At 71.8% G+C, this 109,680-nt stretch carries 117 protein-coding genes, 2 tRNA genes and 2 pseudogenes (1 of these 121 running past the window's edge); 29 read left to right on the top strand and 92 right to left on the bottom strand.

What is annotated here, in order from left to right:
- From ACZ7C5_RS03175 to ACZ7C5_RS03140, 8 genes and pseudogenes are all read right to left on the bottom strand, one after another.
- A pseudogene (locus tag ACZ7C5_RS03175) lies at positions 1-691 on the bottom strand (thiamine pyrophosphate-binding protein); its annotated part reaches 23 nt to the left of the window's first position; the annotation flags it as partial.
- Positions 692-902: 211 nt separating this feature from the next.
- Positions 903-3,308, bottom strand: a complete 2,406-nt coding sequence (locus tag ACZ7C5_RS03170) for a glycoside hydrolase family 65 protein (RefSeq protein ID WP_401088976.1) — start codon at positions 3,306-3,308, stop codon at positions 903-905.
- Positions 3,305-4,054 (bottom strand): HAD family hydrolase, encoded by a 750-nt coding sequence (locus ACZ7C5_RS03165; RefSeq protein ID WP_401088978.1) that lies wholly within the window; start codon positions 4,052-4,054, stop codon positions 3,305-3,307. Before ACZ7C5_RS03165 ends, ACZ7C5_RS03170 begins: the two co-directional genes overlap by 4 nt.
- 98 nt (positions 4,055-4,152) lie before the next feature.
- Positions 4,153-4,947, bottom strand: coding sequence for a VOC family protein (locus tag ACZ7C5_RS03160; RefSeq protein ID WP_401088980.1), 795 nt, complete (start codon positions 4,945-4,947; stop codon positions 4,153-4,155).
- Between the two features lie 233 nt (positions 4,948-5,180).
- Positions 5,181-5,702 carry an SRPBCC family protein gene (locus tag ACZ7C5_RS03155; RefSeq protein WP_470321847.1) on the bottom strand — a complete coding sequence of 174 codons (522 nt, stop codon included), beginning with the start codon at positions 5,700-5,702 and terminating at the stop codon, positions 5,181-5,183.
- A gap of 134 nt (positions 5,703-5,836) precedes the next feature.
- Positions 5,837-7,615 carry an LCP family protein gene (locus ACZ7C5_RS03150; RefSeq protein WP_470321846.1) on the bottom strand — a complete coding sequence of 593 codons (1,779 nt, stop codon included), beginning with the start codon at positions 7,613-7,615 and terminating at the stop codon, positions 5,837-5,839.
- A 496-nt stretch (positions 7,616-8,111) separates the two neighbouring features.
- Positions 8,112-8,184 (bottom strand) — tRNA-Lys (locus tag ACZ7C5_RS03145).
- Between the two features lie 576 nt (positions 8,185-8,760).
- Positions 8,761-9,402 carry a TetR/AcrR family transcriptional regulator gene (locus tag ACZ7C5_RS03140; protein ID WP_470321845.1) on the bottom strand — a complete coding sequence of 214 codons (642 nt, stop codon included), beginning with the start codon at positions 9,400-9,402 and terminating at the stop codon, positions 8,761-8,763.
- Between the two features lie 60 nt (positions 9,403-9,462).
- On the opposite strand from ACZ7C5_RS03140, the gene ACZ7C5_RS03135 reads away from it, so the two are divergent.
- Positions 9,463-10,791: an MFS transporter gene (locus ACZ7C5_RS03135; RefSeq protein WP_470321844.1), complete on the top strand. Its 1,329-nt coding sequence runs from the start codon at positions 9,463-9,465 to the stop codon at positions 10,789-10,791.
- A gap of 73 nt (positions 10,792-10,864) precedes the next feature.
- On the opposite strand, the gene ACZ7C5_RS03130 is transcribed toward ACZ7C5_RS03135, so the two are convergent.
- Positions 10,865-12,244, bottom strand: a complete 1,380-nt coding sequence (locus ACZ7C5_RS03130) for an MFS transporter (RefSeq protein ID WP_470321880.1) — start codon at positions 12,242-12,244, stop codon at positions 10,865-10,867.
- 390 nt (positions 12,245-12,634) lie between these two features.
- On the opposite strand from ACZ7C5_RS03130, the gene ACZ7C5_RS03125 reads away from it, so the two are divergent.
- The 5 genes from ACZ7C5_RS03125 (at position 12,635) to ACZ7C5_RS03105 (ending at position 17,363) form a co-directional block, all read left to right on the top strand.
- The gene (locus ACZ7C5_RS03125) at positions 12,635-12,799 is read left to right on the top strand and encodes a hypothetical protein (protein ID WP_470321843.1); all 165 of its coding nucleotides are present in this window, start codon (positions 12,635-12,637) and stop codon (positions 12,797-12,799) included.
- 93 nt (positions 12,800-12,892) lie between these two features.
- Complete coding sequence (locus ACZ7C5_RS03120) at positions 12,893-13,894, top strand: NAD-dependent epimerase/dehydratase family protein (protein ID WP_470321842.1); 1,002 nt, start codon at positions 12,893-12,895, stop codon at positions 13,892-13,894.
- 19 nt (positions 13,895-13,913) lie between these two features.
- Positions 13,914-15,203, top strand: a complete 1,290-nt coding sequence (locus ACZ7C5_RS03115; protein WP_470321841.1) for a glycosyltransferase family 4 protein — start codon at positions 13,914-13,916, stop codon at positions 15,201-15,203.
- 16 nt (positions 15,204-15,219) lie between these two features.
- Positions 15,220-16,062 carry a class I SAM-dependent methyltransferase gene (locus ACZ7C5_RS03110; RefSeq protein ID WP_470321840.1) on the top strand — a complete coding sequence of 281 codons (843 nt, stop codon included), beginning with the start codon at positions 15,220-15,222 and terminating at the stop codon, positions 16,060-16,062.
- 29 nt (positions 16,063-16,091) lie between these two features.
- The gene (locus tag ACZ7C5_RS03105; protein ID WP_470321839.1) at positions 16,092-17,363 is read left to right on the top strand and encodes an aminotransferase class V-fold PLP-dependent enzyme; all 1,272 of its coding nucleotides are present in this window, start codon (positions 16,092-16,094) and stop codon (positions 17,361-17,363) included.
- Positions 17,364-17,796: 433 nt separating this feature from the next.
- On the opposite strand, the gene ACZ7C5_RS03100 is transcribed toward ACZ7C5_RS03105, so the two are convergent.
- The 10 genes from ACZ7C5_RS03100 to ACZ7C5_RS03055 all read right to left on the bottom strand — a co-directional run bounded on the left by ACZ7C5_RS03100 (position 17,797) and on the right by ACZ7C5_RS03055 (position 26,758).
- Positions 17,797-18,576, bottom strand: coding sequence for a hypothetical protein (locus tag ACZ7C5_RS03100; protein ID WP_470321838.1), 780 nt, complete (start codon positions 18,574-18,576; stop codon positions 17,797-17,799).
- Positions 18,577-18,626: 50 nt separating this feature from the next.
- Positions 18,627-19,190, bottom strand: coding sequence for a hypothetical protein (locus ACZ7C5_RS03095; RefSeq protein ID WP_470321837.1), 564 nt, complete (start codon positions 19,188-19,190; stop codon positions 18,627-18,629).
- 172 nt (positions 19,191-19,362) lie between these two features.
- Positions 19,363-20,403 carry a UDP-N-acetylmuramate dehydrogenase gene (locus ACZ7C5_RS03090; RefSeq protein WP_470321836.1) on the bottom strand — a complete coding sequence of 347 codons (1,041 nt, stop codon included), beginning with the start codon at positions 20,401-20,403 and terminating at the stop codon, positions 19,363-19,365.
- A 9-nt stretch (positions 20,404-20,412) separates the two neighbouring features.
- Positions 20,413-20,619: a hypothetical protein gene (locus tag ACZ7C5_RS03085; protein ID WP_470321835.1), complete on the bottom strand. Its 207-nt coding sequence runs from the start codon at positions 20,617-20,619 to the stop codon at positions 20,413-20,415.
- Positions 20,620-20,722: 103 nt separating this feature from the next.
- The gene (locus ACZ7C5_RS03080; protein ID WP_470321834.1) at positions 20,723-22,039 is read right to left on the bottom strand and encodes a helix-turn-helix domain-containing protein; all 1,317 of its coding nucleotides are present in this window, start codon (positions 22,037-22,039) and stop codon (positions 20,723-20,725) included.
- A gap of 149 nt (positions 22,040-22,188) precedes the next feature.
- Positions 22,189-22,542, bottom strand: coding sequence for a hypothetical protein (locus ACZ7C5_RS03075; RefSeq protein ID WP_470321833.1), 354 nt, complete (start codon positions 22,540-22,542; stop codon positions 22,189-22,191).
- Positions 22,543-22,622: 80 nt separating this feature from the next.
- Positions 22,623-23,720 carry a DUF4192 domain-containing protein gene (locus tag ACZ7C5_RS03070; protein ID WP_470321832.1) on the bottom strand — a complete coding sequence of 366 codons (1,098 nt, stop codon included), beginning with the start codon at positions 23,718-23,720 and terminating at the stop codon, positions 22,623-22,625.
- Between the two features lie 71 nt (positions 23,721-23,791).
- Entirely contained in the window at positions 23,792-24,415 is a 624-nt protein-coding gene (locus ACZ7C5_RS03065; RefSeq protein WP_470321831.1) for a DUF4192 family protein, read from the bottom strand.
- Positions 24,416-24,617: 202 nt separating this feature from the next.
- Entirely contained in the window at positions 24,618-25,610 is a 993-nt protein-coding gene (locus tag ACZ7C5_RS03060) for a DUF4192 family protein (RefSeq protein WP_470321830.1), read from the bottom strand.
- 107 nt (positions 25,611-25,717) lie between these two features.
- Positions 25,718-26,758 (bottom strand): DUF932 domain-containing protein, encoded by a 1,041-nt coding sequence (locus ACZ7C5_RS03055; protein ID WP_470321829.1) that lies wholly within the window; start codon positions 26,756-26,758, stop codon positions 25,718-25,720.
- 454 nt (positions 26,759-27,212) lie between these two features.
- On the opposite strand from ACZ7C5_RS03055, the gene ACZ7C5_RS03050 reads away from it, so the two are divergent.
- Both ACZ7C5_RS03050 and ACZ7C5_RS03045 read left to right on the top strand, forming a co-directional pair.
- Entirely contained in the window at positions 27,213-27,428 is a 216-nt protein-coding gene (locus tag ACZ7C5_RS03050) for a hypothetical protein (RefSeq protein ID WP_470321828.1), read from the top strand.
- A gap of 2 nt (positions 27,429-27,430) precedes the next feature.
- Complete coding sequence (locus tag ACZ7C5_RS03045; protein WP_470321827.1) at positions 27,431-28,426, top strand: hypothetical protein; 996 nt, start codon at positions 27,431-27,433, stop codon at positions 28,424-28,426.
- Here ACZ7C5_RS03045 and ACZ7C5_RS03040 read toward each other — a convergent pair.
- The 13 genes from ACZ7C5_RS03040 to ACZ7C5_RS02980 form a co-directional block, all read right to left on the bottom strand.
- A complete protein-coding gene (locus ACZ7C5_RS03040) occupies positions 28,423-28,788 on the bottom strand; it encodes a hypothetical protein (RefSeq protein WP_470321826.1) in 366 nt (121 codons plus the stop codon). The two genes, ACZ7C5_RS03045 and ACZ7C5_RS03040, sit on opposite strands and share 4 nt — an antisense overlap.
- A 125-nt stretch (positions 28,789-28,913) precedes the next feature.
- Complete coding sequence (locus tag ACZ7C5_RS03035) at positions 28,914-29,249, bottom strand: single-stranded DNA-binding protein (RefSeq protein ID WP_470321825.1); 336 nt, start codon at positions 29,247-29,249, stop codon at positions 28,914-28,916.
- On the bottom strand, positions 29,246-29,797 hold the full coding sequence (locus ACZ7C5_RS03030) for a hypothetical protein (protein WP_470321824.1): 552 nt from the start codon (positions 29,795-29,797) through the stop codon (positions 29,246-29,248). Before ACZ7C5_RS03030 ends, ACZ7C5_RS03035 begins: the two co-directional genes overlap by 4 nt.
- 9 nt (positions 29,798-29,806) lie before the next feature.
- The gene (locus ACZ7C5_RS03025) at positions 29,807-30,391 is read right to left on the bottom strand and encodes a hypothetical protein (protein WP_470321823.1); all 585 of its coding nucleotides are present in this window, start codon (positions 30,389-30,391) and stop codon (positions 29,807-29,809) included.
- An 82-nt stretch (positions 30,392-30,473) separates the two neighbouring features.
- On the bottom strand, positions 30,474-30,758 hold the full coding sequence (locus ACZ7C5_RS03020) for a hypothetical protein (protein WP_470321822.1): 285 nt from the start codon (positions 30,756-30,758) through the stop codon (positions 30,474-30,476).
- 99 nt (positions 30,759-30,857) lie between these two features.
- On the bottom strand, positions 30,858-31,301 hold the full coding sequence (locus ACZ7C5_RS03015; protein WP_470321821.1) for a hypothetical protein: 444 nt from the start codon (positions 31,299-31,301) through the stop codon (positions 30,858-30,860).
- Positions 31,298-31,654, bottom strand: coding sequence for an HU family DNA-binding protein (locus ACZ7C5_RS03010; RefSeq protein WP_470321820.1), 357 nt, complete (start codon positions 31,652-31,654; stop codon positions 31,298-31,300). Before ACZ7C5_RS03010 ends, ACZ7C5_RS03015 begins: the two co-directional genes overlap by 4 nt.
- Positions 31,655-31,740: 86 nt before the next feature.
- Positions 31,741-31,965 carry a hypothetical protein gene (locus ACZ7C5_RS03005; RefSeq protein ID WP_470321819.1) on the bottom strand — a complete coding sequence of 75 codons (225 nt, stop codon included), beginning with the start codon at positions 31,963-31,965 and terminating at the stop codon, positions 31,741-31,743.
- A 64-nt stretch (positions 31,966-32,029) separates the two neighbouring features.
- The gene (locus ACZ7C5_RS03000; RefSeq protein WP_470321818.1) at positions 32,030-32,644 is read right to left on the bottom strand and encodes a hypothetical protein; all 615 of its coding nucleotides are present in this window, start codon (positions 32,642-32,644) and stop codon (positions 32,030-32,032) included.
- Positions 32,645-32,796: 152 nt separating this feature from the next.
- Positions 32,797-33,762, bottom strand: coding sequence for a LysM peptidoglycan-binding domain-containing protein (locus ACZ7C5_RS02995; protein WP_470321817.1), 966 nt, complete (start codon positions 33,760-33,762; stop codon positions 32,797-32,799).
- A gap of 114 nt (positions 33,763-33,876) precedes the next feature.
- A complete protein-coding gene (locus ACZ7C5_RS02990; protein WP_470321816.1) occupies positions 33,877-34,419 on the bottom strand; it encodes a hypothetical protein in 543 nt (180 codons plus the stop codon).
- Between the two features lie 183 nt (positions 34,420-34,602).
- Positions 34,603-35,688 carry an AcrVA2 family anti-CRISPR protein gene (locus tag ACZ7C5_RS02985; RefSeq protein ID WP_470321815.1) on the bottom strand — a complete coding sequence of 362 codons (1,086 nt, stop codon included), beginning with the start codon at positions 35,686-35,688 and terminating at the stop codon, positions 34,603-34,605.
- A 176-nt stretch (positions 35,689-35,864) separates the two neighbouring features.
- Positions 35,865-36,491 (bottom strand): helix-turn-helix domain-containing protein, encoded by a 627-nt coding sequence (locus tag ACZ7C5_RS02980; RefSeq protein ID WP_470321814.1) that lies wholly within the window; start codon positions 36,489-36,491, stop codon positions 35,865-35,867.
- Between the two features lie 644 nt (positions 36,492-37,135).
- Between ACZ7C5_RS02980 and ACZ7C5_RS02975 the strand changes: the two genes are divergently transcribed.
- Positions 37,136-37,327 (top strand): hypothetical protein, encoded by a 192-nt coding sequence (locus tag ACZ7C5_RS02975; protein ID WP_470321813.1) that lies wholly within the window; start codon positions 37,136-37,138, stop codon positions 37,325-37,327.
- Between the two features lie 142 nt (positions 37,328-37,469).
- On the opposite strand, the gene ACZ7C5_RS02970 is transcribed toward ACZ7C5_RS02975, so the two are convergent.
- From ACZ7C5_RS02970 to ACZ7C5_RS02800, 35 genes are all read right to left on the bottom strand, one after another.
- Complete coding sequence (locus ACZ7C5_RS02970; protein ID WP_470321812.1) at positions 37,470-37,865, bottom strand: hypothetical protein; 396 nt, start codon at positions 37,863-37,865, stop codon at positions 37,470-37,472.
- Positions 37,866-38,043: 178 nt separating this feature from the next.
- Positions 38,044-38,637: a GTP cyclohydrolase I gene (gene folE, locus ACZ7C5_RS02965; protein WP_470321811.1), complete on the bottom strand. Its 594-nt coding sequence runs from the start codon at positions 38,635-38,637 to the stop codon at positions 38,044-38,046.
- Positions 38,634-39,368, bottom strand: a complete 735-nt coding sequence (locus ACZ7C5_RS02960; protein WP_470321810.1) for a 7-carboxy-7-deazaguanine synthase QueE — start codon at positions 39,366-39,368, stop codon at positions 38,634-38,636. Before ACZ7C5_RS02960 ends, folE begins: the two co-directional genes overlap by 4 nt.
- Positions 39,365-39,841, bottom strand: a complete 477-nt coding sequence (locus tag ACZ7C5_RS02955; RefSeq protein ID WP_470321809.1) for a 6-pyruvoyl trahydropterin synthase family protein — start codon at positions 39,839-39,841, stop codon at positions 39,365-39,367. The genes ACZ7C5_RS02960 and ACZ7C5_RS02955 overlap by 4 nt, the downstream gene beginning before the upstream one ends.
- Positions 39,838-40,197 carry a hypothetical protein gene (locus ACZ7C5_RS02950; protein ID WP_470321808.1) on the bottom strand — a complete coding sequence of 120 codons (360 nt, stop codon included), beginning with the start codon at positions 40,195-40,197 and terminating at the stop codon, positions 39,838-39,840. The genes ACZ7C5_RS02955 and ACZ7C5_RS02950 overlap by 4 nt, the downstream gene beginning before the upstream one ends.
- Entirely contained in the window at positions 40,194-41,132 is a 939-nt protein-coding gene (locus ACZ7C5_RS02945) for a hypothetical protein (RefSeq protein WP_470321807.1), read from the bottom strand. The genes ACZ7C5_RS02950 and ACZ7C5_RS02945 overlap by 4 nt, the downstream gene beginning before the upstream one ends.
- The gene (locus tag ACZ7C5_RS02940; RefSeq protein ID WP_470321806.1) at positions 41,129-42,028 is read right to left on the bottom strand and encodes a hypothetical protein; all 900 of its coding nucleotides are present in this window, start codon (positions 42,026-42,028) and stop codon (positions 41,129-41,131) included. The genes ACZ7C5_RS02945 and ACZ7C5_RS02940 overlap by 4 nt, the downstream gene beginning before the upstream one ends.
- On the bottom strand, positions 42,025-42,870 hold the full coding sequence (locus ACZ7C5_RS02935; protein WP_470321805.1) for a ParB N-terminal domain-containing protein: 846 nt from the start codon (positions 42,868-42,870) through the stop codon (positions 42,025-42,027). Before ACZ7C5_RS02935 ends, ACZ7C5_RS02940 begins: the two co-directional genes overlap by 4 nt.
- A gap of 69 nt (positions 42,871-42,939) precedes the next feature.
- Positions 42,940-43,170: a hypothetical protein gene (locus ACZ7C5_RS02930; RefSeq protein ID WP_470321804.1), complete on the bottom strand. Its 231-nt coding sequence runs from the start codon at positions 43,168-43,170 to the stop codon at positions 42,940-42,942.
- Positions 43,171-43,316: 146 nt separating this feature from the next.
- Positions 43,317-44,423: a hypothetical protein gene (locus tag ACZ7C5_RS02925; RefSeq protein WP_470321803.1), complete on the bottom strand. Its 1,107-nt coding sequence runs from the start codon at positions 44,421-44,423 to the stop codon at positions 43,317-43,319.
- 246 nt (positions 44,424-44,669) lie between these two features.
- Positions 44,670-45,821 carry a recombinase RecT gene (locus ACZ7C5_RS02920; RefSeq protein WP_470321802.1) on the bottom strand — a complete coding sequence of 384 codons (1,152 nt, stop codon included), beginning with the start codon at positions 45,819-45,821 and terminating at the stop codon, positions 44,670-44,672.
- 376 nt (positions 45,822-46,197) lie between these two features.
- Positions 46,198-46,506: a hypothetical protein gene (locus tag ACZ7C5_RS02915; protein ID WP_470321801.1), complete on the bottom strand. Its 309-nt coding sequence runs from the start codon at positions 46,504-46,506 to the stop codon at positions 46,198-46,200.
- A 130-nt stretch (positions 46,507-46,636) separates the two neighbouring features.
- The gene (locus ACZ7C5_RS02910) at positions 46,637-46,879 is read right to left on the bottom strand and encodes a hypothetical protein (protein WP_224273288.1); all 243 of its coding nucleotides are present in this window, start codon (positions 46,877-46,879) and stop codon (positions 46,637-46,639) included.
- Between the two features lie 28 nt (positions 46,880-46,907).
- Positions 46,908-47,126, bottom strand: a complete 219-nt coding sequence (locus ACZ7C5_RS02905) for a hypothetical protein (protein ID WP_470321800.1) — start codon at positions 47,124-47,126, stop codon at positions 46,908-46,910.
- 16 nt (positions 47,127-47,142) lie between these two features.
- Positions 47,143-47,313, bottom strand: a complete 171-nt coding sequence (locus ACZ7C5_RS02900) for a hypothetical protein (RefSeq protein ID WP_470321799.1) — start codon at positions 47,311-47,313, stop codon at positions 47,143-47,145.
- Positions 47,310-47,963, bottom strand: a complete 654-nt coding sequence (locus ACZ7C5_RS02895) for a hypothetical protein (protein ID WP_470321798.1) — start codon at positions 47,961-47,963, stop codon at positions 47,310-47,312. Before ACZ7C5_RS02895 ends, ACZ7C5_RS02900 begins: the two co-directional genes overlap by 4 nt.
- A gap of 18 nt (positions 47,964-47,981) precedes the next feature.
- Positions 47,982-51,422 carry a phage tail protein gene (locus tag ACZ7C5_RS02890; RefSeq protein WP_470321797.1) on the bottom strand — a complete coding sequence of 1,147 codons (3,441 nt, stop codon included), beginning with the start codon at positions 51,420-51,422 and terminating at the stop codon, positions 47,982-47,984.
- A gap of 13 nt (positions 51,423-51,435) precedes the next feature.
- Positions 51,436-52,260, bottom strand: a complete 825-nt coding sequence (locus tag ACZ7C5_RS02885; protein ID WP_470321796.1) for a hypothetical protein — start codon at positions 52,258-52,260, stop codon at positions 51,436-51,438.
- Positions 52,260-56,051 carry a hypothetical protein gene (locus tag ACZ7C5_RS02880; protein ID WP_470321795.1) on the bottom strand — a complete coding sequence of 1,264 codons (3,792 nt, stop codon included), beginning with the start codon at positions 56,049-56,051 and terminating at the stop codon, positions 52,260-52,262. The genes ACZ7C5_RS02885 and ACZ7C5_RS02880 overlap by 1 nt, the downstream gene beginning before the upstream one ends.
- Positions 56,044-56,307, bottom strand: coding sequence for a hypothetical protein (locus ACZ7C5_RS02875; protein WP_470321794.1), 264 nt, complete (start codon positions 56,305-56,307; stop codon positions 56,044-56,046). The genes ACZ7C5_RS02880 and ACZ7C5_RS02875 overlap by 8 nt, the downstream gene beginning before the upstream one ends.
- A 5-nt stretch (positions 56,308-56,312) precedes the next feature.
- Entirely contained in the window at positions 56,313-56,903 is a 591-nt protein-coding gene (locus ACZ7C5_RS02870; protein ID WP_470321793.1) for a hypothetical protein, read from the bottom strand.
- A 281-nt stretch (positions 56,904-57,184) separates the two neighbouring features.
- The gene (locus ACZ7C5_RS02865; RefSeq protein WP_470321792.1) at positions 57,185-57,754 is read right to left on the bottom strand and encodes a phage tail tube protein; all 570 of its coding nucleotides are present in this window, start codon (positions 57,752-57,754) and stop codon (positions 57,185-57,187) included.
- Between the two features lie 117 nt (positions 57,755-57,871).
- Positions 57,872-58,300 (bottom strand): hypothetical protein, encoded by a 429-nt coding sequence (locus ACZ7C5_RS02860; RefSeq protein WP_470321791.1) that lies wholly within the window; start codon positions 58,298-58,300, stop codon positions 57,872-57,874.
- Entirely contained in the window at positions 58,293-58,544 is a 252-nt protein-coding gene (locus tag ACZ7C5_RS02855; protein WP_470321790.1) for a DUF7210 family protein, read from the bottom strand. Before ACZ7C5_RS02855 ends, ACZ7C5_RS02860 begins: the two co-directional genes overlap by 8 nt.
- Before the next feature lie 111 nt (positions 58,545-58,655).
- A complete protein-coding gene (locus ACZ7C5_RS02850; protein WP_470321789.1) occupies positions 58,656-59,126 on the bottom strand; it encodes a hypothetical protein in 471 nt (156 codons plus the stop codon).
- Positions 59,126-59,467 (bottom strand): hypothetical protein, encoded by a 342-nt coding sequence (locus tag ACZ7C5_RS02845; protein ID WP_470321788.1) that lies wholly within the window; start codon positions 59,465-59,467, stop codon positions 59,126-59,128. Before ACZ7C5_RS02845 ends, ACZ7C5_RS02850 begins: the two co-directional genes overlap by 1 nt.
- Entirely contained in the window at positions 59,467-60,066 is a 600-nt protein-coding gene (locus ACZ7C5_RS02840) for a hypothetical protein (protein ID WP_470321787.1), read from the bottom strand. Before ACZ7C5_RS02840 ends, ACZ7C5_RS02845 begins: the two co-directional genes overlap by 1 nt.
- 112 nt (positions 60,067-60,178) lie before the next feature.
- A complete protein-coding gene (locus ACZ7C5_RS02835) occupies positions 60,179-60,790 on the bottom strand; it encodes a hypothetical protein (RefSeq protein WP_470321786.1) in 612 nt (203 codons plus the stop codon).
- Positions 60,791-60,972: 182 nt separating this feature from the next.
- Entirely contained in the window at positions 60,973-63,054 is a 2,082-nt protein-coding gene (locus ACZ7C5_RS02830; protein WP_470321785.1) for a tetratricopeptide repeat protein, read from the bottom strand.
- A gap of 2 nt (positions 63,055-63,056) precedes the next feature.
- Positions 63,057-64,910 carry a glycoside hydrolase family 15 protein gene (locus tag ACZ7C5_RS02825; RefSeq protein WP_470321784.1) on the bottom strand — a complete coding sequence of 618 codons (1,854 nt, stop codon included), beginning with the start codon at positions 64,908-64,910 and terminating at the stop codon, positions 63,057-63,059.
- 175 nt (positions 64,911-65,085) lie between these two features.
- Positions 65,086-65,553, bottom strand: a complete 468-nt coding sequence (locus tag ACZ7C5_RS02820; protein ID WP_470321783.1) for a hypothetical protein — start codon at positions 65,551-65,553, stop codon at positions 65,086-65,088.
- Positions 65,550-66,125, bottom strand: a complete 576-nt coding sequence (locus ACZ7C5_RS02815) for a hypothetical protein (RefSeq protein ID WP_470321782.1) — start codon at positions 66,123-66,125, stop codon at positions 65,550-65,552. Before ACZ7C5_RS02815 ends, ACZ7C5_RS02820 begins: the two co-directional genes overlap by 4 nt.
- 234 nt (positions 66,126-66,359) lie before the next feature.
- A complete protein-coding gene (locus ACZ7C5_RS02810; protein WP_470321781.1) occupies positions 66,360-66,860 on the bottom strand; it encodes a hypothetical protein in 501 nt (166 codons plus the stop codon).
- 13 nt (positions 66,861-66,873) lie between these two features.
- The gene (locus ACZ7C5_RS02805; protein WP_470321780.1) at positions 66,874-67,356 is read right to left on the bottom strand and encodes a hypothetical protein; all 483 of its coding nucleotides are present in this window, start codon (positions 67,354-67,356) and stop codon (positions 66,874-66,876) included.
- Positions 67,353-67,787: an ATP-binding protein gene (locus ACZ7C5_RS02800; RefSeq protein ID WP_470321779.1), complete on the bottom strand. Its 435-nt coding sequence runs from the start codon at positions 67,785-67,787 to the stop codon at positions 67,353-67,355. Before ACZ7C5_RS02800 ends, ACZ7C5_RS02805 begins: the two co-directional genes overlap by 4 nt.
- A gap of 250 nt (positions 67,788-68,037) precedes the next feature.
- Between ACZ7C5_RS02800 and ACZ7C5_RS02795 the strand changes: the two genes are divergently transcribed.
- Positions 68,038-69,375: a hypothetical protein gene (locus tag ACZ7C5_RS02795; protein ID WP_470321778.1), complete on the top strand. Its 1,338-nt coding sequence runs from the start codon at positions 68,038-68,040 to the stop codon at positions 69,373-69,375.
- Here ACZ7C5_RS02795 and ACZ7C5_RS02790 read toward each other — a convergent pair.
- The 4 genes from ACZ7C5_RS02790 to ACZ7C5_RS02775 all read right to left on the bottom strand — a co-directional run bounded on the left by ACZ7C5_RS02790 (position 69,372) and on the right by ACZ7C5_RS02775 (position 72,904).
- The gene (locus ACZ7C5_RS02790) at positions 69,372-70,397 is read right to left on the bottom strand and encodes an NAD-dependent epimerase/dehydratase family protein (protein WP_470321777.1); all 1,026 of its coding nucleotides are present in this window, start codon (positions 70,395-70,397) and stop codon (positions 69,372-69,374) included. The two genes, ACZ7C5_RS02795 and ACZ7C5_RS02790, sit on opposite strands and share 4 nt — an antisense overlap.
- 60 nt (positions 70,398-70,457) lie before the next feature.
- Positions 70,458-71,021 (bottom strand): hypothetical protein, encoded by a 564-nt coding sequence (locus ACZ7C5_RS02785; protein ID WP_470321776.1) that lies wholly within the window; start codon positions 71,019-71,021, stop codon positions 70,458-70,460.
- 129 nt (positions 71,022-71,150) lie between these two features.
- A complete protein-coding gene (locus tag ACZ7C5_RS02780; RefSeq protein ID WP_470321775.1) occupies positions 71,151-71,591 on the bottom strand; it encodes a hypothetical protein in 441 nt (146 codons plus the stop codon).
- Positions 71,591-72,904: a phage major capsid protein gene (locus tag ACZ7C5_RS02775; protein ID WP_470321774.1), complete on the bottom strand. Its 1,314-nt coding sequence runs from the start codon at positions 72,902-72,904 to the stop codon at positions 71,591-71,593. The genes ACZ7C5_RS02780 and ACZ7C5_RS02775 overlap by 1 nt, the downstream gene beginning before the upstream one ends.
- 598 nt (positions 72,905-73,502) lie before the next feature.
- On the opposite strand from ACZ7C5_RS02775, the gene ACZ7C5_RS02770 reads away from it, so the two are divergent.
- Positions 73,503-73,892, top strand: a complete 390-nt coding sequence (locus ACZ7C5_RS02770) for a hypothetical protein (RefSeq protein WP_470321773.1) — start codon at positions 73,503-73,505, stop codon at positions 73,890-73,892.
- A gap of 155 nt (positions 73,893-74,047) precedes the next feature.
- On the opposite strand, the gene ACZ7C5_RS02765 is transcribed toward ACZ7C5_RS02770, so the two are convergent.
- Positions 74,048-74,275 carry a DUF397 domain-containing protein gene (locus ACZ7C5_RS02765; RefSeq protein ID WP_470321772.1) on the bottom strand — a complete coding sequence of 76 codons (228 nt, stop codon included), beginning with the start codon at positions 74,273-74,275 and terminating at the stop codon, positions 74,048-74,050.
- Positions 74,259-75,152 carry a helix-turn-helix domain-containing protein gene (locus ACZ7C5_RS02760; protein ID WP_470321771.1) on the bottom strand — a complete coding sequence of 298 codons (894 nt, stop codon included), beginning with the start codon at positions 75,150-75,152 and terminating at the stop codon, positions 74,259-74,261. Before ACZ7C5_RS02760 ends, ACZ7C5_RS02765 begins: the two co-directional genes overlap by 17 nt.
- A 373-nt stretch (positions 75,153-75,525) precedes the next feature.
- On the opposite strand from ACZ7C5_RS02760, the gene ACZ7C5_RS02755 reads away from it, so the two are divergent.
- The 10 genes and pseudogenes from ACZ7C5_RS02755 to ACZ7C5_RS02710 all read left to right on the top strand — a co-directional run bounded on the left by ACZ7C5_RS02755 (position 75,526) and on the right by ACZ7C5_RS02710 (position 82,299).
- Positions 75,526-75,711, top strand: a complete 186-nt coding sequence (locus ACZ7C5_RS02755) for a hypothetical protein (RefSeq protein ID WP_470321770.1) — start codon at positions 75,526-75,528, stop codon at positions 75,709-75,711.
- Positions 75,708-75,911: a beta-ketoacyl synthase N-terminal-like domain-containing protein gene (locus ACZ7C5_RS02750; RefSeq protein WP_470321879.1), complete on the top strand. Its 204-nt coding sequence runs from the start codon at positions 75,708-75,710 to the stop codon at positions 75,909-75,911. The genes ACZ7C5_RS02755 and ACZ7C5_RS02750 overlap by 4 nt, the downstream gene beginning before the upstream one ends.
- Positions 75,912-75,956: 45 nt before the next feature.
- Positions 75,957-76,724, top strand: a complete 768-nt coding sequence (locus ACZ7C5_RS02745) for an NUDIX hydrolase (protein ID WP_470321769.1) — start codon at positions 75,957-75,959, stop codon at positions 76,722-76,724.
- Complete coding sequence (locus tag ACZ7C5_RS02740) at positions 76,717-77,523, top strand: 2-keto-4-pentenoate hydratase (protein ID WP_470321768.1); 807 nt, start codon at positions 76,717-76,719, stop codon at positions 77,521-77,523. The genes ACZ7C5_RS02745 and ACZ7C5_RS02740 overlap by 8 nt, the downstream gene beginning before the upstream one ends.
- A gap of 43 nt (positions 77,524-77,566) precedes the next feature.
- Positions 77,567-78,451, top strand: coding sequence for an acetaldehyde dehydrogenase (acetylating) (locus ACZ7C5_RS02735; protein WP_470321767.1), 885 nt, complete (start codon positions 77,567-77,569; stop codon positions 78,449-78,451).
- Positions 78,448-79,449, top strand: a pseudogene (gene dmpG, locus ACZ7C5_RS02730) (4-hydroxy-2-oxovalerate aldolase); the annotation flags it as partial. The gene ACZ7C5_RS02735 and the pseudogene dmpG, both read left to right, overlap by 4 nt.
- Complete coding sequence (locus ACZ7C5_RS02725) at positions 79,444-79,716, top strand: acyl carrier protein (protein ID WP_470321878.1); 273 nt, start codon at positions 79,444-79,446, stop codon at positions 79,714-79,716. The pseudogene dmpG and the gene ACZ7C5_RS02725, both read left to right, overlap by 6 nt.
- Before the next feature lie 8 nt (positions 79,717-79,724).
- A complete protein-coding gene (locus ACZ7C5_RS02720; protein WP_470321766.1) occupies positions 79,725-80,585 on the top strand; it encodes an HpcH/HpaI aldolase/citrate lyase family protein in 861 nt (286 codons plus the stop codon).
- The gene (locus ACZ7C5_RS02715; RefSeq protein ID WP_470321765.1) at positions 80,582-81,115 is read left to right on the top strand and encodes a MaoC family dehydratase; all 534 of its coding nucleotides are present in this window, start codon (positions 80,582-80,584) and stop codon (positions 81,113-81,115) included. The genes ACZ7C5_RS02720 and ACZ7C5_RS02715 overlap by 4 nt, the downstream gene beginning before the upstream one ends.
- An 11-nt stretch (positions 81,116-81,126) precedes the next feature.
- On the top strand, positions 81,127-82,299 hold the full coding sequence (locus tag ACZ7C5_RS02710) for a GNAT family N-acetyltransferase (protein WP_470321764.1): 1,173 nt from the start codon (positions 81,127-81,129) through the stop codon (positions 82,297-82,299).
- 117 nt (positions 82,300-82,416) lie between these two features.
- Here ACZ7C5_RS02710 and ACZ7C5_RS02705 read toward each other — a convergent pair whose 3' ends face one another.
- From ACZ7C5_RS02705 to ACZ7C5_RS02695, 3 genes are all read right to left on the bottom strand, one after another.
- Positions 82,417-83,562 (bottom strand): HK97 family phage prohead protease, encoded by a 1,146-nt coding sequence (locus ACZ7C5_RS02705; RefSeq protein ID WP_470321763.1) that lies wholly within the window; start codon positions 83,560-83,562, stop codon positions 82,417-82,419.
- Positions 83,563-83,628: 66 nt separating this feature from the next.
- A complete protein-coding gene (locus ACZ7C5_RS02700) occupies positions 83,629-84,666 on the bottom strand; it encodes a hypothetical protein (RefSeq protein ID WP_470321762.1) in 1,038 nt (345 codons plus the stop codon).
- 80 nt (positions 84,667-84,746) lie between these two features.
- A complete protein-coding gene (locus tag ACZ7C5_RS02695; protein WP_470321761.1) occupies positions 84,747-85,769 on the bottom strand; it encodes a hypothetical protein in 1,023 nt (340 codons plus the stop codon).
- A 191-nt stretch (positions 85,770-85,960) separates the two neighbouring features.
- Here ACZ7C5_RS02695 and ACZ7C5_RS02690 point away from each other — a divergent pair, with 191 nt between their 5' ends.
- Entirely contained in the window at positions 85,961-87,025 is a 1,065-nt protein-coding gene (locus ACZ7C5_RS02690) for a DUF6615 family protein (RefSeq protein WP_470321760.1), read from the top strand.
- Here the strand turns inward: ACZ7C5_RS02690 and ACZ7C5_RS02685 are convergent.
- From ACZ7C5_RS02685 to ACZ7C5_RS02655, 7 genes are all read right to left on the bottom strand, one after another.
- Positions 87,007-87,240, bottom strand: a complete 234-nt coding sequence (locus ACZ7C5_RS02685; protein WP_470321759.1) for a hypothetical protein — start codon at positions 87,238-87,240, stop codon at positions 87,007-87,009. The genes ACZ7C5_RS02690 and ACZ7C5_RS02685 overlap by 19 nt on opposite strands.
- A 61-nt stretch (positions 87,241-87,301) precedes the next feature.
- Positions 87,302-89,362 (bottom strand): phage portal protein, encoded by a 2,061-nt coding sequence (locus ACZ7C5_RS02680; protein WP_470321758.1) that lies wholly within the window; start codon positions 89,360-89,362, stop codon positions 87,302-87,304.
- A gap of 9 nt (positions 89,363-89,371) precedes the next feature.
- Positions 89,372-89,590, bottom strand: coding sequence for a hypothetical protein (locus tag ACZ7C5_RS02675; protein WP_470321757.1), 219 nt, complete (start codon positions 89,588-89,590; stop codon positions 89,372-89,374).
- Positions 89,591-89,616: 26 nt separating this feature from the next.
- On the bottom strand, positions 89,617-89,985 hold the full coding sequence (locus ACZ7C5_RS02670) for a hypothetical protein (protein ID WP_470321756.1): 369 nt from the start codon (positions 89,983-89,985) through the stop codon (positions 89,617-89,619).
- A gap of 146 nt (positions 89,986-90,131) precedes the next feature.
- Positions 90,132-90,389 (bottom strand): hypothetical protein, encoded by a 258-nt coding sequence (locus ACZ7C5_RS02665; protein WP_470321755.1) that lies wholly within the window; start codon positions 90,387-90,389, stop codon positions 90,132-90,134.
- 168 nt (positions 90,390-90,557) lie between these two features.
- Complete coding sequence (locus tag ACZ7C5_RS02660) at positions 90,558-92,420, bottom strand: helix-turn-helix domain-containing protein (RefSeq protein WP_470321754.1); 1,863 nt, start codon at positions 92,418-92,420, stop codon at positions 90,558-90,560.
- A gap of 220 nt (positions 92,421-92,640) precedes the next feature.
- Entirely contained in the window at positions 92,641-94,350 is a 1,710-nt protein-coding gene (locus tag ACZ7C5_RS02655) for a hypothetical protein (RefSeq protein ID WP_470321753.1), read from the bottom strand.
- Positions 94,351-94,534: 184 nt separating this feature from the next.
- Here ACZ7C5_RS02655 and ACZ7C5_RS02650 point away from each other — a divergent pair, with 184 nt between their 5' ends.
- A complete protein-coding gene (locus tag ACZ7C5_RS02650) occupies positions 94,535-95,005 on the top strand; it encodes a hypothetical protein (RefSeq protein WP_470321752.1) in 471 nt (156 codons plus the stop codon).
- Here ACZ7C5_RS02650 and ACZ7C5_RS02645 read toward each other — a convergent pair.
- From ACZ7C5_RS02645 to ACZ7C5_RS02630, 4 genes are all read right to left on the bottom strand, one after another.
- Entirely contained in the window at positions 94,990-96,192 is a 1,203-nt protein-coding gene (locus ACZ7C5_RS02645; RefSeq protein ID WP_470321751.1) for an AAA family ATPase, read from the bottom strand. The two genes, ACZ7C5_RS02650 and ACZ7C5_RS02645, sit on opposite strands and share 16 nt — an antisense overlap.
- 69 nt (positions 96,193-96,261) lie before the next feature.
- Positions 96,262-96,486 (bottom strand): hypothetical protein, encoded by a 225-nt coding sequence (locus ACZ7C5_RS02640; protein WP_470321750.1) that lies wholly within the window; start codon positions 96,484-96,486, stop codon positions 96,262-96,264.
- Positions 96,487-96,536: 50 nt separating this feature from the next.
- On the bottom strand, positions 96,537-97,685 hold the full coding sequence (locus ACZ7C5_RS02635) for a hypothetical protein (protein ID WP_470321749.1): 1,149 nt from the start codon (positions 97,683-97,685) through the stop codon (positions 96,537-96,539).
- 72 nt (positions 97,686-97,757) lie between these two features.
- Positions 97,758-97,979 carry a helix-turn-helix domain-containing protein gene (locus ACZ7C5_RS02630; RefSeq protein ID WP_470321748.1) on the bottom strand — a complete coding sequence of 74 codons (222 nt, stop codon included), beginning with the start codon at positions 97,977-97,979 and terminating at the stop codon, positions 97,758-97,760.
- Positions 97,980-98,431: 452 nt separating this feature from the next.
- Here ACZ7C5_RS02630 and ACZ7C5_RS02625 point away from each other — a divergent pair, with 452 nt between their 5' ends.
- Complete coding sequence (locus tag ACZ7C5_RS02625) at positions 98,432-100,444, top strand: site-specific integrase (RefSeq protein WP_470321747.1); 2,013 nt, start codon at positions 98,432-98,434, stop codon at positions 100,442-100,444.
- A gap of 1,465 nt (positions 100,445-101,909) precedes the next feature.
- Here the strand turns inward: ACZ7C5_RS02625 and ACZ7C5_RS02620 are convergent.
- From ACZ7C5_RS02620 to ACZ7C5_RS02610, 3 genes are all read right to left on the bottom strand, one after another.
- Positions 101,910-102,632, bottom strand: coding sequence for a GmrSD restriction endonuclease domain-containing protein (locus ACZ7C5_RS02620; protein WP_470321746.1), 723 nt, complete (start codon positions 102,630-102,632; stop codon positions 101,910-101,912).
- 881 nt (positions 102,633-103,513) lie between these two features.
- Positions 103,514-103,589 (bottom strand) — tRNA-Lys (locus ACZ7C5_RS02615).
- 47 nt (positions 103,590-103,636) lie between these two features.
- A complete protein-coding gene (locus tag ACZ7C5_RS02610) occupies positions 103,637-104,398 on the bottom strand; it encodes a nucleotidyltransferase domain-containing protein (RefSeq protein WP_401088985.1) in 762 nt (253 codons plus the stop codon).
- Between the two features lie 136 nt (positions 104,399-104,534).
- Between ACZ7C5_RS02610 and ACZ7C5_RS02605 the strand changes: the two genes are divergently transcribed.
- Together ACZ7C5_RS02605 and ACZ7C5_RS02600 are read left to right on the top strand one after the other, a co-directional pair.
- Positions 104,535-105,296: an SDR family oxidoreductase gene (locus tag ACZ7C5_RS02605; RefSeq protein WP_401088986.1), complete on the top strand. Its 762-nt coding sequence runs from the start codon at positions 104,535-104,537 to the stop codon at positions 105,294-105,296.
- A gap of 111 nt (positions 105,297-105,407) precedes the next feature.
- On the top strand, positions 105,408-106,103 hold the full coding sequence (locus ACZ7C5_RS02600; protein WP_401088988.1) for a tyrosine-protein phosphatase: 696 nt from the start codon (positions 105,408-105,410) through the stop codon (positions 106,101-106,103).
- A 45-nt stretch (positions 106,104-106,148) separates the two neighbouring features.
- Here ACZ7C5_RS02600 and ACZ7C5_RS02595 read toward each other — a convergent pair whose 3' ends face one another.
- Complete coding sequence (locus tag ACZ7C5_RS02595; RefSeq protein ID WP_470321745.1) at positions 106,149-106,613, bottom strand: RICIN domain-containing protein; 465 nt, start codon at positions 106,611-106,613, stop codon at positions 106,149-106,151.
- A gap of 116 nt (positions 106,614-106,729) precedes the next feature.
- Between ACZ7C5_RS02595 and ACZ7C5_RS02590 the strand changes: the two genes are divergently transcribed.
- Both ACZ7C5_RS02590 and ACZ7C5_RS02585 read left to right on the top strand, forming a co-directional pair.
- A complete protein-coding gene (locus ACZ7C5_RS02590; RefSeq protein ID WP_470321744.1) occupies positions 106,730-107,824 on the top strand; it encodes a hypothetical protein in 1,095 nt (364 codons plus the stop codon).
- A 103-nt stretch (positions 107,825-107,927) separates the two neighbouring features.
- Positions 107,928-108,263, top strand: coding sequence for a hypothetical protein (locus tag ACZ7C5_RS02585; protein WP_401088994.1), 336 nt, complete (start codon positions 107,928-107,930; stop codon positions 108,261-108,263).
- Between the two features lie 31 nt (positions 108,264-108,294).
- Here ACZ7C5_RS02585 and ACZ7C5_RS02580 read toward each other — a convergent pair whose 3' ends face one another.
- Entirely contained in the window at positions 108,295-109,131 is an 837-nt protein-coding gene (locus tag ACZ7C5_RS02580; protein ID WP_470321743.1) for a TIGR02452 family protein, read from the bottom strand.
- On the opposite strand from ACZ7C5_RS02580, the gene ACZ7C5_RS02575 reads away from it, so the two are divergent.
- Positions 109,130-109,680 (top strand): hypothetical protein (locus ACZ7C5_RS02575; RefSeq protein ID WP_470321742.1); only part of this gene is annotated, 551 nt, incomplete at its 3' end. The two genes, ACZ7C5_RS02580 and ACZ7C5_RS02575, sit on opposite strands and share 2 nt — an antisense overlap.

Below are 109,680 nucleotides of genomic sequence, written 5' to 3'. Positions count from 1 at the left end.
ACTCCTTGCCGCGCAGGGAGTGGCCGACCGGCGCGTTCAGGGCCTGCGCGGCCGCCATCACCTCGGCGTGCGCGTCGCGCACCCCGGCGCCGCAGAACAGGACCACCTTGCGGGCCGCGTTGAGCAACCCGGCCAGCTCCTGCACCTGGGACCAGGGCGGCGCGGCCACGGCCTGCTCGGTGAGGAAGTGGCTGGTGCCGGTGGGCGCGACGGCGGAGAGGGCCGCGACGTCCCCGGGGAAGGCGAGCACCGAGACGCCGTGCGAGCCGAGCGCGTGCTGGATGGCGACCCGCAGCAGCCGGGGCAGCTGGCCGGGGGTGGAGAGCATCTCGCACCAGTTGCTGCAGTCGGTGAACACCCGCTCGGGGTGGGTCTCCTGGAAGAATCCGGTGCCGATCTGCCCGGACGGGATGTGCGAGGCGAGCGCGAGCACCGGCAGGCCGCTGCGCTGGGCGTCGTAGAGGCCCTGGATCAGGTGGGTGTTGCCGGGGCCGCAGGAGCCGGCGCAGACCGCGAGCCGGCCGGAGAGCTCGGCCTCGGCGGCGGCCGCGAAGGCGCCGGCCTCCTCGTTGCGCACGTGCACCCAGCCGATGCCCTCGGAGCGGCGGATCGCGTCCACGACGGGGTTGAGGCTGTCGCCGACGACGCCGTAGACCCGCTCGACCCCGGCCTGCCGGAGCACCTCCACCATCTGTTCGGCCACGCTCGCCACGGCTGCGCTCCTTCGGTCGGCACGGGACACCTGCACCCTGCGCCGGGGCCGGGGGCGGCGCAGCCGGGGTGGGCCGGACGGGTGAGCCCGGCGGCGGGCGGGCGAGCGCGCGACGGGCGTGAGAACGCGACGGGCGTGCGGGCGCGAGAAGGGCCCGCCCCGGCTGCGGAGCGGGCCCTTGCCCGGCGGGCTACTCCGCCGCCAGGTGGTCCTGCTGGCCGAGCTTGCCCGCCACCAGTCCCGCCTGGGGCTGGCGGCGGGCGGGTTCGCGGCCCGGCGGCTGGGCGACCCGCTCCTGGGCGGGCGGCAGGGTGGTCGGCAGGGTGACCGGTGAGCCGGCCTTGACCTGCACCGCCTCGCCGTCGTGCCGCAGGTGGACGACCTCGCCGCGGCGCAGCGTGTACGTCGTCCCCCCGTGGCTGATGTCCACGCCGAGCAGCTGCCCGCGCACCAGCAGCGAGAAGCTCAGCCGCATCAGCCCGGACGGCAGCCGGGGCCGGAACGAGAGCGAGTCGCTGTGGTCGCGCAGCCCGCCGAAGCCCGCCACCAGGGCGATGCAGGCTCCGGCGAGCGAGGCCATGTGCAGGCCGTCGCGGGTGTTGCCGCCCAGGTCGTGCAGGTCCATCAGGGCCGCTTCGGCGGTGTAGTCGTACGCGAGGTCGAGCTGGCCGACCTCGGCGGCGATGACCGCCTGGGTACAGGCGGAGAGCGAGGAGTCCCGGACGGTCAGCCGCTCGTAGTAGGCGAAGTTGCGGGCCTTCTGCTCGTCGGTGAAGGCGTCGCCGCGGACCTGCATGGCGAGCACCAGGTCGGCCTGCTTGACCACCTGCTTGCGGTACAGGTCGAAGTACGGGTAGTGCAGCAGCAGCGGGTACTTCTCCGGCGGGGTGTGCTCGAAGTCCCAGACCTGGTGGTGGGTGAAGTCGTCGGCCTGCGGGTGGACGCCGAGGCCCTCGTCGTACGGGATGTACATCGCGGCGGCCGCGTCGCGCCAGGCGGCGGTCTCCTCGGTGTCCACGCCGAGCAGCGAGGCCTCGTGCGGGTGGCGGACGGCGGCCTCGGCAGCGGCGCGCAGGTTGCTCTGCGCCATCAGGTTGGTGAAGACGTTGTTGTCCGCGACGGCGCTGTACTCGTCGGGGCCGGTGACGCCCTCGATGCGGAACTTCCCCGCCACGTCGTGGTGGCCCAGCGAGCGCCACATCCGGGCCGTCTCGACGAGCAGTTCGAGCCCGTACTCGCGCTCGAACTCCTCGTCCCCGGTGGCCCGGACGTAGCGGGCGACGGCGACGGCGATGTCGGCGCCGATGTGGAAGGCGGCGGTGCCGGCCGGCCAGTACCCGGAGCACTCCTCGCCGCGGATCGTCCGCCACGGGAACACCGCGCCGGCCAGGCCGAGCTGGACCGCCCGCTCGCGGGCCAGCGGGAGGGTGGTGTGCCGCCAGCGCAGGGCCTGGTTGACGGCGTTGGGCAGGCAGTAGGTGAGCACCGGCAGGACGAAGGTCTCGGTGTCCCAGAAGCTGTGCCCGTCGTAGCCGGGGCCGGTCAGCCCCTTGGCGGGGATGGCCCGTTCCTCGCTGCGGGCACCGGCCTGGAGGACGTGGAAGACGCCGAACCGGACGGCCTGCTGGAGCTCGACGTCGCCCTCGATCGCGATGTCGCTGGTCTCCCAGAACTCCTTGAGGAAGTCGGCCTGTTCGGCGACCAAGCCGTCCCAGCCGGTGTACCGGGCGGCGGTCAGCGCGGCCTCCACCTGGTCCCGGACGGCGGGCAGCGAGCGGGTGCCGGACCAGCCGTAGGCGATGAACTTGGTCAGCCGCAGCCGCTGCCCGGGCTTGAGCACGGTGGTGACGCTGATCCGGCAGTGGTCGGCCTCGGACTCGGCGACGGTGTCGGACTTCTCCGGGCCCTCGATGACGTGGTCCATCCCGGCCGCGACCCGGATGCCGCTGTAGCGGGTGCGGTGCACCAGGACGGCCTTGGTGGCGCCGGCGTGGTGCGCCTCGGGCTGTAGCGGCGCCTCCAGCACGGCGGCGGCCCGCGGGTCGCCCTCGGGGCCGCCGGGCAGCTGCTCGTTGGCGACCAGCTCGGACTGGAGCACGATCCGCACCGGGCCGTCCACCGCCTCGACGCTGTACTCGACGGCGGCGATGGCGCGCTGGGTGAGCGAGACCAGCCGGGAGGAGCGCACCCTGATCGTCCGCCCGGCCGGGGAGGTCCACTCGGCCTCGCGGTGGAGCAGGCCCTCGCGGAAGTCCAGCCAGCGTTTGTGGCTGATGAGTTCGCCGTAGCGCAGGTCGAAGGGCTCGTCGTCCACCAGCAGCCGGATGATCTTGCCGTTGGTCACGTTGATGACGCTCTGGCTGGACTCCGGGTAGCCGTAGCCGCCCTCGCCGTACGGCAGCGGGCGCAGCTCGAAGACGCCGTTGAGGTAGGTGCCGGGCAGGCCGTGCGGCTCGCCCTCGTCCAGGTTGGCGCGCAGGCCGATGTGCCCGTTGGAGAGCGCGAAGACGGATTCGGCGCGGGCCATCGAGGCCAGGTCCAGGCCCTGCTCGGTGATCTGCCAGGGGTCGATCGCGAAGGTGTCGGCCGGACTCATGCCCGCTCCTCCCCCAGGAGTTCGGAGAGGTCCCGGACGACCACGGTGGCGCCGTCCCTGCGCAGTTCGGCGGCCTGGCCGGTGCGGTCCACCCCGACCACCGCGCCGAAGCCGCCGGCCCGGCCCGAGGCGACCCCGGCGAGCGCGTCCTCGAAGACCGCGGCGTGGGCGGGTTCGACGCCGAGGGCGCGGGCGGCGTACAGGTAGGTGTCGGGGGCGGGCTTGCCGGGCAGGCCCTCGGCCTTGGCGACGTTGCCGTCCACGATCACCTCGAACAGCTCCTCGATGCCGGCCGCCCGCAGCACGTCGCGGCAGTTGGCGCTGGAGGAGACCACCGCGCTGGGCAGCCCGGCCGCGCGCAGCCGGTGCACGTAGTCGACCGAGCCCTGGTACGGCTGGACGCCCTGCTCCCGGATCAGCCGTAGCACGGTGTCGTTCTTGGCCCGGCTGATCCCTTGCACGGTACGGGAGTTGGGCGGATCGTCCGGGGTGCCCTCGGGCAGTTCGATGCCCCGGCTGAGCAGGAAGGCGCGGGTGCCGTCCAGGCGCGGGCGGCCGTCCACGTGGGTGTCGTAGTCGGTGACGGCGTCGAAGGGGACGAACTGCCCGCCGGTGCGGGCGGCTTCGGCGCGCAGGAAGGCGTCGAAGGTGTCCTTCCAGGCCGCGGCGTGCACCTTCGCGGTCTGGGTGAGCACCCCGTCGAGGTCGAAGAGGAAAGCACGGATGTCGTCCGGTAGCCCCAGCATGGGTGCAGTCTTACCCGGGAACGGGGGGAAGCCGCCCATTTCCCGGCGGCGCGTCGCGGGAAGGGCGGCTTCCGGTTGCCCGGCCGTACGGGACGGCGCTACGGCGAGTCGGGCATCTGCGCCTCGGGCGCCTCGACGACCGCGAAGAGCGCGCCCTGCGGGTCCCGAACCACCGCCATCCGGCCGGACTGCATGTCGAAGGCCGGCTGGATCACCGAGCCGCCGGCCTTGACCAGGGCGTCCACCGTGGAGTCGGTGCTGTCCACCGAGAAGTACGTCATCCAGTGCGAGGGCGTGCCCGGCGCCAGGTAGCCGGGGATCTCCTGCATGCCGCCCACGGTGCGCTCGCCGACGTTCAGCGAGACGTAGCCGCCCTGGATGGCGGCCGGACGCAGGCCGAGGGCCGGCTGGTAGAAGCGGCCGGCCGTGCCGGTGTCGGCGGTGTTGAGCTCGTTCCAGACCACCGCGCCGGGCTCGTTGACCACGCCCGCGCCGATGAAGTCCATCGCCTGCCAGACGCCGAACACCGCCCCGGTCGGATCGGCGGCGACCAGCATCCGGCCGACCGTGCCGACGTCCATCGGGTCGTACAGGACCGTGCCGCCGGCGTCGATGATGGACGTCCGGGCCGCGTCGGCGTCGTCCGAGGCCAGGTAGGTGGTCCAGGCGACCGGCGGCTCCGGCTGCCCCTCGGGCGCCATCTGCGCCATGATCCCGGCGACCGGCCGGCCGTTGAGCGTGCACACGGCGTAGCCGCCGAACTCGGCCGGGCCGACCTCGCCCTGCCAGCCGAACAGGTCGCGGTAGAAGTCGAGCGCGGCCTGCTGGTCGCTCGCCATCAGGTCGACCCAGCACGGGGTGCCGGGCTTGTACGGATCGGTGACTACGGGCATTGCTGGGCCTCCCGGAGGCAGTGGTGGCCGGCTGTGGTGGTCGGACCGTCCGGCCGGTCGGGCCGCGTGGGGGCTCGGCCCGGCCGGGGCGACGGCGGTACACCGCCACCATCGGCCCGCCGCCGCGATCCCGCCACCGGACGGCGCCCTCGCGGGCGACCCGCGGGCCCGCTCCGCCACGGGGTTCCCCCGGGGTCCGTCACGGGGTGCTCACGGGCGCGTTCGGGGCGTGCTCACGGGGCGTCGTGGCGGTGCCCGGTGACGAAGTACGGCTGCACCTTGCCGCTCTGCGCGTAGTCCTTGAGCCGGACCAGCAGTTCGGCCCAGGCGCCGGCCACCGCCGGGACGCCCTCCTCGCTGCCCGGCTGCCAGCCGCCGTGCCGGAACAGCAGCCGGGTGCGCCCGGGCCCGGCCCGGTGGCCGGGCGCGCCGGGTTGATCGGGCGTGCCGGGCTCTGCGGGCCGGTCAGGCGTGCCGGGCTCGGCCGGCCGGTCGGCGAGCTCCCAGCTGATCCAGGTGCCGGCCCAGTGCGGCGGGAAGGCCCCGGCGTTGGTCCACACCACCCGGTCCTGGTCGGCCCGCTCCACCCGCAGCCGGAACGGCTCCGGGACGTCGGGGAAGTCGAACAGCAGGACGTCGCCGTCCCGGTCCACGCCGGTGGTCCACCAGGCGGCCAGCCCGTCGTGGGTGGTGAGCGCGGCGAGCACGACGGCCCTGGGGGCGGCGATGTCGAGCTGGAGGGCGATCTCGGGCATGGGGTCCGCCTTTCACGGTGACCGGTGGGATCCCCGCCCAGGGGCTACGGGCCCACCATGGCACGACCCCCGGGCCCGCGCGCCCCGGAGGGCGCCGGCCCGGGGGTCGTCCCCGCGCTGTCCGGTGCCGGCGGTCAGCCGCCGCTGCCGTAGCTGGTGTTGGCGCAGAGGTCGTCGTCCGCGGAACGGGCTTCGTTGGTGACGCTGGTCGGCAGCGGCTGCGGGGGCGCCTGGACGCCCGGGGTCGCACCGGGCGCGGCGCCGCCGGCGGGAGCGCCGGACGCCAGACCCGTCGCGGCCGCGAAGTCCTGGCCGACGATCACCGAGATGCCCCGCGCGCTGCTGGACTCCAGGCTGGCACCGGGGAAGAGCGCGGCGACCTTCTCGGCGTTCGCCTTCTGCCCGGAGCCGTACTCGATCGAGGTGGTCTTGTACTTGGTGCTGGCCGCCTGGCCCGCCGTGCTGGCGGTGAACTTGGCGGCCTTCAGCTGCTCGGTCCCCTTGCCGGCCAGACCGTTGACGCTCGTTCCGTTGTAGACCGCCACCCTGATCGCGGAGTTGGCGGCGTCCCCGGCCGGCGCGGCCGGGGTGGTGGGCGCGGCCGGCTGCGGGGCCGTGCCGGTGCCGCCGGCCGGGGCGTCCGGCTGCTGGCCGGTGGCGTTCTGGCCGTCGATGGTCTGGTCGGCCTTGAGGGTCTCCCAGAGCTTGTTGGCATCCGGCTGGACCAGGTCGAGGTCCTTGTCCTGGGTGCGGTAGCGCCAGGGCGCCGTCACGAACTTGAGATCGTGCATGTCGATGTTCTTCAGCGACAGACCGAAGGAGAGCAGCTTGTCGGCGGAGTCCAGGCCGGGGTCGACGATCAGTGACTTGGTGGCGGCGTCGGCCAGCGGAAGGAGGGTGGTGGGGTTCATCCCCTCCTTCTTGATCTTTCCGGCGAGCGAGCTCAGGAAGGCCTGCTGGCGCTTCATCCGGCCGATGTCCGAGCCGTCGCCGATGCCGTGGCGCAACCGCACGTAGTCGAGCGCCTTCTGACCGGAGACCGTCTGCTTGCCCTGCGGCAGGACGAGTGCGCCCTTCTTGGGCAGCTTGGGATTGATGTCGCCCTCGTAGATCGGCTGCGGCAGGCAGATGTCCACGCCGTTGACGGCCGAGGTCATGGCGGCGAAGCCGTTGAAGTCGACCACCATCGTGTGGTCGACCCGGATGCCGGTGATCTTCTCCACCGTGTTCTGGGTGCAGGCCGGGTTGCCGTCGTCACTGCCGCCCGTCGAGAACGCGGCGTTGAAGAGGTCGATGTTGCCGCCCTTGGTCCACTTGCCGTTGGGCAGCTTGCAGGAGGGCATCTCCACCTTGGTGTTGCGCGGGATCGAGATGCCCACGGCGTGCTTGTGGTCGGCGTAGACGTGCAGCAGGATCGTGGTGTCCGAGCGCGCGCCGCCGTCCTCGCCGCCGCCGAGGTCGGCGTTGTTCTTGCCGCGGCTGTCCGAGCCGATCAGCAGCACGTTGACCGGCTTGTTGCCGTCCGCGTCGGCCTTCGACTCCGGCGGGCGGTTGGTGGCTATCGCGTCGCCGTCGAAGGACTTGATGTTGGCGTTCAGCTTGAGGTAGATCGCGCCGCCGGCACCGGCTATCAGCACCAGCACGCCCGCCGCCGACCAGGCGACGATCTTCTTCACGTTCTTCTTCGGCTTGGCGCTCTTGCGCGCCGCCGCCCGGCCGCCGCCCGCCGAAGCCGCCTCCGTCCTCCCGCCGCCACCGCCCCGGCCGCCCTTGCCCTGGGCAGCGCGGCGGGCCTCCGCCCGGCCACCGGAACGCGGGGACGGCACGGCGCCACTGCCCTCCGCGCCCTCGGTCGAGAGCGCGGAGGGCACGTCCTCGCCCCGAGCCGGGCCCTCGCCCCACTGACCTGCCATGCGCGTACCTTTCACCGACGGAAGCGACGCCCCTGACGATCCGGCGCACCGCACACAGAGAGACGGTCCGGACCGTTCCCAGGTTGCACATACGACCTTCGGCACCATCCGACGATCGTGGCTTCCGATCATATTTAGGCCCGACACGGTCACCGACCTCCGGCCCTCGGACAACCCCGCCGATCGACGGGCAACACCCCGCCAGAACAGTCGAAAACGCCCGATTCCGACGTGACCCATGCCACTGCGCCGCCCCCGCACCGGCGACGGGTTCCGGCCACCGGCGCGGCTCGCCGCCGGCGCGGACACCTCACCACAACGCCCTTGCGGACAGCGGAGTTGGGCGCACGGCCGACGCCGGCGCCCGGGTCGGCGGCACCGTCCGACGGGGCACCCGTACGAGTGCGCCCCCGGTCTGCGGGACGCACCACGCGGACCCGAAGGAGGGAACGGAAAGAGGCCGGATCAGAGTTCACCTGACCCGGCCTCGGCTCGGTGGGCCGCCAGGGGCTCGAACCCTGAACCTACGGATTAAAAGTCCGCAGCTCTGGCAATTGAGCTACCGGCCCCAGCTCCACCCACGTCCACGCAAGTCCACATTTCCGCAGGTCACACGGTGTCACGGCTTCACGGCCGCCTACACCGTTCTACTCCGGTCCACCCTCGGATCAGGCGGTTCCGTCCCCGCACCGTCCCCGCTCCATCCCCGCACCGTCCCCGCGATGGCCACCCGACGGGCCGACGAACCCTCCACCATCGGCAGCGACCAGGGGCGATGCCAGGCAAGGAACTCGACCCCTTCGGATCTTCCAACACGAGGAGCGAGGATTTCACCCCCTCGGCGAACCAGCAACCAAGCTACCTGATCGCGCCCCGTACCGGTCCGACTTCTGGGTGCGTGGCACTCGCCTTCCTCTGCTGCTCCGGAGAGTGTTGACCACCCATCCTTCGCATCCGGCTGCGTGGCAGCCGGCCACAGGGTAAGGCCACTGGCCGCGGCGGGCGAAGGCAGGAACCTGCCGTCGTCAACGCCGCCCTGCGGGAGCACTGAAGCCGACGTACTACCGACAGCCGCGTATCGGCGCGGCGACGAAGTGCGCGGATCGCTTGCCGCGGCTGCCCGAGCGGGAGGCGGGGGGATGTTCCTACCTGGTCCCACCGGACGTCGTCGGCCGGTCCTCGCTGGCGTGCGGAGATCCCCCCGGGCCGCAGCGCCGTACGCGGGCGTCGACCCATTCGCACAGCTCGTCGAGTGCGGCTACGGCCCGGCCGTGGTCTCCGGTGATCAGGTAGTCGTTCTGCAGGCTCGAGAAGGCGCTGTTGAGGAGCGTCGCGGTGGTCAGGGCGCCGTCCTCGGAGAGGCCGCGGAGCGTGAAGCAGGAGGCCACGAACTCGGCGCGGCCGCGGATGAACCCCGGCCCGGGGAGGGCGAGCCGGCCCGCAGCGGCGAGTCCCTCGATCTCGCGGATGAGCCGGGTCATGGCCAGTTCCTGCGGGCCGAGGGTGCGTTGCCAGGCCGCTTTGACGATGACGCTGACCGGGACGGCCGGGTCGCGCCACGCGGGTGTCGCCAGGAGGGCCTGGTGCTGTCGTTCGTCCAGGCGCTCCAGGACCGCGGTGACCAGTGCCTGCTTGTCGGCGAAGTGGTGGGTGAGGACGCGTGTGCTCTGGCCCATCCCCTCGGCGACGGTGCGCAGCGAGAAGTGGCCGATGCCGGTCGCGGCCAACTGGTCGATGGCGGCGTCGACGACTTCGCGCCGACGGTCGGGGTTCACGGGTCTGGGCATGCGGCACCTCCTGCCCGAAGACTCTCACGCCATGGGGGAAACAACTGTTACCCTAACGGCGTGAACCCCTCTGCTACCCGCAGGCCCTGGTGGCTCTACGTGCTGACGTTGGCGGCATTCGTCGTCCAGACCGACGACTTCATCATCGTCGGGGTGCTGCCGGAGATGGCGGGCGATCTCAAGGTCGCCGAGCCGACCGCCGGTCAGCTGGTGACGGCCTACTCCCTCGTGTACGCCTTGGCCGCCCCGGCGTGGTCGCTCGTCTTGACGCGGGTGTCCCGCCGCGTGGCGCTGATGTGCGCGCTGGCCTTCTTCACCGTGGTCAACTTCGCCGTCCTCGCGGTGGGTTCCTACCCTCAGCTGATGGCCCTGCGGGTGCTGGCCGCCGGGGCCGCGGCCGTGGTCCTCCCCAGTGCGCTGGCCCTGGCCGGCGCACTCGCTCCCGCCGAGCGGACGGGCCGGTACCTGGCCACCGTCATGGTCGGGCTGACGGGTGCCGTCCTGGTCGGGGTGCCCGCCAGCACCTGGATCGGGGCGGAGTTCGGTTGGCGTGCGACGTTCACGTCCTGCGGACTGGTCGGCATCGTCGCACTCGTGGGGGTGGCGCTGGCCCTCCCGGCCGTCGAGACCCCGAGGGGGGACCAACGCGGAACGCTCGCCAGCCTCCTGCGGCCGCTGCTGAGCGGCGCCGTGGCGGCCATCCTCGTCGTCACCGTGCTGGTGGTGGCCGGGAACCTGGCCTTCCAGACCTACATCTCCGTCTACCTGGCCGCCCTGGCGGGCGCCGGCCCGCGGACCCTCGCCGTCCTGCTGGTCTGCGCCGGGGTCGGGGGCATCGCGGGAACACGTCTGTCCGGCTGGCTGGCGGACCGCTACAAGCCTCTGCGCGCCTTCGCCCTCGCCTGTGGCGTCTTCTGCGTCGCGATGCTCGCGCTCGGCCTGCTCTGGCTCGTCCGGCCGGTTCCCGCCGTGTTCGTCGCGGGCCTGCTGCTGGTCTGGTCGGCGGCGGCTTGGGCGGTTCCGCCCAGCATCCAGGTCCTCATGCTCTCCCGTTCCGGCTCGGAGGCCTCGGCCCAGGCGATGGCGGTCAGCAGCAGCTCCGCCTACGTCGGCTCGGCCCTGGGAGGGGTGGTGGGCGGGGCCGTCGTCGCCCTGGACGAAGGGCTGCTGCCACCCATCGCCGTCGCGCTGGTGGCGGCCGGCCTCGTGCTGGCGCTGTCGACGCTGCGCGCGCCGGCCGCGGAGGCCGGGGCGCCCGCACCGGCGGACGGCGAGGCCCCGGACAGTGCTGGCGCCCCGGGCGGCGAGGCCCCACGGGGAGAAGGACGGCAGCAGAGTGCCGCACCCGTACCCGGCCCCCTTCATGACGGCCCGCGCCGCCGTGTGTGACGTCCGCAGGCCAGGCCGGTCCCCACCTGCCGGCCGCCGGATCCCGCGGTGGCCGGTTTCCCGCGGCGAACGGTCACCCGTCGGCCCGCTCACCGCCGGGCGGTTCGTCGTGGAGAAGCCCCGGGCGGATCTCCCGGAGGTGGTACAGCGCGGTCAGGCTGACGGCCGCGGAGGCGAGGACCAGCCAGGAGACCGACCACAGCGAACCGGTGAGCGCGATCAGACGGTCGGCCACTATCGGCGCGAGGGCTCCGCCCACCATGACGCCCGCGTTGAACGTCAGCGCGACGGCCGTGAACCGGTACCCGGTTTCGAAGACCCCGGCCAGATAGGCGCTCAGCGGGCCGCTGAATACCGCGTAGACGAGCATCGCCGCGGAGAAACCGACGGCGATCAGTGTCGGCCGACCGGTTTCGAGCAGCCGGATCAGCGGCACTGACCACAGTGCACAGAGAATTGCACCGGATATGCACAATCGACGTCTGCCCAGTCGGTCGGAGAACACGGAAGCGACGAATCCGGTCACGGCCTGAACGGCCACCGAGACGAGCGTCACATTCAGCATGGTCGTCCGCGGAACGTTCAGCACGGTGGTGGCATAGGACAGTGAGAAGGTCTGCGTCACGAAGTACAGCACATTTCCGACGATCACCGCCGCCGCAGCCAGTGCGAGCGTGCGCGGCTGCCTCCGCATAACCTCCACTATCGGTTTCCTCGGTACCGCATCGCGATCGGCGAATGCCAGGAAAGCCGGCGTCTCGGGGACCGACACCCGGACGAACAATCCGATGGCCACCAGTGCGATGCTCGTGAGGAAGGGAACCCGCCATCCCCAGGAAGTGAACTGCTCGTCGGTCAGCCAGCCGGAAAGCGCAAGGAACAGCCCGTTCGCCAGCAGGGTGCCGAGCGAGGCGCCCATTCCGGGAAACGCGGCGTACAGCCCGCGGCGCTCCGGCGGCGCGTGCTCGACGACCAGCACGGTGGCGCCCATGCCCTCGCCGCCGAGCGCCGCCCCCTGCACCACGCGCAGGGCGGTGAGCAGCACGGGAGCCAGGACGCCGATGGCCCCGAAGCCCGGCAGGAGGCCGATCGCGAAGGTCGCGGCACCCATCGTCGACAGGGAGCCGACCAGGACGGATCTTCGCCCGTACCGGTCGCCGAAGTGGCCAAACAGGACCGCCCCCACGGGGCGCACGACGAAAGCCACCCCGATCGACGAGAACGAGATCAGCCTCGCCCAGGCACCTGACGTCGCCGGGAAGAAAACCGATGGGAAAACGAGCGCGGACGCCAATGCGTAACTGAAGAACCCGAAGTACTGGACCGTCGTGCCGATCAGTCCGGCGGCAGCGGCCCGGCGGGTCGCCCGGTGAGCGCCGGCCGCCGCGCCGCGGATCCTTCGGCGGTCTGCTCCACGGACGGCCCGCGCCGCCCGTCGCGTACGGACACACACAACCGGTTTACCTCCCCAGTTATAGGAGGATTCGTTCGCAGTCGAGGGGATCGGCGGCCAGTCAAGCACTTCCCCGTCGAACTGGCAACGGCGGACCCCAGCCGCATTCGGCAAACCGGTCACTCGCGCCAGACGGGCCACATCCGCTTCACCTGTCGCATTTGCTTTTGGGTATTGATTTCCCGGTCAAGGCCGTTGCATCCTGTCATTCAGATCGAGGCGCAGCACCCAAGCAGGGCTCGGGAGAACCGTGAAAGCGGACCACAAGCCCTCGATTCGGCCCCACGGGTCGACAGGTTCGTGCGCCATGGAGCAGATTTCTCGCCCATGGCAGGCACGAAAATGCGACCTGCCGGGGGTTCACTCCCTTGTCCTGGGAATGGAGTGATCATGCAAACCGAGCGCACCCAGTGGGCCCCGGCCGTGACGGCGTGGGCCCCCGAGCGCACCCAGTGGGCCCCGGCCGTGACGGCGTGGGCCCCCGAGCGCACCCAGTGGGCCCCGGCCGCGGAAGCGGCGGAGGAAGCTGACTACCAGCTCGTCAGGATCAGCTGACGCCACGCCATAACCGCGCAGCCGCTGCTCCGGCAGCGGCTGCGTCCGTTCGGGCCACAGCGAAAAGCACCGCGACAACCGGAGGGAATCGCCATGTCCAAGAACATCCTGGTCACCGGAGGCGCCGGCTTCATCGGACGCAACATGATCCGCGGCATGATCGGTGACGGCTACACGATCACCTCGCTCGACAACTACAAGATCGGCGGTCAGCAGCACATACCCGGCGACATCCGGGAGCACGTGGAGTGGGTCCAGGGCGACACCCGCGACCTCGGCCTGCTGAACAAGCTCGTCAGCGGGAAGGACGCGGTGGTGCACCTCGCCGCGCCGTCGTCCTTCCTGATGTACGAGGAGGACCCGGTCGACGGTGCCTCGGTGACCACCCACGGCTTCCTCAACGTGCTGGAGTCGATGCGGCGCAACAGCGTCGAGAAGCTCGTCTACGCCAGCACCAGCGCGGTCTACGAGGGCAACCCGGTGCCCTACACCGAGGGGATGGAGATCAACCCGCCTGACCTCAAGGCGCTGTCCAAGAAGTGGAACGAGGAGGTCGCGCGGCAGTACTCGCAGCGGTACGGCATCACCGCCATTGGCATGCGGCCGTTCAGCGTCTACGGCCACGACGAGTTCAGCAAGGGCGGGTACGCCAACGTCATCTCCCTGTTCGTCTGGGCCGTGCTCCACGGCGCCATCCCCGTCGTGTGGGGATCCGGCGAGCAGACCAGGGACTTCATCTACGTGGAGGACGCGGGGCGGGCCTTCCGCACCGCGCTGGAGAGCGACCTGCCGACCCAGGAGTTCAACGTCGGCACCGGTATCGAGACGACGTTCAACGAGGTCCTGCGGATCATCGGGGAGGAACTGGGCCGGCCCATCGAGCCCAGTCACGTGGACGTGCCGATCGCGATCTACGCCGAGCGCCTCTGGGCCGACGTGACCCGCGCGGAGAACGTCCTCGGCTTCCGGCACGGGATCGATGTCCGGGAGGGCGTCCGGCGCGTGATCGCGTCGACCCAGCTCGCGCAGAAGAGCGACGCTTCGTCCGGGCTCAAGGACGCGCAGATGTACTTCGAGACCCTGCCGGCGAGCTGACCCGGGGAGGGGACGGGCGATGGCGAAGATCCTCGCTCTCACCGACTCGGCCGAAGACGTGCGTCACTTCTGCCAGGGCAACGAACTGTTCCTCTTCCGGATCAGGCTCCTGCCCCCGGAGGAACACACCCCCGCGCGGTTCGAGGAGATCTACCAGGCGCTCAAGGCCTCCTGCGACCTCTCCTCGATCGACGTGGTCGTGGCCGAGTACATCGACGCGCTGCCGCTGCTGTACCTGATGCGCCGTGACGGGTACCGGTGCCCGGCGCTCATGATCCCGCACACCAACCCCTATCCGCTCCACATCCTCTTCTACTTCCTGCTGATCGCCGAACATCCGCACCCGGACGACCTGGTCGTCTGCGGCTCGCGCAACGCCCAGCGGGCCTACGAGCACATCACGGGCATCCGGGCGGCCGCCGTCTGCACGTTCGGCATCAAGGACGTCTACCGCAGGAAGGACAAGGCGGAGAGCAGGAGCCGACTGGGGCTCCCGCCGGACCGGAGCATCCTGCTCTACACCGGCCGGTTCATGAACGACAAGGGGCTCGAGCCGCTGCTGGCCGGGTACGAGCGGCTGCGCGCCGAGGACCCCCGCGTCCTGCTGGCGATGTCGGTGACCCACATCGATCCCCCGTACTACAACCGGCTGGCAGCCCGGCTGCGCGACGTCGTCCTCTTCCACCGCCTGGAGAAGGAACAGACCGTCGACCTCTACAACGCCGCCGACCTGTTCGTCTCGGGCGCCACCAGCATCTTCGAGACCTACGGGAAGTCTCCCCTGGAGGCGCTGGCCTGCGGGGTGCCCGTCGTCGTGCCCCGATGGGACGGCTTCCCCTACTTCATCGGCGACGAACAGGGCGGACTGGCCGACGTCGAGTACCTGGCCCAGCCCCAGGCCAACCCGTACGAGTTCGCCCGCATGGACGACGAGCACTTCGCCGAGGTCTGCCGGAAGGTCCTCGACCGCGAGCAGCCGCCGCCCGACGGGGTGCCCGAGTGGGCCACCTACGAGAGGTCCGTACGGGGGCTGGCCGGCGTGATCGAGCGCATGGCGGCCGGTGGCGGATCACCCACCCCGCCGGTGGCGCCGTCACCGATCCGTACCGAGCGCTACCCGGAGCCGGTCCGGGCCGTGCTCGCCCGCTACGGACTGCGGGAGACCGGGGACCTCTTCGCCGGGGCAGGGGCTCTCGGGCTCCTGAACGGCACCCGCCGGCCCGACGGACCGCTGCTGCGGGACCTGCACGACGAGGTGTTCGGAGCGATGGACGCGGAAACGCGGTGCGTCCAGGACGAGCGGATCTGAGCGGAGGAGCCGAACCGTGGTCGACCGACGACGTCCCCCGAACAGCGCCCACGCGGTGTTCGACACCCTTGCGGCCGACTACGACCGCACGGGCGTGGAGTTCTTTGCCCCGGTCGGTGAACGGCTGGTCCGGCTCTCGTCCGCCGCCCCCGGAGAAGCGGTCCTCGACGTCGGTTGCGGGCGGGGAGCGGTGCTGTTCCCCGCCGCGCGAGCCGTCGGACCGACCGGAACCGTCGTCGGCCTCGACCTGGCCCCGGCCATGGTCGAGGCCGCCAACGACGACGCGCACCGGGCGGGCTGCGCCCGCGTCCGCGCGATCGTGATGGACGGCCAGCAGCCCGCCTTCCCCGAGGGGAGCTTCGACGTGATCACGGGCAGCATGAGCGTCCACATGCTGCCCAACCCCGCGGCCGCGTTCCGTACCTACCACCGGCTGCTCCGCCCCGGCGGCCGGCTGGCCCTGGCCGTGCCCACGACCGTCCGTGAACCCGAGCCGGAGGTCTTCGGCCTGTCCTCCATCGCACGGATGTGCGCGGAGTACGACAGCGGCAGTGGCATCTACCCCTACGGGGAGGCGCTCGGCGGCCCCCGCCGGGCGGAGGCGGACCTGCTGGCAGCCGGGTTCTCCACGGCCGACATCCACCATGAGCAGGCCCGCGTCACCGCGGGGACCACCGCCGCCTTCGTGCAGTGGACCTGGTCGCACGGCATGCGGCTGCTGTGGGAGCGTATACCCCTCCCTCAGCGGCAGAAGCACCGGGACGCCATCGCGGCCGAAGCCGGCGCCCGCAGCCTGGACCCCGACCGCGTCGTGCTGCCCGTGCCGGTGACCTACATCGTTGCCCACCGGAGGCCGTGACCGGCGTCCGGCCCACCACAGGGAGTCACATGACGTTCGCCGAACCGCCCGACCACCCGCCGGTGCCCCCGGCCGGCCCCACCGTCTGGGACTGGGCGCGCGCCCAGTTCAGACTCGACCCCGACTACGTCCACCTCGCGCTGTCGATGCTCGCCCCCCAGCCCCGCGCGGTGCGCGAAGCCATCGAGCGCCACCGCGACGCCCTGGACCGCAACCCTGCCCTCCACTTCCATGAGCGCGATTCCAACGTGCGCCGCGTCCTGGAGAGGGCAGAGGCGTACCTGGGAGCGGATCCGGACTCAATAGCCCTCACCGAGAGCACCACCGCCGGCCTCGCCGTCGTCTTCAGCGGGGTCCGACTCGGCCCGGGCGACGAGATCCTCAGCACCACCCACGAGCACTACGCCTCCTCCGAGCTGCTGCGTTTCAAAGCAGCGGCCAGCGGAGCCGGCCACCGGGTCATCAGCCTCTACCGGAACGCACCGGAAGCGACGGCCGACGAGATGGTGGCCGCCGTGGCCCGCGAGCTCCGCGAGAACACCCGGGTCCTGGCGCTGACCTGGGTCCACTCCGGCACCGGCGTGAAGCTGCCGCTCGCCCGGATCGGCAGGGCGGTCGCCGAGGTTAACGCGCCGAGGCCGGCGGACCGACAGATCATCGTCTGCGTTGACGCGGTCCACGCCATGGGTGTGGAGGACTTCGAAGTGGCTGATCTGGCCTGCGACTTCATTGTCTCTGGATGTCACAAGTGGATGTTCGGCCCCCGGGGCACCGGGGTGGTCTGGGGCAGCGAGAAGGGCTGGGCGGCGGTCGAGCCCATCATGACCTCGTTCGATGTCGAGGTGTTCTGGCCCTGGTACCTCGGCCGCGTACCGGAAGACGAGGCACCGCGGGCACGACTGTGCAGCCCCGGAGGGTTCCCCGCGTACGAGCACCGCTGGGCCCTCGCCGAGGCCTTCGAGTTCCAGGAGCAGCTCGGCAAGGAACGCGTGGCCGCCCGCATCTCCGAGCTGAACACCTACTGCCGTGCCAGACTCGCGGAACTCGAAGGCGTCCGCATCCGGACGCCGGCCGACTCCGGGACACGCTCGGGCATGATCTGCTTCGACGTCTCCGGCCAGGACCCCGCGAACGTCGTCGCTGCCCTCGAACGCGACAAAGTCATGGCAGGCCAGACTCCATACCGCAGCAGTGCCGTCCGTTTCGCACCGGGCATCCTGAACACCACCGCCGACATCGACCGCGCCGTCGACGCCCTGGAGAAGTGCATCGCGGGCACCCACCCCGCCTTCGCGCGGTGAACAGATCGACCTCGCGCGTGCGTGGACCGCTCTGACGGGCCGTCCCCGCACGTAGCCTCCGCCCGGTGCCGAGCAGTCGGCTCCGCAGCCGTTCGCCCGACCCACCCGATGCCGGAGTGCCCGTCGAAGGCAGTCCGATGGTCGAGGGCTGCGGCGCCTCGTGCGGCCGTCGCCGCACGAGGCGCCCAGGATGGTCCGATCGAGTCGCGCCTCAGCGGAAGGCGGCGATTGCAGACAGCCCAGCCATTGAAGGGGGGCGGGGCGCGGCCGAGGACTCCCAGTGGCTTAAGATCCGCTCGAGACCGGGACCTCGGGTTCGTTGGACACGGACGCCTCCCGGCCGAACTCTCGGTGAGGTACTCAAGGACCTCTCGTGCGCTACTGAATCCTTCGCCCTGGCGGGCCCGAGGGCTTCTACGGGCCCGCCAGGGCGTCAGGTGTTGGCGGACCCGGTCAGGGCCGGGGTGGCGGGTAGAACGAGCGCCTGAAGGCCCTGGTTCCACATCAGGGTGTGGTGGCCTTGGTCCTGGAAGTGGCGGGCCCGGTGGTCGGGGTGGGTCCACAGGTGGCGGACGGCTCGGAGGACGTGCTCCTTGTTGAGCCGCCACCACGTCTGGGTGGGTGGCGCAGCCGGGTCGTGTTCGTTGGGGATCGCGTGCAGGGAGATGCCGTCGGGACCGACGATGTTGGTCACTTGGACGGTGATGGAGCGTGGACGGGTGTCGAGACTGAGCAGGAGCGCGGTCGCCTGCGGGAAGGCTCGGCGGATGCGGGAGGTGAGGGCGGCGGCCACGTCCGGGGCCGGAAGGGTGAGGAGGATGCGGTTCGGGTGCTCGCCGGCGAGCTTGACGAGGGGGATGTTCGTCCCCAGGAGCACGTCGGGTAGCAGTCGTTCCGCCTTGTACAGCCAGGCCGGTTCGCCGGACAGCGTGGGGGTGCGGCGCCAGAGTTGTAGAGAGGTCGGGCGCCGGTGGTGGGGGTCCGCCCACAGGGCGTGGATGCGGTCGGAGGTGAGAGTGGACTCGATCTCGATGGCGGTGGTCTCGGAGGCATGGACTCGCAGGTGGGTGGCGAGGAGTTCGTGGGCGGTGGCCGCGAGGGCTGCTTCGGCTTCGGCCTCGCGGAGCAGCGCGTCGTGGAAGGCGCGGGCCGGGTCGGGGCGCCGGTAGGGGGCGGGAGCGGTGGGCGCGAGGATCGGTCGGCGGATCGGCATGGTGGTCCTGGGAGAGGTGGGGCCGGGTCGGTGGGCGGCCCGGCCGGGTGTCAGTTGGTGGCGTGCAGCATGCGCTGGGCGAGGTCTTCGAGCCGGTCGGTGAGCGCGATCGCGGCACGGGCCTGGGCAGGCGTGTGGGGGTTTCCGCACGAGCAGTGCTCGGCGAAGCGCGCCGCGAGCTGGGTGAGCTCGTGCATCGCGGCGGGGTCGTACGCCGGGATCGTCAGGCTCCAGCTGGAGGCGTCGATGCGGTGCGGGACGCCGGCGCGGTAGGCGAGGAGCACCCGGTCGGTGGGTTCGTCGCCGGTGAAGTCGTCGGGCAACAGTCCGCGCGCGGTCAGCCAGTCGCAGAACGGGCCGGGCAGAATGAGCGTCCACCGGCTGGTGGCGGGCGCGTGGTGGGCGGCCTGCTCGGCGTAGGCGTGGGCGTAGCCGAGGTGGCGGTCGGCCTTCGGGGTGCCGAGGGCTTGGAGCGCCCAGTGGTAGCCGCAGGCGGCGTGCTGGTGGTAGCGGCGGGCGGTGGGACCGAGATTGGTGTCGGCCGCGGCTTGGCGGTGCCGGTCGCGGGCGGCCGTGACGATTTCGGCATCGGCGGGTTTCGGCTGTGTGGGCATGGTGGCCTTCGGTCGTGCGGGGATCGATCCCTGCGACGGTTGGGGGTGGTGGGGTTCTTGGCGGCCCCACCACCCCAGCCTCTCCGAGAGCCCAACGGATGGGCACACCAAGTTGCCTGCGGTTCCTGGTAGTTGGATCGTCGCTTCGCGATGGCGCCCCGGGGTGCGGGACCTACGGGGGCCACTGGCCGACGCGGACGGGCTCGGGACGCAGGCTGATCCCGGTGTTGGCGTCCACCAGCGCCGCCAGGTCGGCGAGAACCTGGGCGAAGGTCGTGGCCGTGGTCTCGCCGCGGACCGTGATGGCCAGGGTGCGTCGCTCCGAGCAGTGGATGCCGTCGGCGATCCGGTGTCCGGGGTGGCAGCCGATGAGTTCGAGCAGCCAGCCGGCGCTCATTCGCCAGCGGCCGTCGATGCCGGCGTGGACGGGGCATCCGGCGGCGGACCACCGGGCGGCCTGGCCGGACGTGACTGGCGGGTCGAGGAAAGCGGAGCCGACCTGACGGACGTCGGGACCGTCCGAGTCGAGGAGCAGCCCTCGATGGCGGCGGTCGGCGAGGACGGCCGCGGTGGTCTCGGCAAGCGGGGGCCGAGTGCCGACCGGGACGCCGAGTCCGTTGGCGAGGCGTCGGCACGTGATTGGTGCGGCGGTGTCGGCGCGGGTGAGGTGGAAGGTCGCGGTCAGGATGGTCCAGCGGCCGGGCTCCTGCTGGAAACGGCTTCGGCGGTGACCGAGGCGGCATGCCCGGGCGGGGAGGGTCCGCACGCGTCCGGCGTGCCAGTCCCAGGCGCACAGGTGGTGCAGGGTGTCGGAGGTCTGCTGCCCGTACGCTCCGGTGTTCTGGACGGGGGCGGCGCCGGTGGTGCCGGGTATGCCAGCCAGGCATTCGATCCCGGCGAGGTGTTCGGTGACGGCCCAGGCGGCGAGATCGGTGAGCGGATGGCCGGCGTTCACCGTGACGGCGACCGTGCTCTCGTCCACCCGCTTCGTGGTGATGCCTCGGGTGTTGATGACGGCGACGGTGCCGGGGTGTCCGGCATCGGAGGCGATGACGTTGCTGCCGTGACCGAGCGTCAGGGGGGCGCCCTGGTCGTGACGGTCGATGGCGTGGACAAGGTCCGGCCAGTCGCTGGGGTCGGAGATGGTCAGGGTGTCGCCGGTGGGACCGCCGAGGCGCAGGGCGGTGAGGGAGGCCAGGGTGCGACTGTGCACAGGGGGCTCCTAGGGGGTGAGCCGGTCGGGCTCGACGGCCACCGTCGGCGGCTGGGCACCGGTGCTGGGCTGGTGGTCAACGGCGAAGGCGAGCAGCACGATGACCGGCAGGTGCAGGGCGGCCCACAGGCCGGTGAAGAGGGCGTCGAACCGTCCCTCCGGCGCGGCGGCGTGCCTGGCGCGGGCGGCGTTCAGGGAGGTGCTGTGCTTGGGCATGGGAGGCCTTCGGCGGCGAGTGGGATGTGCGGACGTTCCCAGTGAACTGCCGGGCCGGGGGCCGAATCCGTAGTCGGGCTACGGGCCGTAGTGCGGCTACGGGTCAGATGATCCGCACGCCCGCACGCTGGGCGAAGTCCCGTACGCCGGGCAGCTTTCGGTCGTGCCTCAGCAAGCCGCCGGCCAGGCCCCGGACGGCGCCTCGGTGGATCTCCTGCGGGGCGGCCTCCTCGGCCGCCAGCAGGGCCTTGAAGCACTGTTCGGGTTTGCCCCACTGGTCGAACGCGCGGGCGACGTCGGTGAAGAAGCGAGCCTGCCGCTCGGCGGTCGGCAGGGCGGCCGGGTCGATCGTGGAGGCCAGTTCGATCGCCTTTCCGGCGTCGCCGAGCTCGTAGTGCACGGACAGCTCGTGCAGGGCGACGCCCTGAATGCCGTCCACCAGGCCGGAGGTTCGGCCGGCGGCTGCGGCGCTGTCCGCGGCTTCCCGGATCAGGGCGTGGGCGTAGGCGCGGTCGCCGGATTTCGCGGCGGTGTAGGCGGCGGTGGCGTACAGGTCGCCTCGCAAGGCCAGTCGGGCGGTCTCGGGCACCGTGGTGTCGGCGAGGAGGTCTTCGGCGGCGACCACGACGATGTCGGTCGCGCGGGCCAGGCTGCCCTGGCGGCGCCAGGAGCTGGAGACCATCCGTTGGGCCTCGGCGACCACGAGGGGGTCGCCGCCGCCGCGGGCGGCGGTGAGCGCGCGGTCGGCGGTGATGGCCACCAGGTTGTTGTCGCCGATCTTGATGCACAGCCGGACGGCGAGGTTGTAGAGCTGGGCGACGTTGCGGGCCCGTCCTTCGCTACTGCCGACCATCTGGGCAGCGGCGATCCGTCCCGGCAGTGCCTTGGCGAGGGCGTTGTACTGGGCTGCCTTGAACTCGCGACTGGACGTCAGGAGCGAGGCGGCGACGGACTCGTGGGTCGGTTCGCCGCGGGGTGCCGGAATCCGGGCCGCCCCGTAGAGCAGGAAATCCTCCAGCCCGCTCAGTGGGGCCGTCTCCGCGGCGCGCGCGGCCTGCGGGCCGGAGGCGGAGGCGACGAGTGCGGCAGTGGCCAGGGTCAGGAACGGGCGGCGGCGCACATCGTCCTCCTCGGCAGCGGAAGTGCTCGCCAGCGTAGCCGAGGCCGGCTTCCGGGCGCGGGATCTTGGCCGATCGGCAGCAGGCTGCGGCAGGGCCGTCAGTTCGCCGAGGTCTCTGCCCAGCGCCTCGGCGAGGCGCCGCAGCAGCGCCAAGTCCTCGACCCGCTGGATGTCGCGTTCGACCTGGGACATCCAGTCCTCGCTGCGGTTCAGCTCGTGGGCCAGGCGCAGCTGCGTCCAGCCCTTCGCCGTGCGGCGCAGCGCGATGAACTTCCCGAACGTGATGCTGCTGGCCTTCACCCGGGCCCCCGGCTTCAGTATCCGTTCCGCTACGGAATGCCACCGTATCGAGTGGTGGGCTTGCCTGTACTCCCCCTCGGGAGATCGGGCTCCCGAACTGTCCTGCGGCGTTCCGCGGTTGCGCACGGGCATCGGGCGCACCGCCTGGTTCACGCCCGCTTCGCCGGCGGCGGCACCTCGACGATGCGGCCGAAGGCGGCGCCGAGGCGCAGCGCGAGGATGGCGCGGCCGTGGGCGTTGGCAAAGCCGCGGCAGATCGCGCCCTTCGTGCCGGGCGGGGCGAGGGCGGGCAGGGTCGAGTGGCAGACGATGTGTCCGCCGGCGGCGAGGGCCTCGTCGGCGAGCTGCCGGACGCGGCCGGGGGCGAGGTACATCAAGTTGCCCGGGCGGTAGATGCAGGTGTCGCACAGGCGGGCGAGGACTCGTACCTCCCCGGTGGCGGGGTCGGCGACGGCCGGCGCCGGGTCGTCGTCGGGCTCGGTCTGCGGTCGGCTGTCCCTCACGGTGTCCCCCTGCTGTCGGTGGAAAGGGCTGTACGGGCCGGAGCCGGGGTGGGCGCTCGGCGCCCACCCCGGCCGGGCGGTCAGTTATTGCGGTCGCGCAGGCGCTCTTCGCGCTCCTGCCGGACCATGTCAACGATGCCGTCCATGGAGCCCGTCACGATCTGCTCCATCAGGAGTTCGGCCAGAAGGTAGCGCGGGTCGGCCTTCCGTGCCCGTACGAGGGGGATGAGCGCGGCCGGGACTTCCCCGGCGACGGCGGCGGTGAACGCGGCGAGCGTCAGGGGCGGGACGACGAACGTCGAGGTGGCACTGGTGCAGCGGCGGGCCAGCAGCACCCACAGCTCCCTGGCGCGCGGGAGCTCGTTCGGTTCGATGTAGCCGAGCGCGATGTCCCTCAGGTCCCGGTTGCGCAGCCCGACGATCAGCTCTGCCGTCTGGTCCACGGTCAGGTCTTCCAGCGGGGTGCCGTCTCCCCCATCGAGCAGCAACCGGTCGAGGACCGCCGCGAGCCGGTCGGTCTCGGCGTCGAAGCTGCTGGCCTGCACCCGGTCGGCCCGCTCGCCGACCGCGTGCCGGAGCGCGATCTGATGGGCCTTCGCCTCCGTTCCCCCGACGGGGTCGAAGGCAGCAGCGATCGCGGCGTGGCTCGGGGGTGTGGGGATACCGACGTTAAGGGCGTTCATGGTGACGACGCCCGGGTTGTCGGGGCCGTACACGGGCATTCCCTCGCTGCGGTAGCTGGGGTTGTCGTGGTGGTAGGCCCACCAGTGGGTGGTGGTGACGAACAGGACGGCGAGCGTCTCGATGCCGTGGGCCTCGGCGGACAGCAGGAGCGCGTCCGCGAGGGCCTGGTGTCGGATCATGGCGGCGTGACCGTCGCTCGCGTCGTCCGGCTTCGGGCACACGTACAGCAGGACGGACGTCGGCCCGGTGGCGAACTTGTCGAGGCGGTGCAGCGTGCTGTGCATCATGTGGTGCGCGTCCTCGTTCGGGATTTCGTCACCGTCGGGCAGGTCGAACTTCTGGCTGAAGGTGGGCCGGTCGGCCATGGTGTCGTAGGCGAGGAGGAACACCATGCCGTCGGGGCCGTCGGGCTGGAAGCTCAGGAGGTAGGGCAGCGCTTCGGCGGCCTGCGCGGGGTTGCGGACGTCGAAGGCGGGCACCGTGTGGATGGTCAAGGGGGTCTCCCTGTTCGTGATCGGTCCGGGCGGGGCAGGGACCGCCGGGCGCGGCCCCTGCCGGGGGCGGGTCAGCTGGTGGCGAGACCGGTCCGGGCCATGCGCTGCTCGCGCAGGTGGCTCTTCAGGTGGCCGAAGGTGAGGCCGATGTTGAGGATGCGCAGCAGGGACGTCGACGGCTCGTAGCCCGGCAGGCAGCGTTGGGCGGCCTGGATCGCGAGCCGGGCCATGGTGTCGTCGCCGAGTGCCCAGGTCGTGAAGGCGTAGAGGGTGAGCGGGGCGGCGGCGTGGTCGGCGTAGGCGGCGGGGCAGCGGCTGGCGAGAACCAGCCACAGGCCTCGTGTGACGGTCAGCTCGTGGTCCTCGCAGTGTTCGAGTCCGGCGTTGTACACGTCCGCGTACTGGATGCCGAGCAGCAGGCTGGCGACGAGGTCGTCGGGGATGCCGTTGGCGTTGCGGACGCTGGTGGCCGGGTCGGCGATGGTGGCGGTCAGCAGGGCGATCGTGTCGTCCACGACGCTCTGGTGGCCTTCGGAGCGGATCTGGGCGTGCATGGCGCGCACGGCGGTGTCGAGGGCCGAGGCCATCGGGGCAGGCTCGATGGGCGCGCTGGCCTGGGGGTGGTGGCCGAAGAGGTGCGGCAGCAGGTCGACGCGGCCTTCGGTGCTGAACAGGGGGTGCAGCTTGTCGGTCATGGGTCCCTATCAGGGTTGGGTCCGGATTCGCGGTCCGGAGCGGCAACAGAAGAGGACTTTCGTCTTCTTTCTTGACTTAAGTCTATTTGAGAGCGCATCCGTTGGGCACACCCCAAGCCCTCCGGATTGGGGCGCAGCCGGGTCCGGGCCCGGGTACCCGCCCCCACAGGGACGGGCACCCGGGCGACACCGCAGCGTCCGGCTACTGCTCGCGGCGCTCACGAAGCGAGGTCCTCAACGACTCCGCCGCGCCCACCGGCGTGCCGATGACCTGGTCGAGCTCGGCCAGGGAGACCAGCCCCCGCAGCGCCTGCGCCTGCTCGTCCCCCGGCGCGACCTCCAGCGCCAGAAGCAGTGCGCCCCCGGCCGCCGGCACGTCGCCGTCGAGCAGCAACGCGGCGCCGAGGAGTGTGAGCGGCGCGGCGGCCATGCGACGGTAGGGGTCGACGCACAGGCGGGCGACGCGCGACCACAGCGGCACCGCCCGCTTCACCTCGTCGGGCTCGCAGTACATCGAGGCCTCGTGCAGGACGTCCCTGTTCTGGACCGCGAGAAGCAGCTGCGCCGCCTCCGAGTCGGTCAGCTCCTCGACGTCGCGGCGGCCGGTCAGCACGGCGGCGAGCAACGGTTTGAGGCTCTGCTTGGTGGCCTCGTGGCCGGCCTCCAGCTCCCGCGCGAAGGCGCTCACGGCGTCGGCCACCACATCTGCGGCGCCCTGCGCCCCGTCTGCGGGGCGCCCGTCAGCCGTCGGCCGCTCGGCGGCGCGGGGCGTTCCCGGAGCGGGGGCGCCGGTGGACAGGTCGGCGGGCAGGGGCCACCAGCGGGCGGGGGTGACGAACTGGGCTTCGAGCACGGCCAGGCCGTACCGCGCGCACGCGGTGGCGAGGTGGCGCCAGACGGCGGTGTAGGAGTCGACGTCCTCGAGGCCGTGGCCCTCGCGGGCGAAGACGAGGAGCGCGACGCCGCGCTGCCCGCGACTGGTGGCCGGCATCCCGGCGACGTCGCCGATGAACGCCCGGGCGAAGGACGACCAGAGGTGCGGGTCCTCCGGGATGTCCGCGAGGTACACCCCCAAGGGCTCGCCGAACTCGGCGACGACGATCCGCCCGGCCGGTTCGCGTCCGAGCGCGTCGGCGACGAAGTCGGCCAGGTCGGCCGTCTCGAGGACGTAGGGGCTGTTGTTGCTGTCGGACATGGCTGTTCCTCGTTCCAGGGGGTGGGGCCGCGCCGACGGGCGGCGCGGCCGGAGTGACGTGAAGCGGCTACGGTCGGCCGGGGGCCCGTGGGCCCCCGGCCGCCGGGTCACGCCGCGAGGAGCAGCAGGGTCTTCGCCGTGTCCTTGAGCGGGCTCTTCTGGTCGTGCAGCAGGGTCGTCATCGCGAGGTTGGCGCGGTGCTCCTGCTCGGTCAGGGCCTCGGGGGTCTTGACGGTGCGGTAGTAGTCCTCGTACTCGATGACTGCCTGGAGGGCGGCCCACCGGGTGCCCCGGATGTTGTCCTGGGTGTCGGCCTCGGCGAAGAGGTGGTGCAGCCGGTCGCGGCGCTCCTCGTGGGCGGCGACGATGTGCTTGCGCGCACCGTCGGCCGGGGTCGTCCACAGCGTGGAGATCAGCCGGTCGAACTCCTGGTTGGTCATCGCGGCCTGGAAGAGCTGGGTGGCCTCGGCCTCAAGCGCGGCGGCGTAGCGCTCGGTGAAGCCGAGGGTGCGCCGGGCCTCCTCCAGCCGGTCAAGGGCATCGACGGTGTGGCGGACCTTCCAGACGCGCTGGGCCGCATCGACGGCCATGTCGAGGGTGTTGGTGCACACCGCCCGGACCGGGGTCTCGACGGCGACGGCGGCGGAGCGGCCGTCGTGACTGTTGGCGAAGAGGGTGTACAGGTCGATGCGGTCGCCCGCACCCTCGGGGTCGATGGTGATGCTCGGCGAGGCGATCGACATGAAGACGACTCGGCCGCCGTCGAGCGCACCGGCGGTCTCATAGGTGACGTGGCCGCCGCCGACCAGCTCATCCAGGAAGGCGAACGCCTCCCGGTTCTGGATGGGGGTCCAGGTGTTGCCGACGAGGCCGCCGACCCAGTCGCCGGTGTCGGTGCGGACGGTGGCGAAGCGGTTGGGGATCTTCTTGCCGAGCTTGCCCTTGTTCATCGGCAGGATCGGCAGCTTCTCGACCTGCCAGTCCAGCTTGGCGAGGTAAAGGACCTCGTCGCTGGTCTTGGCGTCCTTGGTGACGGTGCCGAGGCCGTGCCAGGCGGGCTGGCGGTGGGAGTAGAAGGCGGCCTCGCCGGTGGTGTTGTCGATGGCGCCGAGGTCGGCCCGGCCGGTGATGACGTCGCTGTCGCGCATGGGGTTCTCCTGTGAGGTCTGCCCGGATTCGCGGTCCGGGCGGGCAACGAAGCTGACTTCCGTCTGCTTTCTTGACTTCAGTCTATTGCTGGGCGGGCGACCTTGGGCACACCCTTCGAGCCACGAAGTTCGGGCACTTCCGCACCGGCCGGACGGTGCGCCGACATCGCGGCGCCGGCGGCCGACCGGCCTCACCGCCACACCTCGCCATGGCCCACCGCGCACCCCAAGCTCCTGAACAGCAACGGATCAAAGTCGCAGAAGCAGCAGGTCAGAGCCTCGCCAAATTTCCGAGGCATCCGGCGTCCCTTGACTGCGCGCCGGGACCCAAGTAGCCACGCACCGCGCGCGAGCCGGAGAATCGACTAGGCAACCGCCCACCACAGCTGGCGAGTTGATCCACCATCCGCAGCCTGGCGCCCAGCCTTGTGGCGCGCCGCCCCAGGAGATCCGCATGAAACGCCTGCCCGCCCCCGCCAACGTCCTCGCCCAGAGCGGCCTGTCCGGTCCCGAAGCCCTGTTCCTCGCCTCTCTGGTCGTGGTCCTCGCCGTCCTGGCCCTGACCGGCACGCCCGTTCCGGACGCGCTGTTCGTGATGGCGACCGCCTCCAGCGGCTTGCTCACCCGCGGGCACGCCTGCGGCGGCCAGCTCGACAGGCGGGCCGGCTGATCATGGGGCGCCGCGCCAACCCGGTACCGACAGACGCCGCTCTGCCCCTGCACGCGCTGGCCGTCGCGCTGCGCGAGCTGAAGGCGGCCAGCGGCCTCACCTACGCCGGGCTCGCCAAACGCACCAAGGCCTACGGCGAGCCGAAGGGGGCCTCCACCCTCAGCCAGGCCGCCGCCGGCCACCGGCTCCCCCGGCTCGGCACCGTTCTCGCGTTCGCCCGTGCAGCCGCGGACCCCACCGACCCGCGCGCACGGCGCCGGGCTGAGCAGAAAATCCATTACCGGTGGGCGGCGGCGGCCATCCAGCGCTCCGCCCCGCTGGCCGAAGAACAGGCACCGTCCGTCCGCCGTCTCCTTGAAGACGACCGCCGCCGCCCCATCGCCGCATTTCGAGCCGAGAAGCGCCGCCGCAAGCACACCCTGGGGAATCTCGGGCTGGAGCTGAGGCGGGCGCGGGCGCGGGCCGGACAGCCGTCCCTCCGATTCCTTGAACAACGGTCGGACGAGCGCGGGCACCGGGTGCCGAAGAGCACCGTGCGCCTGGTCCTGGCCGGGCAAGTCCTGCCGACCCGTGAGCAGCTGGCAGCGCTGCTCACGGCCTTCGACTCTGCCGCGGGGAACCGACCAGGCCAGGCCCCCGACAACTGGCAGCGGTTGGAGGAGATCCGCGACTCCATCGAGGCGAGGACCCGGCCTGCACCGCCCGTACGCGTCACCAGCTACGGATGCGTGGACGGCTCTCTCGACGCGCTGCTGGAGCGGAGGGGGCGCGAAGAGGAGATCCTGCGCAAAGTCGGCAAGCTCGCCGACGGCGAAGACCATGAGCCGGACGAGTACCGCCTCGGCATCGCCGCCACCACCGCCCCTTGGGAGTTCATGGACGACGACGAGCTGGCCACGTGGGAGCAGGAAGCCCGCGAGGCCGACCGGGCGCACCGAGGCGACCGCGACCTGCTCGGCGAGCTGCGCAGCGAGCTGCGCGCCCTGGCCGGCGGCTAGCTGCTCTCGCGGCGGCTGCGGTTGCGCGGTTCCAGCCCGGCCTGCTTGGCGTACCGGGTGACGAGGGCGGCGGACAGCCCGGAGGCGTCGGAGATCTGGAAGACCGGCACGGCCCGGTCGGGGTAGGCGGCGAGGACGCCCTCGAGGCGCATCTCGCGCATCTTCGTGGCGGTGTCGTCGATCACGGCAAGCGGCCCGCGCAGCTGGTCGAGGAGGTCCATCGAGCCGAGGCCGGCGTCCTCGACGGCCGCCAGTGCGGCTTGGAGCTCCTGGGCAGCGGCTGCGAGTCGCTCGCCGGGGCTCGTCGCCGTACGGCGCGGCTTGCTGCGCTTCGGCGTCGCGGCCGGCTCCTTGCCGCTCATCGGTGCTCTCCTTCGGGCTGTGGTCCGGCCGGGCCGGGGGTCGTCTATGTGTACCAGGGAGCGGCGGGGGCTGGCGAACAGCGCGGCGTGCCCGCGCCCTGCGGGGCAGGGCGCGGGCACGGGCTCTACAGCAGGGTGCCGATCGCCTCGACGGTCAGTTCGACCAGCAGGCGGGCGCTCTCGTCGGGCGGCTGGTGCACGCGCTGGGTGAGCTGCCCGACCACGATGACCCGGTCGTTCGCCCTCAGGGTCTGCGCCGCCTTGTGCGCGAGGTCCCGCCAGGCGACGCAGCGCACGGTCAGCTCTCTGGCGTGCGGGTCTCGCGGCTGGCCGGGCTTGGCGAGCCGCGGGCGCTGCAGGATGGTGAACGTCGCCTTGGCGACGCCCCAGTCGGGCGGCTGGTACAGCTCCGGGCCTTGCAGCAGGCTGCCGATCAGGGTGGCGTGGTTGGAGATGTTCACCGGCCACCGCCCCGGTGGGCAGCGTCCAGCTCGCGGGGATCGGCGGCGGCTGCGGCGTCCAGGCACCGGGCGATGCGCTGGAAGTGGCGGGCGGTCTCCATGGGGTGGTCCATGCGGTGCGGCCACCGGGGCAGGTCCCGAGGAGACACGGCGAGACGGTGGGCCTCCTGGCAGAGGCTGCCGATCCAGTCCGGTACGGCGGCGGGCAGCGCGCCCAGGCGGCGGCACATCCGCGCGAGGACCAGGTGGTCGGTGTCCCCTCGCCACGACCACAGCACGGGGCTGGGGGTGTCCTTGAGGAACCAGTGGAGCTCGCTGGCGAGCCGGTCGCGGCCGCGCACGTTCGGGTCGCGGCGGTCCAGGCGGCCGTCGCACCACGGCAGGTGGACGAGGCCGGGGCCGATGATCTGGGTGGGGTGGAGACGGACGCGCCCGATCGAGCCGTCGATGGCGTAGTAGGAGGCGCCGTCCTCGCGCAGGAGGGCGATGCTCACCGGGGTGACGGCCTGGCCGTCGTCCTGGTAGGTGGTGGCGGTGAAGACGCGCATGGGGTCCTCTCAGTGGCTTGCGGCAGGGTGGCCGGCGCGCGGCAGATCGGGCGTGCCGAGTTCGAGTTCCTGCATGCGCTGTTCCAAGCGGTCGGCGCAGCGCTCGTAGGCGTCGGTGATGGCGTGGTTGCGGTCGGCGGCGAGGTCGTCCAGGGCAACGTGGATGCGCCAGGTGAGGACGTCGCGCGGGGAGCTGTAGCGGGAGCGCTTGGCGGTGCGGTCGTCGCGGTGCACCCGCTCGGACAGGATGATCCAGCGACCGGTGAAGGCGTAGTAGTGGACCCACAGGGTCCACGGGCTGGAGGTGGCTTCGGCGTAGGCGAAGCGGACTTCACCGAGGCGAGGCACCCATGTCCAGTCGCCGTCCTGGGCGTCACGGTGGAGCGGGTCCCCGTCTGGGGCGAGGACGGTGAAGCTGCGGGGGTGGACGTGCTGGAGGCCGCTTCCGTCTGGGGTGAGGAGGACGATGCACTCTTCGAGTTCGCCGAAGGGTCCGCCGGGGTGCCCGGCGCAGTCCTCGTTGGTGGTGACGGTGAAGATGCGGCCGTGCAGTTCGGTCTTGCTGCCGTGGTAGATGACCCTGGTCGGTTCCACCGTGTGCTCCTGGTCTGGTGACGGGACGGGCGGGCGGCTCGGGCCCGGCGGCAGGGTGGTCCCTGCCGCCGGGCCCTTCGGGCTAGCCGTGCTCCGGGGAGAAGGGGTCGAGCAGTTGCCCGTTCTCGTCCGTCGGCGGGGTCCAGTCCATGAGGTCGTTCGGGTGCACGTGGCTCAGCACCAGCTCATCGCCGTCGAGCAGGTCGTACAGGTGCTGCTGCGCGCCGGTCTCGTCGGTGTATGTGTCGCAGGTGCTCGTGCCGCGTCGGGTGGTGAGCACCCGGTGGTGCAGGGACTCCACCGGCCCGAGGTACTCCACGGTCGTTCCGTCGGCCAGGGGCGGGTGGGTTCCGTTGCTGAAGGCCATGGTCGGTCTCTCCTAGGTCGGGCCGGGGGTTCGCGGTCCCCGGCTGGCGGTATCAGCCTCCCGTATAAATAGACCTAGGTCAAGAAAGAAGACTCACGTTCATTGACTGGGGCTTGCGTGCTCCTCGGCTGCGACCAGATGCGGCTCCAGGGCCCGTTCGACCAGGCCGTGGACCGCGCGCAGCGCCTCGTTCCAGCCCCGCGCCCACTCGTCGCCGCCCCGCTGCCCCCCGAGTTCGGCGACGCCCGCGAGCGCGGCGAGCATGGCCGGCACCGGCAGCAGGACGACGTGGGTCGCGCCGCCGTGCCCGTGAATCGGCTCGATGTCCCGGGCGTGGTCCCAGGCGACGGTGGCGCCGCGCTCGCCGCGCCAGCGGGTGACCCCTCTGGACTTGGCGACGGCCGAGAAGATGACGCCCTCGGCCACCACGCCCGTACCGGAGACGCCGGACACATCGACGTCGCGGCGCAGGACATACGGGATGGGGGGCTCGGGCTCGAACTGGGCGACCAGGGCAGCAAGTCGGGCCGCGAGGCAGTTCACGCCGCATCTCCCCTCGAGGTGTAGGTGCCCTTGGGGTCCTTGCGGGTCACGCTGCCCTCCTGCGGCATCTCGCGGCGGCCGTCGGCGAAATCGCGGAAGCGCTCGTGGGCGCGGAAGCGCGGGATGCGGCTGGCCGGCACGACGACCCTGCCCCCGGTCTGGGGGTTGCGGGCGCTCCGGCTCGCAACCTCGACGGCCTGGAAGGTGCCGAAGCCGGTCACGGACACGCGCTCGCCGTCGACGACAGCGCGCACGATGACGTCGAGGACGGCCTCGACGGCGCGGGCGGCAGGCTGCCGGCCTCCGAGCGCGGGGGCGAGGCGGTCGATGAGGACGCGCTTGTTGACGGTCATGGGTCTGGCTCCTGGGTTCGGCGTTGGACCCCGGGCCGGGGACGGTGTGCGGTCACGTCGCCCGGCCCGGGGGGTCTACGGGGTGCCTACGCGGATCGGGGCGCGGGCGCCGGGGTCGGGCCCGGGGAGGGCTGCGGCGACCCCGCGGCGGGCTTGGCCGGGGCGGGGCAGCCGGGGTCGGCGGGCTGGGAGGTGGTGACGGTCGGGACCGGGGCAGGGCCGTCGGCGTTGCGGGCCACGGCGGCGCCGCTGATGCTTCCGAGCACCAGTCCGGCGAGGAGGGAGCCGACGAGCAGGGCGGTGCCGCGCATGGGCGGTGTCCTTTCGGGCGGGGGGGCTGACCGGCCCCGCCGGGGCGGGGCCGGTCAGGCGGGGTCAGTGACTGGGGGTCGGGCGCCCGGGGGTGACCGGCACGCTGGTCGGGGTCGGGTTCGGGTTCGGTCCGGGGGTCGGGCTGACTTCACCGGTCGGGGACGGGGACGGGGACGGGTTGGGGACGCAGGCGCTCGGGCCGCCGGTCGGGGACGGGGCCCCGACGGACGGGGCGGTCTGCACGTGGGTGACCGTGACGGTCACGGTCGGGACGGGGGCCGGGGTGCTCTGCTCGCCGGGCTGCGACGGCAGGGCCGGGGCCGGGCTCAGCTCGGACGCCACCGGGACGGCCAGCGCGGCCGGGGCGGTCTCCAGCGTGGGGGCCAGGGTCGGCAGCGCGGGGGTCAGGGCCGGGAGCGCGGGGGCGGTCGGGGTCTCGGTGCCCAGCTGCACCGGGGTGGCCGTCAGGCTCGGCACGGCCGGGGCCTGGGCGGGCTGGGCACCGGGGACCGGGGTGGCCGCCGGGCGGCTCATCACCAGCGTGCCGGTGATGAACCCGGCCCCGGCCAGACCGAGGGCCGCCAGGGTCCGCAGGTCGAGGCGTAGGGTCACCGTCCGGCGAGGGCGGCGGGCTCCGTCCACGGTGGGGGCCTCGGCGGGGGTGGTCTCGTTCGTCATCGGGCTATCTCCTTCGTCGGGCCGGGGGTTCGCGGTCCCCGGCTGGCAGGACCAGCCTCGCACAAAACAGACTCAAGTCAAATAAGAAGACTCAAGTAACTTTCAGTTCGGGGCGGACACTCAAAGCGCCCGCCCCACAACCGAGTTGACCCCTACCTGCCCCGCAGCCCGTGAGCCGTCTGGTAGGCGTACAGCCACGTCAAAGGCCCGGTCAGCCCGTCCGCCGGCCCGAGGTCGCCCACGTAGTGCTGCTGGAGCGCCGCGACCTTCTGGAGGTCCAGCTGCTCCATGTCCTCGCTCGGCCCGACCCGGTAGGGCGGGCCCCAGTCGCCCGCTTGGAGCCAGCCCTGCAACTGGCGGGCGTAGGAACTGTGCGCACCCAGCACGAAGTGCTCTCGCCCCGGGAACGACGGAGCCGGCACCTGGAGCTGCTGGCCGGCCTGGATCAGGTCCGGGTTGGCGATGCCATTGAGTGCCACCAGCTGCGCCACGCTGGTCTCGAACCGCCCGGCGATGGCACTGAGGGTGTCGCCGCCCTGCACGGTGTAGACGCCGGCGCTGTCGCCCGACGGATCGGGCGCGGGCGTCCCGCCACCGCCTCCGCCGCCGGGCCGGTGGGCGCCGCGCTGCACCCACGCGTACAGCTCGTCCCCCGGGCACAACGTCGGATAGCCGTCCTTGTGACCGCGGACCTCGCTGCCGGCGCCGCCCTGCGCCCGGCAGTACTCGATGGCGTCGACCAGGCCGCCGAGCATCGCGTCGGTCGGCGAGGTGATGCCCGAGGTGCCGACCATCGCGCAGACCGCGTAGTGCGCGCCGTTCAGCGCCGGGTTGCCGTTCGCCCCGTTCCTGCGGCCGAGGCCACGCCCCTCGAAGACGTACCCGTGCGGGCACACCATGAACGAGTACGCGATGTCGATCCAGTCTTCCTTCGGATCGTTGATGTGCGAGCGCTGGATGTCGCGCACGTGGCCGGCGCACCGGCCGTGGTCGCCCAGCAGACCGCCGGGGACCGAGTCGCCCTCGTAGTGGATCTTGACACCGCGGGTTGAGCCGATGCGGGTGTAGGAGCCGGTGGGCGCGGCGGCGCCCCACTCGGAGCGGGAGACGAGCTTCATCGGCTCGCCTCCCGCCCACGGTCGGCCCGGTTGGTGGTCGGCACGGTTTCCTCCCCAGGTCGGGTGGTTGGTGTGCCGGGACGCTAGGCCGGGCCAGTCGTTAAGGTCGCGCCGTCAGTTCACGCCCTGTTCGGTCAACACGCCGTCGGTGTAGACGAATCGGCGCTCTCGCTGCCGATCGTCCACGATGAACAGCGGGACCGAGCCTCCCCCCTCGGCCGGTGTGATCCCCACGTAGTAGCTGGTCGCGATGACCATCACCCATCCCTCGGGCCGCTCCAACGTGAACCCGACCGGCACGGACACCTCGTCCGAGACCCGTCGCTCGCTCGCTCGACGGGCGTGGGGCAGGGCAATGTGCGGGCACAGCGTGAGCGCGGCCTGCGCGCAGTCCTCGTGCATCGGCGGGTCGGAGTAGTAGCCGCTCTTCGCCGACGCCGGGCCGCCGAGGAACGCGGCCGGGCCATCCAGCGGAAGCCCGCACAGCGAGCACCAGTGCAGGCAGGCCATCCGCATGGCCTTCCCGCCGTTGATGACGATGAAGTCGGCAGTGCCGTCGGGGCGCTCGTTGACGACGGGGATCGGCAGGCCTCGCCGCGGGTCGCGCGGTCGCTTCGCGAGGCCGGGCGGCAGGTCGGGCAGGGTCGGGTTGGGCATCGTGTCCTCCAGGGGCCCCGTTCGCGGCGGGGCTCGGCAACGGCTGGTCCGCCTGCACCGGGACCGGGCCGGTTCCGGGCCCGCAGGTGGCCCCGGAACCGCGTGCCCCCGCAAGGAGCAGGGGCCCTTGGTGCTGGCGGACCCCTCCACCCTCCCCACCACCGCCAGAAGCGGACAACACCCTTACCTCACAGGCCGGATGATGCCTTCAGGGGCTTCCCCATCCGCGTTCAGCAGGTCCTCCGAAACCCAGTACGGCTCGATCAACCGCGAATCGGAGAGCGTCTTGCCCGGCCCGTACCAAATGGTCCTCATGTGCCCGGCCCGCTGATGGGTGTACTGCCTCCAGCCGCCCGCCGCACCCTTGCCGCCGCCCTTGGGAGCGCTGCGCCTCGCCTCCTCAGCTCGTACCCTGGCCTCCTTGAGGCGCGGGCCGAGCCGCCAGCCGAGGCGCAGGAAGCTGTCCGGCTTGCTCCATCGCCGTTGCTTGCCGGGTTTGGCACTCTTGCCTCGCGGCACCGGCCGAACGAGGTCCGCCTTCGAGGAGCACAGATAGACGGCGACCTGCAACGCCCGGGTCGCCAGCGCCCGCTCTGCCGTGGTCGGTTCCGTCCGACCGGCCTTGCGCGCCAGCCTCACGGCCATCTCCTCGACGGTGAACCTCTCACCTGCCCGGGCGGGGATCGACAGGTGGCAGTACTCCAGCACAGGTGTCGTCCCGCCGGCTGGTGGAGGCAGCGGGGTACCGTCCTCGGCCAGCGGCTCGCAGATCATGGTTACGGCGACCTCGTCCATGCGGTGGTCGCTGGTGAGGCACAGCAGCTTGTCCGGGTTGACGCGCCCACAGAAGAGGATCGCCAGCAGCCGCCCCGGCCCTGTCCCGCCGACGCTGACCTGCATCGCGGGCGGCTCGGCGAAGACGACCATGATGTTCGGGATTCGTCCGAGGTTGCGGAAGAGTTCACCCGGCAGTATGCCGAGCCGGTACGTCGCCAGTTCAGAAGCCATGTCGGGGTGGATCGCCGCGACACTCTTGCCCTTCGCCCACAGTCGCCACAGCGCGGCCAGGGTGGCCGACTGCCGCACCTCGTACAGGTTCAGCACGTCCTGCGGGATGCCGCTCAGCACGATGCCCCCGTTGATCGCGTAGTCCGGCAGCTGGCCGAGGCCAGCGCTGTTCAGCACGCGGTTGGCCGCCGCAAGCTCTGCGACGACCCGCTCGGCCACCACGGCCGTCGCGCGGCCGAGCTCAACGTCCTTGCTCGCCATGTGGGCTCCCCTGTCCACTTTGGGCCCCTTCGACCCAACTGCGCCCACACTCGCCAAGGGTTCCAGAGCAGACAACATCCTTATTGGGCAGAGGAGTTGATAGGTTTCGACCCGTTCGGACACCTGGGCCACCCCGGCCGGATCCGGCCGGTCCGCCGGGCCTGCGGACTGCCGCCTCAGCCCTCCGGGCCGTCCACCAGCTCCGCGTCGACCACCGTGGCGTCCTCCTCCAGCTCCGCCGCGAAGTCCTCCCGGATCTTGGCCAGCCGGGCCGCCAGCCGCTCGACCCCGGCCCCCTGGTCCGCCGAGGCCGCCGGCAGCTCGCCGCCCGCCGGCGCCAGCTCGATCCGAGCCTGCGCCGCCCGGCCGAACGTCTCCGGTGCCAGGCACGCGAGCAGGAACTGGGCGGCCCGCCAGTCCGGTTGGGCGAAGTCGCGCTCGGTCTGCACGACCCGCTCGCCCGTCTCCGGGTCACGCACCGTCCGGGTACGCTCGCGCACCACGTGGCCGCCGCTCGCCGCCTTCCGCACGAGCAGCACCAGCTGGGCCTTGCCCTCGCTGCGCGCGCGCGTGAACCTGTCGCGGAACTCGCAGAACGACTGCTCCCCGGCCCGGGCCCGCAGGCCGGCCTCCCGCCGCTGCTGCTCCCGCTCCCCGCGCTCCAGCCACCGGTACACGGTGCTGGGATGAATGCCGGCCATCGGTGCCGCGTCGCTGACCGGCACACCCGCCCGAACGGCGTCGAGCAGCCGCTTCTCCACCTCCGGGTCGAGAGCGGGACGGCGACCGCGGCGACTACTCACAGGCCCGACCGTACGTCGAACGACACACCAAAGGCTCTCCCACGGTGACAGCAGCCCTCCGAGGCACGCCTCCACAGCCCTTTCGCCGGCTGCAAGAAAGTCCCCCCGTAGCAACTAAACAATCAGAATTTGAAACCGCCACATCGTCAAAGGTCGAGGCCAGGGCCATCTCGACCCACAAGGCTCGAAGACGTGAAATCTTTCCCGAAAAACGAAAGAAAGCTTCGAAGTGATCCCGGAAATCAGCCGGGGCAATTCACTCGATTTCTGCGCGATCGGGAATTCTCTCACTAGTACTACTAGCGCACTATCGCGCCTCAAGGGCGTCCTGACATGCCAAAATGGAGGTTGTTTATGTGAGGGTGCAGCATGCGGCCAGGAGCTCCCGAGCGTGCAAGCTTGCACGGTCTGGAGTGACCAGAAGGCCCGACTCGTTTCGGTGGCAAGTTTCGCGCCAAGCGCCCTCGCGGACGCTGAGCTGGGAAGATTCACAGCGATACGGCGGTAATTTGGCAAGGCCCCTGATGGTCCGTAGGATTCGATGCGCACGGATCGTGCGAACGGAGCGGGCCACCCCATGCCGGGGGTGGCCCGCATTTCCCGTCGTGCTGCATGGAATTAGCAGAAAGGGAACGATGCCCATCATGACACAGTTCAAAGGCTCCCCGGCGTCTTCGGCGGCGGACCGGCCGGTGACCTGGCGGGACCTCGCGGTCTGCGGCCACGGCGCCCTGACCACTGCGAGCCTGCACAACCAGGTTGGGTGGCCGATGGCCACCGCAGCGCTCGTCGGGCTCACCGGCCCGGTGCTGTGGTCGCTGCTCCGACAGCGGTAGCAGGCCCACGGCCGGACGCCGGCCATCGCCGGCCTGCACGACGGCCACCGGCTCACGCGAGTCGGTGGCCGTCAACGGTCACGCCTGGGCAGGCATCCTAGGAACGTTCCTAGGGTGCCTGCCCAGGCGCTGGCGTGTTGGGCTACTCCCAGCCGAGGCTGTAGGCGATCTCGTCGTACGCCGTGCCGGTCGCGCCGGTGAGTTCGGCGGGCAGGACGACCGCCCGGATGGTGAGCCCGGAGGCCTCGTCGACGAGGTCGCCGAACTCGGGGATGCCGATCGTGGTCTGGCGGGGGCCGTCCTCGACCTCCCAGACCGTCACCGTGGTCGCGTCTGCGGGCAGATCCGCGAGGCGGCCGTACAGGCTGGCCACCGTCATGGCATGCCCGTCGTCAAGGCCGACCTGGGGCAGGGCGATCACCGGCACGCGGCGTCCGGACTCGTCGCGCACCGTCGCCTTCACCGGCCAGCCGATCGGGGTACGGCCGGGGCCGCCCTGCCCGGGGCAGTCCGCGACGACCAGCAGCTCGTCGGGCATAACCCCCAGGAATCCGCGAAGGTCACCGACCCGCAGCGCGGTAATGGGAAGGTCCAGAGGCAGCCTGAGCAGCATCGTCGTCGTCTCCTTGGTGTGGGCGGCCGGGGTTCGCGGTCCCGGCCTGGCCCATCCATCCTCCCGCGCGAACGGGCCTCTTGGGCACAACTCCCTTGCCACGTCAGGCCGGTGGCGGAACGAGCGCGAGCACTTCGGCGCGACGGGCCAGGTCGGCATGGAGCGCCCCGGTCAGGTGGCTGGTGACCATCGTGGCCCCGTGCGCGCGGGCCCCGCGGATCGTCATGCAGGCGTGCTGGGAGCGGATCAGGCAGGCCGCGCCCTGGATGTCGAGGTGCGCGCCGAGGGCGTCCACAACCTGCTGGCCCAGCCGTTCCTGAACCTGCGGGCGGGCCGCGACCTCCTGAACGAGGCGGGCGAGCTTGGACAGGCCTACGATGCGGGCACCGGGGGCCGGCAGGTAGGCGACGGTGGCCCGGCCGGTGAACGGCAGCATGTGGTGCTCACACAGTGCGTCGAAGGGCACGTCGACGGCAGAGATCAGCCCTGCCCTTTCTCCCTCCGGAGGGAAGGTGACGGCGAGGTGGCGGGCCGGGTCCAGGCGCACGCCGGCGGTCAGCTCGGCGAGGGCCTTGGCCATGCGGCGCGGGGTGGCCGCGGTGGATTCGGTGTCGCACGGGATGCCGAGGGCGGCCAGGAGACCGGCGGCGTGCTCGGCCGCGCCGTCCAGGTCGACGGTGTTTGCGGGGGTGGTCATCGGTTGCGTTCTCCAGGCCACAGCAGCACGTGCTGCCGCATCGTCAGGTTCCAGGTGCGCGCGATCACGTCGTCGGCCAGGGACCGGGCGACGTCGAGGGTGCGTTCGGCGGTGGTCCCTTCGGGCATCACCCAGGTCGCGTGCGGGGGGATGTGGAAGCGGTCGACCAGGGCCGCGATCTCCTCGAGGTCGTCCGGGCCGGCGGCGACGAACTTGAAGCGGGCGCGGCCCCGGTGGGCGAGGCCGGCGAAGACCTCCAGCACGTCCGGCTTGATCCGCCGCTCCTGCGGCAAGCCGGAGTTCGTCAGCTTGGGGCTGACGTTGAAGGCGATCCGCGGCACGCCGAGGCTGACGGGCTTCGGCTCCAGGGTGCCGTTCGTCTCGATCTCGACGCGGCGGGTGGTGTACCGCAGGACGGCCATCAGCGAGCGCCAGGCGTCGGTGCGCTGGTGCAGCAGCGGTTCGCCGCCGGTGATGACGATGATCGCGTGCGGGTGTCCGGCGGCCCACTCGGCGAGCTCGACGACGGGGACGCGGCGGATCTCCGTGCGCAGGTCGTACCGCTTGCCGTCCCAGGTGTACGGGGTGTCGCACCAGTCGCAGCTGAGGTTGCAGCCGCCCAGGCGCAGGAACAGGGCCCGCTGCCCCGCCGTCGGTCCTTCTCCCTGGATGGTGGGCCCGAACGTCTCGGCGACCGGCAGTCCGGCGTCCGGCACGACGAGGGCGCTCACGGGGCCTCCGCCGTCCAGGACGCGGCGTTGACGGCGGTCTCGGACACACCGACGTGGGAGACGTACGCCCCTGCGGCCCGGGGCAGGGTGTGCAGGGCCTCCGTGGCGACGCGGCCCAGCAGTTCGGCGACGGCCTCCACGCTCGGCCAGCCGAGGCCGGCGGCGTGCTGCTCCTGCTCGGTCGGGTCGTCGGCGTTGAAGCGGAACAGCTTGCTGCGCCCGGCGAGGACCGGGACGAGCGGGTCGCTGGCCCCGAGCATGGTGCCGTGGTCGAGGAAGGTGTCGATCCACTCCCGCAGGGCCCGCTTGAACGCGCCGAACTCCACGACGACGGTGCCGGCCGCGAGCACCGGGGCGGTCACGGTGACCTCGACCACCCAGGAGTGCCCGTGCAGGTTCTCGCACTTCCCGGCGAGGTGCGGCAGCCGGTGGGCGGTCTCGAAGTTGTGGCGGACGGTGACGGTGTGGCTCACTGCTTCTCCCCCGTGTCGCCCAGGTGCACGACCGCGCCGGCTTCGCCGTCCTCGGACACCGCGACCATCGTCACCCGCAGGCCGACGCTGCTGACGTGGTCGGCGAGGGTGCGCGCCAGGGTCTCGCACGAGGCGGGCCCGCACTCCCGGGTGCCCGGCCCCCACCAGCCGCGGATCAGGTCGCCGAGGTCGTGGAACTCGATGTCGCGGTCGTCGTGGGCGACGGCGACGGCGACCGTGATGTGGAACTGATGGCGGTGCCGGGCCCGCAGGTAGGAACGGTGATCGGGCGCGGCGGGCCAGTGGTGGAATCCGGGCAGCTGGACCTTGGCCCAGACGGTGGCAGGTGGCTTCACAAGGATCGTGTCTCCGGTTCGGTGAGGGGCGGGTAGGACGGCTGGCCGAGCAGCTCGTCGCGGGTGGTGCGGGCGAGGCTCCACACAGTGGTGGTGGCGGAGACGGTCTGCGCGCACATCAGGCAGCACGGGGTTCGGCCGCGGGTGGGGTGCGCCGGCTGGTCGAGGTCGTACGCGAAACCGGGGCCGAGTTCGCCGACTCGTCGCAGCAGCGCGGTGTCGATGCGGACCTTGGGCCAGCGCAGCGGTCCGATCCACGTGGAGGAGTCGCAGGAGTCCGGCGGGACGGCCAGGCACCATTCGTTGACGGTGAGGCCGAGGACGTGCACCCACAGGTCGGGGTACTCGCGGTGGCGTTCCCACAGGGTGTGCAGCAGGCGCAGGCGCACCGGGGCCGGCGCCTGGACGACGTTGCCGAAGCAGATCCGGTCGTACTGCTGGGCGAGCTCGTCGAAGTAGTCCCAGCCGTCCACCAGCGGGTGGTAGACCGGGATCGGCGCGAGGCCTTCGTCTTCGAGGCGGCCGCGGGTGCGGATCTTGTTGTCCCGGCCGCCCTGGTCCAGCTCGATGTAGCCCCACAGCCGGTCGCCGTGGCGCTGCACCAGCTCGACGAACCGGGAGTACAGGTCATCGAACCCGTCGATCTCCTCCGGGGCCAGGCTCAGGACCTCGTCCATGGAGATGCCGGGGTGGGCCCGCTTGTACTGGTTGGTCAGCCAGAAGATGCCGCTGTCCAGCAAGACGCGGTGGCCGGCGTCCAGCAGCTTGACCAATCTCCGTTCGTGGCCAGCGGTCAGTAGATCGTTGGTGGCGAGCAGCACGTGGTGCGGGTAGTGCTCGGAGTCGCCGGCGGCGAAGTACAGGTGCCGGTCGGCCGGGTCGAAGGCGCCGCCGCCGGTGCGCTTCACCGTGACAGGCTGGTCAATCAGGTTCATCGCTGCGCCCCTTCCAGCGCGGCGCCGCTGGGATCGCCGGTCAGCTCCTGGACGCGGTGGGCGGCATGCCTCCAGCAGGTGCCCAGCGCCGTCGCGGCGTCCGCGCACACCCGGGCAGCGGCCTGGTAGGACGCGCTGTCGCCCGGGGCGTAGCGGAAGCCGGCGGGCAGGTTGCCGACGCGGCGCAGCATCGCCGTCTCGATCCGCTGGTGGTTCCAGCGCAGCGGCGCCAGCCAGGACGAGGAGTCGCAGGAGTCCGGGGCCAGCGGCAGGCACCACTCGTTGGCGGTCAGGCCGAGCGCGTGAATCCACAGGTGCGGGTACCTCTGGCGGCGCTCCCAGATCGTGTGCAGAAGCCGCAGCCGCACTGGGGCCGACGCCTGGACGATGTTGCCCACGCAGATCCGGTCGTACTGCTCGGCCAGCTCATCGAAGTAGTCCCAGCCGTCCACCAGCGGGTGGTAGACCGGGATCGGCGACAGGCCGAGGTCGTGAAGGGCGTCGCGCTGCGCGCGCTTGTGCAGCAGGCCGCCTTGGTCCAGCTCGATGTAGCCCCACAGCCAGTCCCCGTATGTGCGGGCCAGGTGGATGTACCGCTCGCGCAGTTCCTCGAACCCGTCGATCTGCTCCGGGGGGAGCGCCAAGGCCTCGTCCATGGAGACGCCGTGGGTCCGGCTGTGCCGGTTGGTGAGCCAGAAGATTCCGGAGTCGAGCAGCACCTTGCATCCGGTGTCCAGCAGGTCGCGCAGCCGCCGTTCCTCGGCGTCGCCCATCAGCTCGTTGACGGCCGTCAGCACATGGCGGCCGGCGTTGAACTCCCCTCCGCCTGCGGTGAAGTAGATGGGGCGCTCCGACCGGTCGAAGGTGCCGCCGGCGGTCGGCAGGATGGCCGTCACGACTCGTCCCGGAGCGTGGGCTCCTGGCCGCTGATCCGCTCCCACTTGTCCAGGAGGTGACCGGCCAGGTAGCGCTCGGGCTGCACCATCACCAGGCGCCGGCCTGCGGCCCGGTCCGCGAACGGGGCGAGCGGCGTGGGGTAGGGGAGGAAGAGGCTGCCCTCGATGAGCAGCGGGGCCCACTGCGGCCAGCCGTCGAAGACCTCGGCGACGACCAGGTGGTGGAGGTCGCCGAGCTGCCACACCTGCCCGGTCTCGACCTGGTGCTCGGGCTCTCCGACGGTGACACCCGCGAGGGCGAGGAGGTCGCCGCGGGTGGGCTGCTCGGGCTCGGCGACACCGTCGCCCTCGTCGTCCGGGTCGTCGGCCGGGCCGACCTGGGTGACGTCGGCGAGCATGGCGTCGATCTGGGCGTGGTCGAACCCGGTGGCGGCGAACAGCGCCGGGTCGACCTGTTCCAGGTCGGACAGCATCGCCGCCAGGCCCTCGCCGTCCCAGCCCCCGACGGTGGTCAGGTGGTTGGAGGCGATCAGGTAGGCCTCCGCGTGGGCGTCGTCGCGGGATGCCCATCCCCGCACTACCGGGACGGTCCATGTGCCGTCGTCGGTGACGACCACCCCGCCCGGGGCGGCCTTGCCCGCGTCGCGACGGCGCGCGAGGGTCTCGTAGCGGCCGTGGCCGGCCACCAGCCGGTCGGTGCGTTCGTCCAGCAGGCCGGGCTCGGTGAAGTCGAACTGCTCGACGGAACGGTCCAGCCCGTCGTCGTCGTGCCCTTTCGGGTTTCGGGCGGCGGGCCGGATCTCGTCCAGCGGCATGTAGTCGATGTAGCGGGGGGCTGCCATGAGCGGGGAACCTAGGCCGCCGCCCGGCGTTAGGTCGCGCCGAGCAACTTCCCGCGCTGAGGTGGGGGTTCAGTCCCTGGCCTGGCCAGCGAGAGGCCGGCGCGGGTACCGGGTGTGGATCGGGCCGATCAGGCTGAACGGGTCGCCGAGCTCGGCGACCAGCTGCTCGTAGATCGGTGTGCCAGCCTCCCCGGCGGGCCGCGCTGGTGCCAGGTGCACGGCAGGCTGGAGGGTGGGCGGCCGCTCGGCGAACCAGGGCGAGCGAGGCGCATCGGGCGCGGGGTCGTACGGGCTGGTCACGGTGTTCCTCTCAACATGCCTGCGATGGACGGACGTTAGATCAGCCGACGGACAGTGGGGACGCTGTGCTGGCCTCCTCTCCCCGGCCAGGCGAGCGCGGGGGAGCGCCTGGCCGGGGAGATTGATGCGCGCAGCGTTTGGCGTTCTTACTGGCTTCCGCGCACCGGCGGGGCTCCGCGCTTGGCGGCGCGCACCCGGCGGACCTGGGTGTTGCCGGACGTGCGGGACCGCTTGGTCGGGTAGTCGAGTTCGTGGAGTGCCGGTCGCTCGTTCGGCGGGTTGTCCCAGAACGCTTCGAGCTGTCGCACTCTGCCCTGGTGGTCCGGTTCGGGGTCTTTGAGGCGCCCGGCGGTGCGCACGTACTCCCACTCGCCGTAGGTGTCGGGCGGAACCCCGTCGAGCAGCGCCCGGGCGACGTTCTGCGCTTTCTCTGCGTCGGACTTCGCTGCGCGGTGCCGGTCGTACTCGCCGAGGGCCCATTCGATGTCGGCCTTGTCGGTGACGAGGGTGTACGACTCCGGTGAGCGGCCAGCGGCCTCGGCCTGAAGCATGTTCCAGCAGTCGATGCGGGCTGGGCAGAAGCGCTTGCAGATCACATCGGTGCTCGGCCCGGACCGGTCCCGGGGCAGCGCGGTGCCCAAGTCGAGAGCCGTGGCGATCGCCGTCAACCGGCCGAGCGCCCGACGGGCAGCCCGCTCGTCAAACGGGCGGGTGAACTCCTCGTCGCTGCCGCTCTTGCGCTCGAAGTAGATGATCCTCACCTCGGTCACCACCTCGCCGGCGAGGCGCAGGGCGAGGGCGTACAGCTGCGTCTGGTCCCACTCCGTCTCCGGCGGGCCGTCGCCGCCGACGAGTGCCCACTTCCAGTCCCCGGCGGTCTTGTAGTCGTACAGGACACCGGTGACTGGGTCGTACTCGTCGTAGCGACTCGGCCGGTCCAGGCCCGGCAGGGTGACCGACTGCTCGTACAGCCGCCACGGGTACAGGGCGCGCCGGCGGCGGGACACCGAGTCGTGGATCAGGGTCCCGGCCCGGGCCGCGCGCCGGTCCACAGGGGCCGGGACGTAGCCGGGTGGCGGATTCTCCCGGTACCAGATCGCGCGGCGGCAGGAACTGGTGTCGGAGGCACCGATCGACCACTGGCCCGGCTTCTTGGGGCGGCGGGAACGTCGGCGGCGGCCGGTGCGCTCGGACGCCGCGAGGTCCTCGCCGAGCCGGGCGTGGGCTGCCGCCTGGGCCCGTTCGAGGAGCACGTCCGCTGGGTCGCGGCGATAGCGGGCGCAGTTGGTGAAGGGGTGGCCGCCGGAGCGTTTCTGTCCCCGGTGCGCGTGACGGGGAGCGCCGCAGCGGCACGGGAGCGGGCTGGGCCCGATGAGACGGGCACGGGCAAGCTCGCGGGCTTGCTCGATGAGGGGCTGCATGAGGTGTCCGTGTGGGCAGGCCGCAGGGCCGCGCGGCCGGGGCGCGGCCCTGCGGGTGGAGTGGACAAGGGGGACGGGCTAGCCCTCTCGGGCGTCCTCTCTGCTCCACACGGTGGTGTCGGGGTCGAGCCGGACCAGCAGGCCGCCGGCCTCGACGTGCTCGGCCGCCTCGGGGTGGGACCCCAGCGCGGCCACGACGTAGGGGCGCAGCTCGCCGAGCAGGATAGTGAGCTGAGTCGTGTTCGCCTTGTTGACGCCGATGCCGGTTGCCTTCCGCCACCGGTCGGTGATCTTGGTGACGGTGCTGCCCATAGCGGAGGCGTAGGCGCGCAGTTCCTGGCGCAGCTCGTCTGCGGTGAACGGCTCATCTTCCGGTTTGGTGAGCGGCGCGCCTGTCTCCGTACCGGTCACTGGTGTGCCCTGTTCCGCGCCGCCCTCGGGCGTAGTGGGGGTGGAGGCGGTAACCACAGTCCCGGGGATGACCGTGCCCGCTTGCGACTGCGCGCGGGCCGACCGGCGACGCTGCGCCGAGTCCTCGTGGACCTGGTTGGCCAGGGCGGCGTCGGCCTGCTCCATCTCGGTGTGCTCGTAGATGTTGACGAGTTCGCGGGGGAAGGCCACCCTCCAGGCCTGGGCCTCGACCACCTTGCCGATCATGTGGACGCCCATCGTCGGCCACAACCCGGAGAGCACCTTCTGCCCGGTCCGCTCGCCGCGCACCCACTCGTCCTTCGTCACCGCGAACTCGCTGAACAGCGCGACGGCCTGACTGACCGTCCTGTCCCCGGCGATGCTGTAGTGCTCGATGCGGCACATCGCAGCGGCGGGCAGTCCCGGAGCGAGCCAAACGTCGACCCAGCGGCGGCGGTTGATCCCGTCCTCGCCCAGAGTCCACCACGCGGGGTCATCCTCGGGACCGGTCCAGAACGGGCCGACACGGCGGATGAAACGGCCGCTGCGCTGCCCGATGTGCCGGAAACCATCGATCCCGGTCTGAGCGGTGTAGTACACCTCGTCCTGGCCGAACAGCTTGCGTTTGCGCGGGATGTAGTAGATCTCCCGCCGGAAGGGGTCGAGACCGGTGCTCTTGCAGATGTGGAAGAACGCGACCTGCTCGGCCATCGGGGCGTCCTTGAGGCCGATGGTGGCCATCGCCGCCCGCTGGGCCTTCGTCCAGAACCGCTGCTCTCCGGTGATCTCCAGGACCTGGTCAGGCGACTCGATGGCCATCTCCGCACGGTTGTCCGTCAGCGGGGTGACCTGTTCGGTCGCGGGGGGTGGCTGCTGTTCGGTCGGTGTCACGTCAGGGTGCCTTCCTTGTCTCCGTGGCGGCACCGGGGGTCGCAGGCCCCGGTGTGGCTGCCTGCCTCCACCCTCCCGCCAGCCCTGCCTGCGTGGGAACACCCACCACGTGGCCAAATCAGCTGCGGAGAAGGGAGATTAGGAAGTGTGGCCACCGGGCCCGCGGGTTGCGAATCCGCCCGGGTCCGTGTGCTCCCCTTGATAGGAGACAGCCCCGAAGGGCTTGTTGCCAGAGCACACGGCCGGTCGACCCGGCGGCCACATCATCACTCTAGGGTAGCGCCGGCCGCAGACACAGGGCCGGCTACCAACCGGACCGGCGGTCCGGGGCGGTCGCACGCTCCAGCGCCCCGGCGCCGGCGTGCTGCCACAGGCCGTCGTAGAACGATTTGGAGGCCACGATCGTGAGGGCGACGGTGGTCAGGGCGGTCTGCGCGTGGGCGATGTCCCCGCGGGCGAGGACGGTGACGATGCCGACGATGCCGGAGGCCACGGCCCCGACGACGGCGCGGACCGGCTTGGTCCAGTGCGGCTGCTGGACGAGCGCGGTCGCCCAGGGGGTGACGGCGCCGAGCAGCAGGCCCCACGCCTCGGTGTCGTTCAGGATGTTCACGGTCGTCTCCTGGTGCTGGTGATGGGCGGGCTTGGCGCTCAGAGCGGCCAGGTCGCGGCGAACGTGATGCCGGCGGTGGCCAGGTAGCCGGCGGTGAACCGGTATCGGGCCAGGAGGCCGGTGCGCGGGGCTACTCGCGCGGCGGCCGTTCGTCCCTTGACAGCGCGGCGGGCAGCCCCGCGAGGGTCAGGCCCGTGATGATCACGCTCGGGTCGGCCGGTGGCGTCCACGCCTCCCGCACGATCACCGCTGCTCCGAGCAGGAACAGGACCAGGTCCCGGATCGACTTCCACCCGGTGATCTCGCTCCATCTGGTCCTCCGTCGGTGTCGTCGGCCAGCGGGAGGCTGCTGGTCGTCCGGGTCCCGTTCCACAGCGGGGGACGGTAGGACGCGGCGGTGTCTACGGTCGCGTCGAGGTGCCGCGCAGTTCGGCGATGGTGGATTCGAGCTCGGCGATCCGCCGTTCCAGGTCGGCTTCCCGCGCGGCGCGTACGGCGATCTCCTCGCGGGCGAGGGCGAGTTCCGCCTGCGCGTGCCCCCAGGCCTCGGCCGTCTGGGTGCGCAGCCGGGCGATGTACTGCTCGGCGTCCACGGTGATGGGCTGGGCGGTGTGCTCCATGGTGGCGGGGCTCCGTTCACTTCGTCGGGTTGGTGGTGTCGCCGGTGTTCGGCCGGGTGCGGGCGGCCGCGTTGCGCAGGTGCTGGACGCCGCTTCGGAGCAGGGCGGCTTCGGGAGGGGTGAGCCGGCGGCGGTCGGCGGTGCTGAGCAGGCGGTCGAGCTGTTCGGGGGTGGGGCCGTCGGTCATGCCGCGTCCTGGTCGTTGTGCTGCGCTTCGTCGCGTCGGGGCACCGCGGCGTCCCACACCGGTGTGGTGAAGCTGTCCGGGCTGACGCGGTTCGCCTCGTTCTCGGTGGGCGGTTGGGGCAGGGCGAGTTGCCGTCGGGTCTGCTCCACGATCTCTGTCTTCGCGGCCACTCCCTCCGGAGAAATGCCGTGGTGGCGCCGGATGATGTCGAGCGGGTCCGGTGCGGGCTTCGCGGCTGCCGCGCGGCGCGTTCCTGTGGCAGGTCCGGTCGTGACGGCGACCCGGGTCCGCTTGGTGTGGGCGATCCGTTCGAGGTGGGCCTGGCGGGCGGTGGCCCGGTCGGGCGCGGTGTGCAGGGTGACGGGCGCCGGCTCCTCGACGGCGAGGCTCGTCGCGGCGGCCGGATCGGTGTGGCGGTGTTCGAGGGGGTCCGCGATCCACGGCTCGTGGAGCAGCATGTCGAGGATCATGTCGATGCCGTCCTGGGTGGCGTGGTCGATGTCGTACTCGGCAGCCCGCCACTCCAATGCGGAGGCCGGGAAGACCGTGATGTGGTGGTCTCCGTCCGGCCGTTGCTGGCGCACGGCCCAGCATTGCGTCGCACCGACATTGATCCGGGCCGCGTCGAGTACCCGGTACTGCTCGGGCATGGTTGTTCCCCGTTCGTGTCAGATGCGGTAGCACCAGAAGCCGACGGAGCCGTCGGTGCTGGCGGAGGCGAGGGTGGTGGTGAAGCCGGTGAGGGAAGAGGCGGTGACCTGCCAGGCCCGCACGGCCTGCCAGTCCCGCAGGGTGACGATCGGCACCATCTCGGACTGCATCGTCGGCCCGTAGGAGATCGACATGGACGTCCAGTTGCGCATCCCCACCGTGCCGGTGAACAGACCGCGGTCCGGCTCGGCGTACCAGTAGTTCAGGAAACTTCCCTTGTACTGGAGGGTGTTGGCGTCGATCCACAGCTCAGTGGTGCCGCCTTGCTCGTTGTTCCGGCCGATCTGGACGCCCGAATCCGTGGCGATCACGTAGCCCTTGAAGGAGTCCTCGGCCATGTACGCGAGCGCGGCGCCTTGGCTCGCGTTCATCTGGACGCTGCCGCCCCACGGGCGCTGGGTGTCGGTGCGGATGGTCTCCAGGGCGGAGACGTAGTCGGTCAGGTAGAGGCGGTAGGCCGTCGATTGCCCGTTGTGCTGGAAGGTGCCGCTGTTCAGTCCGATGTACGCCGAGCCGTTGTTCCCGCCGACCGCGTTGATGAATGCGTAGTTGTCGCCGTTGGTGGGGAAGAAGCGGATCTCCGGGAGGCTGCCGCCGGGGTTGATCTCGATGCGCTGCCCGGTCGTTCCGCTGGACAGGCCGCCGACGATCCGCACGTCGCCGGTGGAGGCGGAGACGGAGATGGTCTTCACCCCGTTGGCGTTCCACGCCTCGATGCCGGCGGAGTTGAGTTCGACTCTCGCGCCGGTGTCGGCAGTCTTGATGCGGGCGGACACCGTGACGTCCGCGTTGAGCTGGCCCACGGTCAGCTTGCTCGCGGAGACGGTGCCGATGTTGGCGTCCTGGATGGTCGCCAGGGCGATCTTCGCGCCGACGATCGTGGCGTCGGCGATCTGGACGGCGCCGACGATGTTGGGCGGGAACTCCAGCGCCTCCAGGGTGAACATGTCGACCTCGGTGACGGCCGCCGTGCCGCCGTCGACGTTCAGCAGCAACTGCGGGCGCACGAAACGCACGTTGGGGTGCAGGGTGGTGGGCTTCTGCGGGTCGGGCTGGGCACTCCAGAACGGCCCGGCGGCGGGCCCGAATCCCTTGAGGAAGCCGGTGAGGGTCGCCCAGCCGCCGCCGGCCGTCAGCGGGGCGGTGTTGGCGCACACGGCGAAGGCGAGGTCGACGGCGTTGTTGCCCTGCCGGTTGATCCGGGTGGTGCCGTCGGCCGCGATGCCCATCAGGCCGATCGTGACCGTGCTCGGCGTGCCCGCGGTCTGCCGCAGGCGCACGGACATGCGGTAGAGCACGGCCGGGTCCAGCAGCAGGTTTTCCGACCACTCCAGGCGCACGGTCCGGGTGGCGACGAGCGCACGGCCGCCGGTGGGCGCGTCGGCCCGGGCGGCGGTGGGCCAGGTGGCGTCGGCACTGCCGGACGTCTGCACCCACCGGGGGTCGTCGGTGGCGAAGCCGGTGAAGAAGCTCGTCTGGAGCGAGGCCCGTTCGACGTCGGCCCACTTCCCGGCGGTGAGGATCTTGTCGGCGAGGTCGGAGCCGATCACCATGTCCGGCACTGCCGAGACCTCGGCCGACGGCGCGGACGCGTTCCCGGCCCGGTCGACCGCCACGAGCTTGAGGAAGTAGGTGGTGCCGTAGGCGAGGCCGGTGACGGGGGAGGCGGCGGCGCCGGCCAGCCGGTCAACGACGGTCGCGGCGGTCGGGGTGAACCCTGCGGCGGTCGAGGCGTGCACTTCGACGTGCGCGAAGTCGGCGGGCATCTGCTCGCCCTGCGCGCCGAGGCCGTCCCACGTCGCGCGGATGCCGCCGATCAGGCGGGCGACGGCCGGCTTGGACGGCACCGGTGGCGGGGTGGTGTCGCTGGCGAGGACCGTCTCCTCGGACAGCTGCCAGGTGGAGGAGTTGCCGGAGGCGTCCACGGTGCGCACCCGGGCCTGGACGCGCTGCCCGGCCGGGAGCTGGTCGTAGTGGGCGATGGTGCCGTGGACGGTCTGCTCCGGGGACCACTGCGGGTCCTGCCCTGCGATCCGCAGGCCGGGCAGCAGGTAGGAGACGAGATACGCGCCGGCGTCGTCGTACACGGTGCCGTCGGCGTTCTGCGTCACCGCGGGCCAGGACACCGCGAGTGCGGCGTGCTGCTGTCCGTCCCGGTCCAGGTAGGCCCACGAGCCGAGCAGCACCGCGTCCGGCTTCTTCGGGGCGATGGTGTCGTTGCGGTCGCCGAGCGGCGGCAGCGGGGTACGGGACGCGGTCGCGGAGCCGTTGGTGAGGGCGTCCAGCTGCCGCTGCACCCGGATGCGTTGCTCCACGAACAGGTCGTTGAGTTCCAGGCTGCTGCTGGGCTGGCCGGCGGCGTCGTACGTGGTGGCGATGGTGCGCACCCGCAGCGGCTCCAGCGTGGTCGGGTCGGTGCGCCGCTGGTCGTAGCGGATGTAGTCCCCGGCCCGGTAGTCGATGCCGGGCCGGTACTGGGTGGCGGCCGGGTCGAGTTCGATCGTGAAGCCCTCGGAGGCGGCGCCCATGCCGCCGAGGGTGACGCGGGCGAGTTCGGCGAGGGTGGCGGCGTCGGTGATGCCGCCGCGGCCGTCGAAGGCCTCCCGGCGCCCGTAGCGGGCGGCCGCGGTCGGGTTGACGACTTCGGCGAGGTTGCCGGAGTCGCCGGAGGCCAGCAGGTGGGAGCGCACCGAGCGGCGGGAGCGCTGCCGGGGGCCCTTGAGGACGTCCCGGCCCAGGTACAGCACGATGCCGGGGTGGTCGGTGGCGCACACGGTGTCGGGCACGTAGGCGCGCAGGCGGTAGCCCTCCATCCGCACGTCGGCCCACCCCGCGCCGGTGATCGAGGCGACGGTCTTGAGCAGGTCGCCGCCGGCGTCGTACTGGGCGGTGTACGTGGTGGGCCAGGGGCGTCCGGCGCTGTCGGCGGCGGAGGTGAAGTCCCAGCTGACCTCGGGCAGGGCACCGCGGGCCTGGGCGCGCTGGAGCAGGGTGGCGAGGATCGCGCCGGGGGTGGCGTTGACGAACGGGAAGTGCGCGTCGAGGCCTTGCACGGCCTGACCGGGGGTGTGGCCGACCGGGTAGATCACGGCGCGCTCCAACAGGGCGAGGGCGCCCCGGCAGCCGACCTGGACCGGCCGGGCCTCGCCCGCGTCGTCGGCCGGGTCGTCGCCGTCGTCCTCCAGCAGGTACCGCTCGGGCTGCTCGACGCCGTCGATGACGAGGGAGATCCGCGGGTCGTCCCCGGACAGCAGGCCGGCGCCCGGGGCGTTGCGCGGGTAGGTGAAGGTCAGCGCGCCGGGGCCGTTGTGCTCGGCCTGCGTCTTGAGGTCGGCGGGGTAGGGCAGCAACCCGAGCAGGTTGCCGCTCGGGCTGGAGACGCGCAGGTGGACGGCCACGGTGGTTCTCCGGTCAGGTCAGGTAGGCGCGGCGGCCGGTGACGGCGAGCTGGGTGGTGGGCCCGGTGTTGACGCCGGTCAGGCGCACGCTCGGCGGCTTGCCGGGGCGGCCGGGGGCCAGGCGCAGGAAGGCGGGCCCCGTGTTGGTCAGGCGCCCCGGGTCAGGGACGAAGCCTCCACCGCCGGTCAGCTGCCAGGTGGCGGCGTCCACGGTGAGGCTCTGCCCGGCGCCGATCTGCCCGGTGTAGGTGAAGGAGTCCCCGGCGCCGTCGGTGGTGTCGGTGACGGTCGGGGCGGTGATCGGCCCGGTGAGCAGGTAGGCGAGTTGCTCCATGGGCGCGGTGGCGTCGGCGAACGCGGTGAGCACGAGGTCCTGCGGCACGGGCGTGCCGGGAGCGGTCGCCTGGGTGCTGGTGTCGGCGGACACCCAGTACCCGGCGGGCACGTTGACCTCGAGGCTGATGCGCATGCCACTCTGGCCCAGCGGCGTCGGGGTGAGCGCGGACAGGACCTCGCCCTCGCAGCGGCGGACCTGGCCGGCGGCGGTGTGCCGCTCGAAGGTGAGCAGCCGGTGCGGGCGGGCGACGACGCGCAGCAGGTCTTCCCACGCCGCTTCGACGTCCTGCCAGCCGCCCTTGGTGGGGGCCAGCCACAGGGCGAGGGTGAACTTGCCGGGGCCGTGGTGCTTGGGCCTCCACAGCTCCCCGATGCGGTTGGGGACGGTGGCGTTCGCGCCGACGACGGCCGGGGTGCCGGTCAGCCCGGCCCGGTACTCGACGTCGCGCACCAGGCCGTCGGTGAGGTCGTAGCCGTCCACCAGCCAGCGCTCGCGGGCCATCAGGCGCTCTCCTTGTCGAACAGGCCGAAGCTGGCGAGGGCCCGCAGCCGGTTGTTAACGGTCTCCCCCGGCGTCTCGGGCAGCGGGTTGGTGATGTACTGCACGATCGCGCCGGGCGAGATGACGGTGCCGATGCGCTCGCCCTGGCCGGTGTCGGCGAGCTGCCCGCGGGCGGCGTTGATCGCGCTGACGGCGGCGCCGCCTCCGAGGCCGCGCACGGCCTGCGGCGTGAGGATGCCTTCGCCGGGGCTGAGCCGGGCCAGGGCGCTGTCCTGGCCGGGCGCGTAGCCGGGCACCACTCCCCCGGTGGCGTAGCCGCGTACGAAGGCCAGCACGCCGTCGACGGCCCGGTTGACCATGCCGCGCAGCATGCCGCCCCACGCGTTGTCGGGCATCCAGTTGAACCAGGACCGTACGGGGTTGAGGGCCTTGCCGAGGGCACCGGCGGCCCAGTCACGCAGCTTGTCGAGAGCGCCGTCCACGAGGCCGCCGAGGAAGAAGCCCTGCACGGGTGCGCCGGCGTCGGCGAGGCGCCCGGCGCGGGCGGCGTCGTTGAGGGCGCTGATGCCCCCTTCTCCGCCGAGCTGGCGCACGGCCTGCGGCACGAGCACGCCCTCCCCGGGGGAGAGCATCGCGGGCACGGTGTCGCGCCCGGGCGCGTAGCCGGGCACGACGCCGCCTCGGGCGAACCCGACGGTGAAGCTGGGGAGTTTGCCGAGGCCGAAGGAGTCGGCGATCCAGTTCCAGGCCTTGCGGATACCGCCGTCGTACACGGTGTTGACGAGGAAGCGGATCGGCGGGGCGAAGATCCCCGACAGCTTGCCCCAGGACCAGGCCGCGAAGGACACCATGCCGTCGAGGGCGTAGCGCACGCCGTCGGCGAGCCCGCTGATCGCACCGTTGACGACGCTGCGGAACCACTCGGACTTCTGGTAGGCCGTGACGAACGCCAGCACCAGCGCGGCGGCCGCGGCGACGATCAGCATGATCGGGTTGGCGGACAGCAGGGTCAGCGCCCCGCGCACAGCACCGATCGCGTTGGCGACGAACATCACCCCGCCCGCCACGCCGGCCATCGTCAGCAGCGCCGAGACGAAGGCGCCCATGCCGGGTATCGACAGCAGCACCTGCACGGCGGAGGCGACGGCCTGGATGACGAACAGGAACCCGGACAAGGTGTTGCCGAGGCCGCCGAGTTGGGCGGCGATGCCGACGATCGAGGAGAGCAGCCCGAGCAGCTGGTCCCACAGCTGGCCGTTGCCGAGCGATCCGGCCAGCTGCATGACCGCAGGCAGGACCTCGGTGCGCAGCCGGGCTATGAGCGGCGCGAGTGCCGGGTTGTTGGTGAAGTTGAACCAGGCGACGCCGAGGGCGCCGACCAGCCGCCCGACCTCCTGGAGGACGGGGACGGTGTTGGCGAAGTACCCGGCGAGCTTGGCCTGCGTCTCGCCTTCGCCGGTGAGCGTGCGGAAGGCACTCGCGGCGTTGGCGAGCGAGTTGAGGAGCTGCTGTCCGGCGGGGGCGGCGGCACGCCCGATGTTCAGGACACCGAGGCCGATGTCCCGCAGGATGCCCCACAGCTGCGCGCCGGTGTCCCCGGCGCGCTGGAAGTACGCGCCGAGCTGGCCGCCGTCGCGGCGGGCCTGGATGAACGCGGCGGCCAGGGCGAGACCGCGTTCAGTGGCGCCGGCGAGGCGCTCCAGCAGCGGCGCGGCGGCGACCGTGATGTTGCGCAGGCCGTCGGCCGCGCTCAGGCCGGCGTTCGCCAGCGAGCCGATGACCCGGGTGTTGGTTGAGCCGACCTGCGCCAGGTCCGCCCGCCACGGCCCGGACGTGGCCATCTCCGCGCCGCGCTCGGCGGCCTGGCCGAGCACCTGCCCGGTGTCGCCGATCGCCCGGTTGAAGATCGGCAGCAGGCTCAGCCCGCGGCTGATCGCCGTCTCCAGCGGAGGCAGCAGCGCCTCCTGCGCGGTGTCCCGCAGCCCGCGCAGGGCGGGCTGCACCGTGCCGGAGATGAACCGTGCGAAGCGCTGCCCGGCCGGGGAGAGCGCGTTGAGCGCTTCCTCGGCGGCGTTGGCGGCGCCGGCGGCGGAGGCCAGCGCCTGCGACTGGTCCCGCACCGCGCGGGCCACGTCCCGCTGCGCGTCCGCTACCTGCTCGGCGGAACGTTTCTGCTGGCGCTGCGCCTCACGGACGGACTTGTCGAGGTCGTTGTGCGCGTCCTGGACCTCGCGCACCGCTTCGACGCGGGCGCGGGCGGCCTGCTGCTCGGCCTCCTGGACACCCCGGACGGCGTCCTGTTCGGCCTCCTGGGCGCGGGTCAGCTGCTCCTTGGCGGAGGTGACCTGGTCGCTGCCCTCGACGCCCTGCTGGTTGGCCTTCTTGACGTCCTCGGCGAGCCGCTTGTTGCGGGTGCGGACGTCCTCGAGCTGGTTGACCGCCTCCTGGTAGGAGACCTGGGCTTCGCGCCGGTCCGTCTCCGACGAGAACGGACTGACGTTGACCTGGTTGAGCCGGGAGCGGGCCTGTTCCAGGGAGAGCAGCGCCTTCTGCTCCTCCAGCGGGCCGCGGGCCGCGTCCCGGTTCAGGTCTTCCAGGGTGCGCTGCGCGGCCTGCCGGGCGTCGTTGAGCGCTTGCTGCGCCTGCGCGGCGGCCTGGTGCGCGCGGGTGACCGTGAGCTCCGCCGCCGCCAGCTGCCGGTCGGCGGCGGCGACCTGCGCCGCCGCCCGTTCCTGGACGTCGGCGAGCCGGCGTCGGGACTGCGCGACCTGCTCGGCGCCTCGAAGGGCCTGCTCGTCGCTGTCGCGCTGGGCGGTGCCGAGGCGACGTTGCGCGTCCGCCACCCGGTCGGCGGCGGCCTGCCGGGCCTGCGCGGAGGCCGACGACGCCCCGGCGGACTGCTTGTCGGCCTGGCCGAGTGCCTTGACGGCGGCGCCGATGCCGGAGAACGCGGCCAGCAGGGTGCCCAGGCCCTGCGCGGCGGCGCCCGCCGCCCCGGGAAGGGCACCGAGCAGTCCGACCGCGGGCGCGGCGGCCGCGCCCATCGCGAAGAGCCCGGCGGCGACCTGGGTGAGGGCCTGGCCGAGGGCGAGCGCCCCGGAGGCCATCGCGGGCAGGCGGGCCAGCCCGGCGACGGTGGAGCCGAAGCCCTCGGCGGCCTGGAGAAACCCCCCGGACTCACCGCCGCCGGCCGAGCCGCGGGCGTTGAGCGGGACGTCGACGGGCCGGGACGCGAGCGTGCGAAACGCCGCGAGGCGGGTGGTCGCGGCGGCGGTGTCGACGTCGACCCGCACGCGCACCGACAGGCCGGCCAGCGCCTCCTTGACGCGAGCGCGCAGCCCGGCCGTCTCGACGTCAAGGTCGAGCTTGACGGTGGCCGCCGCCGCCTCGGCGGCGGCCCGCACGCGCTGACGCAGGTTGCCGGTATCGAGACCGACCCCGACCCGCACGTACGCGGTACGGACAGTGGCCGCCCGCACCTTCTCCGCCAGCCCGGAGGTGTCCGGGTCGACGGCGACCTTGATACGGGCGCGAGCGGCCGTCGTGGCCGCCTGGACGCGCTGGCGAAGCCCCGCAAGGTCGACGTCGACCGTGACCTTGATGCGTGCGCGGGTGGCCTGCGCGGCGGCTTCGACGCGCTCGCGCAGCCCGGAGGCGTCCGGGTCCAGGCGGATCTTGGCCCGCAGGTTGCGCACCGCCGCGTCGACGCGGGTCTTCGCGTCCGCCGCGAACCCCGACGATTCGGCGACGACTTCGACGACGAGGCGGCCGGAATCGATCTCCTCAGCCACGGCTGGCCGCCTTCCCGCTGCGGCGCAGCACGGCGACCGCCCGGGCCATGCCCTGACGGTCCCGCTCGTGCCCGCGGCCGGCGCTCAGGTAGGCCGGGCGCGGCAGTTCGACCGGCCTGCGCAGGCGGTGCTCCGCCGCCAGCACCGACACCAGCTCGACCAGCTGCGCCAGCAGCTCCTGCGTCAGCCCCCAGCGGTCCGCGCCGACCTCCGCGCCGTCCCGACGCAGCAGGGCCTCGGCTGGCAGCCCCCGCATCAGGGTCAGGAGGCGTCGGGTGCCGAAGAATCCAGGGTCACCGGGCCGTCCCCAGACACCGCGGGCGTCGAGCCGGTAGTACCGCTGGAAGTCGGCTTCGAGGTCGTCCCAGCGCGCGAAGGCGACTCGGACGGCCCCATGAGTTCCCCCAGGCTGCCACCCGGGAAGTACTTCGCCCAGACGGCGCGCACCAGCTCGAAGATGTCCGGGTGGCTGGGGCGCTGCTCCATCAGCCGGGCGAACCCGTCTTCCCCGAGCAGCCGACGGCCCATCTCGGCGGCTGCCGCGAGCAGGTCGGACGGCAGTGTCGGCTCCGAGCCGAGCACGTCCACGATCAGGCTCGCGGCCTCGGTCTGCTGGCCGCCCCGCGTCTGGGCGGCTTCCACCAGGGAACGCAGCAGCAGCGGCAGGTACGGGATGCCGATCAGCGGCTCCCACACCGCGAGCGGCAGCTCGGCCGGGAGCATCGCCACCGTGGCGCCGCCGAAGATCAGCGGCTCCTCGCCGACGGTGTACTCGGCCTTGGCGGCGCGCGCCTTCTCGGCAGCAGCGGCCAGACGACGCTCACGGGCGGCGTCCAGGTCGATCCCGACCATGTCGGCTCCTCGGTCTGTCGGCAACGGAACGCCGCAGACCGTAGGAGCCGAAGGCAGTTAGCGTCGCCCCGAGGACGACAGACCTCAGACCGGCACGCCGGCCGACAGGAACCCTGCGGCCGCCAAGGGTGCAGACATGGCGATGCCCCGGCCGAAGGGGAGGCCGGGGCATCGCGGGGTCGGGTGGCCCTAGGGGGGAGAGGGCTGCCCGACGTGATCCACAGTAGGCGCACGGGCTGCGGATGGGCACAGCCCCCAACACCGCTGCCGCTAGGTGAAGTTCACGCCGCCACCGGGGCGAAGCCGGGGTCGTCGGTCAGGTCGTACCAGGGGTCGCCGACCTCGCCCCCGATCACCTTCAGCTCCAACGGCAACGTCGACTCGGAATCGTTGGGGAACTTCTGATTCACCGACGCGACCTGCTCGCACAGCGGCACGATCCGCCGGTAGTGCTTCGCGCCGTCGACCAACTCGACCACCGCCGCGAACTGCTTGCGCCCACCCACCTTCGGCGGGTTGAACCGGTAGAAGGTCTTGCCGCCCTGAGTGACGGTCGCGACCTCGCCGCCGCCGTACACCGCGACGATGTTGCCCGCGTTCCACTCCTGGAGCTCGACCTTGACGGTCGCGGCGTCCTCGGTCTGAATGGTGCGGGCCGCATACCTCAGCTGATGGCTCCGCAGCTCCTCGAACTTCGGGTCAGTGTTCCACTCCAGACTGCCCGGCTTGAACAGCCCGGCCTCCTTCCACCCGGACGGCATCGCCGCCACCGGGTCCGCAGGCGCGACCGTACCCGGCGCCGCCAGGTACAGACGGGCCATCTGCGCAACGAACATGCTCTCCGCGGGCACGACCGGCCTCCTCAACGCGGACCGCCAGAAACGAGCCAGACCGTAGGCCGCGCCGAGCAGTAGCGTCGCGCCGGCACCGCGCGTGGGGCTGTCGCACAACTCGCGCAATGGCCCCCGTCACGCGGTCGGCGGGTGCGCGGTGACGGCAAGCACGGCGACGTACCGGGCCTGGCCGGTCGGCTCCGGCAGCCACCCTCCAGCCGACAGCGCCTTCACCGCGGTCACCACCGGCCGGCCCGGCACGGCGGCCTCCTCGGCCAGCTCGTGCAGAGCCTTGATCGCGGTGGCGAACGCCCGGCGCAGCACAGGGCGGGACGTCGACCGGTCCAGGTCGCCGAGCGCTTCGACCTGGAGGTGGAAGGTGGCGGTCCAGCGCCAGCCCGGGGCGGAGCCACCGGGAACCTGGGTGATGCGGATGCGGGGGTAGGGCGGGGCGTTGCGGGCCCCGACCCGGCCGGGCCCGCCGAGCGCCTTCGTCAGCTCGGCGTGCCCGGACAGCCAGGCGACAACCAGCTCCTCAGGGTCGAGGGAGGCCAGGTCACCCACTCGCCTGCCCTGCCGCCTTGTTCGCCGCCGGCTTGGCCACGGCCGGCTTGCTCTCGACCTCGGGCTTGAGGGCCTTGGCGACCGCGGCCGAGTTGGTGGGGTCGACGTCGGCGACGTAGCCGGCGCCGATCAGCTGCCGGGCTTCGTGGTGCGGGACCTCGATCTCGTCGCCGGGCAGCAGCTGCTCCCCGTCCCGGGTGAGGTGGTGGGCGAGGACGATCCGGACGTGGTCGGGCTGGGCCATGTCGGCTCCTTCGGGCGGTGGCGGGTGACCGGCGAAGGAAAGCAGGGCCCGACCCCTACCGTCCGTCCCGCCGCACCGCACCGCACGCTGGTACGGGCCTCGCGCGGCGGGTCAGCGGTGCCGGGAGGCGACCTGGGAAGCGGCGCCGCTCATGAAGTGCGTGCCGTCGCCGTGCGCGAACTCCGCCTCGGCCGCGCGCGGGAAGTCGCAGGAGACGGTGACGCGCGTACGCGTACCGAAGATGGCGGCCTTGCCCGCCGCAATCGTGGCGGCGACGGCTTCCGGGTCCTCGGTGACCGTGCACCGGCACCCCTCCGTCTCCTCGACCGGGCCTTCGGGATCGCGGGGTCCGGACAGCATGGTGTCTCCGACGGAGAAGGGCAGCGGCGCCGGTACGGTCTGGCCGTCGGCGGCCTGGTGGCTGGGCCGCGCGTGGCCGTCTTCCTGGGTGTGCCAGGTCTTGGCCGCCGGGGCCCGCCGCCGGGCCTCCTCCCCTACTTCCTCAGCCAGGCGCTGGGTGTGCTGGAGCATCAGCGGGGCCAGGCGGCGGGCGACGTCAGGGGGTAGTTCGAGGTGGGCCATCACGGGTGTCCTTCCGGCCGGGTGCCGTTCGCCGTCCGAGAGCGGGCCCTGACCCGCACGTAGGCCAGCGACGGGTCGACGGTGTTCGCCAGCTGGTCGGCGACCAGGACGGTCCACTCGGCTCCGGCGGCCGGCTCCACCACAACGTCGCCGACCAGCAAGGTGCCGGCCTGCGTGTCCAGGGCCAGGTGCCACGTGCCGTCCGGCTGCGGCACGGCACGGCCTGGCCACGGTCCCCGCAGCGGGCCGAGCGGCCCGGTCACCTCCGCGCCGTGCGCATCCAGAACGGGCGCACCGCGGGTACGGACACCGAGCTGCCGGTCGGCCAGCAGGACCGCCATCACAGCCCTCCCGAGCCGAAGTGTCCGGGGATCGTGAGCCCGGGCGGGTTCGGCCTCGTTGGGGCCTGGTAGACCCGGCGGCCGCGCAGCCGCCACCGGTCGGTCGTGGCGAGGTCCGGCGGCGCGAGGACCACCGGCGGCTCGGCCGCGGTGTCGTACGTGACCGACTGGCCCTCCACGGAGGCGGAAGCGACGCGGCGCTGGCGCGCGAGCGCGTCGGCCAGCAGCGGGTGGTGGCACGCCGTCGCACGGACCCACAGGCGCAGCGGGGCGGTCTGTGGGTCGGCGCGGGCATCGATGCCAGCGGTGTAGGTGACGGTGTACGTCGGCGTGCCGAAGGGACCCGACGTCGTACCGGTGTCCAAGACGGCGGAGATCACCGCGATGAGGGGCCCGTGGCTGAGCACCCAACCATCCGCCCCGGCGCGGACACCGCTCTCGGTGTACTGCGCGGGCAGCAACGGACGACCGAGGTGCGCGACTAGGGCGTCCTGGGCGTCCTCGACGGCGACCTCGATGCGCTGCCGCACTGGGTCACCGAGGGGGGTGGGGTAGCCGAGGCGGCGGGCGACGTCCTCGGCTGTCACGATCAGGTCCACCGTCGTCCTCCTCGCGCTGCTGGGTGGCGAGGAGGGACGGTAGGTGGCGGCCGGAGGTCTTGTCGCTCCGGCCGCCACCACCGTTGTCCGACAGCCGGCCGGTGAGGGCCGCCTACTGCCCGCTGGTGGCCGCAGGGTTGTGCTCGGCTGGCGGGGGCTTCGGCACTTCGCACCGGGGTACGCCCGGCACGTTGATGATGCCGAGGACCGCTGCGGTCAGGAGGGCGTGATGGCTGTTCTTGGCGCAGAGTTCAGCGCGTGCGGTGAGCAGCAGGTACTGGGCTTGGGCGTAGCGGACCCCGAGCTTCGCGGCGGCTTTCTCCTGGCTCAGGTTGCAGGCGAGGAGGGTCAGCAGGGCGACGGTGTGGGCGGAGAGGGCCACCTCGCCCCAGGCAAGCTCGGCAGGAACGATCTGCTCGGGGCGCACGTAGCCGCGCGCGAGCACGCCGAACATGGTCTGGAGCCGGGTCTTCATTCGCAGGCTAGTGCTGATCCGGTGGTAGACGTGGTTCACCTGCTTCGCGTTGGTGCCGTCCAGATCGCCGAGTTCCTCGTACGACATGCCGGTCATGTAGCCGACCAGAAGCGTCACTTCGTGGCTGGTCAGTTCCGGTCGCGGTCCCGAGGCCACGTCGAGAGCTTCGAGCAGCTTCCCGCCCCATTCCAAGGCGGCCTTGGTGTCGTCGCCTCCCTCGAACGGGCGGCGTGGAGTGCGCTTCTCCACCCTCGGGGCCTCGGCATGGGGCAGCACCTGCGTTGCCCTCGCACGGCGAACCCGCTGAATTCGCGGGCCCTGGACCGGGCCGGGACGGTGACGCAGAACGCTCTTCACCGGCCTGCCTCCACGCTGCCTCGGCGAGCCGGGGCGCGGTCCAGCTGCGTCTTCCTCTCCCGCCTGGCGGTCGTTCACGAGTTGGTCACCGCCCTGATCCGGCGCCGAAGGCGTGCGGTGTCGTGGCGGCTGGAGAGTTCGGTGTACCGGTCGAGGCTGGCGCTGTACCAGTCACGGGCGGCCGTACGCTGGCCGCTGCGGAACGCGGCCTGGCCCAGGAACTCCATGGCGCGTGCTGTCCAGTACGGCACTTTGAGGGTGTGGAACTGCTCCAGAGCCACGACGAGTGCAGCCGCAGCGAGGTCGTGGTTCCCCGCAAGGGAGTGCGCCTCGCCGAGGAAGGCCCGTGCTCGCGCGGCGTTCAACAGGTCCGGGGCGGCCAGGCCGGAGAGCAGCGCGCAGGCTTCCGCGAGTACCGGAATTCCGGTGGCCGGCTCGCCCTGGCGGGAGTGTGCCGACCCGATCAGGATCAGGGCGAGGCCCTGGCCGCGGGCGTGGCCGAGTCGTGCGTAGCGGTCGGCGGCGTCGATCAGATGCGGCATGGCCTCGGCGTATCGCCCGCCGGCGTGCAGGCACGCTCCGATGTCGCTCGTGTACCGGGCGGTGCCCTCGAGGTCTCCCTCTGCAAGCGTTCGGGCACGCTGGAGGAGCCCGATCGCCTCGTCGTAGTCGTGGGTGCCGCGCAGGCCGATGGCGAGCATGGCCAGCATGTCGCGGATGGCCGCGGTGTCGCCCCAGCGTTCAGCGGCGGCCAGGCCCTGCCGGTGGCTGGGAATCCACTCGGGGTACCGGGTGAAGAGGAACAGCGGCCATGCCGAGTGAAGCACGCAGGTCGCGGCCCTGTAGTCACCCTGCCTGGTGGCGGCGGCGATCGCCGGGAGCAGCGCGGGAGCCATCGCTTCGAGCCAGGCGAGTGCCATGTCGTCGGCAGCGAACTGGACGGGTTCGGCGGGCTCGTGCCGCTTGGTGTGCTCCAGGACGCGGTGGTGGGGGGTGAGGCGCCGTCCGGCTTCGTAGGCGGTGGCGGTCATGAAGTCCAGGTACCGCTGGACGACCACTCGGGCACCCTGGCCGTCGTTGGGAACCAGGGCGCGCTCGGCCACCTCGGGGCGGATCACGTACACGGGCCCGCGGGCGGTGACGTCTGCGGTGTGCTCCAGCAGGTGCCGGGCCGCGACTTCCCCCAGCAGCCTCCTGGTCTGGCCGGTGGGTGTGGCGGTGGAGGCAGCGACGGTGTAGACATCCAGGTCCGGCGCAGGAAGAGCGGCGATCTCCGCGAGGAGCCGCCGTTCGTCCTGGGGCAGTTGGTCGATCGCGTTGGTGATCGCCATGGAGAGCGCTCCTGGTGGAAACGGGGCCGGGCCGATGTGGTCGGCCAGTGACTTGGTCGGGTTGAGGACGAGGTCTCCACCGGCGAGCCCGAGCGCCAGCGGCAGGCCGCCGCAGACGTCCACGAGGCGGGCCGCCGCCAGCGGTTCGGCGGCGACCCGCTGCTCGCCGATGATGCGGCGCAGCAGCGCAAGGGCGTGGCTGGTGGCGAGGGGCGGCAGGTGGAGGTGGTGAGCGCCGTGGGCGGCGAGGGCAGGCAGCGCGGTGCGGCTGGTGACGATGACGAGGCAGCCCGGGTTCGCGGGGACGAACGGCATGACATCCTCGCCGCGGTCGGCTTCCTCCATCACGAGCACCACGCGTCGGCTGGCGGTCACCGATCTCCACAGCGCGAGCAGGTCCTCGACATCTGCGGGCAGCGGCACCGGGACGGCGAGCCCGGAGGAGCCCAGAAGCCGGCGCGCGACGTCGGCGATCGGCGCCGCTCCTCTCCCGGGTCCACCGGGGAGCCGGACGACCAGATGACCGTCGGGAAAGTCCTCAGCCAGTTGCCGTGCCCAGCGGGCGGCGAGCGTCCGTCGGCCGACACCGGCTTGGCCGTGGATCACGACGACAGGGGCGGTGGCGGCCGGAAGCGCCGTTCTCGTGGCATCCAACGCCGTCAGCACCTCGGTCCGATCGGTGAAGACGTCCGGGACCGGACGCAGCTGGCGTGGGGGGTCGGGCGATGGCGGCGCGGGCTGGATGTGGATGCCGCCGTTGACGGTTCCCGCCATCACCGCGTTGCCGACCTGCCCGCCGATCCGGTTGGCAACTTCGTGCTGCACCACTACCCCTCCGCCGCCAGCACCAGCTCACCGTCAGCCGCGGGGACCGTGCTCGCGGTGCCGATGGCCAGAGCGGCCCGGATCAGGCCGTCGTGCGACAGTCCCTGCGGGTAGTTGCCGAGGTGGGTCCCCTCAGCGGGGTCGTACTGCTCGGCGAGGAGGCCGAGGTCGCTGCGCACCGCCAGGAGGCGGTCGAACAGGTCCCGAGCATCAGTGTCCCTGCCGATGAGAGCGAGAGCTTCGACCATCCAGAACGCGGTGGCGAGGAACGCCCCTTCGTGGCCGGACAGCCCGTCGACGTTGTCGGCGGCATCGGTGCGGGTCGGGTAGCGCAGCAGCATGCCGCCGCCGGCGCCGAGTTCGCGCTCGATCGCCTCGACGGTGCCGATCACCCGCTTGTCGTCGGCCGGGAGGAACCCCACGCGGACGAGGTGCAGGAGGGAGGCGTCCAGGTCCTGACCGTCGAGGTACTGGGTGAAGGTGTTGCGCTCCTCGTCGTAGCCCCGGGCGCACACCTCGGCATGAATGGTCTCGGCGGTCGCCGCCAGCCACCGCAGGGTCTCCCGGTCGGCCGTGTCACGGCGTCCGAGCACGCGCACCGCCCGGTCCAGGGCCACCCACGCCCACACCAGCGAGGAGACGTAGCGGCGCGGTGTGCCCCTGCTCTCCCACATCCCGTCGTCGGGCTGCTCCCACAGTTCCTCGGCCGTGAGCGCGAGGCCGAGGAGCAGGTGGTCGGCGTCCGGGCAGGGCGGGATGCCGGCATCGTCCATCTGCGCGAGCAGGTCGGCGAGTTCGCCGTACACGTCCAGCTGGTGCTGGTCGGCGGCGGCGTTGCCGACCCGGACGGGCTTGGAGTCGCGGTAGCCCCGCAGGTGCGGCTGGGTTTCTTCGGCCGGCACCGGGCCGCCGCCGAGGCTGTACAGGGGTCGGAGGTCGTCCGGGTCAAGGTGGATCGTCAGCCAGTCCCGGTAGGCGGTGGGCTCCTCGGTGTATCCCAGGGCCAGAAGGGACTTCATCATCCACGCGGTGTCGCGCGGCCAGGTGTAGCGGTAGTCCCAGTTGCGCTCGCCGCCGACGGGCGCGGGCAGCGAGGTGGTCGGGGCCGCGATGGCGGCGCCGCCGAGGTCACACAGACCCTTGAGGGTGAGCGCCGACCGCAGGACCGCGTCCCGGTGTGGCCCGTCGTAGGTGCAGGCGGACGCCCAGCGAGCCCAGTACCGCTGGGTCTCCTCCAGCATGGCGGTGCCAGTCAGTCGGGCGGGCGCCGGACTGCCGGTGCGCGCCCACGTCAGCGCGAAGACCGCACTCTGCCCGGCCTTCAGCGGCATGTCGCAGGAGGCGCTGCCGCCGAGGTTGAGGGTGTGACGGGGCGCGTCCAGCCAGTAGGTGTCACTGCCGGCCGTCACGCGCAGCCGGGGTGTGCCGTGGCCGACGTACTGCATCGCGGGGGTGAGGGAGCCGTAGCCGGGGCGGGGCCGGAACTCAGAGGCCAGGCGGACCATGCCGCTGCGGCAGGTGGCGATGCGGACGACCGTCGGCGGCGCATACCCGGTGGCGTCCGGGGCGGGCAGGAAGTCGGTCACCTCCAGGACGCCGCTGCCGGTGTCCCAGGTGTGTTCGACCACGAGGGTGTCGCCGACGTAGCGGCGCAGGCCCTCGGGCGGCGTGTTGGTGTACGTGGCCGGGCCGACTCGCCAGGAACCGTTCGAGGTGGTGCCGAGGAGGCTCGCGAAGACCGCGGGCGATTCGAAGCCCGGCAGGCACAGCCAGGTCATCGTGCCGTCGGCCCGGATGAGCGCGGCGGTGCGCATATTGCTGAGGAAGTCGTGGTCCTCGATCAGCGGTTCAGACACAGGGGAACTCCTGCTGAGGGGTGGTCGGTTGACGGGGTACGGCCCTAACCCGGAGGCCGCCATGGGTCGTGCTGGAGGTGCGTTGCGCGTGAGCGCGGTGTCGCTCGCCGGGGCCCGGCCCCGGCGGGCTGCGGCAGGCGTCGTGCGGGCCTGCCGACGTGGGTGGTGCACCCGGCTACGGGCCGGGGGCGGCGGCACGTCCGGGCCCGCCGGGGGGAAGGGAGTCGACGCCGACCACCCGTAGCGCCGGGAGACGTCCCCGATCGTGCTGGTCGGGGGTCAGGTGGAACAGCGTCCAGCCGCGCCAGGTGCCGGCACGCGCCGTCAGGCCTCCGTAGCTGGTCTCGACGCCCCACACCATCTCGCCGGGCGTGGCCAGGAGAGCGGGCCACACCTTCGCGGCATCGGGCCGCGCGCGACGCACCAGCTCCTCCGGCGTCGACACGCCCGGCGCGTGGACCTCGGCGCGCAGGCCGTCCCCGTACACGGTGGCGGTAGAGGTGTAGCAGCGCGGCCGGTCGGCACCGGGCACAGCGGAGATCACGGGTGGGTCGGTGTGTCCGGTGAGCAGGAGTACCGGGATGCCGGCGAGGGCCGCGACGGCGGCGGCCTGCTCCTCGTCCGCCGGTAAGGGGCTGCTCACGGCAGTGCTTCCGTGGCGCCGCAGGACGGGCACGGCGGGGTGGTGGTCTTCAGGAGCGCGGGCGCCACCCCGTGGAGCCGGTAGACGGCTGCCCCGTTCCACGCTGTGCGCATCCGGGAACGGACGACCGCCAGGTGGGTGGCGACGGTGTTCTCCGAGAGCTTCCTGCGCTTGGCGATCCATGCCCGGGAGCCGCCCTCCGCCAGGGCCTGGAACGAGGTCAGCGCGGTGAAGGAGATCGGCGCCGTCAGCACGCCCTGGGGCGGAACCAGCAGTCTCGTCCGGCAGGCGGTGTCGATGATCTGCGGCACCGTGGCCGCCCCGAGCCGCCGCCCCAGCGCGGCAAGGCGGGTACGGACGGCATGGTGGGATGCCCGGGTCCGCTCGGCAATCTGTACGGCGTTGAGGTCCGCAGCCAGCAGCGCCATCACCTCACGCTCCGGCTCCGTCAGGGCGGTGTAGTGCCCGCACTTGCGAACTCGGGGTTCCTCCACCACCGGGTCCCGGCGCTCGGGGGTGCGCGCCGCACCAGGCGTCCGGGCTTCGGCTGGTGCGCGGGAACTGGGACGCATCGGTCCGGCCTTCCTGCCTGCCGCTGCGGCAGGCTCTCGTGGTTGTCGGCGGTGTGGGGTCAGAGCTGACCGTCCCCAGGGGGCGCAGCGGCACCACCCTGCGCGCGCCCGCGCCTGGGGACGGTCAGCGTGGGATCGGCCGTCGCCGATCCGTTGTGGCCCGGCCGTCCGGCGGGAGGCGGACCGGCCGGGCCAGGGGCCCGCTACAGCCCGAGCAGCTGGGCGTAGCGGGGGTCAGGGGTGTTCGTGGCGCAGGCGGACGTCGGCGCGCCGCAGGGCCACGGCCAGGTCTCCGAGGTCGGTCGGTCTTCGTTCGCCGTCCGGGAGGACGAGCCAGTTCCGTCCGGCGAGTCGCTGCATGCCGGGGGCCGGCATCGCGACCGTGGACGGCGTGTCTGTGTCGTCGGGAGGGCCGATCAGGTGCGTGTGCGGCATGTCCCAGCCGTCGGCCGCCCGGGTCGTGACCAGGAACTCGACGCAGCCGTCGGCGTGGTTGTGCAGGACCGGGCCGACCGGCACCTCGGCCTGGTACAGGTCTGTCAGCGCGGCCAGACCCCGCTGCACGCCGTTGACTCGGACGACGTTGAAGAGGTGGCCGGTCTCGATGTCGGCGAGCTGTCCGGCACGCCACTGGTCGGTGGCCGCTGCGGGGTCCTGGTTGGCGGAGGCGAGCCAGGCCGCGCCGGCGTTGAAGTTCGGGGCCTGCCGCGGTCGGCCGTGTCGTGTGTACATCATGGGGTCGTTCCCGTCAGGCCGAGCAGAGCAGGTCGTGGGTCGCCGCCCCGTGGGCGCGGGCGGACCGGGTGGCGTTGATGATGTAGACGACCTGGTCGTGGGTGATCACGATGGCGTGGGAGCGGCCCCTGGCGAGGTCTTCGACGGCCCGCGCCTCGGCGGTCGGGGTGTCCAGCCACAGACGCTGCTCGTCGCCCTCGGGAAGGTCGAGGTCGACGGCGAGCACCTGAACCCGGTCGCGCAGCGCCCTGACGGCCAGGCGGGGGCTGTCCGCGCTGCCGCTCCAGAGCGTCATCGGCTGCCCGTACTGGTAGAAGGCGGTGACGGTGCACCAGAACGGCGGAGGCGTCCAGGGGCGATCCCGGAAAAACATGTTCTGGCCGGTCTCCTGGTGGCGCTGCGGCAGGTCGGGCCTCGGATGCGTCGGTGCGGGCCTGCGCCGGCGTCCGGGCGCGGCCCGCAGGCCGAGCACCTGGGCGAGCTTATTGAGTTTCACCGTGCGGCTCCCGCCTTGTCGTCGGCGAGAACGCTCGCCCTTACCCATTTGGTTGTGGCCGTTGTCGTCACTCCCACGGCGAGCGCCAGGTCGTCGACGAGGATCAGTCCGCGGCCGCGTTCCCCGCAGGCCGTGAAGGTCGCGGGCAACAACCGGTCGGGCCGCGAGTCCTGGACCTCGACCCGGCAGATGCCACCGCGCTCGTCCATCCGCACCACGACGAAGTCGCCCGGGCCGCTGCCGTGCCGCATCGCGTTCGTCACCAGCTCCACGAGGATGAGCAGCAGATCGCCGGCGCGCTCGCCGCCCACGTCCCACCCCCACTTCTCCAGCTCCGACCGCGCGGTGCGACGCACCATGGGGACCAAGTCCGTATCCGCCCTGTAGCGCCCGTTCCAGCGGCGCAGGGCCGGGTGTTCGACGGCCACCATGTGCATCGCTCCCGTCAGCAGGAGCACTTGAACGCGCCCCGTTCTTGGTTCGCTTGCGGTGATCAACACTGGACCGGCGCAGCGGACATAACCACTGGCAAAACAAGGACACTTGGTCCCCAATCGGGTGAGCCTGGGGACAAACCACGGACAGTTCGCGGACACTTCTTCTCCGCCCGTGTGATCACCCGCCCGACGGTGGTAGGCAAAGGACGACGCGGTTCGCACGGGCTGCAACGAAGGGACCGCGATGAACCTGCTCGACGCCTTAATCACCAAGTCCGGTTTGGACTTTCGCGGCTTCCTGTCCGACTACCGGCGGGCCGCTACGGTGCTGCACGAGCGGACCGGCGACTCCTCCTTCAGGAACATCGACCTCACCGAGAAGACCTTCACGCGGTGGCGCACTGGGCACGTCGCCCGGCCACACCACCCGGCGCCCGCGATCCTCAAGGAGCTCTTCGGTAGGCCGGTAGACGAGCTCTTCGCGTCCCACTCCGGTGAGCAGGCCCAGGTGCTTCGGGCGCCATCTGCTCCCGTGCTTGATGAAAGTGAACTCTCCATGACTGCACGAGATGCCAGCGCCCACGCCTCCGACGCGGCCGCTCAGCTGCTGCCCGACCTCACGCTCGACCAGCTCGAAGACGATCTGATGAGCCTGGTCCAGGACACCAGCACGCGGCCGCCGCACCTGGTTTTCGTGTCGGCGAAGGAGGTGCTCGGCGTCTCGAAGGTGCTGCTGGACCGCACGCAAGTGCTGTCGCAGCGACGCCGCCTGTACCTTGTGGCCGGCCAGGCATCCGCGCTTCTCTCCGCATGCGCCTTCGACCTTGGCGCGATACCGCACGCGTTCGAGCTGGCCCGGGCGGCTGCGCTGTACGGCCAGGTTTCCGAGTACGGCCCCCTCCAGGCCTATGCGCACGGATACTTGGCGGTGCTGTACTACTGGACGGGCAAGCCCGCCCAGGCGGTCCGCAAGATCGATGAAGCCCGGTCGTTTCCCGGCATCGGTGCCACGGGCAAGGCTCGGCTGGCGGCGATCGCGGCCCGCGCCTACGCTCACCGCGGCTTGGCGGAGGAAGCCCAGCGCGCGATCGCGGCGAGCCTGGCCGATCGCAGCCGGCTCGAGGACGACCTCCATGCCATCGGTGGCGAGTTCGACTTCAACCTGGAGCGGGTCGCGATGAGCAACAGCTCGACCCTGCTGATCCTCCAGGACGGGCCGGGGGCTGAGGCATCCGCCCGCCAGTCGCTGGAGCTGATCGCGGCCCGCTCAAGCGAGTCCAACCCGCTCGTCGTGGCTCCGCAGGCCCGAGCCGATCTGGCCTCCGCCCTGCTGATGCGCGGCGACCTGGACGGGGCCGCCGACGCTCTCAGCCCGGTACTCGGCCTTCCCCGAGAGTGGCGCGGGGCCGGACTCACGGCACGGGTCAACACGATCCAGGCCGCGCTGGCAATGCCGGCTTTCCGTGACGCCCGGCTTGCACAGGATCTCGCAGGGCAGATCGAGGACTTCACCATCGTGGCCACCCCACAGATACTGGGGGCCGGGACGGCGAGGCTGGCTCTCGGCAGGGGCAATGGCTAGAGGCTCGCCAGAACGGCGCGCTCCTTGTTCGGGTCGAGGCCGTGCTTCGCCCAACGTCTATGCGGCACCGGCCTGTTCCCCTCGCTAAGCCAGGCCCATGTGTCGACCACGGTCTCCGCCAGAGGCCGACTAACGAAGCCGGCCTGGACCGCCGAAGACGCGTCGATGGCAGACGTGCCCGGGTGGGTCCACCACAGCGGCAGCTCGGTCCACTGGCGCAGTCCATGGCGAAGCAGGACCTCGTCCCGAACCCACACCAATTTCCCGGTGCTCCCGGTCGCATCCACGCACGCTTGAAGGAGCCCGCCCATCGTCTCCCGCCCGATCGGCGCGGCAACGTTATGGACCTGGTGCCCCACGCGCAGCGCTTGGTCGAGCGCGAACACGGCAGCGTCCCGGACATCGACAGGCTGAATGCTCCGTGACGGGTCCCCGGGGGCGAGAATCCGTCCACCCCGTGTGGCCCTGTTCAGCCACCACGGTAGACGCCCGACGTACTCCCCGGGCCCGAGCAGGACACCTGGCCGCAGGAGGCTCGTCCGGGCGAGCCCGAACGTCTCAATTACCGCGCGTTCGGTACCGGCCTTCCGCTGCCCGTAGATGGGGTTGATGCCCGACGTCGCTTCGGGTGGCTGCTCAAGTTCCTGGTCCGCGCCCGCCAGGGGCTCCCACACCGCCGAGTCGGGGCTCAGGGGTTCGGTGGGCCAGCCCTCGTACACCGCGACTGTGGACACGTACACGTACCGGTTGGCGACCGGTTCCAAGGCGCGGGCACCGGCCAGTACGTCGTGGGAGCTGAGCGCCGAGGCGGACGTGTCGATCACGGCGTCCCAGGGGCCGTGCTCGGCCAGCCGGGCAAGGTCGTCGGGCCGCTCTCGATCACCGTGCACTGCGGTCGCTCCGGGCATGGTGCTTCCGGAGCGTCCACGCGTGAACGTGGCCACGTCCCACCCTCGTGCCATTGCACCAGCCACGATGGCCGGTCCCAGGAACCAGCCACCGCCCAGGACGAGAATCCTCATGAGGCTGATCCTGCCAGCCCACCTCGTTCGCGTGCAGCCGCCCGCAGGATCGAGTGTCGCTTATCGGTCGCGGAGCAGGTCGAGGTACCGGTCAACGAGCTGCTGCTCCAGCTCATTCTCGATGGAGCGCACAACGGCCAGGGCATGGGCTTCCACCGTCTCAGGGGTTACCCCCTCGAAGCTGCCGCCGTCGGGCAGCTCGATCCACAGCTGCTCTCCGGGGAGCCGGCGTAGTGCCTTACCGCTGACGCGACCGCCCGGAGCGCTCGGCGGCACCGCGCTGCCGTCCTTGAAGTCAACCTCATCAAGGTGTTCAAGGGCGTCTCGGATGTTCTTCAGCAGTTCGTCCGGTTCCAGAACGTCTTGCCCGCGCTCACTCCGCAGTCGGCCCTCCCAACGCTCAAGCTGATGGGCCGCCCAGACGAGCATGTGTTCCTCAGCCCACTGCTCGCGGAAGTTGGCGTCGAGTTCCTCCGCCGTCGGGCTCCAGTCCTCCATGCGCTCGTAGTTCCTACTGTCCCGGGCCGCCCGCGTGCGTACGGCCCGTGCCCGTTCAGCCTGCCGGACCACCGCCTCCGCCCACGTGCGGACGAACTGCAGCGCGTACTCCTCTGTCTCAGTCACCTCGCGAGGCTACGACACCTTGGCACGGCCGGGCCGATCCGGTCGTGGAGGGCCAAGCACCGCAGCCAGCCCCCGAAACCCCAAGAGCCCGTCCTCGGGATTGCGGACGGGCTCCTGACTACGACGGGTCTACTCCCAGCCGAGTGCCAGCCGCAGACGCTCGAATTCGTCGCGCGGGATGGACTGGGTCGGGATGTAGAGCAGCTGCGTGACCGCCCGGTTGGTTCCAGGGTAGGTCCGGGTCTGGTAGATCCGCAGCCGAGGGACGACGACGGTCTGTTCGGGATGGGTGAGGTCGAACAGCTCCCCGAGGTCGTGGGGCAGCGGGGCGCCGTCCTCGTCCACCAGGTCGATGTGGCCGGCGGCCAGGGGCTGGTGGGCGGTGATGCCTGGCGTCGTTGGCTCCGTCCGGTGCGGCTCCGGGTCGGCCGTCGGGCTCGGTGGCGGGTCGAGCGGCGCGGCGGCCGACAGTTCGGCGGGCGGGGTCTCCAGATCCGCGCCGTCCGCGTCGGGGGCGGTCTGCGCCGCGGGGGCGGCGGTCGGCTTCGTGGTGGGCTTGCGGGCCGCCATCAGTGCGCCTTGAAGGTACCGTAGACGAAGGACTCAGGACGGGGGACCTCGAGGCCGATGCGCTCGGAGCCGCGCATGGTGACGACACCGCGTTCGAAGTTGTCGCGGTTCTCGGTCGACAGCTGAACGGAGACCTGCTCCCGGTCGTACAGGCGGGCGCCCAGGCCGAAGCTGCCGACGAGGAACTTGCCCTGGTTGATGGCCATGGAGTCCACGACGGACAGCCGCCAGACAATTTTTTGCGCGCCGATCGCGACGTTGACGGCGACGCGGTAGGCGCCCTGACCGTCGGTCTCCAGTTCCAGGTCCTCGAAGTCGAACGGGTGGAGCACGATCCCGGTCGGCGGGAAGTAGGCGAGGAAGGCGCGGGTCGCGGCGCGACGGATCGCGGCGGACTGCTTGTCCGGATCGGCCTGGGCGTAGGTCTGGACGCCGGCCGTGTTGACGATTCCGGTGATCTTCTCGTCGCCGCCGACGCCGTAGAGGAGTTCGTTGTCCTCGGTCATCTTCACGCCGTCGACGAGTTCGCTGTCGATGATGTCGCGCAGTCGCGGTTCGTCGGCGAGCGTGTTCTTGTGGACGGGGAGCGTGGTCGCGATCTCCGCGACCGGGTAGGTGACGGTCTTGAACGTCAGCTCCGACTGGGGCGCTCGCGCGTACACCTCGACGGCCGCACCGCCGCCGGGCGGTACTTCCATGGCCCGCTCGGGCACGATCGCCGCCGCGTTGGTGAAGCCCGTGACGCGCACGCCGTAGAGCAGGTTCGCGGTGGTGGTTTGGGAGGGGAACAGGTCCCGGATGCGGCCGGGCCGCACGGCGCGGGGCACGATGTCCAGGTGCTCGGGGGTGCCGAAGCCGAGGACGCCGGCGGTGCCGGCGGAGCGGCTGAAGACGTCCTTGCGGCCGAGCCGGTCCAGGGGGCTGCCGTCGATGGTCACCATCTGGTCGAACGAGCCGCGGAAGTCGGCGGCCTTGAGGCCCTTGAACTCATCGCTGTCCAGGAACTGCTGGCCGAGGGACGTCACCTGGGCGGTGAGGTGGGCGGCGAGGGCGGCGTCCGTTGGGGCGAAGGGCTGCGAGGTGGGCTCGTTGAGGAAGGCGTGGACGGACTTCGCGCCCTCCAGGTCGGTGATCAGCTGCTTGATCCCCTGCGCCTCGCCGAGGGTCTTGCGGAACGCGGCGGCCTTCTCGGCCGAGATGGTGACTCCGCCGTCCTCGACGGTGAACGAGGCGCTGATGGTGTCCAGCTCGGCGGCCTTGGCGCGCAGCGCGGCGTTCAGCTCCTTGAGGCGGCTCTTGTCGGTGGTGGGCACGGTGTGGCGCTCCTTGGGATGGTGCCGGGCCACCCCGCCAGCGCGGGACGGGAGAGGTTCGGCCGTACAACCGGTCAGCACCGGATCGCCACGGCGGTCGGCACACCGTAGGGAAGGCTGATCGTTAGTGTCGCGTCGAGGCTCGCGGCGGGTGCCGGCGTTGCCAGGCGCATCTTCAAGTCGGCTTGTCGGACGCGGACTTGGCTGTGCCCATCCCGGTGCGGGGCGGGTGAGTGTGGTGCTGTCCGGCAGAGCGCCGGGTAGGCCGGGCGTCCCCCGGCCAGTGCCTTGGAGACCCATGTACCCCTTTCCCAGACCTCAGCTGCCGCTCCTGGACGCCGCCGCAGGCCTGCCCGTCGAACCAGGCCGGGACGTGAAGCCGCTCCTGGCCATCGAAGGCAGGACGCTGAGCGTTGTTCGGACCTCCGCCGGGTGGGCGCTGCGGGTCTGCACGTCCTCTGCGGTCGAGCTGTACGGGCCGTCGAACAGCTCCGCGCAGGCGGAGGAGTGGCTGCACCGGTACGCGGCGTGGCGCCTGTGGTCACTGGCCCGGGCCCGAGGACCCTGGGGTTGTCTCGCCCAGGCTCCGGAGGGCTGGATGACCGCGCTGGCGCGCACTGCCTTGCCCCCAGCCGTGCAGCTGCACTCCGGGGTGCAGGACGCCGAGGCGCACGCGGCCGCTCACCTGATCGCCCCGGCCGGGTGGTCTGCCGCGCATGACGCCAGCCTGCCGCCCGGGGTCTGGGCGGTCGAGACGCAGTTCTGGATACGGGAGGGCTACCGGGTGATGGCGACGTGGGCCACCGCCGACCTGGGGGCGATGGCCCGGGACGCCTACCGGCGCCACGAAATCGGGCGCGGCAACTACTCGCCGACGGACCTGGCCGAGCGGCTCGGCGTCTCACATGCGGCGATCTCCGCCGCCGCGTCCGGGCGTGGGTGGAATCCCAAAATCAGCAAGGCAGTTGGCGTACTGGCGAGGCGGTAGGGCTCTCGCCAGACCTCGGGCAGGCGGTGAGCGCGGAGACAGGGCGCCGGGTGCCCGTGTTCCCCTCATGTCATGGCTTCCCGGTCTGGGAGGATGACCGCTGAGGGCCGGCCCCACTTCGTCTGGGGCCGGCCCCGTGGGAGCCGTCGGTGGGGTCAGGCGAGGTGGTCGAAGCAGCCCGCTTTCGCGCCGAGGAGCATGGCGCCGATCTCGCCACGGGTATAGATCTGCGGGGTCTGCTCGGGCCGCTTGGAGTCGCGGATGGCTACGAGATCGCCAAGCTGGCCGAATTCCATGCAGTTGTTGTTGCCACCGCTGAAAGGGCTCTTCTCCCACGTCACGGCGGAGAAGTCAATCTTGGCGGGGTCAGGCTTCACTGTCACTGGTGCGGAACTCCTTGATCATTTCGGTGATGCGGGTACGGGTCTCCGGCGGACCGAGGGCTCGGGCCCGCAGATGGTCGAAGACCTCGTCGTAGCGTTCCACGTCTTCGGCAGCCTCAAGACACACCGACTTGATCAGGTTCTCCACCCAGACGACGGCCGGGGTGGGGTCGGGGAATCCCATGCGCATGAAGCTGCCGTAGCCAGCCGGATGGAGGCCGATGCCGAAGGGGAGGATCTGCACCACAACGTCAGGCCGCCGGGACATCTCCAGCAGGTGGCGCAGCTGGCCCTCCAGGATCGCCGGCGTGCCGCGCAGACGCCGGAATGCCGCCTCGTCGATCACGGCCCACAGCTTCGGGGGCTCGTCCGACTCCAGCAGGTCTTGGCGCCGCATGCGGACCTCCACGAGGTCTTCGATGCTCTTGGCATCGAGGTCGACCCGCATGGCGCTGATGACGGCGCGGGCGTAGTCCCCGGTCTGCAACAGCCCCGGGATGAGCTGCGCTTCGTAGGAGTGGAGGCTGGTCGCACTGGACTCCAGGGCGACATAGCCCGAGTACTGGGTCGGGGCCATCAGAGCCGAGTACTTGCGCCACCACGAGTTGCGTTGGGCGTTGTCGGCGCGCACCAGGTCCAGCAGGTCTTCGCGAACCTCGGGATCGGTGACTCCGTAGTGGTCGAGGAGCGCCTTGACGAGGACTGGGCTCGTGCCGCGCTGGCCGGTCTCGATGCGACTGAGGCTGCCCTGGGTGATCTCCACGGCCTCGGCGACCGCGGTCAGGGTCATCCCGGGGATGGCTTCGCGTAACGCTTTTAGCCGGGGCGCCAGTTGGCGTCGGTAAACGGACTGGGGTGCTGGGGGCCTCTTCGCCATGGGGCACAGTCTGGCGGGTGGACCGGCACGGGGGCAACGGAACTGAGGCAATGTCAGAGAGGCATATTGCCCAACTGCCTTCCGTAGGGGCATGCTGTGAAGGCGGCAACGAGGAGTGAGCGAAAGGTCACTCCTCATGACGTCGCGTGCTGTCGCGATCCGTTGCACAGATGCCCGGATGCGCGCCTCCCATCTCGGCCCCAGCCCGGCCCTCTCGCCGGTCCCGTCGATCTCGTTAAGCCCGAGAACCAGCTACACAGCCGCTGCCCGCAACTCCGAAGGCACCAGCCGGCAGCCCGTCACAACTCCCGTCCCTCACTGGCGCCAACCCTTGCCGGGCGGCCCTGAGGGCGAAGATCTGAAGGAGTCACGCATGTCCGCCCTGTCGCTGACGGGTTCCGAGCGCGAGAAGACCTCCTCGCTGGTCCCATCCCTGATCGCCCAGTACCCCAGCGCGGAGGACCCCGAGTTGCTGGAGCGCGCCCCAGTGATCGCCCGGGCGCTTCCGCACCGGGTCCAGGAGCACCCGAACCGGCTGCGGCGCCACGCGAGGGCCTGACCTGCGACCCGCAGCAGCGCCTCCTACTGGAGTGCGCCTGGCAGGCCTTGGCCGACGCGGACACCGGCCGCACGCAGAACACCGTCCCCGAGCTGTGCCCACGCTCCCACGGTAGGCACGCCGGCTGGGCCGAAACCCCCATACCAGACGCCGCAGGGCGACTGGCACCACCACCTTGTGATCCGCAAGACGTTGGATAGGAGCAAGGCCTTAATGCCGCACAACACCAGAAGGGAAACGCAGGGTTGAACACCTCCCCCACCATCCCCGCCAGCGTCCAGTCCGTCCGGGTCCTCAACGCCACTGGCCTCCTGCTCATCGAGGTCCCCGCTCCCGTACTGGCCACCGACCACCAAACGGCCATGGACCTCGTCTGGGACAAGGCAGCGAGCTCACAACCGTCGCTGTTCGACGGTCCAGCCGTGGTGTGCACGGCCCTGGAGCCCGATGGCCCCGTGATGCGGCTGTCCTGGGCACGGACCACCTACCGGCGCTTCGCTCTTCGGCGGGTGCCCGGAGCCCCGCTCGTCTCGTCGGTGTTCGTGACTGTGGCCCAGCCCGTGAAGGACGGCCGGATCGTCGTCGGGCGCATGTCCACGTCGACCGCCGCACCAGGCCGCTGGCAGCTGCCGGGCGGCAACGTCGAGCCCCCGCTCCAGAACCGGGTCCTCGACGAGGGCGAGCTGCGGCGCCAAGCCGCGAAGGAACTCGCCGAGGAAGTCGGTGTCGACGCGGCCCCGGACCAGCTCGTGCTGCTGGCGGTCACCGTCGGGGAGCACGGCAACGTCGGCGTGCACTACCTCGCACCGCCGCTGCCCGAACAGGACCTCCTCGGCTGGTACGCGGCCCTGGTGGACGCCGAGGCAGCGCAGGGCCGCACCGCCGAGCTGGACCGGCTCGCCCTGCTGGCTTGTCCCGGCGACCTGACCGGGATCGACGGGGAGCACGTGGACTACCTGGCGCCCCTGCTGGAGCACTACGCCGCCCGGCGATCCGGGAGGACCGATGAGTGAGACCAGCCCGGCCACCGCGACCACCACGCGGGAGGAGACGGCGGCGCGTGAACTGCGCACCGCCGAGCTCTCCGTCTTCCCGACCTTCCCGATGGCCCGGCAGCTCCCGGGCCTGACGCTGGAAGCGGCGTACCGCGTCCAGCAGCACGGCACCGCCCTGCGGACCGCTGCCAGCGGCAGGCCGGTCGGGCACAAGATCGGCCTGACCTCGGTCGCCATGCAGCAGCAGATGGGCGTCAGCGAGCCTGACTCCGGTGTCCTGTTCGCCGACATGGAAGTCGCCTGCGGAGCCGGGCTCTCCACCACACGGCTGATCGCCCCCCGCGTCGAAGCGGAGATCGCCTTCCGACTCGGCACCGACCTCACCGGGGACGACATCGGCCTCGCCGCCGCCCAGGCCGCAGTGTCCGAGGTGTTCCTGGCCCTGGAGATCATCGACACCCGCTACGGCGACTGGCGGATCGGCCTCGAGGACAGCGTCGCCGACAACGCCTCCGCCGCCCGCTTCGTCCTCGGGCCCCCGTCACCCGCAACTGACCTGCCAGACCTCGGCTCCGCTCTCGTCGAGGTCAGCGTCGACGGCGAGCACGTCGCTGCCGGACACGGCCGCGACGTCCTCGGCGACCCGCTCCGCCCCCTGCTGTGGCTCGCCCGGCGCCTGGCCACCCTCGGGGGCACCCTGTGCGCTGGGGACGTGGTCCTGCCCGGCTCGGTGCACGCCAGCTTCCCCCTCAAGGCCACGACGACGGTCAGCGCGTCCTGCGCCGGCCTTGCCCCGGTCTGCTTCCGGACGCTCTGACGTCCGTGCTCCCATCCACCCTCGTTCTCCTCTGAGGAGAAGCATGTCCGAACACCCCGTGCTGAACGTCGCCGTCCTCGGGGCGGGACTCATAGGCGTCGACCTGCTGCACAAGATCCACCAGTCCCCGTACCTCGACTGCGGCCTCGTCGTCGGCCGCAGCCAGAGTGTCGGGCTGGTGCGGGCCGCCGAGATGGGCCTTGTCACCACGGACGGCGGCCTGACGGCCCTGCTGGACTCCGGGAAGACCTTCGACCTGGTCTTCGACGCGTCCAACGCAGACTCCCACGCCGAGCACTGGCGGCTGCTGGAGCCCACCAGGGTCGTGTTCGTCGACCTCACGCCGCACAACAGCGGCACCCCGACAGTGCCCACCGTCAACGGCGCGCAGGCGCTGACCGGCCGGCACATCAGCCTGATCAGCTGCGGCGGCCAGGCGGCCGTCCCCGTCCTGCACGCCGTCGCCCGGCACTGCACGCCCGCCTACGTGGAGGTGGTGTGCACCGGCGCCAGCCGCAGCGCCGGGCGGGCGACCCGCCTGAACCTGGACGAGTACATCGCGACCACGCAGGACGCCATCCATGCCTTCACCGGGACGCCGGCCGCGAAGGTGATGGTCAACGTCACCCCCGCCGTCCCGCCGCCGCCGTTCCGCGTCCACGTGACGGTCCTGGCCCCGGACGTCGACCCGCACGCGGTGCGCGACCTCGTCGAGGCCGCCGCCGCCCAGGTTCGCCGGTTCGCGCCCGGCTACGCGGTGACCGACATCGAGGCGACCCGCGAACGCATCACCGTCACCGTCGAGGTCTGCGCGAGTGGCGGCCGCCTGCCAGCCCACGCCGGGAACCTCGACATCATCAACGCCGCCGCGATCTTCCTGGCCAACATGCGCGCCACCTCCCTGCTCACGGAAGGAGCCAGCGCATGACCGCGGCCACGCCCGTCGTGCTGGTCCACGACCCGACCCTGCGAGACGGCCACCACGCCGTCGGGCACCAGCTCGACGCCGACCAACTGCGCGACTACGCGGCTGCCGCCGACCGGGCCGGCGTCCCCGTGATCGAGGTCGGCCACGGCAACGGCCTCGGCGCCTCCTCGCTCCAGATCGGCCGCGCCAAGCTCACCGACTCCCAGATGCTGGCAACCGTCCGCGAGGCCCTGACCCGTGCCCGGATGGGCGTGTTCATGGGCCCTGGCTGGGGCACCAGCGACGACCTGCGCGGCGCCTTCCGGCATGGCGCGCAGGTATTCCGGATCGCCGCGCACTGCACCGAGGCCGACGTCACCGAACGCCACCTCGGCTTCGTCGCCGAACACGGCGGTGAAGGTCAGGGCGTGCTGATGATGAGCCACATGGCCTCGCCCGGCCAGATCGCCGAACAGTGCGCCCTGATGGCCGGCTACGGCGCGAGGGCAGTGGGGATCTTCGACTCCGCCGGGCACTTTCTGCCCGAGGACGTCGAGGCGCGGATCACCGCGATCACCGAGGCCGTCGATGTGCCGGTGATCTTCCACGGGCACAACAATCTCGGCATGGCCGTCGCCAACTCGGTGGCCGCCGTGAGGGCTGGCGCCCGGATCATCGACGCCTGCGCGCGGGGGTTCGGCGCCGGGGCCGGCAATACCCAGCTGGAAGTCCTCGTTACCGTCCTCGAACGCCTGGGCCACCCCACCGGCATCGATGTGAGGAAGGTCCTGGCCGCCGCCGACATCGCCGAGCACCGGCTGATGAGCGCCCCACCCTACACCGACTCGGTCGCCGTGATGAGCGGTCGCGCCGGAGTGTTCTCCGGATTCAAGAACCGCGTCCTCAAGGTCGCGGCCGCTGAGGGCGTCGACCCCGGCGACCTGTTCGACGAACTCGGCCGGCGCCACGTGATCGCCGGCCAGGAAGACCTCATTCCCCAAGCCGGCCGCCACGTGAAGGAGAAGAACGTGAACGACAACACCGCCGCCCCGGTCATCGACCCCGGCCTCGAAGACCTCCTGGTGCGCGAGCTGCGGGTCAACCCCGACGCTCTGGCCGCCGACGCCACCCTGGCGGCGATCGGCCTGGACTCCCTGTCCGTCATCGAGCTGGCCGTGATGCTCTCCGAGAACCTGGGCACCAAGGTCACCGAGGACGAGATCACCGACGCGCGCACCCTCGCCGGTCTCGTGCAGTTGGTCGCGTCCAAGCGCCAGGGCCGGTGACCGCAGCCATGAGCGCTCTCCTCCTGCGGTCCACCCGGGCGTGGATCAGCGTCCCGGCATCGGCCGTCAACCGGTACGACACCGCGAAGACCAGCGGCGCCCACGTCGCCCTGGTCGACCTTGAGGACTCCGTCGCCCCCGCCAAGAAGCAGCACGCCCGGACGATCGCCGAGCGGTTCTTCGACGGCCAGGCCACGAGCCCGTGCCTGCTCGGAGTGCGGATGAACGCCCCCGTGCTCCTCGACGGGATCAAGGACCTGGCCGCCATGTCCGGCTGGCGCGCCAAGCCCGCCGTCGTGCTCGTGCCGAAGGTCGAGTCCGCGCGGGACATCGAACTGGTGGCCGGTGTCCTGGACACCGCCGACTACCAGCCCTTCCTGTTCGCACTGATCGAGACGCCCCGCGCCATCGCGAAACTCCCCTCCATCGTCCGGGCGCCCAGGATCTCAGGGCTGGTGTTCGGCACCGCGGACTACGCCGCCGCCCTCGGCTGCGGGATGGGCTGGGAGCCGATGCTCCACGCCCGCTCCGTCGTTGCCAACAGCGCGGCCTCCGCTGGCCTGGCCGCGATCGACTCGCCCTACTTCCAGATGGACGACCCGCAGGGCCTGCGGGCGGAGACCGAACGCGCCAAGGCGCTCGGTTTCCACGGCAAGGGCGCCATCCACACCGGACAGCTCCCGGTCATCACCGAGCTGTTCACGCCCTCCCAGGAGGAGATCGCCCACGCCCGCGCGGTCGTCACCGCAGCCCAGGACAGCGGCAGCAACATCACCTCCGTCGACGGCCAGATGGTCGGCCGCCCGTTCTTCACCATAGCCCGCTCCGTCCTCGAGACGGCCGGCACCCGAGAGGAGCCGTCCCGATGAGCACTGCCTCCCTGCCGTCCGGCTACCACGAGATCGACGCCCACCGGATCCGCGAGGTCGTCGGCCCCGGCTACCACGACCTCACCGAAGGCCTCGTCATCGAGCACCGGCCCGGCCGCACTATCACCGACACCGACAACACGCTGATCACCGCGCTGTCTGGGAACACCGCGCCGATCCACCTTGACGCCCACTACGCCGCGAAGACCCCCTGGGGCCGCATCCTGGTGTGCAGCGGCGTCACCCTGGCGTACGTGGCCGGGATGACGGTGCGGGCGGTCAGCGGCCTGACCCTGGCCAACCTCGGCCTGGACGACGTGCGGTTCGAGAACCCCGTCTTCGTCGGCGACACCCTCTACGCCGAGACCGTGGTCACCGAGCGCCGCCTGTCCGAGAGTCGCCCCGGCGAGGGCATCGTGACCTGTCGCACCTCCGGTCTCAACCAGGACGGCAAGCGGGTCGTCGCCTTCAGCCGGACCTTCCTCGTGCCCACCGACCCGGACACCGTCCGTGGTCCGGTCAACTACTAGGAGGCGCAGTCATGGAGGACAGCATCGCCTTCGTGCAGGCCGACGACGGCCTCGCCCAGGAGTACGACGAACTGGCCACGCGCGCCTTCGGCCACCCGGTCGGCGACGTAACCCACCTGCGCGACCACGCCGACGTCCGCGTGGCCGTGCGCGCCGGCCGGGTCGTCGCCGGAGGCCTCGGCATCCTCACCTACCAGTTCTTCGGCGGCTCCGCGGTGCCCAGCGCCTGCCTGGCCGCCGGGAGCGTGGCCCCCGAGGAGCGCGGCGCCCACCTCGCCTCCCGCATGGTCCACGAACGCCTGCGGCCCTTAAAGGAGCGGGGCGCGGTGATCTCCACCATCTCCACGATCTCCAACGGCTACGCGCGCCGAATGGGTTGGGAGGCCCCGGTTCCGGTGTTCGGCTGGGCGGTCAGCTCCGACGACTTGAAGCGCTCCTTCCCGGCAGGGGACTTCACGATCGAGCACGGCCTGACCAAGGATGCCGTGGACCTCCAGCAGGAACTCGCCCGGCAGTGGAACGGCCCCGTCCAGCGCCCTGACTGGTGGTCGACGTGGACGACGGCGAAGAACGCTCTCACCACCTACCGCTTCACCAGGCCCGGACAGCCCGTGGCCGGTTGGGTCTCGCTGACGACCAAGCGAAGTGAAAGGCATGGCATGGACCTCGTGGTCCATGACTTCTGGTCATCCGACGCGGACTGTGCGGCCGCGATGCTGGCCTTCCTTGGGCGCCATAACAGCCGGGCCGAGACCGTGCAGTTCCGGCGCGGCGCGCTGCCGCCCTACCCTCTGCTGTTGCACAACCTGCACCGCCACCGGGTGAGCACCGATGCCTGGCACCCGTGGATGCTGCGGATCCTCGACCTCCAAGCCGCGATCCGACTACGCGGATGGCCTGCTGACCTCGACCTGGAGGTTCCGGTGGAGATCGGCGACGAGCGGCCAGGTTGCAGCCACCGCTACCTGCTGCGGATCTGCGCTGGGTCCGCCGACATCGTGCCCCACCGCACCGAGGGCGCCGTCACGTTCACCCAGGGCCAGTTCGCCGTCTGGTACGCAGGCGGCTACCGCAGCCCAGCGGCGGCTGGCCTGTCCGGTGTCCGCTTCCGCTCTGACCAGGCGCTGACCGCTCTCGTGCGGGCAACCAGCGACCAGGAGCCGTGGCTTCCCGAACACTTCTGATAGGGGCAGACCGGCAGTCCGGGCGCCCGCCGGATTCCCCTTCGCCCATGTGTTTGAAGAGATCCTCGCCGCCGCCCCGGTCGGTCCTGGCATCGTTTCAGGGCCGACCGGTCGTGGTCAGCTTTCGGTCCGGGCGTCGGCGAACAGTGCGAGGGCCGCGCTGATCTCGTCCGGCTGGATCACCGCCGTGGCCAGGGTCTTGCTCTCGTCGGCGGGGGGCTCTGGCGGCTGCCAGTCGATGCCAGCGGCGGTGAGCACGGCCACGAGGTGCTGTACGGCGGAGGCCAGGCGGTCGGCGTTCTCGCCGGAGAGGACCTGTCCTGCCTTGTGCTGGAGGTCCGCGAGGGTCTTCATCTGGGAGGCGATCCGTTCGACGTCGGGTGCGAGGGCGGCCAGTGCCGCGTCGGGACCGGTGCCCTCGACGTCGAGGACCAGGCGGACGGGGGCGGGCTGGCCGACGGTCGGAACGCCGTCACCCGAGAGCGTGTAGGGGACTTCCCAGCTGGTCGAGCCGAAGCCGTCCTGGCTGTACTTCCAGACGGTGGCGATGACCCGGTCCGGGTAGGTGCCGATGATCTCCACGGTGCCGAACTCGAGGCCGTCGTCTTCGGTGGGCCGCAGGCGCTGCTCCACGGCCGTGGCGATGGCGTCGATCCGCTCCTCCAGCGTGCCGGCCAGCGGTGCCAGCTCCACCTGTGTGTCGCCCAGGACCCCGCGCGCCTTGCCGGGGTGCTGCTTGAGATCGAGCGTGGATGTGTGCTCGTTCGCGCCGAACAGCACCGGGCTGTACTCGTACAGGTCCAGGTCGGTGATGCGGCGAACGCCCTTGACTCGTTTGGCGGTTCTGACCTGGTAGCCGATCGACCACTGGACCTGGTCGCCGAAGAACAGCAGGTTGGCGTACATGTCCTTCCCGGCCTGGGTGGCCAGGTTGCAGCGGCCCCTGACGAGGAGGGCGCCGGCCTCGGCGGGCCAGGGCTGCCCCTTGGGCAGGGTGGCGGGCAACCGCGGGTCGCCGGGCAGCAGTTCCTCGGTGTGTTCGGTGCGGGCCGTCCACTGGTTCCAGTCGTGCGACCACACGCCCTTCGGCGTGATCTCCGTGAGGGTGCGGGCGTAAGCGCCGGGTTCGATCACGTCGCCGTCGTGGTCGCGTAGCCCGGTGATCGACACGAGGGTGGTGAAGGTGCCCTGGTCGTCGTCGGTCTCCAGGATGCCGAGGGTCGCCTGCTTGTGGTCCAGCGTGCTGCTGGGGGTCGGTGCCACCGTGTCGCTCCCGTTCGCTGGGTTGGTGGCGGTCACGGTAGGCGCAGGGCGGGCTTGGGTCTCGTTCTACTCGTCGTACCAGTTGTCGTCGTCGGTCTCGGCGTAGACCTGCTGGACGTGCCAGTCGCCGGGGCCTGCGAGGATGACGATCTCGGACTCCTCCAGACAGCCGATGCCGGTCCCCGGCACGGCCAGGATGCGGGTGACCGGCACGTCGCCGCTCATCGTGTAGCCGTCGGGGACCTCGCCGCCGTGCGTGGCGAAGTCAGTGGCAACGTGTTCCTCGGTGGTGAAGGACGACAGCGGGCGCAGGGGCAGGTCCGTGACCGTGCCCTGGCCGTCGATCCCGCTGGCCCGGGTGTCGTCGTAGCCACCGGTGAAGCCGCGGTGGACGGTGACGTGGGTGACGCCGAGGTCGGCGAAGTGGTCTTGGGTGTTCTGCCACATGGCGGTGAGGAAGGCGCGCAGTACGGGCCCGTCGTCGGCCAGGGCCTGAGCGGTGGCGGCGTCGAGGCCGGCGTCCCCGTGCTCCCAGCCCTTGGTGTCGGCGAGGTGGAAGGCCTGGCCGGCGCTCTCCTGAAGGGCGAGGGCATCAGGGTCGTGGTCGTTGGAGGTCGCCGCCCATCCGGCGACGTGGTGGGAGACGGCCTCGGTACGCGCGAAGTCCCGGTACTCCTCGGCGTCCATCCTCACGTAGCCCCAAGGCGCGTGGCGGGCCCCACTGTCGAGATCGGTCTGCTCGACGTAGTCGGCGTAGCCGTTGGCCCCGGACTCCGGGCGGTACGCGGCAAGCTGCCCGGCGCGGACCCGAGCGAGACGGTCGCGTTGACGGTCGTTGAGCAGCTGCTCGTCGGGGATGTCGTCCATCCGTCGGGCAAGCGAGTCGCACATGGCGGCCTTGACCTTGCTGGGCGACCTCCCCCTCTTCCCGAGCAAGTCGTCGTGGCTGACGGTGTGGTTGTCCGCGAGGGTGCCTGGAAGGCCGACGCGGCCGGCGCCCGCGTGGTGGGCGAAGCGGCCCTGGTGGTCGCGCGCGTGCCGGGCCTCGTCCCAGAGCCGGTTCTTGTGCCGCAGCCGCAGGATGACGGCGGGGATGTCGTGCACCACACCGCCTTCCGCCGGGGACCAGGACGGCGGCAGCGTGGCATCGGCCACTCGGTGGTGTCGCGCCGAGCAGTACGGGGCTACTCCGCGGTCTGCCAGTGCCAGGTGCCGGGGCCGGCCAGGATGATGACCTCCGACTCGTCCAGGCAGCCGAGCCCCGTAGCCGGTGTCGCGATCACCCTGCCCGCAGGCACGATCGCGCTCATCACGAAGCCGGGCCCCTCGTCCGTGGCGAAGCCGTGGGCGACGTCCGGGTCAAGGGAGAACGCCGAGAGGGGGCGCAGCAGCGGGTCGGAGAGGGTACTGCCGTCGGCGGTCCAACCGGCGGGCGGCCGCCCGTCGGGGGTGGCCACGCCGCGCCACACGGTCAGGGAGCCGAGGTCGGCTTCGGCCAGGTGGTTCTGGGTGCGCTCCCACATCGCCGTCAGCATCGCCGCGTGGCCGGTTCCGAGGGCGGCCCGCAGGTTGGCGGTCTCCCGCGCGATCTGGTCGGTGCTGGGCCAGTCGGCGGCCGGGTGCAACCCGAAGGCGTCTCGTGCGGTCTCCTGAAGGGCGAGGGCCCGAGCGTCCTCGTCGTTGGACGTCATCGCCCAGGTGGCGACCACCTGGTTGACGGCGTCGCGCCGCAAGAGCTCGCGCGCCCGGTCGGCGTCGACGTGCGTCCAGGACGCGTCCCCCGGGGAGTGGCCCGGCCGGACGGAGTTGGCGATCCCCGTCGCGGGGTCCTCGTACGCGTGCACCTCCCCCGAGCGCACCTTGTCGAGCCAGGCCCGGTCGGACTCCAGAAGCAGGGTCTCGTCCGGCATGTCCCGCAGGTCGCGGGCCACCCCTTCCACCACGTTCGCCTTGTACTCCTTGGCGACGCGCTCGCTCTGCCCGTCGCGGAACACCAGGCCGTGCTGCTCCTCGTCGAAGCCGGGTTCGGAGCGCGGCGCCTTGGACGGCCGGCTCGCAGCCGCTCGGATACGTTCCAGCAGCGGGTTGAGCCCCGCGCCGGGGCCGTGTGCGAACCGGCCTCGGCCGTCTCGCGGGTGCAGGTGCTCTTCGAACGGCTGGTTCTTCGAACGGAATCTCAGCCGAACGACCCTGGCAATGACGTTCACTTGCCCCTCCGGTTTCGGTGAAGGAGAAGCGTCTCGATCGGCGTGCTTAGCGTCAGCTTTGGGGGCTACGGTGCTCTTGGCGCTGCGGAGGATGAGGGGGGATGGCTGTGGTCTGCATGTGCGGGTCGGAACTCCGCCCGGGGTACAACTACTGTCCGGGCTGTGCTCGGCCTCTCAACCCGGCCATCAGCGTGGAGGATCTGCCCGGAAGTGTTGTGGGGCAGTCGTTGTGCCATACGTTCCGGGCGCTGTCCGCGCGGACATTCGAACTGCTCGCTCAAGACCACTTCGATGGGGGCCGCCTGGTGCCCCACGAGGACGATCTCACCCGCCGCAACCTCATCGACCTCATCCGCCTCCACCAACATCAGATCCGGTCCCACCGCTTCGTGGCATCCGAGGAGGCGAAGAACGGGTCGGATTGGGAGTGGTGGCTTCACTCAGGGGACTCCGGGATCGGGCTACGCGTGCAAGCGAAGCGTGCCCGCCGCGGAGGGGCGTTCAAGTTTGACGCGCCCGCTGGCACCACGGGCCGCAGCCAGTGCGACGCGCTGATCCAATCTGCCGACGACAAGGGCATGATCCCGCTCTACGTCCTCTACAACCACAGGAATTGGGTACCCCGGGTGGGGCTCGGCGGGACCGGCAGTTGCATGCACGGAGCTGGGCAGCAGGCTCATCTGGGCTGCACGATCGTGTCCGCGCGGATCGTTCAGGCCCGCCTCGACCACGGCAAGAAGGGCTACGCCCCAGTGCGGAACCAGAGCATGCCGTGGCACAGGCTGTTCTGCGAAGGCCCGGCGGACAGCCTGCACGGTCTGGATGCCGCTGCGTTCAGGTTCAAGCGGATGGACGAGGAAGGCGCGGACGCCGCGCGGCGGGCGGACGAAGCTGCTGCTGCGCGGGAGAAGAGAAGCACGGCCGATGGGTACGGGGCAGAGACGGATTCGAGCAGCCGACCCCACGTGGTCTACGAGGACCGTGTCCGGATGGACCCGCTAGACCTCGAACTGGGTGCTCTGTGGGAGGAGCCCACGGCTACCCTTGAAATGCCGGCTGACGGTCCGTCGTCCGGGCACTGGCCTTTCGCCGGGGTGCGGTTGGACGAGTTCCGTGGCGCTGACGCACCGCGGCGGTACCGTCTGCCCGACTACGTTCGGGACCTGATCGCAGGGCGGGAGATTGACCAGCCGGACGAGCGAGTCAGCTGGGTGGTTGCCCTAGACGTCGGCGAGGGTCAGGACGAGTCCTCCTGAGCAGCCTCGTCCCGGAGTTGCTGCGGGGCGGCTTTGCCGAACGGCTGGGTGAGGACGCGCCGGGCGGCCTCCTGCCTGGAGACGCGGAGCACCTGGGCGAGTCCGTCGAGTGTGGTGACGGGCTCGCCGTTCGGGTAGCGGATGTCCCAGCGCCGGCCGCGCAGCCAGTCCTCGTTGAGCTGCTGACGGTCGCTGGGGGGTGTTCCGGTGGTCATGCTTCATCCTCACACGGGGGTACGGGCGGGGTGCTCGCGGTCTGCTGGCTGGGCCGGGCAGTCAGTGTTCGAGTCGCCAGGCCAGGTGGCAACGGCAGTTGACGGACTGTCTCGGTGGGGCGGTGGTGTCACCGGGGTGGCGCAGCAGGTCGTCGCCGATGGTGAAGGGCTGGCCGTAGGGCTGGGTCTGGCCGTCGGCCGCGTCGTGGTCGGGCCTGGTGCGGCCGTCGTCGTGGGCGACCCAGCGGCGGACCAGGCCGGTGCGGGCGCTGGCGGCGGCGGCCTGGTCGCGGGCGCTCTCGACGGTGGCGGTGGCGAGGTGGTTCGCCTTGACGCTCACCCAGCTTGCGAGGGAGCGGCCCCAGTCGCGGGTGGCCTCGGCGATGCCCGCCAGGCTCTTGCCCTCCAGGTCGGCGTCGGCCACGTCGTCGGCGAGGGCCTGGGCCTGCTTGGCGAGCCATGTGGTGAGCAGCGGGGCGATCGTGGGCCAGACGGCGACGGTGGCGGTGCTGGTCGAACCGAGGGCTGCGTGCAGCTCGGTCGCCGCCGTGGTGGCGGCCTGTTCGATGAGGGGCTGGAGGGCCTGGGCGGCCTCCTGCTGCCAGGTGGCGACGTCGATCACCTGGTCGACGGGCAGCAGGGCCTTGCCGCCGGCGCGGGCGGCGGTGTCGCCCCGGTCGTCCCAGTGCCGGGTGCCCTTGCGGTGCCGGGGGGAGTTGAGGCGGGCGACAGTGCGTTCCGTCCAGCGGGTGGTGAGCGCCTGGAGGGCGTCGTCCAGGCGGCCTCGGAGGGCGTCGGCCGCGCTGTCGTCCAGGGCGAGGTCGGAACCGGTAGTCAGGGCCTTGCCCGCGGCCGGTGCCGGGGCCGGTGTCGCGGTGTCCAGGGCCGGGGCGTCTGCCGAGCGGGTGGGTAGGGCGGTGCGGCCGGACGGCAGCCACAGGGCCCGGGTCTGGGGGGTGTCATCGATCTCGTCGGCGTATCCGGCGAGTTCGGCGTAGGAGCGGATCGAGCGGACGCCGGCGGCGACTTCCTCACGGGCTTCGGTCAGGCGCTTACTGCGGGGCTCGCGCAGCACGTCGATGTCGGAGGTGTCGAAGTAGACCTCGTCGCCCTCTTCGACGTCGTCCTGGAAGGCGTCGGCGACCAGCCGCAGGTGCGGCGGCATCGTGATCTCCCAGAACATCGTCTTCTCGGCGCGGGCGTTGTCGAACGTGCGGCCGCTCGCGTTGCCCAGCTGGGACTCCGGGACGCCGAACGCGGCAAGCAGCTCGATCTTGGACAGGGCAGCGACGGTCTCGTAGGCCATGTCCCGGGGTGTGACGGAGGTGTCCGTGACGGTGACGTTGCCGCCGTTGAGCACGGTCCAGGAGCCGGCCGCAGACGGCCCGGTGCCGAACCGGGCGCGCAGCAGGCGAAGTTCGTCGTCGTCCATGTCGCCGTCGATGCCGATCACGCCGCCGGGCCTGGCGTCGTTGTTGACGAACGACAGGTTGTAGTGGCGGGTGAAGAAGTCGAGGTCGGCGCTCAGGCCTGCGGCCTCCAGCGGGGTGATGCCGGAGTACGGGTCGAGCGGGTGGGGGCTCCTGATCCACCGCACCCGTTCCACGTCGAGGCGGCGCAGTTCGCCGGTGATCGTGACGGTCTCGAAGTGGGAGATCAGGTCGCTGCCGGTGGACGGTACCGGCCGGGTGCGGCCAGGTGGCAGCAGGTCGATCCGCAGCAGGTCGCCTCCACGCGAGAACGTCGGCTCGAGGAACACCCCGCGCTTGGACAGCAAGAGCTGCATGCTGAGCCGCTTCTTGAAGGTCCACGCGCCCTCGGCCGGGTTGGCCCTGATGTTCATCGCGCGGTAGAGCGGGTGCGTGTCGTGGGGAGGCAGCGGCTCATCGGAGGTGCCGCTGCGTGGGCGGACCCGTAGCGGCCTGTCCGCGGCGTGGTTGGAGATCGTGTCGACCGACTTGTAGATCCACACGGCCCGCTCCATGCCGTCGCGCACCGCGCGCTCGACGGACCACGGGCGGGCCCGGTCCACGCCTGCGGGCGTCCAGCCGATGGTGTACTCCGGCCCGGACTTGATGGCCGGCGCGGGGCTTCGCAGGGTGGGGAACCAGCGGCGGGGCATCCATTCCTCCTACTGCTCGGTGTGGTGGCCGAGGATGGCGGCGACCGCGAGCGCGAGCAGGCTGGTGCAGGCGAGGCCGAGGCGCGGGTCGGTGGCGTAGGCGGCCGTGTTGAGGCCGATGGCGCCGAGGACGAGCAGGACGATGGCGGCGACGTCGCGCACCCGGCGTGCGGTCAGGTGCGCGACGTCGTCCGTCAGGTGGGGCTGGTGCCTGCTGGGTATGGTCACGGCAGGCAGGCTAGGCAGTTCGTGGCCTAGCGTCCCGGCGGCTGGTCCCGCATCCGGTCGCCCGGGTTCCCGGGGTTCGGCTTGCGGAAGCTCTCCGCCGCGCCGATCTGGTGGCGGTGCTCGGGCGCGGGCCGACGCTTGCGGGTACCGATGGGCCCACCGTGCAGCATCGGGTCGGAGCCGGCGCACGGCTCGTCGCTGACCTCGTCGTAGGGCCTGCGGCACTGGATGCAGATCACGTCTGTGGTCCAGATCTTGGTTGTGGCCGGGACGCGGTAGACGCCGCGGCGGCGCGCGTAGGCGGCGCCTTGTGTGTCCACGGGGACGTACGCGGCGATCACCCACTCGTGGGTGTCGGTGTCGGCGTCGTCGGTCGTAGTGCGGTCGGTGGTCAAGCTGCACTCCCCTCGCCAGCGGGCGTCCCTGCGGGTGGGCGCCGGTGGCAGCAGCGGTCGTTCGTCCTGTTCTGCACGGGCCCCGTGGTGCTGGTGGTCCCGTCTCGTGTGTGGCCTTCGGGTCGGTGCCCAAAGGGGCGTTGGCGTCAGCCCTGGTAGGCGAGCCCATCGTCTCCGGGCAGGGCGGCCTCGGTGCCCCCTGCCCGTTCTCCGAGGATGCCGAAGACCTGCTCAGTGCTTTCGGCCTGGAGCAGTGTGGCGGCGGCCACGCTGGTGGTCTCGCGCGGGGTCTGCTCGACGCTGTCCGTGATACCCCATGGACGAACTGAGTAGTGCGCTGCGGCGAGTCGGTTGACGATCTGATTTGCGTGCTGGCTTGTCTCCAGCACGGCAAGAGTGCGCAAGTTTCCTCTCCATTCTGAGAGTTGCAGATTCGGGTTACCCCCCGCAGTCGACCGTAGATGGTGTGCGGTCGATACGGAATCTGCTCAATGCACAGGCTGCATGTCACCACTGCACAGCGGGAACAGATAGTGACGATGAATCGCGGACCGTAGTCAATGAGTGTGGGCCTAGACCTGCGGCAGTGGCAGCGGGATGTTGAACTCGCTCGCGATCGCCAGCACAACGTCGTACGCGTCAGCGCTCTGACCGAGCAGATCCCGTTGGAGGAACCGGGCCGCGATACGCAGTCGCTTGCGGACTGTCTGGGCGTGGATCCCGAGGGCCTCGGCCATGCGGGCCGTGTCGCCGCTGGCCAGCACCCATGCTTTCAAGGTGTCGACCAGATCCTCTGTCAACACCTCAAGGAGCTCGCTCTTCCAGACCTGCACATCGGGATGTGCCAGATAGGCATGGAGATCGGCAGGCCCGCGGTTCACCGCCTCGCCGGCGCTTTCGTCCAGGAACAGGGCGTCCAGCGCAGCCGCCACCACGGCGCGGTCGCGAAGGCACTCAAGGTCGACTCCCAGGATGCCCGCTGCGGCCCGTACGCGGTTGGCGACGGTGTTGCGATGGGCTCCGGCGAGTTCGGCGGCCGCCCGCACCGACGACTGGAGCGTCAGCGTGAGCGCCTGGAGCAGCACGTCACGATCCGCCGTCTCCTGCCGGAGGAGCGGGTGCAGCACGGACGTTGCCCATCCCGGGTGGAGCCGGTTGAGCAGTTCGGGAAGTCGCCCCTGCGAGCTGTAGCACGCAGTTCTGCTGCGGTTGATGCGGGCGCCGGTGAGCGCTCGCAGGGCGTGGCGGTAGGACTGATCCGTCTCGGCGATCAGCCGCAGTCCGCTGGCTCCGAGGTACCGGTAGGGGCGCAGAACAACCAGCCTGCGCAGCGCGGCGCTCACCTCGTCATCGGTATCCGTGGACATGCACGGCTGCGGGGCGACGACGATCAGGTGCTCCTCATAGGTCGGGGACTGCGCGACCAGGGAGAGCCTGCCGATGGAGCGCCGGCACTCCTCGTACAGCTGGTCCCGCTCGCCCGGTCGGCTCTCCAGGATGTACACGCGGGCGGCTGCGGCGTCGAGAAGGCCAGGGTAGAGGCTGGCGGCTGTACGGCGGGCCTTGGACACCTCGCCCGTCAACAGCAGCTCCAGGATGGCAGCATGCAGCGTCATTGCCGCGGCCCGGTGGTTCTGGAGGACGACGTCGGCGTCTTCTACCGCGAGGTGGAGGGAGAGCAGGTCGGCAGCGCGGTTGGTGACCTGCGTGAGCGCGCGGTCGAACAGCTGGGTCGTGGCGACGGCCAGCACGGCGCGCGGCCGGGCGCTGCCGACGGCAACCAGGCGAATCTCGGCGCCGCCGCTCTCGAGGGCGGCCGACTCGATGCGGCCCGTGGCAATCTCCTGAATCTTGTCGGCCACCGTGGCGAGCTTGCTCGCCGCGCGCTGCGGCGCCATGGCGACGACGGCCCCGTCCCGGCCGATCAGCACCACCCGGCCGCCGATCTCGGCGGCCAGCCAGCGCACGATGCGGCCCGAGCGCCGGACGTCCGCAGTGGGACGCGCCTGCCCCAGCAACCAGTCGCGCCACTCGATGCCGTGACGCAGGTCGGTGATGCGCTCCCGGATCACCGTCTCCGCGAGGTCGGTCCACGATGTGCTGGCGGGGAGGGTGAGCAGCGGAGCCCGCAGGTGCCGCACGGCGGCGACGAGTTCTGCTGGCACGTCGCCGGTGGTGGAGACGACGGCGAGGGCAGCGGCGCCGGCTCCGACGGTACGGCTCACGAGTTCGCCGAGGCCGGGGCCGTCCGGCGCCCAGTCGTCCAGGTCTGCGATGGCGAGGATTGCGGTGAGGTCGCCGCGCACCCGGCGGCGGCCGGTTGGGTAGGCGGGCCACACGGAGGTGACGGTGCGGGCCAGTTCGTGAGGCGGCGTGTCCGGGAATTCCGTCAATCCGAATTCAAGCATCCCGGTGAGACGCTGTAGCGATGGCATGGTCCCCCCTCGTACTGAATTATCGCGCGCTCGACCGACAGGGCGCGAACATGCCAAAATCAGCGACTCCCCTTCGCCCGTTCCGGATGGCCGCCCTCCGGAAGACTTGCCATCCAAGCCCCACCCATCTCCCCTGTCAACGGGAATAGTTGGGATATGCATTATCGGCATATTGCCCATCAATTTCCCTTCCGCAGGTCGGGGCGTTACCGGGCGTTCGTCAGGCGATCACCCGAACACGGCGGCGGCCGGTGTGCGGCTCGTAGGGGGCGAGCAGGACCGCCTCGGCGCGGTCGGGTGAGCTGATGCCTCGCCTTCTCATCGACTTCTTGGATTCGATGACGGTTCGTCCGCCCGAGTTGGTTTCGAGCTTCGGAGTGGACAATTGGGCCTGGGTGCGACGGTCGATGCGCAGCCGTAGAGAGCTCTGCCCGTGGGGAGACAGCAGCGCTCTCATCGCGAGCCACATCTCGTCCCTCTTGTTGGAGGGGCGCAGCGTCGCGGCCTCGTCGTCCCGGCCGGTGCCTTCGCTGGCGAGCACGGTGACGATCTCGGCGTGGTGGAGGCCTTCACGCCGCCACGCCTCCAGCAGGCCGGCGACACCCCAGCCGATGCCGACCGCGTCGACTTTGACGCGCACGGGGGCGGTGCTGCCGAGCGCCGTCGCGAGATCCTGGGCGGCCTTGATCTCCCGCAGTACGACTCCGGCGACGACCACGGCGTCCGCGTTGTCCTGGCCGGCGGTGGCGTGGCGCAGCTCGACCAGGTCGCCGACGGAGCGGGCGATGGCGAACTCGTCGCCGCCGTCGGCGGCGACGTCGACACCGAGCCGGACCCAGGCGCCGCGCCGCACCCCGTAGGTGCTGGTCTCGCCGTCCAGGCCGAGGGTGTTGAGGGCGACGTAGTCCGGGCCGTCCGGTTCGGGGGTGTCGATGGCGCGCTCGACCCAGGAGGAGGGGATGGCGCGGGCCTGACCCCCGCGAGGAAACCTCGCGTGCACCTTCGCCTGGACGAAGGGCGCGTCCTCGCCGTGGTCGCGGATGGCCTCTTCGACCCACTGGGGGTCCACGAGGTGGGTGGCGAGCAGGTGGGGCGGGGCCTGGGGCGGGCAGGCGCGACAACGCCGGGTGCGTTCGCCGGACAGCAGCGGGGTGTCGTAGACGCTGATCGGCAGGACGCGCACGGCGGGGTCGGCGCAGGTCTGCTCGAACCATGATCCCTCGTCGTCGGTGGGCGGGTTGCCGATCAGCAGGGCGCGGGTGTGCTCGCCGGTGAGCAGGCCGCGCATCGCGGCGCCGATGATCCGGCCGATGCCGCCGGCTTCGTCCACGATGACCATCAGACGGGGTGCGTGGATGCCCTGGACGGCGGACTCGTCGTGCGGTGGGGCGCTGAAGCCGTAGGCGACCACGGTGTCCGAGCCGTGGCGGTCGGGCATCTTCCACTGGGCAACGCCGACTTCGCCGGGCAGTCCGGCGCGGGCAACGATCTGACGGATGTGGGGCCACATCTGGCGCTGGACCTGCCGGGCCCGTGTGGCGGTGGTGACCGTGAGCGCGGTGCCGGGCGGGTGCACGACGGCGGACCAGACGGCGGCGCGGGCCGCGATGTGGGTCTTGCCGGAGCCGAAGCACGAGGGCACTGCGACGCGGCGGTTGTCGACCAGCGCTTCGAGGATGTCCCGCTGGCGGCTCCATTGGGATTCGCCGAGGACGTCCTCCACGAAACCGGCCGGGTCGTCGGCCCACAGGGCGTAGGGAGTGCCGGCTTCGGCGTCGGCTGCTGCGAGGACCTGCGCCCAGTCGCCGGTGTCGAGGGTGGCGTAGAAGCGCCGGCGGACGGCGGGGGCCGAGGCGGCGAGTTCCGCGTAGAGGCGGCGGCCAAGCCTGCCGGGGCGCGGCGCGGGGACCGCGGGCAGCGACTTGGTCACGTGGCCCTCCTGTTCGTGTCGGTCGGCAGGCCACGGTGCCGGACCTGCGGTCGGGTGTCGCACCGAGGAGTCCGCAAGAAATTTACTTCACTATCTTTTATTGACTTGAGTCAATTTCTCTGCGAGGCTGGTACCGCCAGCCGGGGACCGCGAACCCCCGGCCCCAACCGCAAGGAGACCAACCATGGCCCGCATCACCGCCCGGCACGCGGCAGTCGCCTTCGCCGTCACCACGGCCTTCACCACCGGTATGGTCATCAGCACCCGCCCGACCGCCGCCCCGGCCACCCCGACGGCCGTGACCATCAGCCCCGCCCCGGCACAGCCGCTGCCCGCCCTCTCCCCGGCGGCCCCCACCGTGACCCCGCAGGCCGCCCTCTCCCCGGCGGCCCTCTGCCCCGCACCCGCCGACGCCCCGAGCCTGGCCACCATCACCCTGCCCGAGACGCCCACCACGGTCACCGTCACCGCCCCGGCGGCCACGATCACCGAGCCCGCCCCGACCGTCACCGTGACCATCACCGCCACGCAGATCGTGACCGCCCCGACGGCCACGGCCCCTGCCCCGTCCCCGACCGCCATCACCACCCTGTTCCCGACCTCGGCCCCCTCCCCGACCCCGAGCACCCCGTACGGCCCTCAGCCGAGCCACTGACCTGAGCCCGGGGCTCCTCGACCCGAGGAGCCCCGGCCCGGCAGGGACAGCACCCAGCCATCTCCTGTCTTCGACGCCACCACCCCGAGCTGGCGCCGCGCCCGCTGCACCGTGCGCGGGGCGAGCCCGACGGCCACAGCCGCCGCCAGCACGTCCCGGGCCGGCACCGGGCCGGCCGCCAGCAGGTGACTCAGAAGTGTGTAGGCGCTGGTACGCGCCGGGCGCCGCCGCGACAGGTCCGCGCCGGTCATCGCCTCATCGCGGCCTCGCTGGGAGCGGCTGCTCCACACCACGGGCCGGGTCCGGCCCGCCTGGAACTGCAAGCCGCCCATGACCGCCCACCCGCTGCTGGCCACCGGCACCAGCGCCATCGCCCCGTCTGCCCCGCGGACAGCCATGTGCACCGCGACCGTATGCGAGGACCGCGACGCCTCCATCGCCCTGCGCGTGGACGACCAGCCCGCGCGCTTCGAGGCGTCCCGGACCGCCAGAACCGCCGTGCCGACGCGCTGTGCGAGTTCCGCGAGCACCCGCATCGCCTTCTCGACAGGGACCCGGTACGGGCAGACCGTCATGAGGTCCACCACCACGAGGTCGGGCCGACGCTCGCGCAGGAGGTACTCCATCTGGTCGGCGTCGCCGGGCAGGCGCATGCCTCGCCGCCCGCCTCGGCCGCCCAGCACGGGGGCCACCTCGACCCTGTCGCCGCCCGTCCCGCAGGCCGCCAGCAGGTCCGCCGTCCGGTCGGCCGTCTGCGGCGATGCGAGCACCAGCACGGTGCGCGCCGTCTGGGGCTGTTGCCCGTCGGGCAGGGCTGCCGCCGTCGCCGCCCGCACCGCGACGTCCAAGGCCACCGCCAAGGTGCTGACGCCGTCCTCGCCATCGATCAGGCTCAGGCCTGCCGACGGCACGTAGCCGGGCCAGATCCAGCCGGGGCCGTCATCGAACGCCGGCGGCGCGACCACCACGTACTCCGGGCCCAGCCGCAGCGCCGCCGCGATGTCCTGCGCTTCGCATCCGTCGGCCAGGCAGTCCAGTTCCACTCGGCCGTCTCCGGCCGCGAGCACCAGCAGGGAGCCCTGCCGGTCGTCGTGCGCCGGGCATCGTGCCAACCAGCCGCCCTCGGTCAGCCGGGCGTTCCCCCAACGGCGTAGCGCCGCCAGCACCGTCTCGTACTCCTGAGCCACGCGCCCTTCCTCCGTCGATCTGCTCTCGACCGGCCTGCTGGACCAGCAGGCCGGTTCGTTCTCACACCGTCAAGACGCGCGACGGGGCGAAGGGTTGCTCTCCATCTGCCGCGCGATGCAGGTGGCCGCGTGCGGCAGGTGCAGCCGTTCGTACGGCAGCAGCGGCAGTTCCGCGTTCGGGCGGCGCGAGCGGATGGTGCCGGTGCCGTCGCGGTAGACCGCGGTGTTGCCGAGCGCGCACGGGTGCGCGTCGACGGCCAGCCGCGCACCGGCGGCGGTGATGGTCCAGTGCACGGCCGTGCCGCACCGGCGGCATCGGGCGAGGCCTCGCGTCGGCAGCACGCTCACGCTTCTCCGGCCGCCGCGGCGTCGCCGACGAGAAGTGCCGACACCGCCCGCCAGCCGAACAGGGCGACAGCGTGGGCCTGGCCGTGGTCGGCGATCGCCTCCAGCACCTCCAGCGGGTCGGGAGCAGCCGCGCGCCCTCCGGGCAGGGCGGCCATCAGGGGCCGCTGCCCCGGCATCGGTGCCGCACCGGCGGTCCGGGCCCGGCCGCCCGGTACTTCGGGCAGTAGCGTCAGCGACCGTTCGGCGGCGGGTTCGGCTTCCTGGTCGCGTGCGATCGCGGTCTCGATCGAGGCGAACCGGTCCGCGACGCTCACCTGCGCCGCAGGGGCCGACCTTCGGCGTGCCGCAGTTCGGCGGCCGGGCCCGGCCGGGCGGTCAGGCGAAGGAAGTCCGGGCTGCTCCCGCTGCTCGCGCACCCACTTGCGCCACAGGGCCTGCCAGTCCGCGCCGAGGGTGGCGCGGCCGTGGTGCCAGTCCGTGAACGCCGCGGTCACGGCAGCCAGCCCGGCCGGGCCGCCGAGGCGGTCCAGGTGGCCGTCGGCCGCCGCCCACGCCAGCGTCGCGGTGTCCGGCCAGAAGCCGTCGGGCAAGGGGTGCCGGCGCGCTGCTGGCCCCCACCTACCTGCACCTTCCCCACCCACACCAGCCCCCTCCCTGCGGGAGGGGCGGGGAGGGGCCGGACGCGTACGAGGACGCGGGACGTCCCCCAGGGACGCGGGCGGCTGGCCTGCGCGGACCTCGCCGGATGGGGCACAGTTTGGTCCCGGATCGTCGGCGGAATCGTCGCCGTTCGACGGCGGGTTGCGCTGCTGGCGCTTCTTCTCTGCCGCGCGCCGACGCCGCTCCTGGACCTGGCGGCGGCTCGGGTTGGCGTCCAGGTAGCCGTGCATCATGTAGTCGCCGCGCCGAGGCTGGGGGCAACGTGCGCACGAGTGCCCGGCCTCGTGCCACAGCCCGGAGGCGAGCAGTTTGGCGATCTGGGTGGTCGTGCCGTTCTTCGCCGCGACCGCCCCGGGGATCACCCCGTCGGTCAGGTGGGCGCTCGCGTAGGCACCGCAGCGCACCCACAGGCCGACGGCCGCGTTGCCCGCCGAGAGGATCTTGGGGTGGTCGTCCGTGCTGTCGCCGACGGCGAACCAGGGCATGTCGGTGTTCTCCTACCAAGGTGGGGTGCCGGGTCCGCAGTCCGGCATGGCGGTCGAGGGTGAGGGCAGCGCTCAGGCGGCGGTGTCGGCGGCCTGGTCGAGGCCCAGCAGGACGCGCAGCTTCGCGGTCGGAACCAGGAGGCGACGGCCGACGGTGATCGTCGGGATATCGCCGCGCCGGGCGGCGTTGTAGCTGGCGGCGCGCTCAAGACCGAGGATGCGGCCGGCCTCGGGCACGGTCATCGTCGGCTGGACCTGAGGGTCGGGAAGGGCGGGAACGGGGCTCGTTGTCATGCCCGCACCTTGGCCCGCGCCGGACCCTACCGTCCCGCCGTCCACGGCCGGTGCGGGCAGTTCCCATGTGTGCCGCACCGGCTGCGCCGGTACACCGAAGGCCACATCGATGCAGGTCAACGTCCATGCGAGCCGCGAATGGCGCCCTTGCCGAGGAATTCCATCCCGCCCGGAACGGCCGCCCGCGACCGCGCGGAACCAGGGCAACTACCGTACAGCGACGGCACGCCGACCACTCGGTCGTCTGCCCCGGTCCATCTCCGTCTATGTCGGCAAGGGCACGGCTGACCCCGTCCAGCCTCGGCGCGACCCAACCGTGCCACCCGCCGTACGGTCACGGCCAACTCCCCATAACCACACCGGCCTGTGCCCTGACCAGCGCGGTGCCGGTGAGTGTGGGCGTGCCATGACCGCCGCCCCAACCAGCGGGGCCTGAGCGCCGATTGAGAGAGATGAGCGAGCGCGAGTCGAAGAACGACAGTCCCGGGTCGGTGTACCGCCGCTGCACCTGCCGCGAGCCCGTCCTGGACGAGAACAGGCAGCCCGTGCTGGACGCGGGGGGAAAGCCCAAGATGCGCGAACTCGGAGCCCGCTGCCTGAAGCTGAAAGGCAAGAAGGCCCACGGAACGTGGTGGTACTACCTCAAGCTGAAGCCCGGCCCCGACGGCAAGCCCAAGCGGGACCGCAGGGGCGGGTACGCGGACAAGGACGCTGCCGTGGTCGCCCTGAAGAAGGCGATCGGCAAGGTGGACCGCGGTGAGGTGATCGACCACCGCACCACGGTCGCCCAGTACTTGATCAAATGGCTGGAGCAGCGCAAGACCCTGGAGCCGACGACCGTCAGCTCCTACGAGAGCCACCTGCGGATCTACCTGATCCCCGCGCTCGGCCACATCAAGCTGGAGGACCTGACCGCCGAGCCGATCGCCGACATGTTCGACGCGATCCAGGCCCGCAACGTCGTCATCGCCTACGAGCTGGCGCTGATCGCCAAGGCCCGCGCCGAGTACGCCGAGTGGAAGGCCCTGTACGGGCGCAAACCGGGCCGGCCGAAGAGGAACGCCTCACCTCCGCCGGTGCCCGCGCCGGAGATACCCAAGCGCGAGCCGCACGCCCAGATGCGCATCGTCGCCCCGGCGACCATGCAACGCATCCGCGCCACCCTGCGCTCCGCCCTCACGGCGGCGGTCAAGAAGGGCCAGGTCAGCCGGAACTGGGCGAGCCTGGTCGACCTGCCCTCCGGCAAGCGGCCGAAGGCGTTGCTGTGGACACCGGAGCGCGTCGAGGAGTGGCGGCGCACCGGCGAGAAGCCGTCGAAGGTGATGGTGTGGACCCCGGAGCAGGCCGGCCAGTTCCTCGACGGCATCGAGGGGGACTGGCTGCGCGCCTTCTGGCACCTGGCCATTTTCCGAGGGCTGCGCCGGGGCGAGGGCGCCGGCTTCGAATGGCCGAAGGCCAACCTTGAGACCGCGGTCATCACCGTCGACTGGCAGGTGGTCACGGTGAAGGGCAAGCCGCTCGGGAAGAAGCCGAAGCAGGACAGCGAGCGCACCCTCGCCCTCGACAGCCACACCCTCCAGGAACTGCGGGACCACCGCGACCGGATGACCGAGGCCCGCCACGACGCGGCCGAAGCCGGACAGCCATGGTCGGTGACCGACAAGGTGTTCGTCCGCGAGGACGGCACCGAGATCAACCCGGACTACCTCACCGACCGGTTCGAGCTGCTGTGCAACAAGCTGGGCCTGCCTCCCGTACGCTTGCACGATCTTCGGCACCTCGCGGCCACCCTGCTGCTCGGCGCGGGCGCGGACCTCAAGGTCGTGCAGGAGGTACTCGGCCACGCCACGTACATACTGACCGCCGACACCTACACCTCCGTCCTGCCGTCCCTCGACCGTGAGAACGCCGAGAAGGCCGCCGCCCTCGTCCCGGTGAAGTCCCGCAGCACCTCCAGCGCCCCGCTGGTGTACCTGCTGGTGCTCGGTGGCTTCGAGGTCGCTATGACCAACGCCGAGGACGCGCACACCATCGTGGACCTGTGGAACAAGTTCCTGGCCCACGGCTATCCCGGGCTGAGGGAACGCCCCACGACGATGCCGAAGAAGCGTACCCGCTGGTCCGGCCGCGGGGTGCTGTGGGAGCGCCAGCCCCGGCACCAGCAAATCCACTCCGCCGTCGCCTGCGTCGACCGCCGCACCGGCGCACCGATCTACCGGCTGCCGCTCACCGGGCAGCCGTGCTTCGAGTTCGAACGCGACCTGTACACCGACCAGGCCGCCGTCAGCTCGGTGCAGCTGCGTCACGGCCTGCGCGGCACCATCGAAGTCGTGGCCCGCGGCACGGACGAGAAGGCGGTCAAGACCGCCTTCGAGCAAGCCCTGGAGCAGGCCGCGCAGCTCCACGCCACCAGTGCTCCCGAGGCCGACGACGACCAGCCCCCGGGCGAGATCGTCTCGGCGTAACGGCCTTCTGGCCAAACCCCGTGGGGCCGGAGCAATCTGCTCCGGCCCCCGGTGCCTGCTGCGCACCCACCACGCCAGCCCTCGACGCCATCAACAGCGTCCTCGCCACGACGGACTCGGACAGGCACGAGACGATGCGCCACCTCGCCCCGCCCTTCCTACTCAAGCTGGCCGCCGTCGAAGCTCCTCAGCCTGCCCAACCGAGGTCCGCCCTCAATCCCCTGTCAATATCTGACATCGATTGACATAGATGCCTACCTTCAAGCGCAAAATTAACGCCGCTTATTGATAATTAATATAAACTATTCACCCCATCGGGTGAACAGTCCTGCGCCCTTCGCACGCCGCCGTTTCCAGCTTCGTAGCGTTGCCGTTAGTCCGAACGAGCCACGATCAACCGGTGCAAGCAGCGGGGAACGTCAATCTCTGCTCGACTGCACCGGCATGCCGCGCTGCATTGCAGAAAGTCACCGTGCGAGGAAGGGGACCCTTCGACAGTCGGACCATCCACTGGGCGGCGGGTGGTCGGCTATTGCATGAAGCCCACTTCACGCGGCAGTGGGCTCCACAACATTTCACCAAGAAGGAGAGGCTGTGCCCACCTACTCGCACTGGCGGTCGGTCGCCTCTTCTTCAGCCCCTCCGCGAACAGCACCGCTGGCCGCGGCCCATCCCACCGGCACGGGCCGCGGCCGGCGCCCACCGAAGGCTCTGCGGAGGCCCTTGCCGACGGCCCGCAGCACCGGGACTACGATCGGCCAGCCGACCCTGAAGAGCAGGGCGGCCTCATCGGCCGTCTCGCCCTCCATCGAAGCCGCGATAATCCCGGGCACCACGAGCCTCAGCACCGAGTCGAGCGCGTACACGCACCGCTCGGCCAGCTGTGGTGTAGCCGTGCACCCGCGTGGGCATCCCCCAAGACGGGCCGCAGGAGACTGCGGCTCTGCGCCCGAATTCACGTTCGGGCAGCGAGCAGGGGCCTCACTCATGTGATCCTCCTGTATTTCCAGGGTGGCTCCCAGCGGCCTGGACTCGGCCTGACAACTTTGACCAGGCCGCTGGGGGGCATTCGATTGGTTACCGGCATCAGCCAGATTCCCATTTCACATATCAGAACGAGAAGGGTCCAGGCGAGTTACCCGACAACACGCCTGCGAGTTAATAAATTCTGTTTTGCTTCCATGCCGGGGACCGGCATGGTAGGCACTTGCAGCTCACGCCGATTGGCGTGAGCAATTCAAAATTCGGTCGGCTCCGGGCCCCGCCTGACTCCCACCAAGGTTCTCGACCGCACCCAAGATGATGAAGATCGCCACGTTCGTGATCCGGCATGTCCGCTGGCCAAGATCTGGCGACGCCGAGCCGGCCTGCTGTCGGCCGAGGGACCACGTCGGCCAACAGCTGGCGCGGTACGAACGCGCGGAGGCGGCCGAGGTCCCACGCCCCGGCTGCCGCCTCCCCTCCGCTACGGGGCCGACTCGTACTCCACCGTCGCGGCCGGGCACCGTTGAGCGAGGCCGGCCAGCGCGTCGGCCTCCGCAGGATCCGCCGCCAGGCGCCAGCTCAGTTTGGTGGAGACCCACTCGGCGGCGTACCGGCAATGAACGTCGCCGCCGAGCGGCGGAAGCCACTGCGCCGGGTCCTTGTCACCCTTGGCCCTGTTGGACTTCGCGGTGACCGCAACGAGGGTGAGCGGGCTGCCCTGGTCGTTGGCGTAGGCCTCTCGGCGGGCTGCATCCCAGGCGTAGCCCCCCGAGTCATGGACTTCGGCAAGCGGAACGATGTGGTCAACATCCAGAGCGGAGGCGGACGTTACGGTCACGCCGTCGTAGTACGAGAACCACTCGCCGCCCACCAACTTGCACCCCGACGTCACCTGCGGCGCGACCACGGCCTCGGACAGGATCACCTCCGCCCGGGTGTTGCACCCATCGGCGAGGTCGAGCCCGCGGTTCCAGTGCTTGTAGAGGCTGCGGTCGTAGTCGTCGCGGTGTTCCTCTGCGATGGGCAGCAAGGCGACCGCCTCGGACAGGCGCAGCGGGCCCGGGACCTGAACGGCGACAGCCGAAGCCTGGGCGGCCGCGCTTGCGGCCCGCGCGTCGACGGCGTCGGCGGGAACGGCGCCCAGAAGAGGCAGTGCAGCGAGGGCGAGCGCAGGCAGGCCGCGCCGCAGCATATTTGTGATCATGATGGGGTTATAGCGATCGTCCGCACCCGTCCGGGCCGTCTCAGGCGAGAGACCACCCGTCCGTGTGTCGAACACGGTGCCCGGTGGACGGGCGTCGGACCCGCCGTACCTCTGCCCGGCCCCCTCTCCAGCATCTGGTGGGGTGTTACGCCAACTGGGTCACGGTGTTATCCACACCCAGGGGTTATCCACAGGCTGCGGTGCGCGCCAGCCACGGCCACGCTGTGGTCGGCAGAATCCGTGCCGGTGGCCTCGAGCAGGGGCCGGTGCCGAAGGGCGGTCGAGGATGGGTCGAGCGGGATCACGGAAGCGGCGGGCCGGCCGGTCCGGGACGAGAAGGTCGTCCGTTGGGGGACGCCGTCCGACCGAGCGGACGGCACCGCCGCAGGGGCGGGCGCTGGCGGCGGCCCGGGTGGGCGCCCGGCTGCTGGGGGAGCTCATCGGAGGAATCCTGGGGACCTGACCCGCCGGTCCGAGAGCGTCGTCCCGGCGGCCACCACCCGGCCGGAGGCCCGGCGATGGGTGGCTCGGGTCCGTGCAGGACTGGAGACGGCCGAACAATGCCACCGCAATGCCGTTCACCGGCGCGACCGGCTCGCAGCTCATGACGAAGACGGGCGGGCAGTGCTCCTGGCTGAGGGCACCAGGAGGTACACGCGAAGGGTGAGGATTCTCCCCGAACTTGGAGGCTGCTGGACCGCCACGGACGTGTATGGAAAGGGGCCCAGAGGGGGCCCTTCGGGGGCGCTATCCCCGCTCCGTCCCCGCCTGAGGACAAAAAGGGGCAAAGCGAAGGCCAGGCAGGGCGCCAACGCAGACCGCGAGAAAGCTACAAATGTGAAAAGAGCCAGGTCAGTTGAGGTCTGACCTGGCTCTTCGAGTGGTGGGCCGCCAGGGGCTCGAACCCTGAACCTACGGATTAAAAGTCCGCAGCTCTGCCAATTGAGCTAGCGGCCCACGGCCCTCGCGCGCCGGGGGTACCGGATGGGAGGACCACGGCGATCCTACCCGGTGGGGCCCAGGGCTCCGCCAGTGGATTGCACGGGCGTGCCGGGATTGTCGACCGGTCCTCGAGGCGGCGTGTAGTGGGCGGCACGGACCCGGCGGAGCCAGGCCTCGGCGGGGCGCGGGTCGGCGGCCGCGGGCAGCACGCCGGGGCCGGCGAGGCGCTCGGCGGCGTCGGCGAGCAGCGGCTCGGCGAGGCCGGGGTGGTCGGCGATGCGTTCGCCCAGGTCGCGGACGCGTTCGGGGTCGGGCAGCCGGATCAGGTTGCGGCCGGTCCGGTGCAGGCGGACGGCCTGCTCGACCAGCCGGACCAGGTGCCTGGCGTGCTTGGCGGCCCGGCGGCGGGTGGCCGGGTCGGTCGTGTCGCGGGTCAGCAGCTTGCGGAACTGCTGGTCGGCGTAGCCGAGGTAGGCCTTCCGCACGGCGGGCGCGCTGAGGAAGGAGTCGCGCAGGCCGACCAGTTCGTCGCCGAGCGGGGTGCGGACCTCGTACAGCCCGTCCGGCAGCCAGACCAGCTCGGAGGCGGTCGGGTTGCAGTTCAGCGCCAGCCGGCACCACTTGGCGGCCTCGTGCAGGGTGACGTCGGGCGCGGTGGTGACGTGCGACTCGGCGGGGCGGTGCAGGCCGTGCAACTCCTCGGTGGGGGTGGCGAACAGGCCCAGCCGGTCGAGGTCGGAGCCGGCGTGGGCGAAGCCGTACGCGGTGGAGCCGACGATGCCCGAGAGCAGGACCGTGCCGGGAACGGCCGGGGCGGTGGACATCCACGGACTCCTCTCGGACGTCGAACGGGCGGGCGGGTGCCGCGCCCACGGCCGATCCTCTCCGGAACGGGCCGCGCCGGGCGAGCGAATTCCGCTCCTGGCCCACCGCGTGCCGCCGCCGGGTAGCGTACGGACCATGTCGACCACCACCACCGACGAGGTCCTGATCGTCACCGGCGCGAGTCGCGGCATCGGCGCCGCCACCGCCCTGCTGGCGGCCCGCCGCGGCTACCGGGTCTGCGTCAACTACCGTACGGACGAGGCCGCCGCGGCGGCCGTCGTGGAAGCGATCGGGGCCGCGGGCGGCACCGCCCTCGCGGTCCGCGCCGACGTCACCCGCACCGCCGAGGTGGAGCGGCTGTTCGCCACCGTGGACGCCGAACTCGGCCCGCTCACCGGCCTGGTGAACAACGCCGGCACGCTGGAGAAGCAGTGCCGGCTGGACGAGATCGACGAGGACCGACTGAACCGGATCTGGGCCGCCAACATCACCGGCCCGTTCCTGTGCGCGGCCCAGGCCGTCCGCCGGATGTCCACCCGGTACGGCGGTCGCGGCGGCGCCATCGTCAACGTCGGCTCGGCCGCCTCCCGGATCGGCTCGCCGAACGAGTACGTCGACTACGCGGCCGCCAAGGGCGCGGTGGACTCGATGACCCGCGGCCTGGCCCTGGAGGTCGCCGCCGAGGGCATCCGGGTCAACACGGTGCGGCCCGGACTGATCCACACCGGCATCCACGCGCTCGGCGGCGAGCCGGGCCGGGTCGACCGGGTCGCGCCCGGCCTGCCGATGCGGCGCGGCGGACAGCCGGAGGAGGTCGCCGAGGCGGTCCTCTTCCTGCTCTCCCCGGCGGCCTCGTACACCACGGGGGCGTTCCTGGAGGTCTCGGGCGGGCGCTGAACAGCCTGTTCCGCACCGGAGGGGGCCGGTTTCGGCCGACGTCCCGCGGCCACCGAGCGGCCCCCTCCGGTTTCCTTCCGCCCGCCCGCCCCCGCCCGTACGGTGGTGGCCATGACCGACGCCTTCATCGACATCCCCGGTGTGCGCAACTTCCGTGACGCGGGCGGGATCGGCGCCCTCCGCCGGGGCGCGCTGTACCGCTCCGGCTCCTTCCACACGCTCACCGGGGAGGGTGCCAGGCGGCTCAAGGCGCTCGGCCTGCGGACGGTGGTCGACCTGCGCAGCGCGTTCGAGCTGGAGGTCTGGCCGGACCAGCGGCACGACCTCGACCACGAGACCCTCCACCTGCCGACCCTGCCCGCCGACCGCGGCGACGTCGACCTGCCCTGGCCCGAGGACCAGGCCGCCCTCTACCCCTTCATGGCCGAGACGGCCGGCCCCTCGCTCGCCGCCGTCATCCGCCGCCTCGCCGCGCCCGGGTCACTGGCCGTCGTCGTCCACTGCGCCGTCGGCAAGGACCGCACCGGCCTCACCATCGCCGTCCTCCAGTCCCTGCTGGGCGCCTCCGAGGCCGAGATCACCGCCGACTACCTGCTCTCCAACCTCGGCCTGGGCCTCGACAAGGGCCCCGCCCCGTACATCGACGAGACCGGCGCCGAGCGCCTCTCCCGCCCGGTCGACGCCGAACTCCTCGCCTCCTCCCTGGCCTGGATCCACGGCAGGCACGGCACGATCCCCGACTACCTCCGCCACCACGGCACCACGGACGCCGAACTCGACGCCGTCCGCGCCAACCTCTCCGCCTGACGGACCGCCGGGTCGGCGGGTCGGCGGTCTGGCGGGTCGGTACGGCTAGCCCTTCCGGCGCTCGAAGCGCCACCACTGGGCCGGGACGTCGGCGTCCTCCCGCTGGTGGACGTCGGCCTCCGGGGTGTCGCCCGCCGTGAGGGGCTTGCCGCTGATGAAGCTGGTGACCGTGTAGGTGCCGGGGGCGTCGACGTGCGCCTCCAGCAGCCACTCCTGGGCGCCGAAGGCGTTGGCCGACCACTGCTGGACGCGGACGCCGTCGTCCGTGGAGGCGCCGGTGACGTCCAGGCGCTTGCCGCTGCCGGCGTTCTCGATGTGGAACAGCGCCCCGCCCGGGTGCACGGCGGTGAGGCGCCAGAGCTGGGCGTCGCTGCCGTCGTCCGTGCCGAGGACGATCCGGGCACCGCTGCGCCGGGAGGCGTCGGCGACCCGGAGCAGCAGCCCGCTGCCGACGTTGCGGACGAGGTAGCTGCCGTCGGTGATCGCGGAACTGGCCACTGAACTGGTCACCCTCGAAGTCTGCCACCGGGGGCCGACAGGCCCCCGTGGAGCCGGGGCCTGCCCGGGCCGGCCGGGGCCGCGGAAGCGTTTCCTCCGCACCGGTTCGGCCCCCTATGCTGCGGCGAATGTCCACCGAGCAGATACCGTCGCACCGTCAACAGCCCACCTTCACCGAAGCCGTGGCCGCCCTGGAGGCCGTGGTCGCGGCCGGGGACGACGAGCAGTTCGGGCCCGCCCTCGGGCTGGTCGGCGGACTGTTCGGCGCGGCCGACCCGGCGGAGCCGGTGGCGGCCGGTCCCCGGCTGGCCGCGCTGCTGCCGGACGCCCCGCCGTTCCCCCGCGCGCACCTGGCCATGGTGGTGGGCGCCTGCGTGGAGCACGGCGCCGACCCGGTCGCCTGCTCCGGTCCGGTGCTGGCCGGCCTGCGCGGGGCGCTGACCGGCGCGCAGCTGCTGGTGCGGCGCTGGGTCTCCACCGGCGGCGGCCCGCTGCCCGACGCGGAGGAGGACGATCCGGCCGAGGCGCACGAGCGGATCGCCGACCCCGCGCACCTGGACGAGTGGAACGCCCACCTGGCCGTGGTGGCCTGGTGGACGCTGCACCTGTGGCAGCAGGCGGCCTGGGCGGTGTACGCGCACGCGGCGGTCAGGGCCGAGGCCCGCGCCTCGGGCGTGACCGGGGTGCTCCTGGAGCTGTTCGAGCGCTACCAGGGCGAGCAGCACGACTTCAAGGGCCTGGTCCACCTGGCCCTGATGCTGGACGACGAGCCGTTGCTGGTGCTCGACCGCCCCACCGGCACCGGCTACCTGCTGCGGATGAGCGGCCTGAGCGACACCTTCCAGCTGCACACCCTGCTCGCCGACGTGCTGGTCGGCGGCGGCCACCTGCCCGGCACCCCGCAGGACCCGGAGGTGGTGGCGCTGGCCAGGACGGCGTTCCTGGACGGCCGCCGGGTGATCGCCGCGGGCGCCTTCGACCTGGTCGCGCCGGACGGCTCCTGGATCTGGAACGAGGGGACGCCGAGCGACGTCCCGGTGGTGGACGGCGTGCGCACCCTGGTGCTGGAGCCGCTGCCGTACGAGCGCAGCTGGTCGGCCGGGCGGTTCATCCAGGAGGTCCCCGGCGACCTCCGGCTCGACCGGGTGCTCGACCCGGCGGAGGCGGCCCGGCTGCTGGCCGCCACGGCGCCGGGGCAGACGCCCGCCGAGGCGTTCCGCTAGCAGGCCCCGGCGGCACCGGAGGCACCGGAGGCCCGGGGGACCCGCCGCCCGTTCGCCGGGTTATCGTCGGAAACCGGCACAGCCCCTACGAGTGGAGTCGACGATGGCGAAGGTCCCGAACGTGCTCGCGGCCGCCGCGCCCGCGGCGCTGACCGCCGCGAGCGGTCTGGTCGGCGGTTACGGCGTCGCCCGCTGGAGCGGTCGGCGCGAACTGGGCGGCGCGGTGCTGGCGGTGGCCGGCGCCGGGGCGGCCGCGCAGTGGCGCCGGAGCTCGGGCACCGGCACCGCGGCGGCGCTGACCGGCCTGTACGTGGCGGCCTTCGGCGGCTCGCACCCGCTGGCGAAGCGGATCGGCGCCTGGCCGTCGGTCCTCGCCGTGACCGGCGTGGTCGCGGCGGCCTCCACCGCGGCGACGGCGCTCTCCGCCCGCCGGAAGTAACCGCCTGCCGGCCGGCCCGGCAGGCGGCCGGCTACCGGGCGACCGCCGTACCGAACCGGGCCTCGAAGGCGGCCCGGTTCGCCGAGACCGGCGTGCGGTCCCAGACCGCGAACACCACCCGCTCGAAGGCCGCCCCGTACCGGGCCAGCGCCCCCTCGAAGGCCTCGGCGACCTGCGCCGGGTCGTTGCCGAACACCCCGCAGCCCCAGGCCCCGAGCACCAGCGTGCGCACCTCGTGCCGGGCGGCCGCCGCGAGCACCCGTACGGCCCGCTCGGCGAGCACGCCCCGGACGTCCGTACCGGGCGAACGCCGTTCCAGCTGGCCCGCGTTGGGCGCGGGCGAGGTCAGGAAGGTGACCGGGTACGGCTGCGCCAGCAGGGCGCCGCGCCCGTCCCTGACCACCGGCACGGCCGGCGAGACGATCACCCGGTGGCTGTACCGGAGGTCGGTGGAGGCCCGGTGGGCCTCGTAGTAGTCCGGCGCCTCCAGCAGGCAGCTGTACAGCAGGGCGCTGCGGCAGAGGTCCTCCTCCTGGGCGCGGGCGCCGCGCAGGTAGCCGCCGCCGGGGTTGCGCGCGGAGGCGAAGTTCAGCACCCCGACCGGCCCCGCCCCGGCCTCGACCAGCCGCCGGGCGGCCTGGATGCTTCCCTCGGCCGTCACCTCGATCCGCCCGTCCGCCGGCCCGGGCCCGCGGTCCCCCGCCGCCGGCAGCGCGTCCAGGCCGCCCGGCGGGTACGACACCGTGCCGGCCCGCGCTGCCGCCAATTCCTCCCCCACCTGCACGAGTTCGCCCCCGGCCGTCCGGTAGCTCCCCCGCTCGGCGATCTCCTCGTTCACCCGTGCCACGTCGTGCAGTCTGCTGCTCATGGCCGCGACGCTACGGGACCGCCGCGCCCGCGCGCCACGGGTTATTCTCACTCGCAGAACAACACCGGGGCCCCGGCGGGATGCCGGGGAGGGGGAAACGCGAAGGGCCCGCTCCGGGGGGAGCGGGCCCTTCGTACGTTCAGCCCGGCCGGCGGGCGATCACCGGCCGTACGGCGTCAGGCTTTTCCGGCCGACGTCAGTTCTTCCAGCGCGGCTTGCGGTCGTCGCCACCGAAGCCACCGGAGCGGCCGCCGCGGTCGTCACGGTCACGACCGGCACCGCCACCGAAGCCACCACGGTCACGGTTGAAGCCACCGCGGTCGGACTGCGGACGGCCGCCGGAACGGTGGTCGTCGCGGCGCGAGAACGGACGGCTGCTGCCGCCGCGCTCGTCACGGTCACGGCCGAAGGACGGGCGGTCACCGAAGGCCGGACGGTCGCCGAAGGAGCGGGCCGGACGGTCGCCGAAGGAGCGGCCGCCGCGGTCGTCGCGGTCACGACCGGCACCGCCGCCGAAGCCACCGGAACGGCCGCCACGGTCGTCACGGT

It is taken from the genome of Kitasatospora sp. NPDC036993, assembly GCF_055607525.1.
The sequence above is the reverse complement of the archived record's forward strand: the minus strand, read 5'-3'. Positions and strand labels throughout refer to the sequence as shown.

Excerpts from the sequence above, each read along its gene's own strand:
- ACZ7C5_RS03170 (WP_401088976.1), bottom strand. The coding sequence starts at position 3,308 with ATGAGTCCGGCCGACACCTTCGCGATCGACCCCTGGCAGATCACCGAG.
- ACZ7C5_RS03165 (WP_401088978.1), bottom strand. The coding sequence starts at position 4,054 with ATGCTGGGGCTACCGGACGACATCCGTGCTTTCCTCTTCGACCTCGAC.
- ACZ7C5_RS03160 (WP_401088980.1), bottom strand. The coding sequence starts at position 4,947 with ATGCCCGTAGTCACCGATCCGTACAAGCCCGGCACCCCGTGCTGGGTC.
- ACZ7C5_RS03155 (WP_470321847.1), bottom strand. The coding sequence starts at position 5,702 with ATGCCCGAGATCGCCCTCCAGCTCGACATCGCCGCCCCCAGGGCCGTC.
- ACZ7C5_RS03150 (WP_470321846.1), bottom strand. The coding sequence starts at position 7,615 with ATGGCAGGTCAGTGGGGCGAGGGCCCGGCTCGGGGCGAGGACGTGCCC.
- ACZ7C5_RS03140 (WP_470321845.1), bottom strand. The coding sequence starts at position 9,402 with ATGCCCAGACCCGTGAACCCCGACCGTCGGCGCGAAGTCGTCGACGCC.
- ACZ7C5_RS03125 (WP_470321843.1), top strand. The coding sequence starts at position 12,635 with ATGCAAACCGAGCGCACCCAGTGGGCCCCGGCCGTGACGGCGTGGGCC.
- ACZ7C5_RS03120 (WP_470321842.1), top strand. The coding sequence starts at position 12,893 with ATGTCCAAGAACATCCTGGTCACCGGAGGCGCCGGCTTCATCGGACGC.
- ACZ7C5_RS03115 (WP_470321841.1), top strand. The coding sequence starts at position 13,914 with ATGGCGAAGATCCTCGCTCTCACCGACTCGGCCGAAGACGTGCGTCAC.
- ACZ7C5_RS03105 (WP_470321839.1), top strand. The coding sequence starts at position 16,092 with ATGACGTTCGCCGAACCGCCCGACCACCCGCCGGTGCCCCCGGCCGGC.
- ACZ7C5_RS03100 (WP_470321838.1), bottom strand. The coding sequence starts at position 18,576 with ATGCCGATCCGCCGACCGATCCTCGCGCCCACCGCTCCCGCCCCCTAC.
- ACZ7C5_RS03095 (WP_470321837.1), bottom strand. The coding sequence starts at position 19,190 with ATGCCCACACAGCCGAAACCCGCCGATGCCGAAATCGTCACGGCCGCC.
- ACZ7C5_RS03085 (WP_470321835.1), bottom strand. The coding sequence starts at position 20,619 with ATGCCCAAGCACAGCACCTCCCTGAACGCCGCCCGCGCCAGGCACGCC.
- ACZ7C5_RS03065 (WP_470321831.1), bottom strand. The coding sequence starts at position 24,415 with ATGACCGACAAGCTGCACCCCCTGTTCAGCACCGAAGGCCGCGTCGAC.
- ACZ7C5_RS03060 (WP_470321830.1), bottom strand. The coding sequence starts at position 25,610 with ATGTCCGACAGCAACAACAGCCCCTACGTCCTCGAGACGGCCGACCTG.
- ACZ7C5_RS03055 (WP_470321829.1), bottom strand. The coding sequence starts at position 26,758 with ATGCGCGACAGCGACGTCATCACCGGCCGGGCCGACCTCGGCGCCATC.
- ACZ7C5_RS03050 (WP_470321828.1), top strand. The coding sequence starts at position 27,213 with ATGAAACGCCTGCCCGCCCCCGCCAACGTCCTCGCCCAGAGCGGCCTG.
- ACZ7C5_RS03045 (WP_470321827.1), top strand. The coding sequence starts at position 27,431 with ATGGGGCGCCGCGCCAACCCGGTACCGACAGACGCCGCTCTGCCCCTG.
- ACZ7C5_RS03040 (WP_470321826.1), bottom strand. The coding sequence starts at position 28,788 with ATGAGCGGCAAGGAGCCGGCCGCGACGCCGAAGCGCAGCAAGCCGCGC.
- ACZ7C5_RS03030 (WP_470321824.1), bottom strand. The coding sequence starts at position 29,797 with ATGCGCGTCTTCACCGCCACCACCTACCAGGACGACGGCCAGGCCGTC.
- ACZ7C5_RS03020 (WP_470321822.1), bottom strand. The coding sequence starts at position 30,758 with ATGGCCTTCAGCAACGGAACCCACCCGCCCCTGGCCGACGGAACGACC.
- ACZ7C5_RS03010 (WP_470321820.1), bottom strand. The coding sequence starts at position 31,654 with ATGACCGTCAACAAGCGCGTCCTCATCGACCGCCTCGCCCCCGCGCTC.
- ACZ7C5_RS03005 (WP_470321819.1), bottom strand. The coding sequence starts at position 31,965 with ATGCGCGGCACCGCCCTGCTCGTCGGCTCCCTCCTCGCCGGACTGGTG.
- ACZ7C5_RS03000 (WP_470321818.1), bottom strand. The coding sequence starts at position 32,644 with ATGACGAACGAGACCACCCCCGCCGAGGCCCCCACCGTGGACGGAGCC.
- ACZ7C5_RS02995 (WP_470321817.1), bottom strand. The coding sequence starts at position 33,762 with ATGAAGCTCGTCTCCCGCTCCGAGTGGGGCGCCGCCGCGCCCACCGGC.
- ACZ7C5_RS02990 (WP_470321816.1), bottom strand. The coding sequence starts at position 34,419 with ATGCCCAACCCGACCCTGCCCGACCTGCCGCCCGGCCTCGCGAAGCGA.
- ACZ7C5_RS02985 (WP_470321815.1), bottom strand. The coding sequence starts at position 35,688 with ATGGCGAGCAAGGACGTTGAGCTCGGCCGCGCGACGGCCGTGGTGGCC.
- ACZ7C5_RS02975 (WP_470321813.1), top strand. The coding sequence starts at position 37,136 with ATGACACAGTTCAAAGGCTCCCCGGCGTCTTCGGCGGCGGACCGGCCG.
- ACZ7C5_RS02970 (WP_470321812.1), bottom strand. The coding sequence starts at position 37,865 with ATGCCCGACGAGCTGCTGGTCGTCGCGGACTGCCCCGGGCAGGGCGGC.
- folE (WP_470321811.1), bottom strand. The coding sequence starts at position 38,637 with ATGACCACCCCCGCAAACACCGTCGACCTGGACGGCGCGGCCGAGCAC.
- ACZ7C5_RS02945 (WP_470321807.1), bottom strand. The coding sequence starts at position 41,132 with ATGAACCTGATTGACCAGCCTGTCACGGTGAAGCGCACCGGCGGCGGC.
- ACZ7C5_RS02935 (WP_470321805.1), bottom strand. The coding sequence starts at position 42,870 with ATGGCAGCCCCCCGCTACATCGACTACATGCCGCTGGACGAGATCCGG.
- ACZ7C5_RS02920 (WP_470321802.1), bottom strand. The coding sequence starts at position 45,821 with ATGGCCATCGAGTCGCCTGACCAGGTCCTGGAGATCACCGGAGAGCAG.
- ACZ7C5_RS02905 (WP_470321800.1), bottom strand. The coding sequence starts at position 47,126 with ATGGAGCACACCGCCCAGCCCATCACCGTGGACGCCGAGCAGTACATC.
- ACZ7C5_RS02900 (WP_470321799.1), bottom strand. The coding sequence starts at position 47,313 with ATGACCGACGGCCCCACCCCCGAACAGCTCGACCGCCTGCTCAGCACC.
- ACZ7C5_RS02895 (WP_470321798.1), bottom strand. The coding sequence starts at position 47,963 with ATGCCCGAGCAGTACCGGGTACTCGACGCGGCCCGGATCAATGTCGGT.
- ACZ7C5_RS02885 (WP_470321796.1), bottom strand. The coding sequence starts at position 52,260 with ATGGCCCGCGAGCGCTGGCTGGTGGACGGCTACGACCTCACCGACGGC.
- ACZ7C5_RS02875 (WP_470321794.1), bottom strand. The coding sequence starts at position 56,307 with ATGCGGGGGCTGCCAGCCGAGGCCCTGCTGCGTCGGGACGGCGCGGAG.
- ACZ7C5_RS02870 (WP_470321793.1), bottom strand. The coding sequence starts at position 56,903 with ATGGTCGGGATCGACCTGGACGCCGCCCGTGAGCGTCGTCTGGCCGCT.
- ACZ7C5_RS02855 (WP_470321790.1), bottom strand. The coding sequence starts at position 58,544 with ATGGCCCAGCCCGACCACGTCCGGATCGTCCTCGCCCACCACCTCACC.
- ACZ7C5_RS02850 (WP_470321789.1), bottom strand. The coding sequence starts at position 59,126 with ATGGCCCACCTCGAACTACCCCCTGACGTCGCCCGCCGCCTGGCCCCG.
- ACZ7C5_RS02845 (WP_470321788.1), bottom strand. The coding sequence starts at position 59,467 with ATGGCGGTCCTGCTGGCCGACCGGCAGCTCGGTGTCCGTACCCGCGGT.
- ACZ7C5_RS02815 (WP_470321782.1), bottom strand. The coding sequence starts at position 66,125 with ATGCGTCCCAGTTCCCGCGCACCAGCCGAAGCCCGGACGCCTGGTGCG.
- ACZ7C5_RS02810 (WP_470321781.1), bottom strand. The coding sequence starts at position 66,860 with ATGATGTACACACGACACGGCCGACCGCGGCAGGCCCCGAACTTCAAC.
- ACZ7C5_RS02800 (WP_470321779.1), bottom strand. The coding sequence starts at position 67,787 with ATGGTGGCCGTCGAACACCCGGCCCTGCGCCGCTGGAACGGGCGCTAC.
- ACZ7C5_RS02795 (WP_470321778.1), top strand. The coding sequence starts at position 68,038 with ATGAACCTGCTCGACGCCTTAATCACCAAGTCCGGTTTGGACTTTCGC.
- ACZ7C5_RS02790 (WP_470321777.1), bottom strand. The coding sequence starts at position 70,397 with ATGAGGATTCTCGTCCTGGGCGGTGGCTGGTTCCTGGGACCGGCCATC.
- ACZ7C5_RS02780 (WP_470321775.1), bottom strand. The coding sequence starts at position 71,591 with ATGGCGGCCCGCAAGCCCACCACGAAGCCGACCGCCGCCCCCGCGGCG.
- ACZ7C5_RS02770 (WP_470321773.1), top strand. The coding sequence starts at position 73,503 with ATGACCGCGCTGGCGCGCACTGCCTTGCCCCCAGCCGTGCAGCTGCAC.
- ACZ7C5_RS02760 (WP_470321771.1), bottom strand. The coding sequence starts at position 75,152 with ATGGCGAAGAGGCCCCCAGCACCCCAGTCCGTTTACCGACGCCAACTG.
- ACZ7C5_RS02755 (WP_470321770.1), top strand. The coding sequence starts at position 75,526 with ATGTCCGCCCTGTCGCTGACGGGTTCCGAGCGCGAGAAGACCTCCTCG.
- ACZ7C5_RS02740 (WP_470321768.1), top strand. The coding sequence starts at position 76,717 with ATGAGTGAGACCAGCCCGGCCACCGCGACCACCACGCGGGAGGAGACG.
- ACZ7C5_RS02735 (WP_470321767.1), top strand. The coding sequence starts at position 77,567 with ATGTCCGAACACCCCGTGCTGAACGTCGCCGTCCTCGGGGCGGGACTC.
- ACZ7C5_RS02720 (WP_470321766.1), top strand. The coding sequence starts at position 79,725 with ATGAGCGCTCTCCTCCTGCGGTCCACCCGGGCGTGGATCAGCGTCCCG.
- ACZ7C5_RS02715 (WP_470321765.1), top strand. The coding sequence starts at position 80,582 with ATGAGCACTGCCTCCCTGCCGTCCGGCTACCACGAGATCGACGCCCAC.
- ACZ7C5_RS02710 (WP_470321764.1), top strand. The coding sequence starts at position 81,127 with ATGGAGGACAGCATCGCCTTCGTGCAGGCCGACGACGGCCTCGCCCAG.
- ACZ7C5_RS02685 (WP_470321759.1), bottom strand. The coding sequence starts at position 87,240 with ATGACCACCGGAACACCCCCCAGCGACCGTCAGCAGCTCAACGAGGAC.
- ACZ7C5_RS02680 (WP_470321758.1), bottom strand. The coding sequence starts at position 89,362 with ATGCCCCGCCGCTGGTTCCCCACCCTGCGAAGCCCCGCGCCGGCCATC.
- ACZ7C5_RS02660 (WP_470321754.1), bottom strand. The coding sequence starts at position 92,420 with ATGCCATCGCTACAGCGTCTCACCGGGATGCTTGAATTCGGATTGACG.
- ACZ7C5_RS02650 (WP_470321752.1), top strand. The coding sequence starts at position 94,535 with ATGGCCCGCATCACCGCCCGGCACGCGGCAGTCGCCTTCGCCGTCACC.
- ACZ7C5_RS02635 (WP_470321749.1), bottom strand. The coding sequence starts at position 97,685 with ATGCCCTGGTTCGCCGTCGGCGACAGCACGGACGACCACCCCAAGATC.
- ACZ7C5_RS02630 (WP_470321748.1), bottom strand. The coding sequence starts at position 97,979 with ATGACAACGAGCCCCGTTCCCGCCCTTCCCGACCCTCAGGTCCAGCCG.
- ACZ7C5_RS02625 (WP_470321747.1), top strand. The coding sequence starts at position 98,432 with ATGAGCGAGCGCGAGTCGAAGAACGACAGTCCCGGGTCGGTGTACCGC.
- ACZ7C5_RS02620 (WP_470321746.1), bottom strand. The coding sequence starts at position 102,632 with ATGATCACAAATATGCTGCGGCGCGGCCTGCCTGCGCTCGCCCTCGCT.
- ACZ7C5_RS02610 (WP_401088985.1), bottom strand. The coding sequence starts at position 104,398 with ATGTCCACCGCCCCGGCCGTTCCCGGCACGGTCCTGCTCTCGGGCATC.
- ACZ7C5_RS02605 (WP_401088986.1), top strand. The coding sequence starts at position 104,535 with ATGTCGACCACCACCACCGACGAGGTCCTGATCGTCACCGGCGCGAGT.
- ACZ7C5_RS02600 (WP_401088988.1), top strand. The coding sequence starts at position 105,408 with ATGACCGACGCCTTCATCGACATCCCCGGTGTGCGCAACTTCCGTGAC.
- ACZ7C5_RS02590 (WP_470321744.1), top strand. The coding sequence starts at position 106,730 with ATGTCCACCGAGCAGATACCGTCGCACCGTCAACAGCCCACCTTCACC.
- ACZ7C5_RS02585 (WP_401088994.1), top strand. The coding sequence starts at position 107,928 with ATGGCGAAGGTCCCGAACGTGCTCGCGGCCGCCGCGCCCGCGGCGCTG.
- ACZ7C5_RS02580 (WP_470321743.1), bottom strand. The coding sequence starts at position 109,131 with ATGAGCAGCAGACTGCACGACGTGGCACGGGTGAACGAGGAGATCGCC.